The 115343-nt window shown below is 39.3% G+C and carries 94 protein-coding genes and 1 tRNA gene (2 of these 95 running past the window's edge); 51 read left to right on the top strand and 44 right to left on the bottom strand.

Annotated features, from left to right (window positions below; genetic code table 11):
- The 3 genes from C7972_RS12380 to C7972_RS12370 all read left to right on the top strand — a co-directional run.
- Positions 1–766, top strand: the 3' end of a protein-coding gene (locus C7972_RS12380; RefSeq protein ID WP_181422877.1) for a TonB-dependent receptor. Its footprint begins 2246 nt before the window's first position; 766 of the gene's 3012 nt are visible here — the last part of the coding sequence; its start codon lies off the left edge, out of view; its stop codon occupies positions 764–766.
- 9 nt (positions 767–775) lie between these two features.
- Positions 776–2287 (top strand): RagB/SusD family nutrient uptake outer membrane protein, encoded by a 1512-nt coding sequence (locus tag C7972_RS12375; protein WP_110356490.1) that lies wholly within the window; start codon positions 776–778, stop codon positions 2285–2287.
- Positions 2288–2403: 116 nt separating this feature from the next.
- A complete protein-coding gene (locus tag C7972_RS12370) occupies positions 2404–5709 on the top strand; it encodes a VCBS repeat-containing protein (protein ID WP_110356489.1) in 3306 nt (1101 codons plus the stop codon).
- A gap of 255 nt (positions 5710–5964) precedes the next feature.
- Here the strand turns inward: C7972_RS12370 and C7972_RS12365 are convergent, their stop codons facing one another.
- From C7972_RS12365 to C7972_RS12350, 4 genes are all read right to left on the bottom strand, one after another.
- Positions 5965–6993: a glycoside hydrolase family 43 protein gene (locus C7972_RS12365; RefSeq protein WP_110356488.1), complete on the bottom strand. Its 1029-nt coding sequence runs from the start codon at positions 6991–6993 to the stop codon at positions 5965–5967.
- A gap of 13 nt (positions 6994–7006) precedes the next feature.
- Positions 7007–8467, bottom strand: coding sequence for an MFS transporter (locus C7972_RS12360; RefSeq protein ID WP_110356487.1), 1461 nt, complete (start codon positions 8465–8467; stop codon positions 7007–7009).
- Between the two features lie 33 nt (positions 8468–8500).
- Entirely contained in the window at positions 8501–9559 is a 1059-nt protein-coding gene (locus C7972_RS12355) for an endo-1,4-beta-xylanase (RefSeq protein ID WP_110356486.1), read from the bottom strand.
- A 350-nt stretch (positions 9560–9909) separates the two neighbouring features.
- Positions 9910–14049: a two-component regulator propeller domain-containing protein gene (locus C7972_RS12350; RefSeq protein WP_110356485.1), complete on the bottom strand. Its 4140-nt coding sequence runs from the start codon at positions 14047–14049 to the stop codon at positions 9910–9912.
- Positions 14050–14549: 500 nt separating this feature from the next.
- Here C7972_RS12350 and C7972_RS12340 point away from each other — a divergent pair, with 500 nt between their 5' ends.
- The 3 genes from C7972_RS12340 to C7972_RS12330 all read left to right on the top strand — a co-directional run bounded on the left by C7972_RS12340 (position 14550) and on the right by C7972_RS12330 (position 20566).
- A complete protein-coding gene (locus C7972_RS12340; RefSeq protein WP_110356520.1) occupies positions 14550–16691 on the top strand; it encodes an alpha-glucuronidase family glycosyl hydrolase in 2142 nt (713 codons plus the stop codon).
- A 48-nt stretch (positions 16692–16739) separates the two neighbouring features.
- Positions 16740–18401 (top strand): DUF5597 domain-containing protein, encoded by a 1662-nt coding sequence (locus C7972_RS12335; protein ID WP_110356483.1) that lies wholly within the window; start codon positions 16740–16742, stop codon positions 18399–18401.
- 224 nt (positions 18402–18625) lie between these two features.
- On the top strand, positions 18626–20566 hold the full coding sequence (locus tag C7972_RS12330) for a sialate O-acetylesterase (RefSeq protein ID WP_110356482.1): 1941 nt from the start codon (positions 18626–18628) through the stop codon (positions 20564–20566).
- A gap of 94 nt (positions 20567–20660) precedes the next feature.
- Here C7972_RS12330 and C7972_RS12325 read toward each other — a convergent pair whose 3' ends face one another.
- The 3 genes from C7972_RS12325 to C7972_RS12315 are packed head-to-tail and all read right to left on the bottom strand — an operon-like array spanning position 20661 to position 24633.
- Complete coding sequence (locus C7972_RS12325; RefSeq protein ID WP_110356481.1) at positions 20661–21392, bottom strand: HAD family phosphatase; 732 nt, start codon at positions 21390–21392, stop codon at positions 20661–20663.
- A gap of 22 nt (positions 21393–21414) precedes the next feature.
- Positions 21415–22260 carry a DUF4249 domain-containing protein gene (locus C7972_RS12320; protein WP_110356480.1) on the bottom strand — a complete coding sequence of 282 codons (846 nt, stop codon included), beginning with the start codon at positions 22258–22260 and terminating at the stop codon, positions 21415–21417.
- 6 nt (positions 22261–22266) lie between these two features.
- Positions 22267–24633 (bottom strand): TonB-dependent receptor, encoded by a 2367-nt coding sequence (locus tag C7972_RS12315; protein ID WP_110356479.1) that lies wholly within the window; start codon positions 24631–24633, stop codon positions 22267–22269.
- An 866-nt stretch (positions 24634–25499) separates the two neighbouring features.
- Here C7972_RS12315 and C7972_RS12305 point away from each other — a divergent pair.
- The 5 genes from C7972_RS12305 to C7972_RS12285 all read left to right on the top strand — a co-directional run bounded on the left by C7972_RS12305 (position 25500) and on the right by C7972_RS12285 (position 28628).
- Entirely contained in the window at positions 25500–26039 is a 540-nt protein-coding gene (locus C7972_RS12305; RefSeq protein ID WP_110356477.1) for an RNA polymerase sigma factor, read from the top strand.
- Positions 26039–26584: a hypothetical protein gene (locus tag C7972_RS12300; RefSeq protein ID WP_110356476.1), complete on the top strand. Its 546-nt coding sequence runs from the start codon at positions 26039–26041 to the stop codon at positions 26582–26584. Before C7972_RS12305 ends, C7972_RS12300 begins: the two co-directional genes overlap by 1 nt.
- Complete coding sequence (locus tag C7972_RS12295) at positions 26559–27656, top strand: hypothetical protein (RefSeq protein WP_110356475.1); 1098 nt, start codon at positions 26559–26561, stop codon at positions 27654–27656. Before C7972_RS12300 ends, C7972_RS12295 begins: the two co-directional genes overlap by 26 nt.
- Positions 27657–27742: 86 nt before the next feature.
- Positions 27743–28411, top strand: a complete 669-nt coding sequence (locus C7972_RS12290; protein WP_146216315.1) for a hypothetical protein — start codon at positions 27743–27745, stop codon at positions 28409–28411.
- A gap of 1 nt (position 28412) precedes the next feature.
- Positions 28413–28628 (top strand): hypothetical protein, encoded by a 216-nt coding sequence (locus C7972_RS12285; RefSeq protein ID WP_110356473.1) that lies wholly within the window; start codon positions 28413–28415, stop codon positions 28626–28628.
- A 55-nt stretch (positions 28629–28683) separates the two neighbouring features.
- Here C7972_RS12285 and C7972_RS12280 read toward each other — a convergent pair whose 3' ends face one another.
- Positions 28684–29580, bottom strand: a complete 897-nt coding sequence (locus C7972_RS12280) for a DUF808 domain-containing protein (RefSeq protein WP_110356472.1) — start codon at positions 29578–29580, stop codon at positions 28684–28686.
- Between the two features lie 368 nt (positions 29581–29948).
- On the opposite strand from C7972_RS12280, the gene C7972_RS12275 reads away from it, so the two are divergent.
- From C7972_RS12275 to C7972_RS12265, 3 genes are all read left to right on the top strand, one after another.
- Entirely contained in the window at positions 29949–34937 is a 4989-nt protein-coding gene (locus C7972_RS12275; protein ID WP_181422876.1) for a translocation/assembly module TamB, read from the top strand.
- Between the two features lie 4 nt (positions 34938–34941).
- Positions 34942–37257: a BamA/TamA family outer membrane protein gene (locus tag C7972_RS12270; protein ID WP_258364836.1), complete on the top strand. Its 2316-nt coding sequence runs from the start codon at positions 34942–34944 to the stop codon at positions 37255–37257.
- A gap of 184 nt (positions 37258–37441) precedes the next feature.
- Positions 37442–37627: a CsbD family protein gene (locus tag C7972_RS12265; protein ID WP_110356519.1), complete on the top strand. Its 186-nt coding sequence runs from the start codon at positions 37442–37444 to the stop codon at positions 37625–37627.
- 220 nt (positions 37628–37847) lie between these two features.
- On the opposite strand, the gene C7972_RS12260 is transcribed toward C7972_RS12265, so the two are convergent.
- Complete coding sequence (locus C7972_RS12260) at positions 37848–38870, bottom strand: AI-2E family transporter (protein WP_110356469.1); 1023 nt, start codon at positions 38868–38870, stop codon at positions 37848–37850.
- 366 nt (positions 38871–39236) lie between these two features.
- Positions 39237–39404 carry a lmo0937 family membrane protein gene (locus tag C7972_RS12255; protein WP_110356468.1) on the bottom strand — a complete coding sequence of 56 codons (168 nt, stop codon included), beginning with the start codon at positions 39402–39404 and terminating at the stop codon, positions 39237–39239.
- Between the two features lie 649 nt (positions 39405–40053).
- Here C7972_RS12255 and C7972_RS12250 point away from each other — a divergent pair.
- Positions 40054–41481 (top strand): nucleoside hydrolase-like domain-containing protein, encoded by a 1428-nt coding sequence (locus tag C7972_RS12250; RefSeq protein WP_110356467.1) that lies wholly within the window; start codon positions 40054–40056, stop codon positions 41479–41481.
- A gap of 12 nt (positions 41482–41493) precedes the next feature.
- Here the strand turns inward: C7972_RS12250 and C7972_RS12245 are convergent, their stop codons facing one another.
- The 11 genes from C7972_RS12245 to C7972_RS12195 form a co-directional block, all read right to left on the bottom strand.
- The gene (locus C7972_RS12245; RefSeq protein ID WP_110356466.1) at positions 41494–43512 is read right to left on the bottom strand and encodes a glycoside hydrolase family 127 protein; all 2019 of its coding nucleotides are present in this window, start codon (positions 43510–43512) and stop codon (positions 41494–41496) included.
- A gap of 131 nt (positions 43513–43643) precedes the next feature.
- Positions 43644–45143, bottom strand: coding sequence for a glycerol kinase GlpK (locus C7972_RS12240; RefSeq protein ID WP_110356465.1), 1500 nt, complete (start codon positions 45141–45143; stop codon positions 43644–43646).
- 42 nt (positions 45144–45185) lie between these two features.
- On the bottom strand, positions 45186–46154 hold the full coding sequence (locus tag C7972_RS12235; protein ID WP_110356464.1) for an ABC transporter permease: 969 nt from the start codon (positions 46152–46154) through the stop codon (positions 45186–45188).
- Between the two features lie 6 nt (positions 46155–46160).
- Positions 46161–47678, bottom strand: a complete 1518-nt coding sequence (locus tag C7972_RS12230; RefSeq protein WP_220020899.1) for a sugar ABC transporter ATP-binding protein — start codon at positions 47676–47678, stop codon at positions 46161–46163.
- Between the two features lie 3 nt (positions 47679–47681).
- Positions 47682–48320, bottom strand: a complete 639-nt coding sequence (locus C7972_RS12225; protein WP_110356463.1) for a DUF2291 family protein — start codon at positions 48318–48320, stop codon at positions 47682–47684.
- Positions 48304–49263 (bottom strand): D-ribose ABC transporter substrate-binding protein, encoded by a 960-nt coding sequence (locus C7972_RS12220; RefSeq protein ID WP_110356462.1) that lies wholly within the window; start codon positions 49261–49263, stop codon positions 48304–48306. Before C7972_RS12220 ends, C7972_RS12225 begins: the two co-directional genes overlap by 17 nt.
- A 4-nt stretch (positions 49264–49267) precedes the next feature.
- A complete protein-coding gene (locus C7972_RS12215) occupies positions 49268–50245 on the bottom strand; it encodes a transketolase family protein (protein ID WP_110356461.1) in 978 nt (325 codons plus the stop codon).
- Positions 50246–50248: 3 nt separating this feature from the next.
- Entirely contained in the window at positions 50249–51076 is an 828-nt protein-coding gene (locus C7972_RS12210; RefSeq protein WP_110356460.1) for a transketolase, read from the bottom strand.
- 70 nt (positions 51077–51146) lie between these two features.
- Positions 51147–52568 carry an L-fucose/L-arabinose isomerase family protein gene (locus tag C7972_RS12205; protein ID WP_110356459.1) on the bottom strand — a complete coding sequence of 474 codons (1422 nt, stop codon included), beginning with the start codon at positions 52566–52568 and terminating at the stop codon, positions 51147–51149.
- A gap of 20 nt (positions 52569–52588) precedes the next feature.
- Positions 52589–53368 carry a DeoR/GlpR family DNA-binding transcription regulator gene (locus C7972_RS12200; protein WP_110356458.1) on the bottom strand — a complete coding sequence of 260 codons (780 nt, stop codon included), beginning with the start codon at positions 53366–53368 and terminating at the stop codon, positions 52589–52591.
- A gap of 198 nt (positions 53369–53566) precedes the next feature.
- Positions 53567–54958 carry a DUF1593 domain-containing protein gene (locus tag C7972_RS12195; RefSeq protein WP_220020898.1) on the bottom strand — a complete coding sequence of 464 codons (1392 nt, stop codon included), beginning with the start codon at positions 54956–54958 and terminating at the stop codon, positions 53567–53569.
- Between the two features lie 325 nt (positions 54959–55283).
- On the opposite strand from C7972_RS12195, the gene C7972_RS12190 reads away from it, so the two are divergent.
- From C7972_RS12190 to C7972_RS12115, 14 genes are all read left to right on the top strand, one after another.
- Positions 55284–56582 carry a nucleoside hydrolase-like domain-containing protein gene (locus tag C7972_RS12190; RefSeq protein ID WP_220020897.1) on the top strand — a complete coding sequence of 433 codons (1299 nt, stop codon included), beginning with the start codon at positions 55284–55286 and terminating at the stop codon, positions 56580–56582.
- A 5-nt stretch (positions 56583–56587) separates the two neighbouring features.
- Entirely contained in the window at positions 56588–58012 is a 1425-nt protein-coding gene (locus C7972_RS12185; protein WP_110356516.1) for a nucleoside hydrolase-like domain-containing protein, read from the top strand.
- 10 nt (positions 58013–58022) lie between these two features.
- Positions 58023–59477 carry a DUF1593 domain-containing protein gene (locus tag C7972_RS12180; RefSeq protein WP_181422875.1) on the top strand — a complete coding sequence of 485 codons (1455 nt, stop codon included), beginning with the start codon at positions 58023–58025 and terminating at the stop codon, positions 59475–59477.
- Between the two features lie 83 nt (positions 59478–59560).
- Positions 59561–60412 (top strand): alpha/beta hydrolase, encoded by an 852-nt coding sequence (locus C7972_RS12175; protein ID WP_220020896.1) that lies wholly within the window; start codon positions 59561–59563, stop codon positions 60410–60412.
- 11 nt (positions 60413–60423) lie between these two features.
- Positions 60424–61935, top strand: a complete 1512-nt coding sequence (locus C7972_RS12170; protein ID WP_110356454.1) for a DUF4038 domain-containing protein — start codon at positions 60424–60426, stop codon at positions 61933–61935.
- Between the two features lie 42 nt (positions 61936–61977).
- Positions 61978–63369, top strand: a complete 1392-nt coding sequence (locus C7972_RS12165) for a polysaccharide lyase family 1 protein (protein WP_110356453.1) — start codon at positions 61978–61980, stop codon at positions 63367–63369.
- Between the two features lie 843 nt (positions 63370–64212).
- Positions 64213–65940, top strand: a complete 1728-nt coding sequence (locus C7972_RS12150) for a hypothetical protein (protein WP_110356450.1) — start codon at positions 64213–64215, stop codon at positions 65938–65940.
- 23 nt (positions 65941–65963) lie between these two features.
- Positions 65964–66608: an SCO family protein gene (locus tag C7972_RS12145; RefSeq protein ID WP_110356449.1), complete on the top strand. Its 645-nt coding sequence runs from the start codon at positions 65964–65966 to the stop codon at positions 66606–66608.
- Positions 66609–66735: 127 nt separating this feature from the next.
- Positions 66736–67293 (top strand): hypothetical protein, encoded by a 558-nt coding sequence (locus C7972_RS12140; RefSeq protein ID WP_110356448.1) that lies wholly within the window; start codon positions 66736–66738, stop codon positions 67291–67293.
- A 397-nt stretch (positions 67294–67690) separates the two neighbouring features.
- The gene (locus C7972_RS12135) at positions 67691–68257 is read left to right on the top strand and encodes a class I SAM-dependent methyltransferase (RefSeq protein WP_110356447.1); all 567 of its coding nucleotides are present in this window, start codon (positions 67691–67693) and stop codon (positions 68255–68257) included.
- A gap of 191 nt (positions 68258–68448) precedes the next feature.
- Complete coding sequence (locus C7972_RS12130; protein WP_146216314.1) at positions 68449–69072, top strand: hypothetical protein; 624 nt, start codon at positions 68449–68451, stop codon at positions 69070–69072.
- Positions 69069–70256, top strand: a complete 1188-nt coding sequence (locus tag C7972_RS12125) for a serine hydrolase (RefSeq protein WP_110356445.1) — start codon at positions 69069–69071, stop codon at positions 70254–70256. The genes C7972_RS12130 and C7972_RS12125 overlap by 4 nt, the downstream gene beginning before the upstream one ends.
- A 118-nt stretch (positions 70257–70374) precedes the next feature.
- The gene (locus C7972_RS12120; RefSeq protein ID WP_110356444.1) at positions 70375–71148 is read left to right on the top strand and encodes a hypothetical protein; all 774 of its coding nucleotides are present in this window, start codon (positions 70375–70377) and stop codon (positions 71146–71148) included.
- Positions 71149–71602: 454 nt separating this feature from the next.
- Complete coding sequence (locus tag C7972_RS12115; RefSeq protein WP_110356443.1) at positions 71603–72166, top strand: Crp/Fnr family transcriptional regulator; 564 nt, start codon at positions 71603–71605, stop codon at positions 72164–72166.
- 256 nt (positions 72167–72422) lie between these two features.
- Here C7972_RS12115 and C7972_RS12110 read toward each other — a convergent pair whose 3' ends face one another.
- Both C7972_RS12110 and C7972_RS12105 read right to left on the bottom strand, forming a co-directional pair.
- Positions 72423–73148 (bottom strand): LytTR family DNA-binding domain-containing protein, encoded by a 726-nt coding sequence (locus C7972_RS12110; protein WP_110356442.1) that lies wholly within the window; start codon positions 73146–73148, stop codon positions 72423–72425.
- Entirely contained in the window at positions 73145–74251 is a 1107-nt protein-coding gene (locus tag C7972_RS12105) for a sensor histidine kinase (RefSeq protein ID WP_110356441.1), read from the bottom strand. The genes C7972_RS12110 and C7972_RS12105 overlap by 4 nt, the downstream gene beginning before the upstream one ends.
- A gap of 143 nt (positions 74252–74394) precedes the next feature.
- Between C7972_RS12105 and C7972_RS12100 the strand changes: the two genes are divergently transcribed.
- The 5 genes from C7972_RS12100 (at position 74395) to C7972_RS12085 (ending at position 77900) form a co-directional block, all read left to right on the top strand.
- Positions 74395–74766: a hypothetical protein gene (locus C7972_RS12100; RefSeq protein ID WP_110356440.1), complete on the top strand. Its 372-nt coding sequence runs from the start codon at positions 74395–74397 to the stop codon at positions 74764–74766.
- Between the two features lie 55 nt (positions 74767–74821).
- Positions 74822–75517, top strand: a complete 696-nt coding sequence (locus C7972_RS12095; RefSeq protein ID WP_110356439.1) for an outer membrane beta-barrel protein — start codon at positions 74822–74824, stop codon at positions 75515–75517.
- 21 nt (positions 75518–75538) lie between these two features.
- A complete protein-coding gene (locus C7972_RS12090; RefSeq protein WP_181422873.1) occupies positions 75539–76570 on the top strand; it encodes a S1C family serine protease in 1032 nt (343 codons plus the stop codon).
- A 91-nt stretch (positions 76571–76661) separates the two neighbouring features.
- Positions 76662–76820, top strand: coding sequence for a hypothetical protein (locus C7972_RS23810; protein ID WP_181422872.1), 159 nt, complete (start codon positions 76662–76664; stop codon positions 76818–76820).
- A 3-nt stretch (positions 76821–76823) separates the two neighbouring features.
- Positions 76824–77900, top strand: a complete 1077-nt coding sequence (locus C7972_RS12085; protein WP_110356437.1) for an adenylate/guanylate cyclase domain-containing protein — start codon at positions 76824–76826, stop codon at positions 77898–77900.
- A gap of 388 nt (positions 77901–78288) precedes the next feature.
- Here the strand turns inward: C7972_RS12085 and C7972_RS12080 are convergent, their stop codons facing one another.
- From C7972_RS12080 to C7972_RS12070, 3 genes are all read right to left on the bottom strand, one after another.
- Positions 78289–78654, bottom strand: a complete 366-nt coding sequence (locus C7972_RS12080) for a glyoxalase (protein ID WP_110356515.1) — start codon at positions 78652–78654, stop codon at positions 78289–78291.
- Positions 78655–78809: 155 nt separating this feature from the next.
- Positions 78810–79454 carry a DUF4377 domain-containing protein gene (locus tag C7972_RS12075; RefSeq protein ID WP_110356514.1) on the bottom strand — a complete coding sequence of 215 codons (645 nt, stop codon included), beginning with the start codon at positions 79452–79454 and terminating at the stop codon, positions 78810–78812.
- A 247-nt stretch (positions 79455–79701) separates the two neighbouring features.
- Positions 79702–79941 carry a phage integrase SAM-like domain-containing protein gene (locus C7972_RS12070; RefSeq protein ID WP_110356436.1) on the bottom strand — a complete coding sequence of 80 codons (240 nt, stop codon included), beginning with the start codon at positions 79939–79941 and terminating at the stop codon, positions 79702–79704.
- Positions 79942–81171: 1230 nt separating this feature from the next.
- On the opposite strand from C7972_RS12070, the gene C7972_RS24425 reads away from it, so the two are divergent.
- The gene (locus tag C7972_RS24425; protein ID WP_375334786.1) at positions 81172–81498 is read left to right on the top strand and encodes a DUF6660 family protein; all 327 of its coding nucleotides are present in this window, start codon (positions 81172–81174) and stop codon (positions 81496–81498) included.
- Positions 81499–81570: 72 nt separating this feature from the next.
- Positions 81571–83748: a TonB-dependent receptor domain-containing protein gene (locus tag C7972_RS12060; protein ID WP_181422871.1), complete on the top strand. Its 2178-nt coding sequence runs from the start codon at positions 81571–81573 to the stop codon at positions 83746–83748.
- A 492-nt stretch (positions 83749–84240) separates the two neighbouring features.
- Here C7972_RS12060 and C7972_RS12055 read toward each other — a convergent pair whose 3' ends face one another.
- Both C7972_RS12055 and C7972_RS12050 read right to left on the bottom strand, forming a co-directional pair.
- Entirely contained in the window at positions 84241–84618 is a 378-nt protein-coding gene (locus tag C7972_RS12055; RefSeq protein ID WP_110356434.1) for a hypothetical protein, read from the bottom strand.
- Between the two features lie 43 nt (positions 84619–84661).
- Positions 84662–84892 (bottom strand): hypothetical protein, encoded by a 231-nt coding sequence (locus tag C7972_RS12050; protein ID WP_110356433.1) that lies wholly within the window; start codon positions 84890–84892, stop codon positions 84662–84664.
- Between the two features lie 551 nt (positions 84893–85443).
- Between C7972_RS12050 and C7972_RS12045 the strand changes: the two genes are divergently transcribed.
- The 3 genes from C7972_RS12045 to C7972_RS12035 all read left to right on the top strand — a co-directional run bounded on the left by C7972_RS12045 (position 85444) and on the right by C7972_RS12035 (position 92009).
- Positions 85444–87870 (top strand): TonB-dependent receptor, encoded by a 2427-nt coding sequence (locus tag C7972_RS12045; protein WP_110356432.1) that lies wholly within the window; start codon positions 85444–85446, stop codon positions 87868–87870.
- 1 nt (position 87871) lies between these two features.
- Entirely contained in the window at positions 87872–89173 is a 1302-nt protein-coding gene (locus C7972_RS12040; protein WP_110356431.1) for a PepSY domain-containing protein, read from the top strand.
- 454 nt (positions 89174–89627) lie between these two features.
- Positions 89628–92009 carry an ABC transporter permease gene (locus tag C7972_RS12035; protein ID WP_110356430.1) on the top strand — a complete coding sequence of 794 codons (2382 nt, stop codon included), beginning with the start codon at positions 89628–89630 and terminating at the stop codon, positions 92007–92009.
- A 315-nt stretch (positions 92010–92324) separates the two neighbouring features.
- On the opposite strand, the gene C7972_RS12030 is transcribed toward C7972_RS12035, so the two are convergent.
- From C7972_RS12030 to C7972_RS12020, 3 genes are all read right to left on the bottom strand, one after another.
- Positions 92325–93578 carry a type II toxin-antitoxin system HipA family toxin gene (locus C7972_RS12030; protein ID WP_110356429.1) on the bottom strand — a complete coding sequence of 418 codons (1254 nt, stop codon included), beginning with the start codon at positions 93576–93578 and terminating at the stop codon, positions 92325–92327.
- Positions 93579–93587: 9 nt separating this feature from the next.
- Entirely contained in the window at positions 93588–93875 is a 288-nt protein-coding gene (locus C7972_RS12025; protein WP_110356428.1) for a helix-turn-helix domain-containing protein, read from the bottom strand.
- A 608-nt stretch (positions 93876–94483) separates the two neighbouring features.
- The gene (locus C7972_RS12020) at positions 94484–94702 is read right to left on the bottom strand and encodes a helix-turn-helix transcriptional regulator (protein ID WP_110356427.1); all 219 of its coding nucleotides are present in this window, start codon (positions 94700–94702) and stop codon (positions 94484–94486) included.
- A 147-nt stretch (positions 94703–94849) separates the two neighbouring features.
- On the opposite strand from C7972_RS12020, the gene C7972_RS12015 reads away from it, so the two are divergent.
- The 7 genes from C7972_RS12015 (at position 94850) to C7972_RS11985 (ending at position 99859) form a co-directional block, all read left to right on the top strand.
- A complete protein-coding gene (locus C7972_RS12015; protein ID WP_110356426.1) occupies positions 94850–95305 on the top strand; it encodes a hypothetical protein in 456 nt (151 codons plus the stop codon).
- Between the two features lie 20 nt (positions 95306–95325).
- Positions 95326–95685, top strand: coding sequence for a hypothetical protein (locus C7972_RS12010; protein ID WP_146216312.1), 360 nt, complete (start codon positions 95326–95328; stop codon positions 95683–95685).
- Positions 95686–95694: 9 nt separating this feature from the next.
- Positions 95695–96039 carry a hypothetical protein gene (locus tag C7972_RS12005; RefSeq protein WP_110356424.1) on the top strand — a complete coding sequence of 115 codons (345 nt, stop codon included), beginning with the start codon at positions 95695–95697 and terminating at the stop codon, positions 96037–96039.
- Between the two features lie 372 nt (positions 96040–96411).
- A complete protein-coding gene (locus C7972_RS12000) occupies positions 96412–96789 on the top strand; it encodes a hypothetical protein (RefSeq protein WP_110356423.1) in 378 nt (125 codons plus the stop codon).
- A 172-nt stretch (positions 96790–96961) separates the two neighbouring features.
- Entirely contained in the window at positions 96962–97762 is an 801-nt protein-coding gene (locus tag C7972_RS11995; RefSeq protein WP_110356422.1) for an MbnP family protein, read from the top strand.
- 71 nt (positions 97763–97833) lie between these two features.
- Entirely contained in the window at positions 97834–98880 is a 1047-nt protein-coding gene (locus C7972_RS11990) for a cytochrome-c peroxidase (RefSeq protein ID WP_110356421.1), read from the top strand.
- A gap of 76 nt (positions 98881–98956) precedes the next feature.
- Positions 98957–99859: a transporter gene (locus C7972_RS11985; RefSeq protein ID WP_220020895.1), complete on the top strand. Its 903-nt coding sequence runs from the start codon at positions 98957–98959 to the stop codon at positions 99857–99859.
- Positions 99860–100019: 160 nt separating this feature from the next.
- Here the strand turns inward: C7972_RS11985 and C7972_RS11980 are convergent, their stop codons facing one another.
- From C7972_RS11980 to C7972_RS11935, 9 genes are all read right to left on the bottom strand, one after another.
- On the bottom strand, positions 100020–100487 hold the full coding sequence (locus tag C7972_RS11980) for a DUF6730 family protein (RefSeq protein WP_110356420.1): 468 nt from the start codon (positions 100485–100487) through the stop codon (positions 100020–100022).
- Between the two features lie 4 nt (positions 100488–100491).
- Positions 100492–101352, bottom strand: coding sequence for a relaxase/mobilization nuclease domain-containing protein (locus C7972_RS11975; protein ID WP_309148925.1), 861 nt, complete (start codon positions 101350–101352; stop codon positions 100492–100494).
- A 5-nt stretch (positions 101353–101357) separates the two neighbouring features.
- Entirely contained in the window at positions 101358–101654 is a 297-nt protein-coding gene (mbpA, locus tag C7972_RS11970) for a mobilization protein MbpA (RefSeq protein ID WP_110356418.1), read from the bottom strand.
- A gap of 270 nt (positions 101655–101924) precedes the next feature.
- Positions 101925–102212, bottom strand: coding sequence for an AlpA family transcriptional regulator (locus C7972_RS11965; RefSeq protein ID WP_110356417.1), 288 nt, complete (start codon positions 102210–102212; stop codon positions 101925–101927).
- A gap of 118 nt (positions 102213–102330) precedes the next feature.
- Positions 102331–103002, bottom strand: coding sequence for a hypothetical protein (locus tag C7972_RS11960; protein ID WP_110356416.1), 672 nt, complete (start codon positions 103000–103002; stop codon positions 102331–102333).
- Between the two features lie 450 nt (positions 103003–103452).
- The gene (locus C7972_RS11950) at positions 103453–104385 is read right to left on the bottom strand and encodes a restriction endonuclease (RefSeq protein ID WP_110356414.1); all 933 of its coding nucleotides are present in this window, start codon (positions 104383–104385) and stop codon (positions 103453–103455) included.
- A 312-nt stretch (positions 104386–104697) separates the two neighbouring features.
- Positions 104698–105498 (bottom strand): ImmA/IrrE family metallo-endopeptidase, encoded by an 801-nt coding sequence (locus C7972_RS11945; protein ID WP_181422869.1) that lies wholly within the window; start codon positions 105496–105498, stop codon positions 104698–104700.
- Positions 105482–105880, bottom strand: coding sequence for a hypothetical protein (locus C7972_RS11940; RefSeq protein WP_110356412.1), 399 nt, complete (start codon positions 105878–105880; stop codon positions 105482–105484). Before C7972_RS11940 ends, C7972_RS11945 begins: the two co-directional genes overlap by 17 nt.
- Positions 105859–106473: a hypothetical protein gene (locus tag C7972_RS11935; protein ID WP_110356411.1), complete on the bottom strand. Its 615-nt coding sequence runs from the start codon at positions 106471–106473 to the stop codon at positions 105859–105861. Before C7972_RS11935 ends, C7972_RS11940 begins: the two co-directional genes overlap by 22 nt.
- A gap of 191 nt (positions 106474–106664) precedes the next feature.
- Between C7972_RS11935 and C7972_RS23805 the strand changes: the two genes are divergently transcribed.
- From C7972_RS23805 to C7972_RS11920, 4 genes are all read left to right on the top strand, one after another.
- Entirely contained in the window at positions 106665–106838 is a 174-nt protein-coding gene (locus C7972_RS23805) for a hypothetical protein (protein WP_181422868.1), read from the top strand.
- A gap of 258 nt (positions 106839–107096) precedes the next feature.
- Entirely contained in the window at positions 107097–108347 is a 1251-nt protein-coding gene (locus C7972_RS11930) for a hypothetical protein (RefSeq protein WP_110356410.1), read from the top strand.
- Between the two features lie 36 nt (positions 108348–108383).
- Positions 108384–109718, top strand: a complete 1335-nt coding sequence (locus C7972_RS11925) for a DUF4433 domain-containing protein (RefSeq protein ID WP_110356409.1) — start codon at positions 108384–108386, stop codon at positions 109716–109718.
- Positions 109715–110857, top strand: a complete 1143-nt coding sequence (locus tag C7972_RS11920) for a macro domain-containing protein (protein ID WP_110356408.1) — start codon at positions 109715–109717, stop codon at positions 110855–110857. The genes C7972_RS11925 and C7972_RS11920 overlap by 4 nt, the downstream gene beginning before the upstream one ends.
- Positions 110858–111229: 372 nt before the next feature.
- On the opposite strand, the gene C7972_RS11915 is transcribed toward C7972_RS11920, so the two are convergent.
- The 4 genes from C7972_RS11915 to C7972_RS11900 form a co-directional block, all read right to left on the bottom strand.
- A complete protein-coding gene (locus C7972_RS11915; protein WP_110356407.1) occupies positions 111230–112477 on the bottom strand; it encodes a site-specific integrase in 1248 nt (415 codons plus the stop codon).
- Between the two features lie 226 nt (positions 112478–112703).
- Positions 112704–112777: transfer RNA gene (locus tag C7972_RS11910), tRNA-Pro, on the bottom strand.
- A gap of 56 nt (positions 112778–112833) precedes the next feature.
- Positions 112834–113019 carry a GIY-YIG nuclease family protein gene (locus C7972_RS11905; RefSeq protein ID WP_110356406.1) on the bottom strand — a complete coding sequence of 62 codons (186 nt, stop codon included), beginning with the start codon at positions 113017–113019 and terminating at the stop codon, positions 112834–112836.
- Positions 113020–113156: 137 nt separating this feature from the next.
- A complete protein-coding gene (locus C7972_RS11900; protein WP_110356405.1) occupies positions 113157–113342 on the bottom strand; it encodes a GIY-YIG nuclease family protein in 186 nt (61 codons plus the stop codon).
- A gap of 455 nt (positions 113343–113797) precedes the next feature.
- Here C7972_RS11900 and C7972_RS11895 point away from each other — a divergent pair, with 455 nt between their 5' ends.
- Positions 113798–115343 carry the 5' portion of a VCBS repeat-containing protein gene (locus C7972_RS11895; RefSeq protein ID WP_110356404.1) on the top strand. The gene runs 377 nt beyond the window's last position, so 1546 of the gene's 1923 nt are visible here — the first part of the coding sequence; the start codon lies at positions 113798–113800; its stop codon lies beyond the right edge, outside the window.

The following is a 115343-nucleotide window of genomic DNA, read 5'->3' as shown; positions in this document are numbered from 1 at the left end:
AAATGAAGCTCTTTCCTTGGGTGGCCTTGATCAGCTAGTAGGGGGTGGATTTGAAAATGAGAACCTTACCAGGTTGGCCGTTGGCGAAACCTTGTTTCATTTTTATGGGAAAGTAACCGATGGTGTCTATCAGGACCAAAGTGAGGTAAATGCCGTTTTTACTGCCAACCCATCACAGACTGCCGTACAACCAGGGGACATTCGTTTCAAGGACTTGAACAACGATGGAAACATAAATGATCAGGACCGTACCATTTTGGGAAGCGCCTTCCCTGATCTAACCTATGGCCTTAACTTATCGGCAGGCTATAAGAGATGGGATTTTAATGCTTTTATTAGCGGAGTTTCCGGCAATAGTATTTACAACACCAATATATATGACCTAGAAGGAATGCCACGATTGTTCAATGCGGGCACCGCGGTCCTAAACCGTTGGACAGGACCAGGTACTTCCAACGAAGTGCCACGAGCCTTTGGTTCTACCCAGAACGTTTCGGCCTCTGACCGCTTTATAGAGGATGGGTCCTATACCCGCTTGAAGAATATTTCTTTGGGTTATAGTATTAAAGGTGATATGCTCAACAAACATATTAACAAATTAAGGATGTATATAAGTGGACAGAACCTTGTAACACTTACAGATTATTCCGGCTTAGATCCCGAGATAGGTAAACCCAATAATAACTCAAATTTTGAAGTTGGTATTGATAGAGGTAACTACCCTCAGCCCAAATCCTTACTTCTAGGCATACAAGTTTCATTTTAAAATATAGACATGAGAAAATATAAATATATTACCGCCACCGTAATCGGCCTATTGTTCACTCTTTCGTGTGACAATAGTGGCCTTGAACTTATCAATGAAAACAACATAGCCCCAGAAACTTTTTTCTCGGACGCAGGACAGGTAGAATCATCCGTTACGGCCGTGTACGCCAACCTACAAACACAAGGCCTCTATACCCGGCATATGTTTTTTATGATGGACAATATGTCCCATGAAAATGGCGGCAACTCCCAATTGGAAGCGGATAAAAGGGAATACCTACAATTTTCCTTCAATTCTGCCCACGGTGCCATTGGACTATACTGGAACAGCTGTTATAAAGGTATCAACAAGGCCAACTTCGTCATAGGCAACGAAGAAAAAATAAATGCGATACCCGAAAACAAATTGTCACAGGCCCATAAAAGCAAGTACATAGGGGAGGCCAAATTTTTAAGGGCCCTTTATTATTTCTTTTTGGTAACCCGATTTGGCGATGTGCCACTTATTACTACCATTCCGGACGATATTGTAGGATACCCCAGAAGCCCAAAAGAGCAGGTCTACGAACAAATTATCAATGACTTGACCGATGCATCCAACACCCTACTAGCCAAAGGAGAGGAGACAACCTTGGGAAGGGCTACCAAAGAGGCCGCTTTGGCTTTTTTAGGTAAAGTATATCTGTTTAGAGGGGAACACAGGCTTGCCCTTGACAATTTTGAAAAAGTCTATGGTAAATACCAATTGGAAGAAAACTATTTCGACAATTTTAAGGAACAAACAGAATACGGTCCTGAATCTATTTTTGAAGTAGCCTATGACACCTCCATTGGTGGTTCTGGATGGGGAGATGGTAGTTCTGGAGACCGATTGAACGAGATTACCTTTAGAGGCCAGGAATATGGCTTTAACGATTGGTTCAACGTTTATCCATCAGATGATCTTCTGGACGAATATGAGTTAGGGGACCCGCGCTTTAAAGACTGCTTCTATTCTGAAGGAGACACTTTTCCAGGAGGAACAGTGCGTACCGGAACACCTCCGGATCCCATCCCTGAAGGGGAAGTGTACATTGCGCAAAATAGACGTGCAGGTTGGAAAAAATATCAAAATTATTACCAACGGGCACATGAAGAGACCAATTCGGGAATTAATTTCAAAGTGATGAGATATGCCGATGTACTTCTCATGATGGCGGAATGTGAAAATGAGGTAGGGACCCAGGCAAATGCGGTAGGATACATTAACGAGGTTAGATCAAGACCAAGTGTCATGATGCCCGCATTACCCACCACCCTATCAAAATCAGAGGTTTTTGATGCCATTGTACATGAACGCAAGGTGGAGCTGGCCGGGGAACAGGTTAGGTTCAACGATTTGATCCGTTGGGGAATTGCCGCCGAATTTTTGGAAGGAACAGGCTTTCAAGCCGGCAAGAGCGAACTATTCCCAATACCGCTTTCCGAAATTACTTCAAATGAAAATATAAATTCAGAAGATCAAAATCCTGGCTATTAAAATTATAAATAATTTGGTTGGTTAATTAGTTAGTTTTAAAACAGCGTGCCCAGGTACGCTGTTTTTTATAAGGTATAATTGACGTAAATTATCACCACGAATTAAATATAAAAGCAATGAAAATTACAGAGATTGGGAAAATCGTTCTTGCTTCAATTGGTTTGATGCTATTGGTCAATTGTTCCAAAAACGAGGAATTGAACGGAGGCAAAATATTTAGATCCCTGGATCATCCTAAAACGGGAATCACCTTTAGTAACCTCCTTACAGAAAATGATTCCTTAAATTATTTTACCTATTCCTATCTATATATGGGAGGTGGTGTAGCAACCGGTGACATTAACAATGATGGCCTATTGGACATCTATTTCACGGGGAATCAAGTACCCAACAAACTATATTTGAACAAAGGGAACCTAGAATTTGAGGATATTACCGAAAATGCCGGCGTAAGCGGGGACGACCGTTGGTACACCGGGGTAACCATGGCCGATATAAATGGAGACGGATGGCTGGACATCTATTGCTCTGTGGGGGGCAAATTTGGCAAAAAAAACAATCAATTGTTTGTGAATAAAGGCGACGGTACTTTTGAGGAAATGGCCGAGAAATATGGAGTGGACAATTTGGGAAATAGTGTACAGGCCACTTTTTTCGATTATGACAAAGATGGGGATTTGGATCTATACGTTGCCAATTATCCTCCTACCAAATTTGATTCACCTTCATTTGTCTACCTATATAACATGAAAAACGTATCCGATACCAATATGGATTATCTGTACCGGAACGACGGGGATCAATTTACCAATGTCACCAACGAATCAGGACTTAGAAACTTTGGTCTAACGCTGAGTGCCACCGTGGGGGACCTAAATAATGATACCTGGCCAGACATCTATGTTTCCAACGACTTTAGATCTCCCGATTATATGTTTATCAACAACCAGGATGGCACTTTTAAGGAAGTGGTGAAGAAGGCCACCCAACATACATCCTTCTACGGTATGGGAGCTGACATTGCCGATTTCAACAATGACGGCAACTTGGATATCTTTCAGGTAGATATGGATGCCAAGGACAATAGGCGTAAAAAAACCAATATGGCCAGTATGAACATAGCACTGTTTTGGGACGTTGTCAATTCAGGATTTGGATACCAATATATGCATAACTGTATGCAGTTGAATTCTGGGGTATTTGAAGACGGGGTACCACACTTTTCCAATATTTCGAGGCTTACGGGAACCTCCTCCACCGATTGGAGCTGGGGGCCTTTATTCGCCGATTTTGATAACGATGGCCTAAAGGATCTCTTTGTATCCAACGGCACAAGAAGGGAAATCAACAACAATGACTATTTTAATAAGTTAAAGGGCATAAAATTAAGTTCAGACAGCCTTTTGCAATTGAGTCAGGCCATCCCTTCCGAAAAAATAGACAACTTTATATTTAGAAACAAAGGAAACTTGGAGTTCGAGAAAGCAAACAAAAGCTGGGGGATTGAATACAAAGGTTTTTCCAATGGGGTGGTATACGCCGATCTTGACAATGACGGGGATCTCGAAATTATCACCAATAACCTTGATGACTATGCCTCGGTTTTTGAGAATAAAAGTTCGGAATTAAATGGGCATCTAAAAATTAAATTTAACGGATTACCCGATAATAAATTTGGTCTTGGCAACAGGGTGTATCTAACAACCGCAGGACAAACACAGATGCAAGAGCTCACCTTAACAAGAGGGTTTCAATCCTCTGTGGCTCCTGAACTACATTTCGGGCTGGGCAAGTCCCCCAAAATTGACCATTTAAAAGTGGTTTGGGCAGATGGTAAAATTGAAGAGCTAAAGAACATAGACCCTAATCAGACCCTAATTTTTGATTATTCCAACGCCCGTATCCATGAAATTCCTGCCACAGACAATAAGTTCCTGTTTACAACGGATAGTAGCGAAGTCTTTCCCAAATACCTTCATCAGGAAAATGACTTTGACGATTTTGGCATACAAGTACTCCTGCCCCATAAGATGTCCGCCTTTGGGCCGGCCATAGCCGTTGGTGATATGAACAACGATGGGATGGATGATTATTTTGTAGGGGGATCAGCGGGATCTCCTGGAAGTGTTTTTATTCAAGAATCCAATACATTTAAAAAAGTGGCCTCCTATTTTTTAGAGGAAGACAAATTAAGCGAGGATTCAGGAGCTATACTTTTCGACGCCGACGGGGATGGGGACAATGATCTTTATGTAGTAAGCGGCGGGTATGAATTCTCCCCAAATTCAGAATCCTTACAAGACAGGTTATACCTAAATGACGGAGCAGGGAAATTCTCAAAAGCCCATAAAAACGCCTTGCCCCCAATAAAAAATAGTGGTTCAAAAGTGTACCATGCAGATTTTAACAATGATGGCAGGGAAGATTTATTGGTCTTGGGCAGACAAGTCCCAGGCAACTATCCGTCTCCTGCTACTAGTTATATCCTACAAAATGTAAGCACTGCCAATAATGTTAAATTTGACATTTCTTCAGAAATGCATGCGCCAGGGTTTGAAAACCTAGGAATGGCTACAAGCGCTGTAATCTCAGACATAGACAATGACAATCGGTTGGATATTATTGTAGTCGGTGAATGGATGCCCATAAGGGTTTTTAAAAATACTGTTACCGGATTCAAAGAGGTTTCTGAGGAAATGGGACTTACCAAAGATTCAACCGGATGGTGGTGGAGCATTGAACAAGGAGATTTTGATGGGGATGGCGACATGGATTACATAGTAGGAAACAATGGTTTAAACTACAAGTACAAAGCGACAAAGGAGGAGACATTCGATATTTATGCCAATGACTTTGACAAGGATAACGCCGCCGATATTGTGCTTAGTTATTATAATGATGGGAAGCAATACCCACTAAGGGGAAGGGAATGTTCCTCTCAACAGATACCAGGAATTAAACAAAAATTCCAGGACTATGAGAGTTTTGCCCAGGCTACCCTAGAAGATGTTTATAGTGAAAAGGCACTGGAATCTTCACTGCACTATCAGGTAAAATCGTTTGCCAGTATTTATTTGGAAAATAAAAATGGCAAATTGGTCCAACATCTGCTCCCAAGGGAAGCGCAGACTTCCAGCATCAATAAAATCCTAGTGAAAGACTATGATAAAGATGGTTATTTGGATTGTTTAATTGCAGGCAACCTACATGTCTCCGAAGTTGAAACACCCCGTAATGACGCCGGGCATGGGCTTTTCCTAAAAGGAAATGGAAAAGGCGGTTTTACATCGGTACCTCCCGACCAAAGTGGATTTTTTGTCCCTGGGGATGTTAAGGACATGCTCCCTATAAACACCAATAAAACATCCTATATTATAGCGGCCAAAAACAATGATTACCTTCAATTCATTCAACTTAATTAATGGCAAAACAGCTAACAATTCACGCCCGCCTAAACATTCAGACACCCCACTAAGGGAGGTGAAAACGGAAAATTTAAATTTGCAATAAAGGGTATTAAACCTCAGGGCAGGCCTGTCTGCCGACAAAGGCAGGACCTGAACCCAATAATAGGAATCGAACCTAGGGTCGAGGTATTGAACCTTGATCCCGCCAAAAAAGCGGGATTAGTTCAACTTGCAATTTTAAGTGCGTCTTACTGACTTCTCAAAATTGAGTTACACTAATAAATTATTGTAGGGGTCAATAGTTTCTATGCTCCCATCCTGCCTATGGACCAACTCCGTAACCTTAACGGATCTCAAGTGGGTGACTCCTTTGGACAGACTTGAATCGTGATAAAAAAGATACCATTTTCCGTCCACCTCGCAAATGGAATGATGTGATGTCCAACCTACAACGGGGTTTAAAATTCGTCCCGAATACGTAAAAGGGCCATAGGGACTCTCCCCTACCGCATAGCAAATAAAATGGGTATCCCCTGTAGAATATGAAAAATAGTATTTACCCCCATACCTATGAACCCATGAAGCTTCAAAAAAACGTCTCTGGGTATCTCCTGCCAATAGTAAGTCACCGTATTCGTCCAGTATTTCCACCTGCTTGGGGTCCTCTGCAAATTGCAAAAGGTCATCGGTCATTTTAGCTACCAAGGGCAAGAGGGCTGGTTCATGGGCCAGTGGCAATTCATGCGCATCGTTGTAGCTGTTCTTCCTATACTTCTGAAGCTGTCCTCCCCAAATACCTCCAAAATACATATAATAGCTTCCGTCTTCATCTTCATACACTGCCGGGTCTATGCTATAACTTTTTAAAATAGGTTGCTGTTGGGCTATAAATGGCCCCTCGGGACGGCCCGAAATAGCCACCCCTATTTGAAAAATACCGTCGGCTCTTTTAGCCGGAAAAAAGAGATAATATTTCCCATTTTTACGAGCGGCATCGGGAGCCCATAGCTGTCTTTTCGCCCAGGGAACATCCTTAACATGTAGGGCAACTCCGTGATCCACGGCCGGTCCGTGAATGGTATCCATAGATATTACATGGTAATCCTCCATGGCAAAATGATCCCCGTTATCGTTAAAGGGTACTCCAGCATCAATATCATGGGAGGGGTAAATATAAATCTTACCATCAAACACATGTGCAGAGGGATCTGCTGTATACAAATGGCTTACAATTGGCTGGGAAATGGCCTTTGAATTTAATTCATCAAAATCGATATGGGATATGGGTTCTTCTGGCATGGTCTATAATTTTTTATCCGTTATTTCTTCGTTCCTTTAAATCAAGTTCTATTTTAACCTCCATTTTTTTATCAATTTCATATAACAGTAGAAGTGCTATGGCAATCAAAAATGGAATGGCAGGAAAAATACTTACCAACAATTTAGTCCCTTGAACAGCAGTTTCCGGTTGCACTATGGCCTCCCCTGCTACAGCAGCCTCTTTGGTTATATAATTATACAGGCCTAAAATCCATGTCACCAGTGCACTACCAATACTCAGACCTCCCTTTAAGCCTACCATCATAGCGGAAAAAATGATGGCTGTGGCCCGGCGGTTGTTTTTCCACTCGGAATAATCCGCCACATCGGCTATCATTGCCCAAAGCAATGGAATTGTAAGACCATAGAAAAAGCCGTGAAGTATTTGCGAAAGAAAGATCAACACCACCGACTCTTCCGAAAAGAAATAAAAGATAAAGATAAAGAAGGTTGCCATAAACAAGGCCACGCTAAAAACATCCCTTTTACCATACTTATCCGCAAAACCCTTTGAAAGTGTAATGCCTAGGATCATAAATATAATACCCCCGGCATTGAATAGACCAAAACCGGCCGACACTGGATTTTCACCAAAAAAGTTAATACCTATCCCAGCCAAGGTATCCAACATAGGTTGTATAAACTGGGTTAGCTTTTCCTTACTTACATAATTTTCAAAATAATACACATAAGCACCTCCCTTCAGGGCAAGGGTAATAAAAACCAAGGTGGTTACGGACAGAATAATGACCCATGGCCTATTTTTAAACAAATCCTTAATGTCTTCTGCCAGGCTAGAGGATTGCTCTGGCTTAGGAATAATACGTTCTTTGGTGGTAAAGAAAGTGATCAGTAGCATTACGGTCCCAATAATTGCCAACCAAGTCATCACTTTTTCAATTCCGATCGCCTTATCACCACCGCCGGCAGTTTCTATGATGGGCAACATAAAGACCTGCACAAAAAACTGGGCAAACATTACAGCCACAAATCGATAGGCCGATAAACTATTCCTATCGGCCATATCCCCGGTTATTACACCGCTCAAGGCCGAATACGGCAAATTGTTGGCTGCATATAATAGGAGTAAAAGCGTATAGGTTACCACCGCGTAAATTACTTTACCCTTATACTCAAAATCCGGGGTACTAAAAGCCAATAACGCCACAACTCCCAAGGGAACGGCAGTCCAAAGAATCCAAGGTCTAAATTTCCCCCATTTGGATTTTGTCCTATCGGCCAATGCTCCTATGATTGGATTAAATCCAAAGGCCGCTACAAGCCCTACCGTTAAAATAATTGCGGAGGCATGGTTGGCCTCAAGACCATAAATATCCGTATAAAAATAGGCCAAATAGGTCATTAAGGTCTGAAAAACCAAGTTGGCGGCCAAGTCCCCCAGACTATATCCAATTTTTTCCCTTATGGATAATTTTTGTGAAATGTTAGTCATGTATACTTTAGTTTAATTTGAGATAAGGCATAATCATAATTTTAGGGCAACTATACTGTCATATGCCATTTTGGGATTAAATTCTCTATCGAAGAGCAAGGGATAGTTTACCCTACCTTTTATGGGCCAGTTATTGAGCCAAGATCCTTGATCGCTTATACCCCAGAAAGTGACCCTATCTATCTTTTCCCTATGCTTTAAAAAGAGCTTAAAAATATCTTGATAACGATTGGCCAATGCCATTTGAACCGAATCCGGTATACGCTCCGGATAAGGGTTCATATATGAGCTCTCGTCGAAATTCTGACTAATTTCTGCCCCTACGAGGTCCCAAGGATTGGGTAGTACACTAATATCCAATTCTGAAAAATGGACTTTTAGCCCTAGTTCATTAAATGTGATAATACTTTGTTCTATATCTACCAGTGAAGGTTCGGATAAATTCCAGTGTCCCTGTAGCCCTACGGCATCTATTTTTATTCCGCTATCCTGTAACCGCTTTACCAACCTAACAACCCCCTTCCTCTTTTCCGGTTTCCATAAATTATAATCGTTGTAGATCAATTGAGCTTCCGGATCGGCCTTTTCCGCCAATTCAAAAGCCCTTTTAATATAATCCTCTCCCAAGAACTTTAAAAAAACACTTTCTCTTAAGGAACCATCTTCGTTTAAAGCCTCATTTACCACATCCCAAGCGGCTATTTTTCCCTTGTATCTGGTTACCAGTGTTTTTACATGATTTTCAAGATACCGGACCAGGGTAGCACTATCGCTTACTTTATTTAAATAATCGGGAGCCTGGCTATGCCAAACAAGGGTGTGCCCTAGCGTATAAAGGTTGTTTGCCAAGCCTAAAGCTATATACCTATCGGCCTTTTCAAAATTGAACGTTTTAGGCTCGGGGTGTATATACATCCACTTCATTACATTTTCCGGGCTTATGGAGTTGTATTCACTGGTCACCAGTTTCAGGGCCAAGGAATCCTTTCCGTCTATCAACTGTTCATTAACTGCGGCCCCAATAAAGAAATCGTTTAAAAAGACATCTTTAAGGCTACATATTTGGGTTGTTTGCGATGTATCCTTTTCCATAACCTTATGCCCACATCCAAATATGCCAAACAACGTGACAAGGAATACGAACATTATTTTACAATTGGGGACCATAATTTAAAATTGAATTTATTTTGGGATCGGTATTGATATTGAGTAAAAATCCTGTGCAAACCTGATTAAAGTTCAAAAGGTAAAAATCGCCATATTCGCAGCCTTTGGATACTACATTTGATGCGGTTTTTAAAACATTTGGGGCATACAGGAAATATGCGATTAACTAAAATCCAATTTGAATATTTGCATATATCCTATCATAGAGCTGCTCAAGGATATCCCATGGATTCCCTAATCTATGTACATGGTACATTACCCTTGAAAAATTTCCTTTATTTTATTTCGGTGGGCAACACCCCAAAATGGGCTTTAAAACATTTGGTAAAGTAGGAAGGTGATGAAAATCCAACTTTGAAACATACTTCACTAATGGATTCATTACCGTTTACCAACATGTGCTTTGCCTTTTCCAATCTTATCTTACGCAAAAACTCATTTGCCGAATACCCGGTCAGCGCTTTTATCTTTCGGTACAATTGACTTCTGCTCAAGTTGAGTTCATCGGCCAAATGTTCTACATTGAGGTTTTCATCGGACATATTTTCAGCAATATGGGCCAAGACTTTGGTGATAAATTTTTTGTCCAGTTGGGTCGAATTACCAGGTATCTGTACGTTGTTGGAATCATTGGAATATTTATTGAAAAGCACTTGCCTACTATGTATTATTTGTTTGAGCTGCGCCTTTAAGACCTTCATATCAAAAGGCTTGCTCAAATATACATCGGCACCGGAATCTATACCCTTGACCCAATCATCGGTCATGGCTTTGGCAGTCAACATCAATAATGGGATATGACTGGTTTTAATATCTTCCCTTATATGTTTACAAAATTCAAATCCGTCCATCTCCGGCATTACTACATCGGTTAGTATCATATCCGGAATTCTTCTAGTAGCCAAATCCAAACCTTGTACACCGTTAACAGCTTCGATAATCATATAATCACCACACAATTCGTTTTTAAGGTAATCCCTTAATTCTGTATTATCCTCAACAATAAGTAAGGTCTTCTGCAAGTTGGTTCCCAATATTTGATGTGTTATTTCCTCCTCAAATTCCTGCCGACCAATGTGGTCAATATCATTCTTAGGAGGTAAAAACAATTCGTTGGGTTTAAAATGGGCATTCCCTAAGGGGAGGAAAACCCTGAATTTGGTCCCCTTGAATTCTTCACTTTCCACTTCTATCTTCCCTTTCAATAGGTCTACAAAATTCTTGACTACCTCTAGGCCGATGCCGGTTCCACCATAATATTGACTGTTCATATTCTCCACCTGATAGAAACGTTCAAAAACCTTGACGATTTCTTCCTTTTTTATACCGCTTCCTGTATCCTGTACATAAATTTCCAGGGCCTGAACAGTCTCTTCGCCATATATCAACGGAAAGCTTACCTTATGGTTGCACCTAAAAACCCCTACGGTAATCTCTCCATTGTCAGGAGTTATCTTGAAGGCATTGGAAAGTATATTGAAAATTATTTTTTCCAACATAGAGGGGTCGCTCCAAAGCGTTATGGGAAAATCATCTGATTCCACTTGAAAAACAATATTCTTAAGTACTGCCTCCTCTTCAAAATGTCCGGCAATTTCCTTGACAAAGGCAATCGCTTCCATTTCAGAAATTTTAATGGACAACTTATTGATTTCCAATTTTCTAAAATCCATCAATTCATCAATTAAACGCTTGAGTCTGGTGGTGTTTTTATGGATAATACGCAATTTTTCCTTCACCGTTCTACTTAACACAAGTCCAGGGTCATCCATGATATCCTCCAAAGGATTGAGTATCAATGTCAGGGGTGTTCTAAATTCATGGGAAATATTGGTAAAAAACTGTATTTTTCTGTCATTCAAGGTTTCCTCCTGTATTCTTCTGTCCCTTTCAAATTGCACAATTCGTTTTTCTCTTATTCTTTGTTTGGCCAAATGCGCCAAAAAATAAGTGATCAAACAAAAAAGAAGTATGTAGGATATCAAGGCATAGTTTGTAGCCCACCATGGAGGAAGAATGCTCAGTTTAAGCGTTTTTGGAGTTTCGTTCCAAATGCCATCATTGTTGGATGCCTTAACTTTAAAGATATAATCCCCTGGAGGCAGATTGGTATAAGTGGCACTTCTATTCTCTCCAACATAATTCCATTTATCCTCAAAGCCTTCCAAATAATAGGCATATTGGTTCTTTTTAGGCCTAGTAAGGTTGATGCCCGCGTATTCGATAGTAAAAACGGACTGGCGGTGGTTTAAACTTAGACTTTCGGTCTGTCCAATTATTTTTTTTAAGGGGGAGTCTTCCTGGTTTGGAACCACCGATTTATTAAAAAGCTTGAAATCAGTAAAATACACCAACGGTTTATTGTTATTGTACTTCATGTTTTTAGGATCTATATAATTGATACCGCCGTAATTACCAAAATACAAAATACCATTTTCGTCTTTATACGAAGAATTGAAATTAAAGTCGTTTGAAAGAAGACCGTCATTCATATCGAAATTCTTGAACGTACCATCAACTACATTCATATGGGACAAACCATTGTTTCCTCCCATCCATATATCCCCATTGTCATCTTCCAAAATAGAGGCTATTGTTTCTTGACCAAGGCCATCTTTATTCCCATACCAAGTATAAGCATCACCTACTGGATCATACCTACAAAGACCCGCACCATCGGTCCCTATCCATAAATGCCCCTTACTGTCTTCATACAAGGACACTATTACATCCACTACAAGTTTGTTTTCTACATCTTGATGCATGCTTTCCCGTAGGGAAATAACCTTTTGGGGCTTGCCAAAATCAGAAGAAATTTTGTACAGGCCACTGGTAGTTCCCATCCAAATAGTGTCATTTTTATCTACCAAAACTATGCGCATTGCTCCTTGTCCAGGACTTGGGTCATCAAAAATAGTATTGTTATGATGGCTAAAACTTTTGCTTCCTGGATCAAAGGAATGCAAACCTTCTACATAGGAACCTATCCAAATAACTCCTTTGGAGTCTTCTGAAAAGCTCATTATACGATTCGATTTTAACCCACCATTGGTATTGGATGTATTGTAATTTATAAAGGCCTTGGCATTATTGGGCAGGTAAAATATTCCCGAATTCCAGGTACCAACCCATAGATTATCATTGCTATCCATAAAAAGGACCACTATATCCCCCGCATTCAATTGGGAAACCAACTTATTGTTCGGGTCTTTCAGATGTACAATATTCTTTTTATTGGGGTCATAGATATCAATACCTCCTCCATCCATACCGATCCATATATTGCCCTTTTTATCATTTACAATACTGGTTACAGAGGGTAGCTGCAAGGAATTGTTTAAATTGGCCAGACTTTTTATATCCTTGAACTTGTCATAAAGCCTATCATAGACCCCTACCCCATTATTGTAATACCCTATCCAAATACGGTCTTGGGTATCTACATATAATGACCAAATGGAATTAGACTTTATACTATTGGAGTTAAATTTGTTATACCGGTAATTCTTTTGGACGACCCCATTTTTTTTCAACACGAAAAGACCGTCGTTTTCCGTTCCGCACAAAATATTACCGTCAGGTGCTTGGGTCAAAGACAGGATACGTTGATTACTAATTTTATAATTATGTACTTCATATGAATTGAATGGGCTTACTTCCACTTTTATAAGACCATTGGAAAAGGTACCTATCCAAATGGACCCTTCATCATCTTGAAGCATAGACTCTATGTTATACAAGAATTCCGTTTCATCCCCATGGGCCTCAAAGGTGGATAAAATAGGATTGGCAATAGTGCCATTGTATTCAAAAAGACCTTTATTGGATCCCATCAATATTTTTCCGGTACTACTTTGAATTAAACTATTTATTTGTAATTCTGGAATGGGAACGGTAGTTTGAATGGGAATACTATACCCCTTGAGTTGGTTTTGATCTACTTTGAAAAGACCATTAAAATGTGACCCTATAACCAGGGTCCCATCGGAACTTTCTTGAATGGCCCTAATAGGAACGTTCTCCAAGGCTATGGAATCTTTATATAGAACTACATTTTTAAATTCATCAAAATCGCGATCGTATAAATTTAATCCTGCCTCCGAGCCAATCCACAATCTATTGGATCTATCAACATAAGCTACATATATCAAGGAACTATTGAGGGTTCTTTCATGATTGGAATCCTGTTTATAGGAGCTGATTTCAATACCATTATATTTTTTTAGTCCAACGCCATTGGTACCCATCCAAATCAGTCCCAAACTATCCTGGACTATGCTTGAGACAGCACGTAGTGTATTGTTCTGCTCAATATTAACAAAAGTATAATCCTCCCCATAACTCTGGGCATTTATATTACCTAGGGTTAACATTATACTTACAATGCCGACTTTTAGAATTAGGGCAACTTTCATAATTTTCTAAAATAGTATCAATAGTATATCTACCAAACCAACAATGGTTCTTATAAAATATGGAAATATCCAAAATGGACATAAAAGTAGTCAGAAAACCAGAGGTACCCCTCTGGCTTTGCGACAACTATACCACTTAGGACGTATCAATATAATTAGAAAAAATTGCATCCTGATTCAAATGCGCCATAATTACTAGAATGGGCAACATACGTGCTATTCTATTCACTAGGAATCCAACACCTTTGACTGGAAGAAGCCGTTTTAAATGGCCGGATTTGGATAATTTATTATACGGTTTATAACCGGCTTGATTGAATAAAGTCCTGCAATATGCCCTATGCCTGTTTTTCAAAAATTGCCGGCGGATAACACAACACAATTTAATTGTTCCCACTATTAATGTGTCAATTAATTTGTTCATTAATTTTATAGAGTACCTAAAAGTAAAAATTAAAGATTTTATAATGTTCTGTATAAAACCAACAATAATAGTTTTTATGGCATTCATAGCCTGTGCCTTCCCACAATCGCCCGATGGATATCATCTTTGGTTGGGATATGATAAGGTTGGGAAACCATTGCTATTAAAGGAATATAAAGACCTGACCAATTCCATCTATTTCGAAGATGGGAGTGAGGTGCTTAAAGCTGCTAAAAAAGAAATGACCACGGGCCTGGAAAAAATGTTGGGAATCACACTCCATTTTACGGAGGCCCCACATACAAATAACACCTTTCTAATAGCCAAAACTGCTACGCTTGATACTACTCTCAAGAAAAAACTGTCCGATAATCTCGGTGAAGTAGGCAACGAGGGGTTTGTCTTAAAATCCGTTACCCATAAGGGAAAAAAACTTATTGTACTTGCTGCCAATGAAGATATTGGAATACTATATGGTGTATTTCGCCTACTAAATTTGATGCAACAACACAAAGAATTAAGCAATGTTTCCCTTTTAGAGTTTCCAAAGATAGACTTGCGAATGCTCAACCACTGGGACAATCTAGACCGCAGTGTGGAAAGGGGCTATGCCGGTTTTTCCTTATGGAATTGGCATAAATTACCAGAGTATCTGGACCCGCGCTATTTGGATTACGCCAGGGCAAATGCCTCCATTGGCATAAACGCCGTCTCCTTGACCAATGTCAATGCCAACTCCCTGATCATGACCCCTATGTATCTGGAAAAAGTTAGTGCCTTGGCCAATGTTTTTAGGCCTTACGGCATTAAAGTCTATCTCACGGCACGGTTTTCCGCCCCTATGGAAATTGGCGGCTTAAAAACTGCCGACCCTTTGGACGCAAAAGTCCAAGAATGGTGGAACGATAAAGTCAGCGAAATCTACTCCTTAATTCCTGATTTTGGCGGTTTTTTGGTGAAAGCCAATTCCGAAGGACAGCCAGGTCCACAAAATTATGGAAGAAACCACGTGGACGGGGCCAATATGATGGCCAGGGCCCTACAACCACACAATGGTCTTGTTATTTGGAGGGCATTTGTTTATTCCGAACACGATCCCGAAGATCGGGCCAAACAGGCTTTCTCGGAATTCGTTCCTTTAGATGGTCTGTTCAACGACAATGTTTTAATTCAAACAAAGAATGGGGCCATTGATTTTCAGCCACGGGAACCCTTTCACCCCATGTTTGGCGCCATGCCCAATACCCAATTGATGATGGAGTTTCAGATAACCCAAGAATATCTGGGTTTTAGTACCCATCTGGTCTTTTTGCCCAAATTGTACGAAGAAGTACTAGATTCCGACACCTATAGCAAAGGCAAGGGATCTACAGTGGCCAAGGTTGTGGATGGCTCCTTGGGTCACCATAAGATATCGGGGATGGCCGGTGTTTCCAATATTGGAAACGATCTTAACTGGACCGGCCATCCTTTTGCCCAAGCCAATTGGTATGGTTTTGGAAGGTTGGCTTGGGATCCCTATATCAGTGCAGGGACCATAGCGGACGAATGGCTTAGAGCTACCTATACCAATGACCCCGATTTTGTTGAACCGGTAAAAAAAATGATGCTCGACTCCAGGGAAGCGGTGGTGAATTACATGAATCCACTAGGGTTACACCATATTTTTGATACTGGCCACCATTACGGCCCAGGGCCTTGGGTGCACGAATTAAGCAGGCCCGAATGGAACCCTACCTACTATCATAAGGCAGATACAAAGGGGATCGGATTTAATCGTAGCCATAGTGGTAGCAATGCCACTGGGCAATATGCTCCAGAAGTGGCAAAAGCCTTTAACGACCCCAAAACATGTCCCGAAGAATATCTGTTGTGGTTTCACCACTTACCCTGGGATTATACCTTAAAAAATGGTCATAGTTTATGGGATGGCATGGCCCTAAAATATCAAGAAGGAGTTGATCAAGTAGAAGAAATGATCGAGACTTGGAACAATGCCCGGCCCTATATCACCAAAGAACAATTCCAAGAAGTACAAATGCTCCTGAAAATCCAGTTGCAAGAGGCCAAATGGTGGCGTAATGCCTGCTTGCTCTATTTTCAGACCTATTCGCAAAAAGCGCTCCCCGTGGGGGTTGAAAAATCACCAAAGAGCTTGGAATATTACCAGTCCTTGAAATTTCCATTTGCCCCCGGCATCCGACCTCAATGGGACTGAAAGACCAAGGAATGAATTATTTAGCCATGCCCCAAAAGAATATAAGGAATGAATATTTATAAAACACTTTTAACCAGCGCACTACTGTTATCCGTCAGTATTGTTTTATCCCAACAAAACCAATCCAATCAATTAGGGGGCACAGAAGGTTATTCCATCCCTCATTTAAAAAAACAAGGGAATGCAACCCAACTTATAGTAAAGAACAAACCATATTTAATTTTAGGTGGTGAATTGGGCAACTCTACCTTTACCAGTGTTGAGAACATGGCAACTGTTTGGCCAAAACTAAAGGCAATGAACCTTAATACTATACTAGCTCCTGTTTTTTGGGAACTTATAGAGCCCGAGGAGGGAAAGTTTGACTTTAAATTATTGGACGACCTGCTTCTTGAGGCCAGGAAAAACAATTTCAAAATAGTATTGTTATGGTTTGGTTCATGGAAAAACAGTATGTCCAGCCACGCGCCTGCCTGGGTGAAGACCAATCAAAAAAGATACCCCAGAGCAAAGGATCAAAATGGGATAAGCCAAGAAATATTATCACCGTTTGGCGAAAACAACCTACAGGCAGACCGCTTGGCATTCAAAACCTTAATGCAACACTTAAGAGATATTGACGGCAAAGAACAGACTGTTATAATGGTACAACCAGAAAATGAAATTGGTATGTTACCCTCGGCTCGAGACCATAGTCCACTGGCCAATAAAAAATATAACACTAAAGTTCCAGAGGAATTCATAAATTATTTATCCAAAAACAAAAAAGTCCTAGTCCCTGAATTTCATAAGGTTTGGAGTAAAAATGGTTTTAAAACCAATGGCACTTGGGAAGAAATTTTTGGTATAGGGGAGCATACCTCTGAAATCTTTATGGCTTGGTATTTTGCCAAATTCACCCAAGAGGTCATTTCCGCCGGAAAGGAAGTCTATCCGCTTCCCATGTTTGTAAATGCCGCCTTGAATGCAAAAGGGAAAAAACCAGGGGAATATCCAAGTGCAGGTCCGCTTCCCCATTTAATGGACGTATGGAAAGCGGCCGCACCTTCCATAGATTTTTTATCCCCGGATTTTTACAACCCGGATTTCAAGTATTGGAACGACCTTTATGTACGCCAAGGCAACCCCCTTTTTATTCCAGAACATAAATTTGACCATACTGTGGCGGGAAAGGCCGCCTACGCCATTGGTCATTACCAAGCTATGGGCTTCTCCCCTTTTTCCATTGAATCTTCCGTTGATCCACATAATGAACCCTTGGGCAGAATGTACGACCTTATAGGCCAACTTACCCCCCTCATTACAAAGAATCAAGGTTTGAACCGTATGGAAGGGGTATTATTGGACAAGGAAAATATAGGGAGCATTGTGAGGTTGGGCAATTATGAATTTACCTTTAATCACAGCTATAAATTAGGTTGGGAGGCCGAGGCCAAAAATGAAACATGGGATATGGCCGGGGCCATAATCATTCAAACGGGAAACAAGGAGTTTTATGTAGCTGGAAATGGTTTTTATGTGACCTTCAAAAATATTAAAGACCCAAATTTAAAAGTAGGTATCCTAAAGGTTGATGAAGGGGTATTTGAAAACATGAAATGGAAAATAATACGACACCTGAACGGAGACCAGACCCATCAAGGTAGGCATCTCCGTATTTTTAAGGAAAACTATAACATTCAACGCCTGGAACTATATGATTATGAATAAGCAACAATAAAAGCTATTAAACCTCAGGGCAGGCCTGTCTGCCGACATAGGCAGGCCTGTCTGCCGACAAAGGCAGGCCCTGACCCAATAATAGGAATCGACCCTAGGGTAGAGGTATTGAACCTAGATCCCGCCGAAAAAGGCGGGATTAGTTCAACTTGCAATTTTAAGTGCGTCTTACCGACTTCTCAAAATTGAGTTTCACTAATAAAGACCTAGACAAAATGAACATTAAAAAAACACTTTTACTACTGGTTTTAATTCTGCAATTCCCATTGCTCCAGTGCCAAATAAAACTGCCCAAGCTAATTAGTGATGGTGCTGTATTACAGCGGGGGACCGACATTAAAATTTGGGGCTGGGCCTCAGCTGAAGAAGAAATAATCGTAAAATTTAAAAACAAGGTATACCATACCAAAACGGATAACCAAGGGAAATGGCATGTAACCATTGCAGCTCAAAAGGCTGGCGGCCCCTTTAAAATGGAGTTCAAAGGTCACAGAAACACCATTACCCTTAACAATATTCTCATTGGGGAAGTTTGGCTCTGCTCTGGCCAATCCAATATGGAACTGACCATGAAACGGCTTCAAGACCACTATCCCGAAGCCATAAAAAATTCCAAGAATTCCAAAATTCGGCAATTTTTGGTGCCGGATACCTATAATTTTACCCAAGAACAGACAGATCTAAATAATGGAACTTGGATGGAGGCATCCCCAGAAAATTTAATGGAGTTTTCCGGAGTTGCTTACTTTTTTGCCAAGGAACTATATGAAAAATATCAGGTTCCCATAGGCCTGATCAATGCCGCTTTGGGCGGATCCCCTGTTGAGGCCTGGATGAGCGAGGACGCCTTAAAACCTTTTGATTCCGCTTATAACACACTGCAACGCTTTAAAGATCCAGACCTGATTTCCAATATAGAACAGCAAGACCAGAAGCGTCAACATGATTGGTTTGCCCTACTCAATGAAACGGATAAAGGTTTTGTAAAGGGGTCGGAATGGTTTCTACAGGCCTATAATGATGATACATGGAGCAGTATGCAGGTTCCCGGTTATTGGGAAGATCAAGGTCTCCCTAATGTTGACGGTGTAGTTTGGTTTAGAAGAACCTTTGAAATTCCCCAAAGTATGGTGGATAGGGAAGCAAAATTATGGCTGGGACGAAGCGTAGATCAGGACCATGTATATGTGAACGGTACTTTTATTGGCAGCACTGGATATCAATACCCCCCCAGAAAATATAAAATTCCCAGTAACGTATTGGTTCCTGGAAAAAATACCATCACCGTACGATTGATAAACCACCAGGGAAAGGGCGGTTTTATCATGGATAAACCCTATTTTCTTTCTGTTGGAAAGGACAGCATAGATTTAAAAGGCAGTTGGAAATACCAATTGGGAGCCACTATGGAACCTTTACCAGACCCAACATTTATTAGGTGGCAACCTGCCGGTCTCTTCAACAGCATGATAGCCCCACTATTAAATTACAAAATTAAGGGAACTATATGGTATCAGGGAGAATCCAATACCCAAAATCCAAAATTATATTATCACACTTTTCCTGCCTTGATAAACAACTGGAGAGCTAGATGGAATATGGGGGATTTCCCATTTATTTATGTGCAATTGGCCAATTATATGGAAGAGGCAAAGATGCCTTCGGAAAGCCAATGGGCAGAATTGAGGCAGGCGCAATTGAATACCCTTAAACTTGCCAATACCGGCATGGTGGTTGCTACCGACCTAGGAGAATGGAATGATATACACCCATTGAACAAAGAAAGTGTTGGGCAACGATTGGCTTTGAATGCCAAAAAGCTGGCCTACAACGAAAACGTTGTGAGTTCTGGGCCTATTTTTAAATCCTCAGAAATAAAGGATAGTCAAATTGTAATTTATTTCAAGCAGGTGGGAGGTGGGTTAATGTCCAATGATGGCCTGGCACTGCGACATTTTCAAATATCAGGGCCCGATGAAAACTTTGTCTGGGCAGATGCAAAAATAGTCGGTAATACGGTGGTTGTTAAAAATATTGAGGTTGCTAACCCAACATATGTCCGATACGCCTGGGCAGACAACCCTTTTGGCGCCAATTTATACAACAAGGAAGGCCTTCCGGCCGCTCCGTTTAGAAATTACAATCCCAAACCTTAATCCCAAACCCATGCATCCAGTTCTATAATACCCTAGGATATTCTTATATCCCATTTAGCTGCTTCAAGGATTTACAAATATCTTGCCCTTCATTCTACTTGTTCTTTTCAATAAAATGGTAAACCTTATTGATAAGTTCCTTGGGGTCGTCTATAATAAAAAGCGGGGCAAGTATATTTGCAGAATGCACTTGGCTTCTGGTAATGTGGTTGGTTACGGCAAAAACGTGCATCCCGGCAGCAAGACCTGCTTTTATTCCATTTAACGAATCTTCAATAACCAAACATTCATGGAATTCAATTTTGAGCAATTCTTTAACTTTGAGATAAATCTCTGGATGCGGCTTTCCGTGCACAATATCATCGCTCGTAAGGACAATGTCCAGTTTTCCATGGATTCCCATGGCCCCAATTACCTTTTCGGCCTCACGGAGATGGGACATGGTAGCAACGACCTTTCTAAAATTATCATTGTGAACCCTATGCAGCAACTCCAGGTTATATTTGCAAAAATGACTGGACAAGAGTTTTTTATCGTTTAACATTTCATGGTATATGGCAAGTCTGCCACTTATAATCCTCTCTTTTACAGTTTCATTATCAAGACCATTCAAATGTTCCAATAATGGGCTCTTGTACTCCTCAAAGAGCCCGTTCACAACTCCAGCCCTGGGAAGTCCCACATACTGCCCGAAACTGTCCACTACCATTTTGTGTGTTACCGAGCCATTGGTCAAAATCTGAATGGCCTGGGCATAAGATTCCGCTTTTAATAATTCGGTATGCACCAAGGTTCCATCCAGATCAAAAATTATTGCTTTTATCATCTTGTTGTAAAATTGGCCAAAGTTATTGAAAGGTATAACTTTTTTTCACCATCTCGGTAAGCCTAAAATATCCGTATGCAAAATTTTCCGGATTGTCAACATTGATACAATTTCCCTTTAGGGGAACGGGAGTGGAACTAAAAAGGCCAGTCCCCCCGGATTGTTCAATAAGTATCCTTATAAAATTGGAATATTGTTCCGAAATGCCATAAAACTCAATATCGATAATATCACCTGGAACAAATGCCTCTATTTTATCAGTGCTATCATCTTCCTCCTTTTCAAAATACCAACTAATTTCGTTTCCGTTGACAAATTCGTCATCAGCATCTTCCAAATAAGGCAAAAGATCTCCCCGTTCCTTAAACTTGAAAAGGTAATAATTTTCTTCCTCCTCGGGATCTGTAAAAATAACGTTCACTTCAAGATCTTCATCATTGAAACCTTTTTTTCGCGACTGGGTGAGGTCTGAAATATCTACTACCGAAGTTAATTTTTCCGTGGCCGTATAGGTTTCACTATTATAAATAACTTCCAAGGTATAAGTCCCGTTTAAAACCGGTACAAATGACGTAGTGGTATATTCCCCGTTGTTCTGGTCATCAAATACATATGTTGCCCCATTATCATTGTTGGTGACGATTACGGAGGCACCCGTTACACCAGAATTGCTATGGTCTCCAAAATAGGGGGTAGAAGTACTAAGCTTAATTGTTTGTTCGTTCCCCAAAGTTCCCTTTTCCCAATCCAGGGAAGCTTCGATCGTTAATCGAGACGGAGCCGTTTGCACCTCAACATCTATTACATCGGTACATGAGCTAAAGCTTATAAGAATGGAAATAATTGCAAGCGTTATATATGTCTTCATTTTCTATTAAAATTTAAAGTTATAGGTTACTGATGGCACAATGCCGAAAATGGCCGTTCTGGTGGCTTCGTTGGCTCCTGTATCCACATTCTGCCCAAAAGAGATGGAAGCTGCATTTTTGTGATTATATACATTGTACAATCCCAAGACCCACTCCCCTTTCCATCTATTATTGGGCTTTCTATTGGGTTTATAAGTAGCGGAAATATCCAATCTATGATAAGCTGGCAAGCGGTCGGAATTTCGGTCCGAGTAACTGGCAATGGAAAGGTCTTCGTAAGTATACTGACCATTTGGATAGGTAACCGGCCTACCTGTCTGAAAGACCAAATTGGTACCGAACGACCATTTCCCATTTAATTCATAGGCGCCGGTCAAAGAAAAATCATGGGTCCTGTCATAAGCGGTATTGTACCACTTCCCATCATTGATTCCCAAGCCTCCCGCATTGCCGCCAGGAGTTCGCTGTTCGGATTTGGCCAAGGTATAGGAAAACCATCCCGTAAATTTACCTTCATTTTTCCTAGCCAAAAATTCCAACCCATAAGCTCTGGATTCCCCGTTCAAAATTTCTGTTTCAATATTGTTGGTTCCTATGAGGTCCGATCCGTCTATATAATCTATCCTGTTATCCGTAGTCTTGTAGTAGGCTTCCACCTCCAAGGAATACATTTTATCGTAGAAATTTCTAAAATAGCCCAAGGCAAATTGATCGGAAAGTTGTGGTTTTACAAATTCCCCACTGGGTGTCCAAACATCCAGAGGTGTAACCGAAGTGGTATTGGACAATAAATGAATATATTGTGCTGCCCTGGAATAGCCTGCTTTTATGGAAGATAAATCGTTCAACTGATACGCCAGGGAAACCCTAGGTTCAAAATTTCCAAAAGTCTTAATAGTTTCACTTTTCCCATAGGGGGTCTCACCTACTGCAGTGCCTCTTTCGTAAATACCCAATAGCGGGTTATACACCACTGGTTTGTCATCTACATAATCGGTCATGGCCTGTCCTCCCATACGACTAAAAGTGCTATATCGAAGACCGTACTGTACCGTTAGCCTATCGGTCAGCTTCTGTTCCGCGTTAATGTACAATGCACTTTCAAAAGCCTTTTTCCGGTCTAGGGATAGAGGATTGATTTCGGAGGTTTCGGAAGTAGGTCTAATTTGCCCTGGATCAAAATCGTAATAAATACCACTTGCGCCAAAATCCAGTTTAAATTTTTCACTGGTATAATACTTTAAATCATATTTTATATTGTAGTTGTTTATGGAAGAAATCCAATCGAACTCTTCAATAACAATACCCAAGTCATAATCGTACTTGCTATAGATCAATGATAGGTTGGAGAACAATCTATCATTAAAAATATGGTTCCAGCGCAAATTCCCCGACAAGTTTCCATAGCTGCTGTTAAAGCTTTCCCCGAGTTCAAAGGCGTCCCTTCCAAAATATCCGGAAAGAAAGAGCTGGTTGCTCCCATTTAGGTTGTAATTGGTCTTAAGATTCAAATCATAAAAATTTGCGCTGTTATCCTCTCCTGCAGCCTTCAGTAGCAAATGGGCATATGATCCTCTTCCCGCAATCAAGAAAGATCCTTTTTCCTTGAACATAGGGCCCTCAAGTGCCAATCTGCTAGAGATTATTCCGAGTCCTCCGGTCATGGCGAAATTTTTGCTATTCCCATCCTTCTGGCGTACATCCAGAACTGAAGAGGTTCTTCCTCCAAATCGTGCCGGAATTCCACCCTTGTACAATTTAATATCCTTGATGGCATCTGCATTAAAGACCGAAAAGAAACCTAACAAATGGGAGGTATTGTAAATAATGGCCTCGTCCAGCAGTACCAAATTTTGGTCGGCCGCACCACCTCTAACATGAAACCCACTGGAACCCTCTCCATTATTGGTGACTCCTGGAAGCATTTGAAGAGATTTTATAATATCCAATTCCCCCAATACCACTGGCATCTGTTTCACTGTATTAATGTTTAGTTTGGAAACGCTCATCTCCGGTTTTCTAAGGATGGCACGTTCCGGTTCCTCGGCAGTCAACACAATTTCGTCCAATTGGGTGGAAAACTCCATGATTTCAAAATCAATTTTATGATCCCGATCTAAGGTTAACTCCTTTTTTAATTCAGTAAATCCGATATAGGAAATAATAATATTGTAATTCCCTTTTGGAGCGGTGATAGAGTAAAAACCGTATTCATTGGTAGTGACACCAATGGTGGTCCCTTCCAAAAAGACCGAGGCCCCAAAGAGGGTTTCCCCATTGCTACTATCCATAATGGTTCCGCTTACGGTATACTTTTCCTGAGCGGATATTATGGCCGTGAATAACATAAATGCTAAAAAAATATTTTTCATTCTTTGTTTGTTGAATATTTCATTATTGATTGTTCGTTTTTTTTATGTACCTAAGACAGCCTTTTGCCGTTACCTTTTAGTTTTGATTGATGAATAAACCTCCCAAGGTGTTTGGTACCTCTGCTGAATACTTGATAATTTTTGCTACATCTATTTTTCTTTATGATTAAAGGGATTACTAATTATGTTTATGTTTGTCATTATTCCAAAATACCAACAAGGCATATGCCCATGTGCTTGTGCCGGCAAGGCTACCTTTTTTAGCTAATGGTTCCAATGGGTACTGCCATAATTCATTGGTTATTTTCCTGGCAAAATTGCGCATTCATTTCCTTTCAAACGTTCTGGATTGAAAATCCGAACCTTATTCAGTATTTTCTTAGGGTTTGATATCATAACAGGCAACTATATTGAAAATTGACAATGTTGCACCCCGGCCGCCATACGTATTTCCTTTACCCGGATGTAGATGCCTTATTTCCTTCCTATGATTATTAATGGGTTTGGCAACACCACTATCCGATATTAACCAACCAACATCTAAGGTTCTGCCCTGCTCAATGGGGGATATCTCTTTTCTTCGGTAATTTTTTGATTTCAATTTTTGATATTCATGATTATTATATAGCCTATTGACATCCTAAAAAAGTAAAGGTTGCATATCTTCCCCAAAAAAATTAGGTCAATTTTCGACTGCTGTCTTTATTCTTTGGAAAAGGGCGCTATTTAGGGGCTTTTACAGTGTAGGATTATGAGTGGAATTAAATTCTACAAAAAAAAGTTTCCATTTGATGCAACTTTTTCAACCATTGCTTGTCTATTATTTTGAAATTTCCCCTGATTGGACCGTTAAAACCATTTTTTAGTTGAAAACCAATATCCGTTTTACACACCAGGAACTTGTTGAAAAAAGCAAGTTGGGCGACCGAAACTCACAGTTTCAATTGTATGAACAGTATGTAGATGCTATGTACAATGTTAGTATGAGGATGTTGTGCAGTAAGGAGGATGCTGAAGATACCGTACAGGACAGTTTTGTGGAAGCATTTAAAAATTTGGGGAATTTTAGGTATGAGAGCACTTTTGGATCTTGGCTAAAAAGAATTGTAATCAATAAAAGTATCAACCATCTAAAACTAAAGCGAATTTCTTTAGTGCCGATTATTGACCATGAATATCATCTCACTGAAGAACCTATTGAAAATATAGAGGACATTGATATAGAAAAGGTAAAAAGAGGGATAAAAAAGCTGCCGCCCGGTTACCAGCAGATTATACATCTATACTTGATAGAAGGGTACGACCACGAGGAGATAGGGGAAATTTTGGAAATATCAAAATCCACCTCCAAATCCCAGTACCACAGGGCAAAGAAAAAGTTACTTGAAATTATAAAAGAAATATAATGGATTATTTTGAAAAACATATAAGGGACAACAAGGCATTGTTCGATGAACACAAGGCGGATAGATCCAAAATGTGGGCCAATATAGAATCGGAACTGGACAATTCCAAGCCAAAGGTAGTTCCGTTATGGAAATCCCCTTTATTGCGTGTGGCGGCCAGTATTGTATTGGTCCTGCTTTTGACTTCCCTAATCGGGATTACCGTATATGGCGGATACCAGTCCAACAGGCAGAACGGGGTAGTCTCCCAAGAACTGCTGGACATTGACATGCATTATAGCAACTTGGTACAGCACCAGGTGCAATTGGTAAAGAATCATCCCGACTTATCACAGGAGGACAAAGATGAATTTCTATCGTTTATGGATGAATTGGATGAAGAATACGGAGTTTTAAAATTGGAAATGGAAAAAAATCTGGGCAATGAACGGGTCCTGGAAGCTATTATTGGCAATTATAAAAAAAGGATTGAACTCATAGAAAACCTATTGAAGCAAATAAATGATTCAAAAATGATAAATGACGATTATGGATACACCTTATAAAAATTCGCTATTGTGCCTAGCCATGGTCCTAATAACCAATTTGATGCTAGCTCAGGAACAAGTGTCTAAAACCATATCGGAGACTTTTGAAATGACCAATGCAGGAGAACTCCAAGTAGACAACAAATACGGCAACATAACCATCCATGGGTGGTCCAAGAACAATATTTCCATTACTGTAGATGTAATAACCAGCCACAAAAAAAAGGAGAACGCACAAAACCTATTGGATAGGATAGAACCTAGGATTAAATCCATGACCGATTTTGTGACTATAAGCTCGGAAATTGCAGAAAAAAACAAAGGCTTTTTAGCCGAGTATTTCAGCAAAGCAAATCCGTTCGACTTCGACCGAAGTAATATACAGATAAATTATTCCATTTATTTACCATCCAATGCCGTGGTGGATATCAATAATAAGTTCGGCGATGTAATTTTGGAGGATTGGACCGGTAAATTGAGAATAGACGTTCAACATGGTGATATATGGGTCAATAAGAATCTAAAAAACGCTGACATCACCTTAAAATTCGGTAAACTAAAGGCTAAGAATATAAACTATGGCAGTATAAATATAAAAAACGGGAATTTATCACTTGGTAAATCCAAAGACTTAAGATTGACCAGTAGTGGTTCGGTAATGGATTTGGATGAAATTTCCTCCTTGGAAATCTATTCCAGCAAAGATGAAATTACCATCAACGAAGTTGAATCCGTACATGGAGAACTCGAATTTACCAACTTGCAGTTGGCCAATGTTGATGATGAAATTGATTTGGTAATGAAAATTGCGGAATTTAAAGTATTGACCATTCACAGTGCCGATGCCAAAATCAACATTCAGCAACAGTCGTCGGAAATTGTTCTCAATGTTCAGGAATTCTCCTTTAGATTTAATGCAACCTTGGAAGAAGGGTTGTTGCGACTTCCAAAAACCTTCGAAAATGTGGAAACCCATATGATCGATAAGGGAAAAAGAATACGCGATATTAAGGCTACTTACGGCAAATCCAAACAGGGTTCCATTACCATTACTGGAGAAAAAGGGGTAATACTTTTAAAGGAGCTTTAATTTATTTAAAAAAAAATGTAAAAAAAATGCAACTTTTTAAAGAGTTTGTTGTCTACTATAACATCATCAATCAAAAATCAAAGAGCATGAAATTAAACACAGCCATTTTACTTCCCTTTTTATTGGGATTCATTCTTCCCACTTTTGCCCAGGATATTACTGGCGATTATGTAGAATTTAACGATCGAAACAATGTAGTACATGGGGTCTACCTAGGCTTAACTACCCACTATGGGGAGATTGAGGATAAGGACACCTTCTTTACCAGTTTAAAAGTGGCATACGTGGCCAACCAACAATTCGAAATAGGTTTTGTAGGTACTTTCTTCTATTCGGATCAAAACATTTACAGGGGCATATCCAGTTATGATGAAGATCTAATCGGGGCCTATGGAGGCCTACATTTAGAACCTATCTTTTTTAGCAAGTCTTTGGTAAACCTATCATTTCCAGTGCTAATAGGAGCTGGAGGCATGGGTTACATAGATGACAACTACAATGATCATGATTTTGACGAACAGGAATTTGAAGATAATGCACAGGCCTTATTTATAGTTGAACCTGGGATAAACGCCTTATTCAATATTTCCAGATATTTACAATTGGAGGCCGGAGTAAAGTACCGGTTTTCCAGTAGTGTAAACGACAAGAATAACTTTGACCCCATTAAGCGAATAAATGGCTTCTCAGCAGGGATAGGTGTTAAAGTAGGTATTTTCAACATGGGCAGGAACAGATATAAACAAAATCTTTAATATGAAAAATAGAACCAATACCCTTTGCAGCATTTGCCACGATGTTATTGAGACCCAACACGTATTCTCCGAGGACAATCAGGTTTTTATAAAAAGAAATAAGGTTGAATCATCAAATGGGTCCATCCTCAGAGACCAATGGTATCCAATTAATTTTCAATGGGTATCGGACATGGAGCTAAGAAAAAACTTAGCGTTGCAATCAAATATGGAGTAAATAAGAATCACCAAAATGGCCTTTTCCCAATTTTAAAAGGTATCCCTTCACCTGTTCATTTTTGGTCGGTATCCCGTTTGGGCCATATCTTGGCAAAGCCCTTTTTAAATACCATAACAATCAATAAACAAAGTAAACCTATAACCAGACCGGCTAAAAATTCCCCCAATATTGCCGGCAATGCCTCTAACCAATGATGAAGAAAATCCAGGTTATGTACAAAAATCCCCCCGGACACCAACACCAGGGCAATAGTCCCTATTACCGATAAACTTTTAATAACGACCGGCAAGGCTGCCACTAGAAACTGCCCTATGGCATCGGATATACTGCGCTTCCTGCCATTAAGGGCAATAAGTTTAAGGCCCAGATCGTCCATCCTTACAATCAACGCCACTATACCATAAACCCCGGCCGTTGCCACCAATGCAATTATAGAAACAACTATTACTTGTGTCCAAATAGACTGTTCAACTACTGTTCCAAGAGCAATGATTACTATTTCCACTGAGAGAATAAAATCGGTAATAATGGCCGATTTTATTTTTTCCTTCTCCAAGAGTAAAATCTCCGCTTTGGTCAAATGGGTTTGTACCTTCCTTGCTTTTGGCTTGTGGTGGGGTACTAGAAAATGGTAAATTTTCTCCGCCCCTTCATATGCCAGATAAAATCCACCTAACACCAAAATTACCGTGATTGCCAATGGAAAAAAGGCACTTAGCAGAAAGGCGAAGGGCAATATAATCAATTTGTTCAGCAATGATCCCTTTGTAATGGCCCACAACACAGGTATTTCCCGGGAAGAAATAAAACCGGAAGCCTTTTCGGCATTTACGGCCAAATCATCGCCCAAAATACCAGCTGTTTTCTTACCGGCTATTTTACTCATAGCCCCTACATCGTCCATTAAACTGGCGATATCATCCAATAAAGCAAAAAATCCTGATGCCATTTGATTACACTTCCTTATATAATTTATATTATTTTATCCTCCATTGTCATCAGCTCCCCAAGGCTACCGCTCCCTACCCGCAAATATATTTTATAATTCCTTTACATACATTTTATTTACAAGAATAGGTCCTTTTCCTAATAATCCTAGGCTCAAAAAAATTCAATCTTGCCCCAATAACCCATAACGCCCCTATCCAAACCGGGATCCCACCTCCCCAAAAGCCCAATCAGGTCCAAACTTGCCCAAAATGGTCCAATAAAATGGAGCAATTATCATTTGCCCGTATATTTTATTTAATAAGTTAGCATAAGATTCGTAAAAGCGCATTTTCTATTCCACTAATGATGATCTTTGGTCTACGAAATATGAAACTAACCAAGTCAAAATATCGATTTATAAAAAGGGGCGCCAAAGTTGTTTTGGTACTTGCCTTGCTTTTTATCGGTTTGGTACTTATCATTAGAAGCCCATGGGCCCAGAATTTAATTGTAAACAAAGCAACGGATTACATATCCAACAAGACCAATACCAAAGTTGAAATAGATCAACTTTTTATAACTTTTTCAGGGAAAGCCCTATTGGAAGGTTTGTATCTGGAAGATAAAAAAGGGGATACCTTGTTGTACTCCAAATCCATTGAGGCCAATGTGCCTCTTAGCGCTCTGCTATTCCGAAATGAGTTGAATTTAAAGTCCCTGAAATGGCAAGGTTTACGCGCTCAAATTAAACGCAATTCAGGTTCGGGGAAATTCAATTACCAATTTTTAATAGATGCCTTGGCACCTAAAGATACCGTTCCCCAACAGTCGGACACAGCAGCAATGAAGCTAAAAATTGGCACTCTCGATTTTTCCGACTTTCAAATATCCTATAACGATAAGGTATCGGGCTTGGAGGCCAAGCTTGCCTTGGGTACATTCTATTTGAAAGCCAACAAGGTCAATTTTGAATCTATGCATTACGAGCTGGACGAAGTGGCATTTTCGGATACCCATATCCAGTATATACAAAGCAAACCGTTGGTAACCAAGGACAACCCGGACAGCAAACTTCCTTTCTTGTTGATCAACGACCTTAATTTCAACAATATTCTGATAGATTACCAATCCATTCCTGATAATGTAGTGGCGGCAATAAAATTAGGGGAGTTTAAACTGGACCTCCCCAAAGCCCATCTGGCAAAAAATGAGATGGACATAAAATTCCTCTCCCTAAAAAACTCGGACATCTCCCTGCAACTCTTAAGAGATCATACGGGGGTGACACATGCTTCAACACCCACACCCCAAAAGCCAAACTTTCCGTGGCCCGATTTCTCATTGGTGGCAGATAAAATTGCCCTCGAAAATAATTCGATCCAATATCAACTTAATAACGGATCATCTGAGGCAGAACACTTCAACCCTAACAATCTAGGGTTATCCAAACTTACTTTGAACGCCTCGGACCTGTACTATCAACCCAAAAATGTCAACCTAAACCTAGTCCAGTTTTCATTCGTGGAAAAAAGTGGCTTTACATTAAACCACATGAGCATGGCCGCCCGTTTAAACGGAACCACGGCCTCCATTGCCGGGTTAAAAATGCAGACCGCTTCAAGTTCCATAAATGGAGACTTTGCATTGGGATATCCTTCCATACAGCAACTGATAGACTACCCTGGGGATACAAAGGTAGACCTGCAATTGAGGGAGATGAAACTGGCACTTAAAGACGCCCTATATTTTAAACCTACCCTAGCGGAAAATGAATATTTTACCATTGGCCAACAACATCCCGTTACAGGAGATTTAAATCTAAAGGGCACACTTAATGATTTGACACTGTCTACTTTAAATTTAAATTGGAACAACACTGCCGTGATAGGTAAAGGCCAACTATTATGGGCTACAGAGCCCGATTCACTTTCTTATGATTTTGCAACGGTAAGAGTTAGCTCCACAAAAGAAGATCTACAGTTGTTTATGCCCGCAAAAGACCTGGACATTTCCCTGCCGCTTACCATGGTGGTAGAGGCCAAAGTGCAGGGCAGTTTAAAAAACATCTCTGGGGAGCTATTCGCAAAAATTCCTGAAGGTACTGCCCACATCACGGGCAACTATACCAATTTGGAAGCAATAAATTTCAATGGCGACCTTCAGGTAAGCGAACTGGAGTTGGGCAAGTTGCTCAACAATGATCAACTGGGCACTATGACTTTTAGGATTAATGCAAGCGGAAGTGGAAGCAGTTTAAATACCATGAATGCCGAGGTTGGGTCCAAATTCGACCAACTTACCTACAAGAATTATGATTTTTCCGATCTGGAATTAAATGGAAAAATCCGTAACGGAAAAGGCAACATAAATCTCAATTTTAAAGATGACAATCTAAATTTCACTTCCCAAACAAGGGTAAGCCTGGATTCTTCCAATTCAAAATATGGCCTGCATCTAAATGTTATTGGTGCCGACCTTCAGGCCTTGGGCATTACTTCGGAGAATATTAAGGCTGGGCTGGATGTGGAAGCCCAGTATACAGGCAATCCAAAAAACTTTGTATTGAATGCATCCGTGAAAAATGGGTTGGCCGTATATGACGGCCAACAATACCAACTGGGTGAAGTGGAAATTAAATCCAAAATCGATACCCTTAATACGGAGGTTGCCATTATCAGTGATTTTCTGACAGGAAATTTATTTTCCAACGGTTCTCCCCAAATCATAAACTCTTCTTTACAACAATATTTTAAAAATTATTTTCGGGATTCGATAGTGCCTACCTCCCCTATCGACTCCCTAAAACTAAAAATGGATTTGAAATTAATTCCGAATTCCATTCTAACTAAAATATTTTTAAGGGATTTGGAACAATTGGACTCCGTAAGCGCACAGGCCAATTTTGATGCTGCCAATCGCAGCTTGGTGTCGGACATACAAATACCCTATGCCAGATATAAAGGTATTGCCCTGGACAGTTTAAGCTTTTCCATAAATGGCGATGCAACCAATCTGAGTTTTAAAACTGGTCTGGCCAAACTACTGGCCGATCCCGTAGACCTTGGAAGAACAACTTTGGAAGGAAGGTTGTACAATAGGCAATTATTACTAGATTTTAGTTCTTATGACGGAGCAGAAAAAATAACGCACTTGGCCTCGGAAATGTCCCATGCCAAGGACACCACCCTACTCCATATAAATCCCACCTCACTAATATTCAACAAATCGAAATGGAGTGTTCCAGAGGACAACAGTATATCATTTTCAGAAAACCATTTGGAATTCAACAATGTAATATTGAAAAGAAATTCACAAAAACTGAGTTTTGCAAGTGGACTTCCTGAAACGGAGGCACAGCCTATCACCCTAAGCTTCGAACAATTTAAGCTACAGACCTTTATAGCGATGCTAAACCCCGAAAGGCCCTTGGCATCAGGTATAGTAAATGGGGATTTTACCATTGAAAACCTATTTGGTGCCACTGGTATTGTGGCAGATTTCAATATAAACGATCTGGAAATTTTGGAACATACACTGGGCAATCTAAAATTAAATGCCAATTCCAAATTAAATGGAACCTACGATTTTAATCTCGCCTTAAAAGGTGGGGGCGCGGATATAGATCTTAACGGGGATTATGCTGCCTCCAAAACTGGCGCCCAATTAAATTTGGACCTGGATCTCAATAAGATAGACCTCCAATTTATAGAAAAATTCTCGCGAGGAGGGTTGAAAGACTCCCATGGAACACTTTCTGGTAATATTGATGTTTCAGGGACGACGACTTCCCCTATTTATTCAGGTTCCGTTACTTTTCAAAACACCGATTTTAATGTGTCGAGCTTAAATTCTGTTTTTAAGATTTCCGATGAAACCCTTACAATGGATAATGAAGGGGTTTATTTGGACAACTTTCAGATTACAGACGCCAATGGCAGTAACTTTACAATGAATGGTTCCATTGGCACCGAAGAACTAACTAACCCAAAATTTGATCTCACCCTGAATGCCGAACAATTTCAAGCCCTTAACTCCACAAAGGAAGACAACGAATTGTTTTATGGAAAGTCTAGCTTTGATTTGGACCTAAACGTTAAAGGCTATTTAAAACTCCCGGTAATAGAAGGGCGGATCCGTGTCCGAAAAATAACCGATATTACCTATGTAGTTCCTAAAACCCAGTTGGATGTGCAGGAACGCGAAGGGGTGGTACTTTTTGTAAACCGTGAAAATCCCAATGCCATCCTTACCAGAAATGAGCAAGAAGAAACTCCAGCCTTTTTTTCGGGAATGGATGTCAATGTTATATTGGAAATCGCGGACGATTCAGATTTTAACATTATAATTGATGAACGTACCGGAGATAACCTAAGGGTTTCTGGAAATGCTACCTTAAACCTAAATATGGAACCCAACGGATTAACGAACCTTACGGGCAGGTACGAACTAAATTCCGGGCATTACGAAACTTCTTTGTACAATCTGGTAAAGCGAAGATTTGAAATCAACCCCGGTAGTACCATTACATGGCAGGGCGACCCCACCGATGCCAAACTGAACGTGACCGCAGTGTATCAGGTGGAAACTTCCGCAACACCACTCATGTCGTCCATTACCTCTGGCGAAGATATAAGCGTAACCAATAAATACAGACAAGTACTGCCCTTTTTGGTTTACCTTAATGTTGATGGTGAACTATTGAAACCAAAGTTATCCTTTAGATTGGATATGCCAGAAGATGAACAAGGGTCGCTTGGAGGAGCTGTTTACGGTAGGGTGCAACAATTAAATCAACAAGAAGCCGAGTTGAACAAACAAGTGTTCTCCTTATTGGCCCTTAATAGATTTTATCCAGATTCAGGAAGTGATGGAAGTACGGGAGGTACGGCAGCCATTGCCAGGGACAATGTAAACAAAGTGCTATCCGGAGAGATCAATGCCTTTTCCGATAAGGTATTTGGCAAATCGGGATTTGAAGTGGATTTTGACCTGGACAGTTTTACGGATTACCAAGGCGAAAGTCCACAGGAGCGCACCCAATTGAACATCAATGCCAAGAAAAAATTGTTCGATGACAGATTGGTGGTAACAGCAGGCAGTGCTGTGGATGTGGAAGGAAGTGCGCAATCCGGCCAAGATGAAACTCCAATTATCGGCAACGTAAGTCTAGAGTATTTACTTACCAAAGATGGCCGCTATAGACTAAGGGGTTTCAGAAAGAACGAGTATGAAAATATCATAGACGGCCAATTGATCGTCACAGGAATAGCCCTGATTTTCAACAGGGAATTCAATAAGTTTAGTCAATTATTCAACCCCCTGAAAGAAACGGATACAATAAATGGAACGGAGAAGGGGGATCAAAAAAAAGAATAGAATTTTGAAAGCATCCAACACATATCGCTATGCGCTGATTTTGCTAATTATAGGAAATTTATTTTCCTGTGGTGTAAGTAAATTTATCCCCTATGGGGAAACCTTATATACCGGTTCCGAGATCAACATTGAATCCGATAGAGAAATAGGAAATACCAAAAAAGTTTCCCAGGAACTGCATACGCTTCTGGAACCCGAACCAAATTCCAAAATTCTGGGGATAAGACCAGGCTTGTACTTCCATTACAAAGCCCAGCAGAAGAACCCTGGTTTTTTAAACAGATGGCTCAATAAAAAACTGGGGGAAGAACCGGTATATTTATCGGATGTAAATCCACAACGTATAGAGCAACTCATGCTGAACCGCTTGGACAATCGTGGATTTTTTTACAGCAAAGTATCGTCCAAAATAGACAGTACCCAAAAACATGCGGCACTAAGGTTCCATGCAGAAATAAAACAGCCATATACCCTTGAACAATTTAAGTTGGATAAAGATTCATTGCCAATTTACAAGGATATATCCAAGGCTCTATCCCAAACAGAAATAAGGCTAGGACAAAGATTCGATCTGGAACTGATGAAATACGAGCGGGAACGCATAGACCAGGAACTAAAACAAAAGGGATATTACAATTTTAATCCTGATTTTTTAATTTTTGAAGTCGATACCAATCGCTATGACAACAAGAAATTTGATCTTTTTTTGAGACTTAAAAAAAATGTTCCCAAAAAGTCCCTTATCCCCTATACCATCGATTCCATTTCTGTATTCCCCAACTTTTCCATAGAAACAGACACCTTAACACCCTCAAGGGCCACATTGATCAACGGTATAAGTTTTTTTCAGAAAGAAGAATTTTTTAAACCAAAAAAACTCGAGCCTTACATCCTGTTCGGACTTGGTCAAAAATATAATTCAAGAATGGCCCGCCGGACCAGCAATCGCCTATCATCCTTAGGCACCTATAAATACGTTAACATTAGATTCAATGAAAATGATAGTTCCGCCACGGATAGTGTAGGATCATTGTCCGCAGACATATACCTTTCGCCCCTGACCAAGAGGTCGGTGCGTGCAGAATTGCAGGCCGTAACCAAATCCAATGGCTTTGCCGGTCCGGGCGTAGCCATCACCTACAATAACCGAAATTTGTTTAAGGGGGGCGAGACCTTTAGCTTAACCGGAAACTTCGCCTATGAGACACAGCTTTCAGGAGGAAAGAACACAGGCCTTAGTAGTATAGCAGGAGGCCTTAAAACAGATCTGATCATTCCTAGACTCCTTCCCTTTTCTCCCAAGAAATTTAAATATGCCGTACCCAAGACCAAAATTAGCCTGGGAACCGATTTCTTAAAGCGCTCCAAACTTTATACCCTAAGTTCGTTCAACACTGCCTTTGGGTATACCTGGAATGCCAATAGGTTTGCATACCATGAGCTTAATCCCATTAGCATCAATTACGTAAAACTGTCCAATACCACTGAAGAATTTACGGCAATTTTGGAAAAAAATCCATTTTTGAAACAAAGTTTCGACCAGCAGTTCATAGCTGGACTCAACTATACTTTTACTTATAACGAACTGGTAGATGTAAATAAAAAACACCCAATATTCATTTCAACAAGTTTAGATATTGCTGGTAATACCTTACATCTTATAGGTGGGTCCGACAACACAGTTTTTGGATTGGAATATGCCCAATATGCCAAGGCCGATGTAGATTTTCGATATTATATAAAATGGGGAAAGGAACAGACCCTAGTGAGCAGACTTTACGCAGGATGGGGCATACCCTATGGCAACTCCACTACCCTACCCTTTGTGAAACAATTTTTTTCCGGAGGTCCCTATAGTGTTAGGGCCTTTAAAACTAGATCGTTGGGACCAGGAACATTCAGTTCTACGGAAAATGGCACATCTTCATTTTTTGACCAATCCGGAAATCTGAGATTGGAAGGTAATTTGGAATATAGATTCCCCATATGGTCTTACCTAAAGGGCGCCGTTTTCGCCGATGCCGGGAACGTATGGTTGACCAATGATATAGAGGTTTCCGATGATGAACCGGTAGCCAGTCGAGAATTTAATGAAGAATTGCTCAACAAGGGAAAATTTGGTTCCAATTGGGCCGAAGAATTGGGCATTGGCTTAGGATTGGGCCTTAGGATAGATATTCAGAGTTTTGTAATACGATTTGATCTTGCTTCACCCCTGCAAGTCCCTTACTTACCGGAGGGGGATCGTATCAGGACCCCATTCTTTGATGGTGGCAGCAATAATCTCATCTTCAATTTTGCTATCGGATACCCTTTTTAACAGGACTTAAAACGTAAAAGCCCTATCGTTTTATTAAAAAAATCATAAACTTTTCCTTTCCCATTAAATGGATCAAAAATGGAATCTTTTGAATTATCGCCTTTTGGTATTTAGGTCTAATTTTAAACAAGATAAATTATTAACCTGTCTGCCCATAAGTGCAGACCTTAAAATAAATAAGACTATGAACAGTGATCAATTGGAAGGAAAATGGAAACAAGTCAAAGGTAAATTCAAACAAAAGTACGGTGATCTTACCGATAATGACCTAACTTATTCAGAAGGTAAGTTTGACGAATTCTTAGGCCGTTTACAAGAAAAAACCGGAAAGGCAAAAGAGCAATTAAAAGAAGAGATCGACAATATGTAATGTCGCGACCACGGTTTAATTTTTATTACAACAACCCCTACCATTGGTAGGGGTTGCTTTTTTTAGGGAAGATCTATATCCAATAAAACGTAAAAAATAGTACTTATTGGGAATTTTGCAATATTATTTGGGCGGGCACGGTTTAACGGCTAACACCATACAAAGAACTGAAAAGAGAAAACGTGCTACTGTTCCAAAGTATCGGGGATTACAACGGGAATTAAAGTCTATCCTTATTGTCTTTGGTGTATTCCTTTTTATACATTCTTACGACTATTAGAAAAAGGCTTATTAGTAAAGGGCCAAATATGAGGCCGATAAATCCAAAAATAGGTACCCCAACAATTACCCCAATCAACGTAATCAAAGGATGTACGTTATCCAACTTTTTAAGTACATAGAGTCGGAATAGATTATCAGTAGACCCAACTACGATTAAACCATATAACAGTATGCCCCAGGCATCAAAACTATTGCCAGATGACAATGAAAGAATAAATACCGGAATTATCCCTAACATTGCCCCAATAAAGGGTACCATAGAACCAATGGTAACTATAACCGCCCAAAAAAAAGGCGAATTAATGCCGAACAATAAAAAACCAATAAGGGCAATTATACCCTGTGCCAAAGCAACAAGTGGGATACCCAAGGCATTGGAACGTACCATAGCCCTAATTTCCTGACCAATTATTTTAAGGTTATCCTTATTTATGGGAATATATTCAAACAATGACTCCCTTAACTCACGGCGATTGGTCAACATATAGAAAAGTATAAAATACATAATACCTACAGCGATAAACATATTAAAGGTTCCTCCTGCAAGCCCGGAAAGGTTTTGTGAAAACCATTTGGATACTTCGTTAAAATCGATTTGGGAAGTAAAATCATATCCGAATTTATTTTCCAGCGTTGCCAGCTGCGATTCCACAGCTGCAATTACTTTTTCGGAATTTTCAATGGCACTCTCCACTTTATTTCCCAGCATAAGAACAATTCCTGAAACAGGTAATAAAATACAGACAAACGATCCTATGAGTAAAAAAATGGCAGCTAGGTTAGGAGGCCACCCCTTTTTAACGAGTTTGGACATAGGTCTACGTAAAAGCACATAAATGGTTATAGCTCCCAAAACACCGGAAAAGTAAGGAAGTATTGCATGAAAAATTAGCCCTCCCAACATAATTATGAGGAGTAAACTAAATATTTGCCGAACTATTTTAGGGTTAATGTACGTCATAGGAATCACTCAAAATGAATTTAAAATGGTCAAAATAGATAGGTTTATACTATTGTATATATTTGTTATTGATCTACTTTAGGCCAAGCCTGTCTATCGCTACAAAGGCAGATAGGCCGGTGTATGCGTACTCGACTTAGAAAGTGAAGACCCCATAAACCTTGGAATTCATATCGTCTTATGGGCTAGTTGATCTATACCCAAGTGCATGAATTCCACTTTTCCGAGTAGGGAGGAAATCCAATATAGGATAGATCCGACTGCTCACCGGGCCTACAATTTTCATTAGTGATATCCATCCTAATGAAATGACCGCTCGGACCAGTTGTGGCCATTGGTTCCCAAACCTTGTTGCCCGAAAAAATATTAAAGGGGCTTACGTCCCGATATAATATTGTATAGAACGGCAATAATGGCGATTACCAAGAGTATATGGATCAGGCTACTGGTGCCCATTCCGGCAACAATGCCAAAAAAGCCCAAGGCCCAAATAATGATACAAATTACAGCGATTAACCAAAGTATACTTCTCATAATTTCAAGTTTTAGTGATTGGAATTTTATAGTTACAATTGCCTTGTTGTAAAACCGAGTCCGTTACCTTTCAATAATCAAGCAACTCGATTCTAGACGATGATAAATTTAGAGACTTGTTTTGATGGAATGTAATTCATTAGGTAAATTTATTGATGCAATCAACTCGTTTTAGGAATGCGATCGGGTCCAGTTTTTACAAAAATTTAAACGATAGCAAAATAAATCCAGGTTATTCTGGTTGGCTTTATATTTTGGTCCAGGTCATTTTCAAAAATCGCATCTAAATTGTAAGTAAACTACTTAAAACACATTCATGCCTGCGCCCCTATAATCAAATAAATACCCATCAATGATTACAGCTTATTATAATTGGTGTTATCATTAAATTGAAATAAAACTTAATGAATTAAAGCCCAGGCAAATTAAAGATTTTGGATTAAGTTGCTTTAACGGATAAAGTAAATTAAAAGTGTTTGTTAAGGGACAAAACTCAACCCTCAAAGACATTTTTGTTGAAGGGAATATTGTTAAATTAGCGAAGGGTGTAATAAATATCCAGAAATTATTATAAATACCTAATTTGCAGTATCATACCCTCTAGGGCTAGCCATTTTTCAAAGTTTAAAAAACCATTAACACCATTGATATGAAAACATTTTATTTATTTATTTCCTTTTGTTTAGCCTGCTCTATCACCACTTTTGCCCAAATAAATCAAAAAAATAGGGTAATTGTTTTAACCGACATTGAAGCCGACCCGGATGACACCCAATCCTTGGTACGTTTGCTTTTGTATTCGAACCAAATTGACATTAAGGGAATTGTTGCAACAACCTCTTGCTGGTTGCAGAATAGAATAGCCCCTGAATCTATAGAAAGGGTCATTAGGGCCTACGGTAAAGTACAGCCCAACCTTTTAAAGCATGAAGCTGGTTTTCCCAAACCAGAAACATTGACAGCACTAATTAAAAAAGGTCTTCCTGAATATGGTATGAAGGGCGTTGGTGATGGAAAAAACTCGGAGGGTTCCGACTGGATAATCAAAGTTTTGGAAGAAAAAGATGATCGACCTTTGTGGATTTCAGTGTGGGGCGGGGTTAATACTTTAGCACAATCCCTTGAGCAAATTCGTAAAACAAAAAGTAAAAAAGAGGCACAACGATTAATTTCTAAACTCCGGGTCTATACCATCTCGGACCAAGATGATAGTGGCATTTGGATACGGAACAATTTTCCAGACCTGTTTTATATTGTTAGTCCTGGAGATTTTTACGCCTCTGCTACATGGACAGGCATCAATAGTTATATAAACGGAATAGACAATAGTGTAATCAGTAATAATTGGATAGCCCAGAACATACAACAAGACCATGGGCCTCTTGGAAGTGAATATCCCGATGTGGCTTGGGGCGTAGAAGGGGATACACCAGCATTTTTATCGTTAATACCCAACGGACTTAACGAACCTGAACATCCGGAATGGGGTGCGTGGGGAGGACGGTATGAATTATACAAACCAGATTTCTCAAAAACAAAAAAAGGAGGCTCCATAGTTACCATTGCCCCCGAGACCAGGCCAATTTGGACCAATGCAGTCGATAATTACACCCCTTACATTCCTAAGGAATACGGACGTTCGGTTAAAAGGGATACCATTACATTCAAGGATAATAAAGTAACGTTATGGCGCTGGAGGGACGATTTTCAAAATGATTTTGCCGCCCGTATGGATTGGTGCACCCAGACCTATGAAGAAGCAAACCACCCTCCCATACCTGAGCTCACCCATTCTGATCTACTAACGGTAAGCTCCGGTGAAGCCTTTAGCCTGGATGCTTTTAAATCTACCGATCCTGATGGTGACAATCTTAGTTATTTGTGGTTCCATTATCCAGAAGAAAGCTCGTATAAAGAAAAAATAGATTTGGGTGCCGAGAATGTTCATATTGTAAACCTAAGAGCTCCGGAAGTAGAAAAAAAGGAAACCGTTCATTTCATTTTGAAGCTATCGGACAAGGGATCACCAGCATTGTCCAGGTACAAACGCGTTATTGTGACAGTTCTTCCAAATTAGTCCTCCGGAATACTAATAAGCCAACCATACGGTCATTTCTCCTTTGCCCCTGTTGCCCCAGGCATAATAAGGAATCAACCTCAAGGGAAAGCTATTATTTGACGGACCAATGGGACGGTATAGTTTTTTATCCCAGTTATTATCCTTTCCAAAGGCATTGGTCTTTAATGATAGTATTTCCCTATTCTGGATCTGAATCATTTCAGGCTGAAAAATTGCATTCCTATCAAAAATTAATTCATTGATATCCATATCTTGGGGAAGATCCTTGGACTCCACACAATACACCAAGGGGCCCCTTTTTACCGCAATTTGATTTTTTACCTCCTCAACCAAGGGGTTGGCCTCCATTAATTGAACTGGCATGGATAAATTAAGTAATACCTCATCCCCTGATCTCCATATCCTTTTAATTTCAAAATAGGATCCGGGGTCGGGCTTACCCAGCCATTGTTTTCCATTGACCGAGATATCAACTTCGGAAGCCCAGCCAGGGATTCGTAAATAAATGGAATACTCTTTTTTCTGTATTTCCTTTAGCGTAATGTGAACCGTTCCATCCCATGGATAATTCGTCCTTTGTTCAATCTCCAAAAGTGACCCGTTTTCAAGGGTTGTTTTTAAATGATTGCTTCCATATAGATTGAAATACAAACTTTGTGCCCCAAGGCTATAAGCAAAGTTGCCCACTTCTGCCAAAATACGGGTAACGTTTGGGGGGCAACAGTTCGACTTGGAAATATACCCTTCCCTTTCATTGCCCCATCGTTGTTGAAAGGGCAGGTTTTTGCTAACCGCAAGTGGGTTGGTGTAAAGAAATTCCTTACCATTTAGACCTATTCCGGAAAGCACACTATTGTACAAGGCCAGCTCTACAACATCTGCATATTTGGATTCTGCAGTTAATTGCAACATTCTCCAATTCCACAAAACATTGCCTATGTTGGCGCATGTTTCGTTATGGGCCGTAGCATTGGGCAATTGATAAGGCCTACCATAGGCCTGATGTATTTTTTGTACTTCGGAGGGTCTATAGGAGGTACCGTCAGGGGAAACCCCATCATATAAAGCACCGCAAGCACCGGTAATATACATTTTGCTATACACCACATCCTCCCAAATGACATTGAGATTTTTCAAAAGTTGTTCTTCCCCTGTTTCGGCATAGAGGTCTGCGACCCCGGCATACAGATAATTGGCCCTCACGGCATGCCCCATGGCATTCATTTGCTCTCTAAAAGGTATTCTATCCTGGTTATCATCTGTACCGTCCTCGGTAGTCCCGCGAATATTGATCAGGTTATTGGCCAGTTCCAAATATCTGGGGTCCTTTGTAGTGCGGTACATTTCAACCACTCCCATATAGTGCGACGGACATATGGCATTCCGTGCCAACTCGGGAGATGCTTGTTTATAGAAGTCGTACAAGAAGTTGGCAACACCCTCGGCCACTTTTAGAAAATTATCTTTACCTGTGGCCCTATAATGTACACAGGCGGCCGTCATCAAATGGCCCATATTATACTTTTCAAAACCCAATTGCTTTTGCAATTTTTCTGGTCCCAAGGTGCCCCAACGCTCCTCTATCAAAACTGGGGTATGCAAGTAGCCATCCTTTCTTTGGGCTTTGGATATCAGGGCTATTGCCTCATCCATTTGGGTGTCTAGCTCGGGGGCTTTGGTAACTGCATAGACAGCGGCCATACCTTCAAAAAGTTTATAAAAATCCCCATCATGGAACGAAGGGCCTTTGTGTTTGCCCTTCATCAACCCAGCGGCAATCTCAAAGTTCTTGTATGCATGCGTGGTATCGCTATGGTAAAGCTGCCACATGTAGGTCAAGGTATGATTCCTTTCCACATCAAACTGTTCTTTCCAAAAACCATGGGTCCACTGTACAGCATCAAGATCTACACTCTGCAATTTGGCATATGGACTATTTACATTATTAACTAAACCTTTACTTTGGGAATATGTCCCAATGGTCAGTAAAACCATCAGGTTGGTCAAAATATATTTTTTTAGTGTCATACCAGTTCGTTTATAATAATTCACATTGGCCCCAAGATGTTTTAAAGGTATTGACTAGCTTCAAAATCCATGGACCCGGTGTCTCAATTACCGTATTTCCTGGATATATCTTTTAGCGCAAAATTATGATATCACCTTTTTTTTTCTTCTATCAATTCTTGCCAAGTAGTGTATGAGTCGCGTAAATCCTTGGACATATTCCGGGGTTGATAGGTCATTAAACCCTTATATCCCGGTTTTGGCAAATCGTCAATACTTTGCCAAAATCCCAAGCCTAAGCCTGAAATAAGGGCCGCTCCTCTAGCAGAAACATCGGAAATTCCAATATTGGTGACCGGTGTTTGCAAAATATCGGCCAAGAACTGCATTAAAAAGTGATTGGACGTGATCCCCCCGTCTACCTTCAACTCCTTTAGCTGCTTTTGGGTCTCATTTTCTATGGCAGCTACCACATCCTTTATTTGAAACGCTATGGATTCCAGTGCTGCACGAACTATATGGGCCTTTGTAGTCCCAAAACCTATACCGTGGATCGAGGCTTTCCATTCCTTCTGCCAATGCGGAGCACCCATACCGCTAAATGCAGGAATAAGGTAGACTCCTTCATTCCCACTAACAGAGGTGGCCATTGGTTCTATCTCTTTATTGTCCACAAATAATCCAAGCTGATTTTTTAACCACTCCAAGGTTGCGCCACAACTAACGATAACACCCTCCAGTGCATAATTTACATTACCCTGGGCACTCCAACCAATGGTGGTTAGTATACCATTTTTATTATGCTGGGCAACTTTACCCGTATTCCATAATATGGAAGACCCGGTACCTAAGGTGGCTTTGGCCATCCCAGTAGTAAAACACTCCTCCCCAAAGAAAGCGGCATGGGAGTCACCTATCATTCCCGTTATGGGTATTTTGGCCGGTAAAATTCCTCCAAAATCAGATTCACCATAGAATGCTGAGGAGTGCAAAACTTCAGGAAGTTTGAGTCCAGTCAATCCAAATTTATCCAGTAGCCCTTCATCCCATTTCAATTCATAACTATTAAAAAATAAGGTCCTTGTGGCATTTGTATGATCCGTATAGTATTTTTCTTTGTTGGTAAGCATATACAGCAACCAAGTATCAATGGTTCCAAAGTTGGCATTTCCCTGTTTTATGGCCTCATCTATGGCCGTATTGTTCTGCCTGAGCCACATCATTTTGGTTGCCGAAAAATAGGGGTCTATGGTAAGTCCTGTTTTGGCGTTGACCATTTGTTCCAGATCATGTTGCTTTAATTCTTCACAGATGGCCACTGAACGTTTACATTGCCACACCACGGCATTGTGTAAAGGTGTGCCAAAGTTGTCCCAAACAACGAAGGTCTCCCTTTGATTGGAAATTCCACAGGAAATAATGTTCTTTTCTTCAGCAGGAAAACTTTGAACAAATTCGTTATAACATTTCCCAACGGCTGTAAGAACATTCTGGTATAGTTCATTGGGGTCTTGTTCCACATAACCTAGAAAGGGATAATAGGATTTGAGCGGCTCCGATGCTTTGGAAACCAAATTCCCCAAGCCATCAAAAATTAATGCTTTTGTACCGCTCGTACCTTGGTCTATGGATAAAATATAGGATTTGGCCATTCTTTATATAGTGGATTAGTGCCTTATTTATTTTAGCATGCGTTAGTCTTCATTGGGGTGGTTTACCCTATCCATTATTACGGCTATTAAAATAACAAAGCCCTTAATAATCTGTTGCCAGAAAGGGGAGACGTTCAGCAAAACCAAACCGCTATTGAGCACCCCAATGATGAGTGCGCCTTGTACCGTTCCCATGATGGACCCCCTACCTCCGGACAGGGATGTTCCCCCTATAACTACTGCGGCAATGGAATCCAACTCATAACTAAATCCCGCATTGGGCTGTGCGGAATCCAATCGGGAGGTAAGTATAATTCCTCCCACAGCTGCTAAAATACCGGCAATGGCATACACCCAAATTTTTATTTTATTGATATTTAACCCTGAAAGACGTGCAGCACTCTCATTGCCCCCAATGGCATAAATATACCTCCCGAATTTGGTTTTTTTGGTTATGACAACCGCAATAGCAACCACAATAACAGTTATCCAGACCGGCATAGGAATCCCCAAAAACCAACCTGTACCGATAAATGCAAAATTGGGTCCCAATCCAGTTATAGGAAAACCCCCTGTCCAAAGCATTGTTGCTCCTCTGGCAATGGTCAACATGGCCAAGGTTGCCACAAATGGAGGAACCTTAAATTGAGTAATCATCCATCCATTAAAAAGTCCCAGTCCCCCACCTACAACGAAACCTCCCAAAATTGCGCCAAATACCGTAAAGCCAATATAGAGATTCAAGGAAGGCATATCAATACCAAATTTTAACAGCCCCGCAGCCACTGCACCACTAAAAGCTAATATGGAACCCACTGATAGATCTATACCCCTGGTCAATATTACCAAGGTCATCCCTACGGATATGCATACATTTACCGAGATTTGCCGCATAATATTCCACCCGTTTTCCATGGTCAGAAACTTATCGGACATTAAGGCCAATACCACGCACAGTACAAAAAGGGCAATGATGGATTGGAATTTAATGATAGTCGTTTTTATATCCATTTTTAATTATAAAATTGCAGCGTTCATTATTTTATCTTCGGTGGCCTCCTTTTGGCTAAATTCTCCAGTAATACGCGATGTTCCCATCACTAAAATCCTATCGCAAATGGCCATAATTTCAGGAAGTTCCGAAGAGACCACCAGGACCCCAAGTCCCTCCTTGGCAAGGTTATTTATCAAATGATATATTTCGTTTTTGGCATTAACATCAATGCCTCGGGTTGGTTCATCCAGAAAAAGTATTTTAGGGGTTGTTGCCAACCATTTTGCCAACACTACTTTTTGTTGGTTGCCCCCACTTAAATTTTCTGATTTTTGGCCGGGGGAAGACGTTTTTACGTTGAGGTTGCCTATATATTTATGAGCCAAATCCATTTCCAAACCCGAATTCAATAATCCATTTTTCACTATCTGGTCTATACTGGCCATACTGATGTTCTTAAAAATGGGCATCTGTAATACCAAACCATCCGCCTTGCGATCTTCCGGTACCAATCCCATTCCATTGGCAACGGCGTCCATGGCCGAGGTAATCCTTATCTCTTGTCCGTCTATATAGATATCTCCGACCATGGTTTTGGAATGTAGTCCAAAAATGGTCTCCAGTAATTCGGTTCTGCCCGCTCCCATCAGACCAAAAATGCCCAGCACTTCTCCCCTTCGCAGGTTAAAACTCACATCCTTTACCAGGTATTCAGATTTTATGGTATGCTTAGGCAGGGAAATACCTTCTACCCTTAACACCTCCTTACCCAGAGGCAAGTCTTCCTTAACATAAAGATTTTTGATATCGCGCCCGACCATCAAACGAATAAGGTCCTCTTTTTTTGCTTGTGAAACATTTTCAATGGTACCAACCATTTTCCCATCCCGCAATCCAATAAAGCGGTCCGCTATCTTAAACAGCTCCTCCAATTTATGGGATATATACAGAATGGACACCTCTTGTTTTTTTAATGTAGCGATAATCCTAAAAAGCACTTCCACCTCGGCATCGGTAATTGCAGAGGTGGGCTCGTCCATTATCACTACTTTGGCATCTTCCAAAAGTGCCTTGGCAATTTCCACTTGCTGCTGTTGGCCTACCCTTAACTTGGCCACCAACGTTGTTGGCGGCACATCGCATTCCAACCGCGTTAAAAGGGCCTTGGCCATTTGGTTCATTTTCTTGAAATCCAGCATACCAAAGGAGTCCACGATTTCGCGCCCTAGAAAGATATTGGCTGTGATACTTAAATAAGGGATAAGATTAAGTTCCTGATGTATGATCGCTATACCACTTTTCATGGCCTCTTTTGGGCTCGAGAAATTTACTTTCTCCCCGTTCAGTAGCAGTGTGCCCTCATATTCGGGGTATACTCCGGACAGTATTTTCATCAATGTAGATTTCCCTGCCCCGTTCTCGCCTACAATAACATTGACCTTAGCTCGATGAACATTGAGCGAAACCCCATTAAGCGCGGTAACACCTGCAAATTTTTTGGTGATATTATCTGCCCTTAGTATGATGTTTTCCTCCCCCACAGTCTATTCTATTTCTAAAATTAAAGGAATGATTCTTAAATTCGGAAGATCTGGATGTTTCGTATTTACCTCTACTGCACCCTTAAAATAAACGTGATCGCCTTCTTCCACTTCATTTAAAAAAGGAGGAACTACATCTGTTCTCACCCTATTGTTAACGGCTACCGAGATGCTGTTAAAATCCATAGTGTTTTGAAAATCGCCAATACTGGCCATTCCAGAGCCTTCACGTATGGCATTCCCAAATATAAAGTCCGTAGCTATAAGTAATTCAGAATCAGCGACTCCTTCAAGCTTGATACGAACATTTTCATTTCCTATATCCAACACTATCCCATTGCCTTCCACTATGAAATAGTAATCATTGCTTATTCCCATTTTGCGCCCCTTTTCAGCAGTAAATTGCTCAAGGTCCTGTTCCAATGCTTCCATAAATTGCCCTGCCTCCATTGCCGGGAGTCCAGTTAATTTTGTTTCCATAAACTTTTGTGCAAAGGCATCGGGATCAAAAACACCTTTTTTTTGGGCGATATGCCTCTCATCCAACGGTTCAAAATAAACCGAGTTGTACAAAGCCACTCCGACCAGTAGTGCAATCAAGAGGTATTTGATTGGTTTTTTTATACTATTCTTCACTGCCATAGGCCTCAAATTCACTTATATTATCCTGAGTTACAATTTCAACGGCGATAGGCATTTTTCTCTGCATATCGCGTTCTCCCTGCAAATATTTATCGGCCAATTCTGCCGCTGTCTGGGCCATAAATTTTGGGGATTGCATGGCTGTGGCCATAATCTTTTTATCCTTAATGGCATCCATAACATCCTGTGAGCCATCGAATCCGAATACCATTACACTATCGGCCTTCCCTACCGAGACCAAGGCCTGATAGGCTCCCATGGCCATGGCATCGTTACCACAAAAAACGGCATCTATATCAGGGTTGGACTGTAGTACCGATTCCAGCACTTCCATGGCCTTACTACGGTCAAAATCGGCACTTTGTTGCGCTACCATTTTTAAATCCGGGAAATAATCCACCACACTATGAAAGCCTTTGGAACGGTTCCATGTGTTATTATCTCCAACAAGGCCCAACAGCTCTACATATTTACCACTTTTGTTCATTTGCCTGACAAAATATTGCCCTAAATCCACACAGCCCGAAAAACTATCGGAAATTATCTGGGTAACCGGACCTTCCAAGGAGTTTACTTCCCTATCCATACAAAAAGTTGGAATACCCGCTTGTTTGGCCCTATTTACATTGCTGACCGACCCCTCGGCATCGGTAGGATTGAACAATATTGCACTGTATCCCGCGGCGATTAAATTTTCAAAATGTTCTGCCTCCTTGGCCGTATTATTTTGCGAATCGAAGATGGTGGTCTCATAGCCCAGTTCCCTTGCCCGGGTGGCAGCCGATTCGCCCAATACCACAAACCATGGGTTGTTCAGAGTGGAAATAACCACCGCTATTTTCTTGGGCCCCTTATCATCCCTTTGGGCACAGCCCAATAGCAGGAACCCAATAATGATCGGGACTATGGCTTTTACTATACCTGAAAAAAATTGTTTGCCCATGTATTTAGGAGTTTTTAGTAAGCATTTCCAAACCTAGATTATATAAACCTTCTTCGGAAATCCCGTAATGCTGAAATATTTCCATCTGTGAGCCGGTAACGGTATATTCATCGGGAATTCCAACTATACGAAATGGATTTTTGTACCCTTTTTGAAAAAGATGTGCCGCACAGGCCTCCCCCAAACCGCCATTCACCATATGCTCCTCTACCGTAATAATGGGTTGCCCACCTGCTGCGATGCTTTCCAACAATTGGGTATCCAAAGGTTTAATGGTATGCATACTAATTACCGTGGAGCGTATCCCCTTATCCTCTTCAAGTTTCTTCGCTGCCAGCCAAGCCGGATAAACGGTTTCCCCAGAGGCAATAAAAGTAAGGACCCTACCCTTCCGAACAACACGACCTTTTCCAAATTCAAAAGACGTATCGGCTACATTTAAAAATGGCATCGCCTTTTTTCCCAGCCTCATATAAATGGGCTTGTTCGATTGGGCGGCTAGGCGAACTGCCTGTTCGGTCTCAAAGTTGTCCGCCGGAGCTACGATGATAATATTGTTGATGGCCCTGAGGGCCGCATAATCGTGCAAACTATGATGGGTAGTTCCCAACGCACCATAACTTACACCGGCACTAATACCTACCAAGGTTACCGGGTTATCGGAATAGGCTACATCGTTCTTGATCTGTTCCAGGGCACGGGCACTAAGAAAACATGCAGGGGAAACTGCAAATGCCTTTTTGCCAGCAGAGGCCAAGCCGGCCGCAACTCCCACTAAATTTTGTTCGGCTATTCCCACTTCAACTATTTGTTTGGGATATTTGTCACCAAAAGGAACTAGCTTACCCGAGCCCCGTGAATCACTTGTTACGGCAATTATTGAGCTATCGGCAGCCGCCAACTCCTGTAAGATTTCGGAAAAAACCACTTGGTTAGGTTCCCCCATTAATAAGTTTTTATCTTGTATTTTATCCAATTCCATATACTAGTGAATTAGTGCTTCCGCCTCATTTAATTCTGATTGGGCCAATATATACTGCTCCTCCGATGGTACTCCGTGGTGCCATTTCAATACTCCTTCCATATAGCTAATGCCTTTGCCCTTGGTGGTATGTGCTATGATAAAATTTGGTTTTCCCTTTTCGAGGGGACCATTGTTCAATGCCTCTTCCAATTGCTCCAGATTATGTCCGTCCACCTCCTTTACCGCCCAACCAAAAGCCTCCAGTTTATCACGGATGGAATCGGTATTCATAACCTCCTTGTTGTTTCCTGTAATCTGCTGCTTATTATTGTCCAAAATGGCATACAAGTTGTCCAATTTATAATGTGAAGCCGATAAAAATGCTTCCCAATTAGAGCCTTCGGGCAATTCCCCATCCCCTAGCAGTGTAAACACACGATGCTTTTTATTATCCAGTTTTGCTGCAACGGCCTCCCCTACACAAATGGATAGCCCATGCCCCAATGCTCCGGTGTTCTGTTCAACCCCATGAACCTTTTTTGTTGGATGTCCTATATAATGCGATTGATAATTACAAAGGGTTTCCAAGTCAGATTCCGGGAAAAAACCACGGTCTGCCAAGGTTACAAAAAGAGCCTCTACACAATGTCCTTTACTTTGGATATATCTATCACGATCTGGATTCCTAAAATCCTTTGGATCCACATTTAATACCTTGTTGTAAAGTACGTTCAAAATATCAATACAGGATAGACTTCCACCCGTATGCCCGGCCTTTGCCTTATAGATGTATTTTAGAATATTTCTTCTAAGTACTACCGATTTTAATTTTATTTCCTTATTTGTCATGTTGTGAACTCTCTCAAATTACTGCTCCTTAAATTATACATCCAAAGACCCCATTCCAGTTATTCCGCATTTAAACTTTGTGGTTGTATATTTCCCAACCCATATAATTGCCCAAAGCTTCCTGCAATATGGTCCCCGTCCTGGATGCATTCATTACCACATGATGTTCAAATCCATTCCTACACACATACTGCATTAATCCCTGTAAATCCGGAATTTGGGCCACTGCTCGGTTTCCAAAGGTCTTTAAAGGGTCATCGGTCAACTCACCCTCCCCAAAATAGGCCTTGATAATACCTTTGGGGTCATCGGTGCTGATTCTCCCATAAGTAAGTGGATTTGCCGGTGTTCTCCCATCAAGGGCGCCATAGGTATTTTCAACTCCCACGGTAGTACCAAGAATTGGAGCGGTATCCATCTTAATATCGGGCAAAAAGGATTTCGCCCAGTTGCCGCAATGAAAAAGCACACATTTGTTGGGATCGTCAGCATAGTTATTGTTCCAATCCACCAAGGCACTGGGAGACCCCGAGGCCAATTGCATAGCATACATGCTGAGGGTTCCGGTAACATCGACCTCACAAGCAGATGGCAACATATTTTCGGACATTATACTCATGCTGGTACACACGTTACATCCATAATTCTGTTGTAGGGAAGTCCAACATTGAATAGCCGTGGCATCAAGTGCATATTCCTCCATAAACTCCTTTAAGACTACATCCAATTTTGCAATCTGCAACATAGCCTCATTCGGAGTCTTTCCCTGTGGCACATAGGCATTGATGGCTTCCAAATGTTGCTTGACCGAAGCGTCATCCTTGGTCAGTTTATTGGCCTTACCCAAGATTTCGGACAAATCGACCGTAGTTACGGTAATGCCATTGCGCTGTAATATCTTTTCGGAATAACGTACCGTGTTGAATGCACCGGGCCTAGCCCCTACAGCCCCGATCCTAACGTTTCGCACCCCCCTCACTACCCTGCAAACCGCAACAAAATCCTTAAGATCCTGTTGAAAAGGAATATCTGAAGGAAAGGAAACGTGCTGACTCGTCAAGGAATACTTTATACCGTACTGATAGAGGTTATTACAGACCGAAATTTTACCACACCAGGAATCCCTGCGATTCACGACATTCATCTTAGTCAATTCGTCCGGATAGGCCTGCACCAATACAGGAACGTTCAAATTGGCCATTTTTAAGGTATCGGCTACCCCCTTCTCATCCCCAAAATTGGGCAAAAGCACCAATACACCTGCAATCTCCCCACTGTGTTTCTTAAAAAGCTCGGCACATTTTTGTGCTTCCCTAAAGGTTTCCACACCACCAAGCTTTGTATCGGTACTTTCCAATAAAACCGGTGTCAATTTTAATTTGGCAAAGACATCGATAATTTCGGTCCTGGCCTTTTCCACTAAACTATCCGGAAAGAAATCACGATTTCCTATTATAATTCCAATGCTTAATGGTGATTTTGTGGTACTCATATTCTTATTTTTTTTATTTCTTACTTATCTGCCTTGGCCAATATCACTTCTATTTCGTTGTCCTTAAAAACCTTTAGATCCTTTTCTTCCATTCCTGAATCCGTTATGATATAATCTATCAATGAAAGGGCTCCCAGACTCGCCAGGGCACTTTTACCTATTTTGGAGCTATCGGCCACCAAATACGTGATATCCGCAGCATCTATCATTGCTTTCTTTACTACAAGATCGCTAATACTGGGATAGGTAAGTCCCGATTTTAAAGAGATGCCGGCCGTAGCCAAAAACAACTTTTGCACATTGAGCCCTTTAAAAAAGTCGGCCGCCTTTTGCCCTGTCAACGATAGTGTAGGAGGCTTAAATTCACCTCCGGTCATAATTACTTCAATACCCGGTTCCGTACCTAGCAATAGCGCTATATTAAGGGCATTTGTAATAACCGTTAAGTTTTTATACCCGATCAGTTTTTTGGCAATTTCGGTAGTTGTACTACCGGAATCCAGAATAATAGTATCCCCGCTCTCAATAAATTCGAGACATTTTTGCCCAATAGCTTCCTTCAATTCCAAATTATCCTGTTGAACCAAGGAAAAATTGCGGACTTGGTCCCCCATATTTTTGAGATAGGCACCACCGTGCTCCCTCATTATCAATCCCTGATTTTCCAACTTTTCCAAATCTTGGCGAACAGTCACCTCGGTGACTTTAAAAAGTTTGGCCAAGTCCGCCACCTTAGCAGATCCGTCCTCTTTTAAAAATTCAACAATTTTTTCACGCCTCTTATTCGGTAAATATGCCATAGTTCATAAATAAAAGTAAATATTCGTAAACAAATAAAAACTCTTTTATTTTAAATTCAAAATATATTGTTTCACTTATTACTGTTCCTGCCAATTCGATCAACTACACCATAGCCTCAAAACAGGCCCGTGCCCAAAGCATTCCCATATGCACCATTCGGTTTAAAATTACCCCTTATAAAAAAAATAACGCATCTATTATTCCGGCTCACATATTATCCGGCGATAGCTGGTCAGATTGTGCACACCCTTATCCGTCACCTCGCAAATTACATGAAAGCTTTTGTCAACGGCATTTGGGGGTACCTGCAAGGTGACAGTGGCAGAGGTACTGTTCAAAAGGATCACTTCCCCAGTAAATGTTCCAGCTTCAGGCTGGACCCACCATTTATAGCTTAATAAATCCCCGTCCGGATCATAGGAAGCCGATGCATCCAATTCAACACTAGCCCCCACTTGAGGCTTTATGCTTATGCTGCCCAAACTACTATCACCATCAATTACAACAACAGGATTGCGATTGCCAGTACCATTTTGGGCCCAGTCCATTCTAGCTGCAAAATTGTTAAATGTAGCGGCATAAAAATAGTCTCCATATCCCCTACAAATTTTACTTTCATTTCCCGCATAGTTTACGTACGAGTACCCATTATTGTCCTCTCCCTTTCCCCATTGTGAATACCCTCCCCAACTAACTTGGGTGGGCTGATCAGGATTATTGAGACCGTTTGGCATGATATGTAAAAAAGAAGGGGTATCCCCCTCTACCCCCCATTTATATTTTGGATATTGACTCCCAAGATGGCCATGATTCTGGATATGCTCCCCATACTCCGACCACTTACTTTTCCCCGTTCCATTCTGGTACCTCCAAGCGCAATCATCCCAAATAAAAAGTAAATCATCTGAAAACTCCCGGCGCATCCACGCATGGGAGCTTGTTTCGAAACTAGATTTTTGCGGCCTATCCTGGTCCGTAATGGCATATGCCCGAATTTTGTTCAAAAACTTTTTTAATTCCAGTTCGTTTCGTTGCTGCCCTACCTGCCATATAGCTTGCGCCAGCGTATTGCCACCTCCCCAGAAACACACCCAAATTGGACGATCATCATCTTCGTCAGCCAACTGTACAATAAGGTTGCTTCCGTCCGAAATATTATCACCTCCAAGCTTGTCCACCCCCATTTTCATACTACCGAACACTGTGCGTTTCTTTAAATATTCCGCACTTGGCCAATAGCCTATTTGCTGCCTTTCCCCATCATAGGCAAAACCATTTTGCTTTGAGCGTTTAACTAGATTGGGCAAGTCCTTGTCATAAGCCTCTATGACGCCTAAAGCTATCTCCTTAAAATGTTTCACCTTATCAACATCTTCCATACTCCACCCTGTAGTGATTACAATTCCCTCAATTTCAAACATATCGGCATGGACCAAAAGCCGAATCAGAGATTCATGGTCATCCGGTTCCCAGGTGGATATATCGGTGAGCACCACCAAACGTGGTTTCAGCTGCACTACCCCTGTAGATACCCCTGTGGTCTTTGTCCGCAATGGGGAACAAGACGCAAGAACGAAAGAAATCAACATTAAGAAAAAGTAAGACCTCATAATTTAATTTAACACATTAATGGAATTGACAATGGACATCTCCGTTACACTTCCTTATTTTAAAACCGAACCCCACCTTCCCTCCTTAGGGTCCATCTCATTTTTATAGGGCTCATAAGGTTTCTTGTGGTCGTGATGAGGAAACAATCCATTCCAAAAAACCACAACAGCACAAAGATAAAATATTTCGATTATTTATTTTTATTTTCTTTTATTTTCTTTTATATATATTTGTGGTTAATTGAACAAATCACAATCATATGGTTTCTAGTAGCTTGACAATTTTTATCAAAAAACTATTTGCATGACCTCTCTAAAGATTTTATCCCTTATAGGCATAGTAGGATCACTAGCAATAGGTATGCTGATGCAATGTGATAGCCCGGATGGGGACAAAACCAAACCTCGGATATTGATCAGTTCGGATATTGGAGGAACCGATCCCGATGATTTTCAATCCATGATACATTTACTAATGTATTCCGACCTTTTCCAAATAGAGGGCCTGGTTTCTTCCCCCTTTGGCAATGGTCGCAAAAAGAATTTTCTGGATATGATAGATCTTTATGAAAAGGATTTACCCGAATTAAAGCAACAGTTCCCCAACCTGTCCCATCCGGACTCCCTAAGAGCAGTATGTAAACAAGGTTCAAAACTAGAGGCACCTTACAAAGGATACGATAAGGCCACCGAAGGTTCGGAATGGATCATTAAATGCGCCAAAAAAACAACGGACCAACCTCTATGGATTTTGGTCTGGGGTGGTTTGGAAGATTTGGCACAGGCACTACATGATGCACCTGAAATTGAAAAAGACATTAGAGTATATTGGATAGGTGGTCCAAATAAAAAATGGAGCATCAATGCCTATTCCTACATCGTGAAAAATCACCCTAACCTATGGATCATAGAGGCGAATGCTACCTACAGAGGTTGGTTCATGGATTCCGAATCGCCCAATGAACTCAAGGGTAAATCCTATTACGACAACTTTATACAGGGAAGAGGTGCCTTAGGAAAGAATTTTAAAAATCATTATAATGGCGACATTAAAATGGGCGACACACCTTCCCTGGTCTATTTGATGAATGGTGACCCAGATAATCCAATGGGCGAAAGTTGGGGTGGAAGTTTTACCCCAATCACCCACAGTTCAAGAACTATTTTTGAAGGCAACAGTAGTAAGAACGATACAGTAACCGCCTACGCCGAACTGGAATGGAGGTTTAAAGGACCGGACTTGCCCATACCGCAAGATTCCATTTGTTTTACCTTGGAGATTTCCAATCAAACATGGCCAGGATATTACCTTGGCAACGGAACCTATGGAGTACGCTACTCCTCCAAAAAACCGGAAACCGGCAGCTATGTTACCAAAAGCACCATCCCCCAATTGGATGCCCAAAGTGGTCAGTTTGTTAGTACAACCCCATGGCCAGGCAAAACAACCCCCACTGATTACCCCCTTGGTTCCAATTGGTATAGCGACAAGACATCCCCTGACCTTTTTATTGGGGATCAACAGGGGGCAAAAACAATTTCAAAACATCGGGAAGCCTATTTAATGGATTGGGCCAAAAGGTGGCAATCAATAAACAAATAAAAAAGATGAAAATCAACAACCTCATTGCAATCGTTGGCATAGCCTTATTTACAACTATCGCCATTGCACAAGAAAAACCTAGAGTATTTGTTCTTACCGACATAGAAAACGAACCGGATGACGCCATGTCCATGGTCCGTTTTTTGGTATATGCCAATCACTATGATATTGAAGGATTGGCCGCTACCACATCTGTACACCAACAAAACAAGGTGGCGACCTATCGTATCCAAGAAATTGTAAAAGCCTATGGTAAAGTAAGGGACAACCTTGAAAAACACGAATCGGGCTTTCCTTCGGGAGACGATTTGTATTCCAAGATTACAGAAGGACTGCCAGAGTACGGGGTACAGGCCATTGGGGCCGGAAAAGATTCCCCGGCCTCCGAATTATTAATCAAAGCCGTGGATAAAAATGACACAAGGCCGTTATGGGTAACGGTATGGGGCGGGCCAAATGTATTGGCTCAGGCCCTCTGGAAAGTCAGGGAAACGCGTTCAAAAAAGGCATTGGAACAATTTGTCAAGAAATTACGGGTATACACTATTTCCGATCAGGACGATAGCGGTCCCTGGATCCGTAAAGAATTTCCGGATTTATTCTACATTGTGAGTCCTGGCTTTAACGCAGGAGGCGGCTATCATCATGCCACCTGGAGCGGTATTAGCGGCGACTTTTTTCACGCTCGTTGCGATGGAGCCGATTTTAGTATTGTTACAAACGAATGGTTGGATCGGAATATACGGAAAAAAGGGCCTTTAGGGGCCGAGTACCCCAGATGGGATTATCTAATGGAAGGAGACACACCCTCTTTCCTTGGCTTGATCAATAACGGCCTAAGCTATCCGGAACACCCGGAATGGGGCGGCTGGGGAGGCAGATACGAACTCTACACCCCAAGGATGCAAAAGTGGTTTTTATATCCAGAGACCAGACCTATCTTTTCCGATGCTGTAGACGAAGTCCTTGGTACTGATGGCCGATGGCACTCGGGCAACCACGAAACCATATGGCGTTGGAGGGAAGATTTTCAAAACGATTTTGCCGCCAGAATGGATTGGACTATCCTACCATATGACCAGGCGAACCACCCTCCCATAGCCAAACTTGCACATGCCAAAAATCTTGTGGCGAAAAAAGGCGATAAAATACTTTTAAGTGCAAAAGGATCCAGTGACCCTGATAACGATGCCCTATCATACCATTGGTCCATTTACGAGGAAGCCGGAACATTTTCTGTTTCCAGTGCCCGTAGTGGACAACCTGTGGACATTGAAAACTTTGATCAGCCCGAAGCATGGTTTACCGTTCCTACCAAACGGGTTGGGGGTTCCGGCACAGGAACCATGCACGTTATCCTCAAGGTCACCGATCATGGAACACCTCGATTAACACGATATCAACGTGTGATAGTCAATGTTGAAGAGTAACAACTACAAAATGAAAAAAATTCTTTATTCAGGTTTTATAATTCTGCTATTAGCCTGCCACATCCCTGTAAAAGGCCAAAGCCAAAAACAACGCGTAATTATAACCTCGGATGGTGAAATAGACGATGAGTGTTCCATGGTAAGGTTTTTGCTTTACGCCAACGAATGGGATGTTGAGGGTATTGTAACCACAAGTTCCCAATACCATTGGCACGGCCACAAATGGGCGGGAGATGACTGGATAGACCCCTATCTTGAAGCCTATGCGGATGTCTACCCAAACCTTATCAAGCACAGTAAGGATTACCCCACACCCAATTATTTAAAATCGATTAATTTCCTAGGAAATGTTGAAAGCGAAGGAGAAATGGATTCCATTACCCCTGGATCTACACATATAGCCAATGTGCTATTGGATGAATCCGATGACAGACCCATTTGGATTCAGGCTTGGGGTGGCACAAATACCATTGCCAGGGCCTTAAAAACCATAGAGGAAGAACATTATGATAAGATGGCATATGTCGCCAATAAATTACGCTTTTTCTTTATCTGGGAACAAGATGGCACCTATCAATCCTACATTCATCCACATTGGGGAAAGTATAATATCCCTACCATTATAAGTGATCAGTTTTGGGCCGTCGCCTATCAATGGGACAAAATAATGCCCCAGGACAAACAGAAATTTTTTAAAAGCGATTGGATGAAATCGAATATTTTGGAAGATCACGGCCCTCTGTGTTCCCTATACGAGGCGTATAAGGGTGGTAATGATAAGGAAGGGTTTATTGCAGGGGATGCCAAATCTAAAGGGGATTTTAGATCTGAAGGGGATTCGCCGGCGTTTATCCACACTATTCCAACAGGTCTCCGTTCTTTGGAATCGCCAGACTTTGGAGGCTGGGGCGGTCGCTATATCAATGTTCGGGAAAATACTTGGCTGGATCCTGTTCCGCAAGCAGGTTACCATTACCCAGAAGGACGATGGTACACAAAAACAGCATGGGGCAGAAACTATATGCGCGAGGATTATCCTAAAAATATGGATTTAATGAAGGCTTATTTTAAACCTATAACCCGATGGGTCGATGCGTTGCAGAACGACTTTGCCGCTAGGGCCGATTGGTGCATAAAACCATATGACGAAGCTAACCACCCTCCCATTGTAAAACTAACTAGCCCCTTGGATATTACGGCAAAACCTGGGAGTAAGATTAATTTAAGTGCTAAAGGAACAATGGACCCAGACGGTGATCAACTAAACTATTCCTGGTGGCAATATCAAGAGGCCGATACCTTTGAGGGGAACATTGTAATACCAAATGCCCATAAACAGAATATTTCCTTTACAGTACCCCCTATTGCAATGAAGGGTAAAAACATACATATTATATGTGAAGTTACGGACAATGGCACCCCTAAGCTAACCAGGTATCAACGCGTAATTATTACAATTAATTAGTTTTTCAAATGATAGTCCAGGGAGCTTATATAGGACAATTTAAAAATTATATGCCATATAATTCACGAATAAAATCCCTGAATTTGCACTTGTTATTTTTCTCATACTTCCTATTGACAGTATTAAAAGTAGGCGCACAAACTCATTCGCCCAGTATATATGCCAATATTGAATACGGAGAAGTTTCCGGACATAAATTACTCATGGATATTTATGAACCCAACGGACCTGGACCATTTCCGGTTGCCATTTACGTACATGGAGGTGGTTGGACTGGAGGTGATAAGGCCCATACAGCAGATTTACCAGCCTTGGAAATGCTTTCCGAGGCTGGATTTGCGTGGTTTTCCATCAATTATCGTTTAGCTCCAGAGCATCGGTGGCCATCATGTCTAAACGATATACAGACCGCAATTCGATGGGTAAAGGCCAATGCTGAAAATTACAAGGGCGATCCTTCCAAAATTGTCCTTATCGGTTATTCTGCAGGAGGACACTTGGCTAGCTATGCGGCTACCGTTCTTGATGAATCCACCACTGTACAGGCAGTGGTTGCCCTTGCTCCCCTTACGGATTTTGTACAGGAACTACCCAAAAGGGGAAATATACTCGGAAAAGCACAACGAGGCCTCTTAAATCGTCCTCAGGAATTGACCGCTGAATCCCTTGGCATGCTTAAAGCACTATCCCCTATCAATTACATCCGACCCGGACTTCCCCCCTTTCTATTGGTACATGGCAATGCAGATCAATCCGTGCCCTATGAGCAGTCTCTTTTATTCCAAACACAGCTAAAAAACAACGACGTACATTGCGATTTGATTACAATTCCAGGGGCACCACATCGGTTGACCGAATGGAACAAACACCTGCCCAACTACAACAGCCAGGTCATAGCCTGGATCAAAGCAACTCTTGCAACACCACCTAACTAAAACAAAAGAAAATGAGCATTAAAAAAACCATGACTAAAGAAAACAGTTCCTTAAAAAAAAGGATATTGTTAGTTGCACTGACTAGTCTGACCCTTTTTGTAACCGCCCAAACACCATGGCAAAAGGGTGCGTTGGAAGTTTCTTCAAACGGACATTATATTCAACATACCAATGGCAGCCCATTTCTTTGGATAGCCGATACTGGCTGGGGTATGGTCCAGCAATTGACCCGGGAAGAAATTGACCTGTACCTAGATAATAGACAAAAACTTGGTTTTACCGTCATACAGACCGTAGCATTCTGGTATCCACATGGAGGAGGAATGCCAATGGGACCCCATAATGCTGCCAACACCTATGGCTTTCGTCCTTTTAGCGGTAGCGAGGTTATGCCAAATACCTCGGAACCTCTCGTGGTTTCAGGTGGAGGCCCCTCCGCTCCCAATGATTATTGGGACCATATGGACTACGTGGTCCAGGCAGTTAAAAAAAGAGGCCTTTACCTGGCCTTACTGCCCTGCTGGGGCCGTGCCTATATAACGCCACAGATGGGAGGGGCCCAACAGGAATTTACAGAGGAGGAAGCCCGTACCTATGGTGAATTTTTAGGTAAACGGTACCAGGGTGAACCTAATATTATCTGGGTTCTGGGAGGCGATGCAAAAGCCCAAATTGATGGGTATGACAAAAACGCCAACCAACAACAATGGGACAGACGTAATGTGTTTCGCGCCATGGCGGAAGGCATAGCACAGGGCGTCACCGGCCAGCGTCCAAAATGGAACCAAAAACACCCGGCATGGGACAAGGTCTTTATCACTTTTCATCCTGATGGCGACGCACCGGATAATTCTTCAAAATGGTTTCACTCAGATGCATGGCTTACAGCAAATGGGGTTGAAGTGTGGCGCGAACTTGACCAGGTCTACCCAACAATGTTGGGAGATTACCAATTGAACAAACCCGTTAAACCAAGTCTGTTTTTAGAAGGATCCTACGAATATGGTTCCTATCGCCATGTTTGTGGTTGGGTTACACCGGTAAGAGTTCGACGGCAATTTTATCACACCTTCTTTGCCGGGGGTGCAGGTCATACCTACGGGGCAGGCCCCATTTGGTCCATGCGGGGGAATGAGGGGGACTACAATTGTGGCTATACCTGGGAGCAAGCATTGGATTTTCCCGGTGCAGTACAAATTACCAATGTGGCCAAAAAATTTCTAATGGACCACAGCTGGCACCAATGGATACCAAATGGGAATAGTATTTCTGTAATTGGCGAAGGGGAAAACTTAAAAACTGCAGTGACCACAGAGTCGAACGATATGGTAATCGTCTATTTTTCGGACAACTCAACCTGTAAGGTTACAAATATCCTAAATACAGATGCCGAAGCCTATTGGTTCTATCCTAGGGACGGACAAAAAGAAAACATAGCCGCCTTTAAAGAAAATGAATCCCGTGATATGGTACCGCCCACCGGCTGGGAAGATGCCATATTGGTACTTCGGATCGCCGAGTAAAGTATAAAAAGGGAGAATTGCAAATAATCAAAGTAGTGAATTATGAAACACACAATTTTATCGGTGGCAATGGCGCTAATTGGACTTAGTATATACGCTCAACAATTAGCCTTCCCTACTGCCGAAGGGTATGGCAAGTACACCCTTGGTGGTCGCGGTGGCGACGTATATGAAGTCACGAATATCAATGATAATGGTGAGGGCAGCCTGCGTTCCGCGATTGAGGCCAAAGGCCCAAGAACGGTAGTATTCAGAGTTTCGGGGACCATACAACTGAAAAGTGATCTACGCATTAAAAATCCCAATATTACCGTAGCGGGCCAAACCGCACCGGGAGATGGAATTACCTTAAGGGGACGCCCACTATTGATCGACGCCGACGAGGTAATTATTCGCTATATAAGAGTTCGACTTGGGGATGAATCGGGAGAAGAAACAGATGCCATTACTAGCAGATATACCAATAACCTCATTTTAGATCATGTCTCTGCAAGTTGGAGTATCGATGAAACCATGTCTATCTACCACGGGAAGAACATTACCGTACAGTGGTGCATTATTGCCGAAAGTCTTTATAAATCCAACCACCACAAAGGCAACCATGGCTTTGGAGGTATTTGGGGGTCCAATTATAGCACTTACCACCACAATTTATTTGCCAATCATTCCAATCGTAATCCTCGCTTTGCATCAGGATGCGGAAATGTTGACTACCGAAACAATGTGGTCTATAACTGGGGTTACGAATCGGCCTACGGTGCAGAGGTTGCTCAGGTGGGCAATACTAAGTTCAATTTTTCCAATATTAACATGGTGGCCAATTACTATAAGGCCGGGCCGGCCACGGAACCAGGTGAAGTTACACATCGTATAGTAGCCCCATGGTCTCGCAACAAGGAGGACGATTACGGAAAATGGTATGTTTCGGGCAATGTGGTTGAAGGCAACCAGTGGGTATCGGAGAACAATTGGCTGGGAGGGGTACAGCCTCAAGACGGTAGTGAATATCTTAATGGTCTAAAATTGGAACAACCATGGCCGTCATTGGCGATTCACCAACAGCTTCCTGAAGAAGCTTATGCTCTGGTACTCCAAAATGCAGGAACAACCCTGCCAAAACGGGATGCTGTGGATCTTCGAATTATTGGGGAGGTAAAGAACGGAGCTGCCAATTTTGAAGGACCAACCTACAAAAAAGATCATAAAGTTGCCGATCCATCAAAAAAAAGTGGCATCATTGATTCCCAAAATGATGTAGGCGGTTGGCCAGCATTAAAAAGTTTATCTGCCCCAACAGATACTGATCACGATGGCATGCCAGATGTTTGGGAAGAGGCAAACAACCTAGATCCCAAGAATGCAGCTGATAGAAACACCGTAGCCAATGATGGTTATACCATGTTGGAAAAATATTTGAATTCAATTGATAGGTAACCTCATTGGTTCCCTATTATAAATATTATTATTGACCCTTAATCCTATAATTTGAAGTCCAGTTGTTCCCACAGGAGTTTTCTTTTTATAACATATGTGGCATATTGTTTCATCCTGAATTGAACACTGATTTATATGCAATGATATGGCTTCATTGTATATCAAAGAAATGCATAAAAACAAAACTTGAAATGAATGGATTAAAAAAATTATGATACTCCCTATTTCTAGGTTCGTATGGATGACAAACCTTGGGATTGCATCACTACAGGCTAATTCCCAATCCATTCTCTTTTATTAGGACAGTACTTTGATTTATAAATTACTCGGAATAGCGCCAAAAATACAAACTTCTATATTCTTATTTCCACTTTTATCAGGGCCATTGAACGCCTGAATTCTTCAAAACCAGCCCCGATCAACACCTGGAATTGACCTGATTTCAATGGCCTGTTCATGTCCCTGTCCAAAAAAGCCAATGTAATGGTGGTTATGGGATTATTCTAGAATGGGGGTAACATAAAAAATAGCCTCACATCAGTATTGTAGTTGACATCTTTCTGGAATTTCTTAAAAATATCGTTTGTGAGTTGCCAATATTTCTCGCCATACAATTATAAATATCCAGGTAATTTGGCCAAAAGTACCAAGTAAATAGGAACCCATAGCAATTCCTAACATAGGTCAAGTCCGTTTTTTTGTTTAGGCTTTCATCCGCATATATTTTTGCGGTCTCAAGTTCAAATCTATAGATCATGGAAAGTTTTACTTCACGAACATACCCTTCAAAAGGAATCAGATTAAATCCGATAATATCAATTCATAAATCAAAAAACTAAAATAATGAAAAAAATAAGTCTTATACTTTTTAGCATAGCAATTGTGCCCGTACTGTATTTTTCGATGATCAGAACAGCCAAGACCAGGCCGGACACTACTTCAAAATTGGCTTATAATTTTATCAAGTGTACCCCTGCCAAATTTTTATTGACAGCGGTAGATACAACAAAGCAAATTTCCCCTTTATTTGAGAATTTAGGGAATCTGCATTTTTCAATAACCACAGAAAAGCCAAGGGCCCAGGCATTTTTTGACCAAGGACTTAAACTTTCTTATGCCTTTAACCATGCAGAGGGACACCGTTCATTTATGGAAGCGTCACGTTTAGACCCTAATTCTGCAATGACTTACTGGGGACAGGCATTTGCCTTAGGCCCTAACATTAATGATCCATTACCTGATGATGACCGCAAGAAAAAGATAAATGAAGCCATGTCCAAGGCCAAGCGGTTGGCCTCAAAAGCAAGTCCAAAGGAAAAAGCATTAATAGAAGCATTGGCAGCAAGATATAGTGAGGACCTAACAAAAGATGTTTCCGAACTAAATATGGCTTATATGGAGGCAATGGCCAAAGTGGTTAAAAAATTTCCCGAAGACGCCAACATCCTAATATTATATGCGGCATCGGTAATGAATACTGTACCCTGGAATTACTGGGACAAAGACGGAAACGCATCCCCTAATATTGCAGAAGCCAAAGCCGCTCTTGAAAAGGCAATAAAACTTAAACCTGAAAACCCTGGGGGACATCATTATTATATCCATATGGTTGAATTGCCTTATCCGGATCTAGGGGTTCCCAGTGCAGATAAATTGGCCTCTTTAATGCCTGGAGCCGGGCATATAGTGCATATGCCCTCACATATTTACATACGGGTGGGTCGCTATTTGGATGCAGTAAAGGTGAACCAAGCTGCAATAATGGCAGATGAGGATTATATCTCCCAATGTTTTTCCCAAGGGTTGTACCCTCTAGCTTATTACCCCCATAACATACATTTTTTATGGTCTTCTGCCAGTTTATTGGGTGCCAGTGAAATAGCCATAGATGCCGCAAGAAAAACAGCTGAAAAGGTACCTGTTGGAGAATTTGTGGAAATGCCCTTTCTACAAGATTTTGCCGCCACCCCTTTATTGGCCTATACAAGGTTTGGCAAATGGAACGAGATCTTGTCCATACCCGCTCCAAGTCCCAATATAAAACACCTTAACCTCATTAGGCATTATGCACGGGGGTTGGCCTTTATCAGAAAAGGGAATTCGAAGGAAGCTCTAGAAGAATTGAAGGCCATTGACAAACTTAGAAACGACCCAGAACTTGAAACTTTAGTAGCCACTCCAAATAATGCTTCCATACATTCAGCCAATATAGCCTATGAAGTGGTTGCCGGTGAATTGGCAGCGATGAAAGGCCATATGACAAAAGCTATTGAACACCTTCGCCAGGCCGTAGTTATTGAAGATGGTCTAACCTATACAGAACCGTCGGCTTGGCATATTCCAACAAGACAAAATTTAGGGGCAGTCCTAATGCAAGCTGGGCAATATAGCGAAGCTGAAAAAACTTATAAGGAGGATTTGAAAGTTTTAAGACAAAACGGGTGGTCTTTGATAGGGTTATACAATGCCTTAACTGCACAGGGTAAAATTATTGAAGCCAAGAAAATAAAAAAAGAGTTTGATAAAGCATGGCAATATGCAGACATCAAAATAACCAGTTCCATATTATAGTAATAATCAAAACAACCTACGTGATGATAAAACGATTCATATTACCTCTATTGTTTTTCGGAATATCCTTGGCAATACTATTGGTAGCTTTTCCGCCCATGAAGGATCAACTAGCGGTATACAACCCTATAGATTTCAATCCAGAACTTGTGGATAAAGACCTGCACAATTGGAAAAAAAACCACACTATTGGAGATTTTAAATTAATAAATCAAAACGGGAAAACTATCACCCAGCAGGCGTACAGGGACAAAATTTATGTAGCGGATTTCTTTTTCACAAGCTGCCCGAGTATCTGCCCCATAATGACCGATAACATGGTCAAAATTCAAAATGAATTTTTAAACAATGACAAGATGATGCTACTTTCCCTATCCGTTACACCTAACAGAGACAGTATTCCCATATTACGTGAATATGCGGATAAGAAAGGGGTATTGGACACCAAATGGAACATTACCACAGGGGATAAGAAACATATTTATGAACTAGCCCGTAAAAGTTTCTTTGCCGTTACGGATATAGGTGATGGAGGGCTACAGGATTTTATCCATACCACAAATTTTATCCTCGTGGATACTAAAAAACAGATTAGGGGTATTTATAATGGCATCGATGAAAAAGAAGTTTTGCGCCTAATCAAAGACATCAAAAGTTTGCTTAACTAATTTAAAAACACCCTTTTAAATTGAACCCAAATCATTGCCAACCCATAAAGGTATTTAGCCATATTTCCAAAAATTAAACCGGATACGAATAATCACAACAAATTCATCAATCATTAAATTTAATAACATGAAAATTATCAAGGTCATTTTTTTATTTAGCATTGCCCTTTTCAACTTTGCATGCAGTAGCGATGACAAGACGTGCGAAGCTCCCGATCCTAAGTCCATACAACTAAAAGTAACCGCTCGGGGTACTGTATTGGGACAACCAAAAACAATAGTGCATCCAAAAACCAATGAAACTTTGGAACCCACCTGTTATTTAATGGAACTTGTAGACACTTCAACAGGCAAGGTCATTGGGACATTGGAGGATTGTGTTGTAAGCAGTGAAACTCCTAGTGATGGAACATTAACATCTAGGGTAATTACTTTTATAAATATTGAAGGTCGTGGTACCATACAAGCTGAAAATATGGTTTTCCAAGAATTAATACCTCCATATCAGGATCTTAATTTTGACACTTCATTTACCCCCACGGAAAACAATGTTATAAACACAACTTTTGAATTTGAAGGAATGGAAGGCACTGTTTCTTTGGAAGGTAAAGTAAGCTTTATCAACTTGGGGGAAGGTATAGTAACCTTCAATTGTAATTTTAACATCAATCTAGAGTCCTACTAAGCAAAAAAACATACAATATCATTGTGGTTTAAGGTTAACACCTATTACTTCTGCTAGTGTAAACAAGCTTATGGCGGGCCTGTCTATAGACAGCTAGGCAAGCTATGGAGCATTTAATTCCCACTTGGTAAGTAAAGGGAAGCATTCCCTAGCTAAGATAATAACCGGAAACAGTTTATGATGCTATAAAAAGGCAGCACCTATAATGTGTATGCCCGGCTATGCCTATTTAAAATGGAACAATCGGAGGCCATATTTGTGAATATATCAAAGCCTTAAAAGGAGTTGTAGGGATACAATTTAATAGTTAAAACAAAAAGACGTGGACAAACCATTTAAAAACAACCGTATACTAGGACCTATTAACGCATGGTTCTTTTACACAATCTCCGGGTACATGAATATGTTATGGGGAAAATCCAAAAAAAGATTATTCCAGGATCATCCCGAGACCGTGGTTGAAATTGGTCCAGGTGCCGGTGCCAACATGCGCTACCTACAAAAAGGCACCAGGTTGATTGCTATTGAACCCAATATTCATATGCACGCCAATCTCAGAAAAAGCGCTTGTAAATATGGTATCCAACTCGACATAAAAACAATAGTTGGTGAATCTATAGATTTGGCCGATAACTCCTGCGACTTTGTTGTTTGCACCCTGGTACTTTGCACTGTAGCCGACCCACTTCTATGTATCGAACAAATAAAGAGAATCTTGAAGCCTTCCGGGGTATTCGTGTTTATAGAACATGTAAGGGCCAAGGAAAATTCAATTCTCGGCTTCATTCAAAACTTGATCCATAAACCTTGGCATTGGTTTTTCGAAGGTTGCCACACCAATCGCGATACCCGATCCGTCTTGGAAGCAAGTGGATTCACCACTTTGGAAATCGAATCCTATAATTCATACTCCCCATTTGTTCCTATAATCCCACAGATTCGAGGAAGGGCAATAAAAGGTTAAACCTCAGGGCAAGCCTGCCGACAAAGGCTGGCCCTGAACGCATTAATAGGAATCGACCCTAGGGTCGAGGTTGAACCTAGATCCCGCCGAAAAAGGCGGGATTAGTTCAACTTGCAATTTTAAGTGCGTCTTACCGACTTCTTAAAATTGAGTTTCACTAATAAAATAATCGAACCAAAAAGAAAACACAAGTGAACAATCCCATTAAGAAAATATTAAAACATTGGATTTTAATACTATTATTTGGCGCCATTACCATGAACCATCTCTGGGCGCAGCAACCTTTGACTATTTCGTTCCTTAATGAATCGACCACAATACCCTATACAACTTTTTTGAATGCCCCGGTCCACCCTGGGCTACAAATTGGAACGGAATTCAACTGGAAGGAAAGCAGACATTTGCATTTATATCCCTCTATTTCCATTGGATATCTGTACCACAAAAAACTTTTTCACGGTCTATTTACCAATCTGGAACTGGGTTTTGATTATAAAACCTCTTTTGGCCTCAACTTAAAAACAAAAATCGGCTTGGGATATTTGCATACGTTTAGCACCCAACAGGAATTTCAGTTCAATGAAGGCGCCTATAAAAGTAAAAGGGATTTAGGGAATTCAAGAGTGATGCCGTCGGTTACAACAGGAATCGGGTTTCGCTTACAACCAAAAAAAGCAAATTCCCCTGAAATTTTTGTGTTATATCAATCTTGGGTGGAATATCCGTATTCCCCTGGCTTCATTCCCTTAATGTCTCACACCAATGTACATTTAGGTGTAAAATTATTCCCATTTAACAGAAAAGCAAAAAAATGAAAAAGGCAATACTAGTTTTGGCGTTCCTCCATTTGGCATGTACGGAGCACGATGAAGTTTTTCAACAAGAATATTACCATTGTAAAAATACATTATCAACAAATAACCCCAATCATCAGAAAGCGCTACCAATTAAAAGAATCACAGAAGAAATGGTATCCAAAGGTGTCCCAGGAGTCATGATGAGTGTCCACACCGAGATAGATGGTTATTATTCCACTGCCTACGGAAAAAACGACTTGTCCAATCAAATCGATATACAGGCCTGCAACCTGACCCGTGTGGGCAGTACAGTCAAAACCTTTACGGCAGTTACGCTATTAAAATTACAGGAAGAAGGCAAATTGGATTTAGATGATTTACTAAGTAAATATCTCCCACAAAGTATTTGGGAAAATATTGAAAACGCTAAAGAGGTCTCCTTACGACAATTATTGAACCATTCAAGTGGAATCTACAACTACATTCAGGACGTAAGATTCCAAACAGCCTCCTTGAACGATTTAATAAAAGTATGGACGCCTGAAGAACTCTTGGACTATGCTAGAAATAATAACGCCAACTTTGAGACAGGAACAGATGTTGCCTATTCCAATACGAATTATATTCTTTTGGGAATGGTTATAGAAAGTCTTGAAGGCAAACCTTTTTATAAAGTTTTTGAGGATAAAATCTTTAAGCCCCTAGAGTTGGAAATGACACAGTTTGCGGCGTCGGATCCAGTGCCTGTAGGAATCGTAAGGGGCTATATTGATCTATACGGTAAACTAGAACTCACCAATGCCACCTATTACAGCGGGTGGGATTATTTTTCGGCCGATGGCGGATTGATTTCCAACGCCCATGACCTGAATATTTTTTTAACGAATCTTTTTCATGGCAACATCCTTTCCAATGCATCGCTGCAGGAAATGATGGACTGGCAATCGCCAAAGGAGCAGAACAATGAAGATTTTGTAACACAGTACGGGTTGGGAATCTTTCTAATAGAAACAGATTATGGGCCTGCCTATTTACATAGCGGGGATGCCATCGGTTATTTCGCAAGCATGGTATATTTTCCCAATCAAAAAACAACAATTTCATGGGCGGTAAACGCCAATTATGGTAAAATTGACGATATCACCCAATCCAGAAATGCCATGAATAAAATTTTCAAAGCTGTTTTGGAAGAACCCCAATAAACTAAATACTGTTTCCCATTTTTCCTAGGGAATACTATTTTATTCCTTACAACAAAGACCAGTAACAGGACACTAGAATACAATAAATATCGTTAAATAGTAAATCTAAACCTGAGGTATGAAAAAGTATATAATTATATCCATCATCTTCTGTATTCAAATTTCCTGTTCAAAGAATTCAGTTGACCAGGAGAATGGGGAAGAAAATAAAAACGGGTATTTCGTAGACAGTTTTGACACAAATGGTACGTTGATAAATTTCGTTACCAACAACCCCTCTGCCCTTCCCAATGTAAGCAGTGAATCAGGAAGGTACAAAGCTATCCTAACCGACAACACCGATGATGTTACACTTCATTTCAATAATAGTCAAGGCAGAATTGACGCAAAATTAGTTAAATTCCCATTCGAGTTTATCGCCAGGAATATTGGAATTGGAACATTGAACGATTCCCAAATATCGCCGACCCCTAACAATGGCCCATATGTGTTTTGTGGTGTACAGGTTCATCACAAGGATTTTAATTCCATAAATTCATCGCACGTCGTAGTAGGACATAGGGGAAGCACAGGATACACCATTGAAGGTAAGAACACAGTAGAAGGCGTATCCAACGTAAACGATATTGGATCAAATACGGTTCCCCAAGGACGAGGGGATATAAGAATTGTTGGGAACAAGGACAAAACACTCACGGTTTACTGGCAAACTCCCAACCTAGCATATACGGATACAGATGACAATTGGAAACTCTATAAAGATACCGGAGATTTGCCGGGAATATCCCCCAATTTCGGGAGTGAAGTTTATATAGGTTTGATTACCTACGCATTTGGACAGAACGGAGTTCCGTTTGTTGGAACCTGTGATGCCATACAAATAATGGATTGATTTTATAGTACCTATTAGCCAGGTTCAATTAACAAAAACCCAAGCAATTTTCATTAAATAGCTACCGGTAGGATATAGAAGCGAATGGAACCCACATTCCTGAATTTCTATACAACCATTAATGATGATAATGACCTCGTAAGGGTATAATGGCTTCCAAAAAACTGACAAGGTTCCAATCAGAGATAGTTAATGCACTGAGCAAGCAAACTGCAGTTTGGTTTTGAATCCCAATTTCAAAAAAAATTGGCCACCGCATTATTTTCCAATTTAGGTATATTAAAAAACTTCCTTTCCAAAAGGTCGGGTATTGCCATTTTACCTTCAGGAGCAAACAAAAATTGCCTAATTTACATTTTCATAAAACCAAAGATTCCAAAAAGCTTCCATCCTTAGGGCTACTTTAAACAAAAATATTGTAATTTCTAGTCGTTTTTCATAACAAACGACCAATATGTTATTTATAGACTTCTACAACACTGTTTTAAATACATCGTTTACCTATGATGAATTACCCTTTCCCATTACGACCATACAGGTACCCAAAGGAAGATGTTTAACAGACTATGGACAGGTTGAAGATTCACTATACTTTATGAACAAGGGCATTGTGGAGATGAAGATTAAAAGTTATATGACCGAGAAGATAGTCGACTTTTTTTTTGAATCCGAATTATTCTGTGGTTATACTTCCTTTTTGGACCAACTTCCAACAGACGTTCAAATAACGACCTTAGTGGATTCCGAAATTGAGGTGATTAAGCGAAAGGATTTAATACCTGCCTATGAACATTCCTTTGAAGCCAATAAATTTGGAAGGATTTGTACGGAACAAGGTTATATAAGAAAATCAAATAGGGAAAAAGAACTTTTGACCAAAACGGCAGAAGAAAGGTATAATGAATTGTTCCGATCACGGGCGCAATACATTGCTCATATACCTGTAAATAAAATAGCAAAATACTTGGGGATCCATCCTGAAAGCCTAAGTAGAATTAGGAATAAAATAAATTCCTAATAAAGGCCATGTCCTTTTTTTAATCAATTTTTATGATGGCATAAACTTCCAATATAGAACATTTTGCACCAAGATTTGAAACGTTCCAATAACAACTTCCCTTACCTTGAACTATAACCAGACCATATCCAAATTAGGTTCCATGGGAAACAAAAAAGTGATTTGTATTTGCATACCACTTTTTTGTTTGGTCGGGATGACCAGTGCCCTAAAACGTTTATTAATGGTACACTTATCTACTTGAACAATCCCAAAATCAGTCCCCCAATAAATTGTTCCGATCAATCAGTTTAAGGAATTCGTCCCGTTTATTTTTGCTCACTACGGCAATTTGATCTTTTAACCTTACCATATTACCATCAATACTGTCTATATGATTTATATTGACAATGTGCGAACGATGTATCCTGTGAAAATTTGCAGGAAGGAGTTCTTCTAATTTACTCATTGACTGCAACGTCATAATTTTACGATTTTGAACGGTAATTAGCTGTACATAGGGACCCTGTCCATTAATGACGATTATGTCCTTAAATGCAACGCTGATGATTTTACTGTCAGCTTTAATAAAAAGTTTGTCCGTAGGCTGGGCTGGTGATGAAGTTAAGGGATAATCGACTTTTGAATCTTTTAAGGAAATAACTTTGGTGACCGCCTTATAAAACCGATCAAAATCTATTGGTTTTAATAAATAGTCCACAACATCGAGTTCATAACTCTGAACTGCATACTCGGAATAAGCAGTAGTAAGTATGGCAGCTGGTCTGTTCGGTAAGATTTTTAGAAAGTCAAGACCTGTAAGATCGGGCATTTGGATATCGAGAAACAAAACATCTATACGATCATTTTTAATATGATTGAGCGCTTGCAGTGCAGAACTACAGGAAGCCACCAGCTCCAACTCAGGGACTTTACCAACATAATCCGAAAGGATCTTTCGGGCAATATTTTCATCATCGACAATTAGACATTTCATTTTCATAAAGCAATCTTTAGGTCTAGTTGATACACATTATTTTCCTTGGTGATATCAACTTGGTGTTTCCCTGGGTAATTGGCCTCTAAAAGTTTTAATGAGTTTCTAAGCCCTATTCCCATATGCTCTCTTGCAACTTCCTTGACTTCCTCTTTAAAGGTATTTTCTGTTCTAAAACTAAGTTCGTTTTTTTCCACTTCCAATCCAATCTTGATCCAACCTCTGGGATTGGTTTCCAAATCGGAGTGTTTAAAACAGTTTTCGATAAAATTGATTAGGATCATAGGCGCAATTTTATTGTTATCCCTAATTCCTGCATGATAGAAATCGACATTACGGGAATCTTCATGCTTAAGTAATTGTATGCTCAAATAGTGCTCTATAAGTTCCTTTTCCTTATTCAAAAGTACTTTGGGCCGATCACAGTCATACAGTAAATAACGCAACAGCTTGGATAGTTTTGAAATCATTTCAGCAGCTCTTTCATCTCCCAGATATGCAAGCCCATAGATATTATTCAATGTATTGAACAGAAAATGAGGGCTTATTTGACTTTTTAACAATCTCAGTTCGGCCTCGGCTCTTTCCGCTTTATGTTCAACTTCTTGAACTGCATTAAGATAATAAACATGTGCTACTCGAATACTGGCCACGAAAATTATTCCTAATAACACCATTAAAAGCCACAAGGATATTCGAACCGATTTAGGGGCATATTGGTCACTGATCTGGTTTAACCCCAATATTTCCGCCATGATGGTATGCGCATAGATCCCGATGCCAAAAAGAATGATATTGGTAGTAATCAACCATCCCAATCTTCGATTGATGTTCCCTTCCCTTGCCAGGTATTCGGGAAAGAGTTTATATCCAAAAAGCCAAATTATCAAGGAGCCAAAAAATACATAGGTAACCAAATAGTATATAGTATCTGCAAGACTTCTTTGATACGCAAGTACCAAACTGATGGCTATATGTATCCCAAACCATAGGATGTAGGGGCCTACTTTAAAAAATCGCTCTGTTTTAGACAATGCACTGCTCATAGTGACAATATTAGTGTCATCTTCTAATTTTTCATAATCAAATGAATGAAATGATGATTTCATGGCACGAATTGTTCGTTTTTATAATTAAAAGGCCTTGTTGTCCTCAACAACCATTTGGTTCATTAATACAGGCGTTTGGTAAATTTTTTTTGCTACTGCTGCGCGGTCAAAATAGTTTCGCCCCGTAATCAAAATATATAATCATGAAAAATATGAATCAATTAATCACAATTGCCTTTTTTGTCCTATCCACCAACTTCTTTGCACAAGATAAGCAAGATCAACAAAATGAAATAGTTGCTGTTTGGATTACAGCAGATGAAACAAAAATAGAAATTTATAAAGAAGGTAATGTATACCTAGGCAACCCAATAAATTCGAAGGGAGAGCGAAACACGAAAATAGAAGTACTCAACCTGGAGTATACAAATGGTAAATGGGTGGGCAAGATATATTCCAAAAAAAGAGGAAAGCTGTTGGATGTAGAATGTCTGGTGGAAGGTGACAACCTTCTTCTTGAGGTAACTACAAGATTCATATCCACAGAGCTGGAATGGAACAGAGCTAAATCTTAAAACCCCGTTCCAGTTTTCAGTTTCAATTTATCAAGTATTCAAAACTAATCTTAACATGAAAAAATATATTTTTATAATCGCTTTTTCCATAGCCACAACCATTGTCGCCCAAGAAAGCAACTATTATTTTGGTGTTTCTTATGGAAAAAGTTTTCCATTGGGAGATTTTGCGGCCGATGATATTGCCAATTCCAATTCGGGTTTCGCAGAAAGCGGAAACAAGTTGGATGTTTATGGGGGAGCTGCCTTAAGCGAAAAGCTGAATTTTACATTAACCTTTCGTTATCAGAATTTTGACACCGATATCTATGCATTGGTAGAAGAATCGAAAACAACAAAGGTAGAAGCAAATATTGTAGGTAGTTCCGATGATTGGAAAACCTATTCCCTTCTTGCCGGGATTGAATACAAAATAAATATTGGAAGAAAATTCAGTATCTATCCCCGAATCGGATTAGGACCTATACTGGTTTCCAATCCACCGTTTACAATAGCGGTTACGAATGAAAATGCCAATACTGAAGTAATTCGCTCTAGTGAGACCGGTTTCGGTTTAGGCTACGAATTGGGTATTGGACTTAAACGTGACATAGGAAACTACTTTTGTCTAATGCCCACTTTTACTTTCAGTGGTGGTTTTGTTACAATCCCCGATGTTGACACCACAATTGACAATCTGCGCACCACTTTAGATTACATGCCCAAAATCATCACATTCAATTTAGGACTGTCACTAGCCTATAAATTTTAAACTAACAATAAAATGAAGTTAATGAATACTTTAAAAATGCCCATCTTTCTTGCGGTATTCTCCTTTACAGTAGGTATCGCCAATGCCCAGGACATAGCATCCCTTTACAAACAAGTAAATACATCTGTTGTTACCATTCTTACCGAATCCAGATTATTTGAAGAAAGCCATCAAATGATTGTTGATGAAGGTATCGGTTCAGGGGTTCTTATTTCCGAGGATGGAGAAGTATTAACGGCCGCCCACGTCGTCAATGATGCTGAAAAAGTCACCGTTAAGTTTAGAAATGGGGAAGAAATCCCTGCTAAGGTTATTAGATCGGCACCCGTAGCGGACATTGCATTGTTGAAATTATCGTGGATGCCCAAAGACTATAAAGTGGCAGAGATAGGTGACTCGGACAGGGTCTCGGTTGGAGAACAGATTATTATCTTAGGCGCCCCATATGGTTTGGAGCAGTCCCTTTCCTCAGGCTATATTAGTGGCAGACAAAAGCAAAAAACGAGGACCTCTGGGTTTGTAATCAATGAATACTTTCAAACAGATGCATCGATAAATCAGGGTAATTCGGGTGGTCCGATGTTTAACTTGCAAGGAGAGGTCATCGGAATTTCAAGCTACATCATTTCCGAATCTGGAGGTTTTCAAGGCTTGGGTTTTGCGGCTACTTCAAACTTAGCCAAAAAATTGGTTGTTGACGGCAATAGAAGATGGAACGGTATTAATGGTTTTATTCTGGATAAAGAATTGGCATGGATGTTAAATGTTCCTATTAATGGCGGCTTGCTGGTTGAATCTGTAGTTCGCTTTTCACCTGCTTATTTTGCCGGAATCAAAGGTGGATTTGAAACTATTACCATAGAAGATGAGCATTTAATTTTAGGAGGGGATATTATACTATCGGTAAATGGATTTCCATTGACCAAAGAGGCTTTTGAAAATGTTGATAATGCAATGGTCAATAAATCGGATTTCTACAAAAAGAAAGAATTCGTGCTAAAAGTACTGAGAGGTGGTAAGGTAGAAGATCTCACAATCAACTTTAAAAGCTAGGAGCTTTGATTTAGAACCTTGAATCACCTATTGGACTATTACTATATATATTCTGAAACTAAAACATTCAATAACTTAAATCATACAAATCATGGAATTAAATACAAACCAATTAAAATTTTTAAAAATCTACCGATCAAGCGAATCATACAGTGTTTCTTTAGTGGACAATGATGAATTTGAAATAACAAAAGGGTATGGTAATACCGTAATTGAAGCTTTGAATGATATGCATGAAAATTTAATCTAGCTGATGTCTCGAATGAAATACCTTTCCTATATATTTGAATCCCTACTATTTTGGACATTGGCTTTTGTGTTTTATATATTCATTAAATTCTATGGCATCGACAACCTTGAGTTAGAAGTAAACAATCACATCACCTTTAAAAATCTTCTATTACACGCTATATATATAGGTGTTTTTTTAGGCATATTTTTTGCATTAATTGAAATTTCTTTTCAAAAAACAGTCCTTAATAGGTTGGTACTTTGGTTACAGCTCCTCATCAAGTCCTCGTCCTATTTTGTTATCCTTGTTGCGCTACTCACCGTAGCTAGAATACTTATTTTAAATGATGGCAATGAGCCTTTTTCCAGTGAACGATGGTGGTGGTTCCAAAATAAATTTTTCAGAACTTTCATTGTTTACTTTTTGTTTGCGCTCATTGTATTTTTAATGATACAAATGGCCAACGAAAAGTTTGGGAAAGGAATTTTTATGAAGATGCTTTTGGGTATCTATAAAAAACCTCTACAAGTAGAACGTATATTTATGTTTTTGGACTTAAAATCATCGACAACCATTGCCGAAAACTTAGGCAATTACAAATACAGTCAGTTTATTCAAGATGCCTTTATTGAACTTAACGAGGTTGTATCTAAACACAGCGCTACCATTTATCAATATGTAGGCGACGAAGCAGTACTTGTATGGACCTTCAAAAGTGGATTGCTGTACGATAATTGTATAAAAGTCTTTTTCAAGTTCATAGAACAATTATCTGGCAAAAAAGACTATTTCCAAGAAAAGTATGGGTTTCATCCTGAATTTAAGGCTAGCGTCCATGGCGGAAAAGTCATATTTGCAGAAATAGGAACAATAAAAAAAGAACTGGCATATCATGGCGATGTGATTAATACAACAGCAAGAATACAATCACTTTGTAATCAATATCAACAACAATTGCTGGTTTCTGAAACTATATGGAATGTAATCAACAGTAAAAAACAATATGATAGTCAGGTATACCTGGATGCTTACTTAAAAGGTAAAAACGAGACACTTACGCTATTTGGGGTTCAAAAAATAGGCGATTTGGTTTCGTAATCTGCTTTTTTTAATCAAATGAATTGCCAAAGATCAGACTAAAACAATATGATGTAGTTATCACTAATGGTTTCATATAGCAACCAGAGTTTATATTCCCCATTTAGTCCTAATTTAATAAATCTTTTTATTCAAATACACGGCTATATGTGCTTAGCGCTCCAATCCTATTTTGCAGGGTATTGGTATCTCTATGAAGTATAGTCACACCAAGGCAAGGACAGATCACTACCCAAGGTTTATGCTTCTTTCTTGGCATTATATAATGGGAGGCACCACGTTCGCTTAAAACACAAAACGGTCTTAAAAGGCCGTTTATGATATTAATATTTTGGGGAATTAAAGGTTGTGCTAAGGTTACTCTGATTGTAAGCAGTTATTAATTCTGTTATTTTTTAAATTTTCCAAAATGCCATAATATTCCACAAGGATCGTGAAGGAAAAACTCGTTTCCCCATTCGTTATATACTATTTCAGATAAGCGCACATCCTTATATTTTTCAGTCAACTTTAAACTCCGTATGTATTTCAAAGTACTTTCTAAATTTTCAACTTCAAAGAAAATCATTGAGTTATCAATCCAATCCTTCACATAAGCATCTTGTAAATAAAATCCGAATTCTCCAATATGGAAATAAGACATTTTTTCCGATGTAACTATTTCTTTAAAACCTAGATCGGAATAAAAATTTCTAGAAACATTATAGTTTTTGGAACCAATAAAAGTCCTGATAGATTTCCCTGATATTTTCATTATTTTTTTTTTTAGGTTTACAACGGTGGCAATATTACCCGAAAAGTATTGCGGAGAACGTTGTTTACAAGGTACACTAAAATTGAAGTGGGGAAGACCTTGGCATTCCACTAAAACCCTTTTCGGTTCTATAAAATGTTATGCATTGGTTTTCCTTAGTTCCTAAGTGTTTTCGATTTTATTTCCAACAATACAAACCTAATTAAGTATGGGTCAACTTGTGTAATTTTTTTAACATTTAACACATACTCATAACCTTCTTCAAAGTTGAACCCTTCAATGGCGGGGAGAGTCATCCAATTATCTGACCCAGTCTTCTTTGTATGTAAAGCATTATAAATCTTTGGAGATTGATCATCTTCAAATTCGGAAGGATATTTAGGTGTAAATTTGACAGTTTCAGGGGATACAAAAAGTTCAATGTTCTCTTCACTATTTTCAGTAATAACTTTCTCTTTGGAGAGAAGTTCAATATAAACATACTTAATCGAAGAGACGTCTTGTAGCGGCTCATGCATCCACACTTTTTCAGCACTTAAGGTGTATTTATATCCCCTTTCATAGTCAATATCGAGACCTTCAAAAATTATATCAACCAGCATTTGTTTTTGATTGTCATCATTGTCAGAAAAAATTAAAGGTTGAGTCCAAATATCACTCATAATACTTGCCCCATATCCAGTCTCAGGGTAGATGGTTATTTCCACAATTTTTTCTTTATCATTCTCTTGGTCTTTGAGACAACTGGTAAAAAATAAGCAAAAAACAATAAAGGCGATAAATAAATGTAGTCTACTCATTTCTTTTAAAATTAATGTTATCAATAAACCATAGATGTATAAACTTCGAATTAGTTGCGTTGTAGTATAATGTTCGTTAAAGCACATAGTCTACCCAAGTTTATGCTTGGCCTTTACATTAAATTAGTCTCTAAGCCTGTTCTTTATTTCTTAAGTACTTTTATCTAAGAAACCGTATCAGTAAAATACCCTCCAAATTGCGTTACCCATTTCCGGGATCCCCACATATTTCCCATTAATGTCCGGGTCACGTATACCCCATAATAGGATTTCCACCGTACAGATTCAATATAAAACAATAGTTGAGCTTCTTAAGTTGGATATCCTCTTGTTTGAACTTATTCTTTAAAAATCGCTTTGAATATCTTTCAGTGGTATCATAGTTTTTCATGGTGCCGAACTTGAGGGTATGGACCATGTTCCCGTTGTAGTATTCGATTTGGTCCATCAAGGTCCTGCTAACCTTGTCTTCCCCAAGGAAACGCATTTTTATGGCATTGGAGGAATTATCTTATCTTCTTGGATAAGTAGTCTGACTTGTTCTCATTTGTAAAAACTTTGGTTAAACAATAATTTGTAAAGACGAAAGTCAAATCTTACTCTAAAGTTCTTTCAATTTACTACAATTCCAGTGAACCGTTGCACACCGAATTTGGTGTGCACATTTGATATCAAATAAAATTGACAAAAGCAAAAAAAAAGACTAAAAATCAAGTGATTAACAGTGTTTTTGATACCACCTATTTCTAGGTTCGTCGGGATGACAGGGTTTAGATAATCCTAATGAACCCTCACTGAAAATAGAAAAGCGAAGTCTAGCGCCTTCAGACTTTTTTTGTTTCCATGATCGCCCAAACTGCGTTTGGCTCCATGGGAAACAAAAAAAGTGATTTGCATATGCAAATCACTTTTCTGCTTGGTCGGGATGACAGAATACAACTACTTGTTACAAATAATTGATTATCAGTATTTTGCATGTACTTATCAAAATCAAATCCCTATATGGACACTCGATTTATAAATAGCTCCAGAACGTATTGATTATGTGTTATTTACGAGTTAAAATTACAAAGAAAATCAGATATCATCAAATATAAAAAACTCCAAGATTAGCTAGGTGTCTTCATTTTTAGCAAAGATACCTGCCAAGAGTTAAGTTCAAATTAAAAAATGATCCTAAATAAAGTTCTTTTTACAGAACTAGGAAAAGGAATTAAGAACTACCCTTACTATTAAGCTATTGAAAATCATGACACTAGTATCTTAACTTTAACCAAGGTTATCTATCGGCCTTCTCTTTCCTATTATCCTTCATAGCCACAACCGTCACTTTGTCTTTGTTGAAAATGTAATACAAAGTTGTGTTTTTGTGAATGACCGCTCGCCTTAAAAATTTTTGTGCTATAAATCGTTGATTTTACGTAACTAAAGCATATGCTGTGTTTTTGGTATCAATTATTACTTATTCTCCTAACTTATAAGTGGTCGATTTCACAGGAAAAAATCCGATTCTCCTTTTCATTAACCAGGGAACCCGATATCGGGATGACATGCGGTTCGAATCCTAAAATCCCATTTGAAATTGTTTTATTTACCACAAGGGCATGGAGTGCAATGGTTCGTCGTTTCGGGCTATATTGAAATATTTTGCCTTGTCATATGTTCCCGGTTTTCCAAAATTAATTTTATACATTTAGAAATTCTTTATATTTGTCTCATGAAGGTCATTACAGTAATCCTTTCCTTGTACACAATTCTCCTGTCATCATACCCATGTTGTGAGGATAAAGGTTCATGTTCGGACGTTTCAACTATAGACTATTGTGGAAGTGAAAGTTCTCAAGAGGTTCCCCATGGGAAGGATGGGCCATGCTCCCCTTTTTACAATTGTGGCAGATGCCTTGGGTTCACGATAACTTATAAGACCTTGGCTTTCGTTTCTCTTGAAATTGAGCATGAAACTCTCCCTATACCTTATATTGATATTCTTCCCAAGGAAGTGTATTTCTATTCGCTGAAGCCCCCACGCACCATTGAAGTATAGCTTGTCGTGAATTAATATGATTTTGGTCGAAAACTTTTGGCCATAGTCCAACATACTTCAAAACCCAAATAAATGAAATTAAGACTTTTTGTGGTACTGTCCCTATTCGGGATGGTAACCGTACTTGCACAGAATACCCTTGACATCATCGTCAAGGATTCCCTGAGCGATGAACCCTTGATGGGGGTCACCGCAGTTTTGCCATCCCTTGAAAAAGGGGCAATATCAGATCAAGAGGGAAAGATACATATGGAGAACATCCCTGACGGTAGGTTTCAACTGCGGTTAAGCTATATCGGATATGCCACCGTGGAATATAGCCTTTCCTTTCCCTTGGATGAAACGGCTCAGGGACAGACCTTTTTTCTTGCCCCCCAAACCGAGGAAATGGAAGAAATCATCTTAGTCTCCACAAGGAGTTCCCGGACCATCGATGATATCCCAACACGGGTCGAGGTCATCGTGGGGGAGGAGCTCTCCGAAAAAGGGAATATGAAACCCGGGGACATCCGTATGCTCCTCAACGAGAGTACAGGTATCAGGACCCAGCAAACGTCTGCCACCAGTTACAATTCCAGCATCCGTATCCAAGGTCTGGACGGTAAGTACACGCAGCTCCTTCGGGACGGCTTTCCTCTGTATTCAGGGTTTGCCAGTGGACTAAGTTTGATGCAGATCGCACCCTTGGACCTGAAACAGGTCGAGGTGATCAAAGGATCTAGTTCCACCCTATTTGGGGGCGGAGCCATTGCCGGTCTGGTCAACCTGATTTCAAAAACCCCGGAAGATACGCCCGAGCTCAGTTTTATGGCCAACGGAACCTCCGCTCTTGGCCTCGACCTGAGCGGGTTCTATTCCCAAAAGTTCGACAAGGTTGGAACGACCGTATTCGCTTCCTATAACCTAGGTACTCCCTATGATCCTTCCGACGTGGGGTTGACTGCTATTCCTGAGTTCGACCGCTTTACCCTGAATCCAAAAATATACTGGTTCCTTGATGAAAGTACGGAATTATTGATAGGTATCAATACCATTTTGGAAGACCGGCTTGGGGGTAATTTGGACTTTGTTAAGGGAGAGTCTGTGGACAATCCCTATTTTGAGTCCAATGAAACGGAGCGAGTCTCTACCCAATTAGGGTTTAAGCATGCCTTTAACGACCAAAATCGTTTGGAGGTCAAAAACAGTTTCAGTTTTTACGATCGGAGCATCCAGATTCCAGATTTTACCTTTTCGGGGTACCAACGCTCCTCGTTCAGTGAAGTGAACTTTTCAAATAAGTCAGAAGATGGGTTGGAATGGGTTCTTGGAGCCAATCTATGGACGGAATATTTTAACGATAGGACGGAAAATCAGACTGAGGCATTGGACCAGTCCTACCAGATCTTTGGACTGTTTGCCCAAAACGTATGGCCCATCAACCAAATATTATCTCTTGAAACCGGTTTCCGGGCAGATTTCCATTCTGATTATGGATCAATGGCACTGCCTCGACTGTCCGTGCTCTATGAACCAAGCCAAAAACTAACTTTTCGATTAGGTGGGGGTATGGGATACAAGACTCCTACTGTCTTTACAGAAGATGCGGAACGGTTGCAATTTAGGAACGTATTACCTATTGACACAGGCGAGGTCGACCTTGAACGCTCTATAGGAGGTAATTTTGACATAAACTATAAATGGGTACCCATGCCCGGGATGACAATGTCCATCAATACACTCCTTTTTTACACCAAAATCAATGACCCTATGATGTTAGTACCAGGGGATAACGGATTCTATAGCTTCCAACAACCTGGTGGATATGTGGATACCCGTGGTGCCGAAGTCAACCTAAAAATCAAATACGGAGACTTCAAACTGTTCACTGGTTATACCCATGCAAACGTTAAACAACATGAAAACGGAACGGTAGCGGATTTCCCATTGGTGGCCAAACACCGTTTGAACAATGTATTAATGTATGAAAAGGAAGAAAACCTATGGGTGGGTCTTGAAGCTTACTCTTACAGCCCACAAAAATTGGGTAACGGTGAAACAGGACAATCCTATTGGATTGTTGGGCTCATGAGCGAAAAGAAGTTAGGGGATAAGTTTTCGGTCTTTCTGAACTTTGAAAACTTTTTGGATACCCGACAGACCCGCTTCGGCAATATTTTTACAGGAAACATCACTGACCCTCAGTTTTTGGATATCTATGCACCTGTAGACGGTTTTGTGGTCAACGGCGGGTTTAAGATTAGCTTATAACCTAAGACTCGGGGTCCGACTCCCGCGGTTACAATTTTATCTACTATTTTTTTTGCCAGGGACATTTGTTCCTGGCAATTAATTGTTTTCGGCTCTTATTGTTTCGTTTTGGTCAAAAAAAGGATAAACTTGATATCCGACAAGGTTCCACCTGTGCGCATCGTTCGCTACCATACCAATTTTGTGGTGTTGCTACTTGAAATTAAAACTATGGGCTTCCTCATTCCAAAAGTGGTCCGTAACAATGAAAAAGAATCTTATCATATCCGATTTATATTTATCAATTATGTAACATTATGAGTGATTATGGCTATTCATATATCTGAATTATGAAAAGCAGAAACAATTGTGATTATATTACTGAAATAATATTTTTATTTAGTTAACGCCATAAAACGGCCAATAAAAAGAGCGAATGGATAAAGTTGGTGTAGAACCAAAAATGGTTGATTTTATGGGACTGCTAGTGCAGTAGATATTTAAAGTGCCTTATTATTTTTTATAATTCAAAAAGATGTCACCATGACCAATCTTGTCTACCAGTATCTGGCTTCCTTTTTCAAGAAATCCCCTTACTTGGTTCGTGAGGAGTTGGCTGGAATCACTAGGTTCAAGAAACAAAAAAGTGGCTCTGCCACCACCATCATAGAGGACCGTCATGGAATGGAAATTGTCCGATATTGTCCGGACATGAAATTTGTTGACTGAACCAAAATTCTCTATCCATTCAATTTTGCGGATAAAATGTAGATGATCTTCCACTACCACCAAAAACCGTAGTATGTTGGAACGCGCCACCCCGATCCTAACCAGGGCCAGAATTTTCGGGGACATTTCCCCCCATTTTTTAATTTTCTCTAAATGTTCCATTCGCTCATAATTATTGTTAGCTCTCAATGATTAAACAACAGTCCTATTTTTTTTTAGAGTGGCCGTTCAGTTCAGGGTAATCGTCCGGATCAAGGCCAAGGAATTCACATAATTTTACTCGAGAAGATACGGATAGTGAATCATTGAACCCTTTCACATAGAGTGCAACGTCTTCTTGCTGGGCACTGGACACTTGGGCCAATAGATCCAGTTCATTGGCTAACGATTGCCAGTCCCCCCCATATCTTTTAAAGATTGCTGCTTTGAGCTCCATGTACGGGTCGTTAGGGTATAATCTAAGTAAATATATCGAGGAAAACTAGCAATATGGATGATTCTTGCCATTTTTTAATACTTGCTCATCCAAAAAGAAGGTCCTGTCCCTTTTATGGAATATTGCCATTACATTTTATACGACTACAACCCAAAGAAAGGAATTCTAAAAAAAGTTCTTTTTACAGAACTGTCCAAAAACTAGAATTATTCTAAATCTCATCAACTCCTTGTTGAAATGGTTCGGAGGGGTAGTTTAATTAGAATTGGCCTTGCGAGAAATCGTGAACCCTTTTTCTTTTCATAGTTTCAACATAGGTATAAAATTTATTTTCTACTCTATTCCTTAATTTTTACTTGATGTTATAAACAGGAGTCAAGGGTATCAATTCTATATTTTTTAATTGCAATTATTTTTTTCTTGTTTCCCATAACTTTTTGAAGCCCATTTCCTGCAGGGGATTCATGATTAAATTTTCTGTACTTAAATTTTATTTATATTTGGTCTAAATAAGAATAATTATGTATTATTGCACTCTAAAAAATTAATCAATGAAAAATTTCTATTGCTTTTTAAGTGCATTCTTACTACTTCAGAACATATTAATCGCACAGACTTATATAAAAGGAAAGGTAGTTGACCAGGACGGCGAACCGCTTATGGGGGCCAACGTCATCCTTTCCAATGACCACGGTACAATAGCGGACTATAATGGAAACTATATGATTCCTGACCTAATATCAGGAACCTACACAATTACAGCTACATTTATAGGTTTTATGCCCCAGAGTCAATCCATAACTGTTAAGGAACAGGAGAACTCGACTTTGGACTTTATGCTGATTGCTTCAAGCGAACAATTACAAGAAGTGGAAATAACAGGACGAAGGGAGAAGTCATACAAAAACAACCTGACGTTTGCGGCAACAAAAACCGCCACCGCCATTAAAGATGTTCCTCAAGCCGTAAGTTATGTGACCAAGGAAGTCTTTGCTGACCAGCAAGCATATCGTGTTAACGATGTTATTAAAAATATAAGCGGTGTCAATATGTATTCCTATTACGATGATTTTACCTTTCGCGGTTTCCGTTCTGGAGATACGTATATCAATGGCCTTCGGGTTGTTGGACTATTTGGACCTGAGCCATTATTGGCCAATATTGAACGTGTAGAGGTAATAAAAGGACCTGCTTCGGCTATGTTCGGAAATTCTATTCCCGGTGGAATTATGAATAGGGTCACCAAAAAACCACTGGCACAAGATCGAAAGTCCATTAATTTCACTTTGGGAAGTTATAATACATTGCGCACTACTGCAGATTTTACTGGTCCGATCAATGAAAAGGAAACCTTACTATACCGTCTTAATTTAGCTTATGAAAATTCTGATTCCTTTAGGAACCTACAAGAATTTAAGTCGTATGTTATAGCTCCTTCCATTTCCTTCCTGCCAACGGACAGGACACGGATCAATTTTGACCTGGTCGTTACCAATTTTGATGGAAAATTGGATCGTGGACAACCCATATTTGGTGCCACCGCCGGTACGGATATATATGCAACCCCAGTATCTTTTGCCATAGGTCAGACCAGTGATTTTCATAAAAGCGATGTAGTTTATTCCACGCTTTCGTTAAACCATCAATTCACCGATAATCTTTCTTTTAATGCCTCTTACATAAAGTATCTTTTTGACGAGGATCTGGAAGAACACCGTACCTCCAATCAATTTGCAGTGGATTCCAATGGTAGCCCCATCCCAACACTTATGGGAATGCAAGTAATTACACGCCAGGGACAGACTATCGCGGACAACCTATCTACCTATTTTGTCTATAAGACCAATACTGGCGCTATTGAACATAAAATAGTGGCAGGTTTTGATTATAACGAACAAAAGCAGCCAGTGGGCAATGCTCAATCTTTCGCTCGTGGATATCTTCTAGAGGGAGGAGGTTCCTCAAATAGTGCCGCTGATTTTGCAAATTTTTTAAGGGATGAAAGCGGTAATCCTATTCCCAATGTGCCCCATTTTGATTTACAAAATCCTACATATAACGTTGCGAGACTTAGCGATTATATATTTGAAAATTCACCGGCCGACCCTACAAAATATTACTCCTACGGTTTTTATATTCAAGATCAGATTAAATGGAACAGATTTCAACTGTTGATTGGAGGTAGACAGGAATATTACAACGACTTGGCCAATTTTGATCAACCCGATGAAGAAATCACGACGCAAAATAAATTTCTTCCGCGCATTGGATTGGTTTATTCTGCGACTCCCAATATCAACCTATATGGCACATATACTGAAAGTTTCCAGCCCCAAGGAGTTGCATCATTGAACAACCCACAAGCTGGCGGACCTTTTGATCCTATAAATGCCTATATGCTTGAAACGGGAGCCAAAGGTGAATTTTTTAATAACAGACTGGCGGCCAACCTTGCGGTCTATTACATAGAAAACAATAATATTCTGGTCAATGCCAATGATACCAATAATCCCGAATTGCTACGTCAACGGGGACAAGAGGAATCCAAAGGAATTGAATTGGATATAAATGGACGGATTCTTCCCAACTTTAGCCTAACCGCTAATTATGCTTATAACGAAGCAACTATAACTGAAAGTGATAATTTGGAGGAAATTGGAACCAGTAAGGAGAATGCTCCGTTGCATCAGGGAGGTATATTTGGGAAATATAGTTTTCTCCATGGAAAATTGAAAGGAATAGGTTTTACATTGGGGAGCAATTTTGTTGGCGAGCGCAATACATTGGAGCCAACCCTTCAACTTCCTTCCTATGTAGTTATGGATGCCGGAGTTTCCTATGAAGTAGATAAATTTAGCATTCGCTTTTTGATCAATAACCTCGGGGATAAAACCCATTGGGTAGGAGGTTATAGTTATACCCGATTATATCCCGGTACACCAAGAAATTATCTCTTAAGTGTTGGTTACACCTTCTAAAATGAAATTGGATAAAAAAATATTTTTTAAAATCCATAGTTGGATAGGGGTAAAGCTTAGTATCCTATTTTTTATTGTCTGTTTTTCAGGGACTCTGGCCACCCTTAGCCATGAGATGGATTGGCTTTTTAATCCAGCCATGCGGGCAAGCCCTCAAAAGGAATATGCCTCCAGAAACTTGATGGTGGCCAATTTTAGGGAGGCATACCCTGATGCCCGAATCCAGTATTGGATGCGTTCCGAAGAACATTACCTTTGTGATATTATTTATAAAGTAGAGGATGGTCAGCAAAGTTACGTATTCGCCAATCCCTATACCGGGAAAATACAAGGGGAATCGGCCATAACCATACAACGATATTTCAGGGACCTGCATTACTTTTTGTTCATCCCGTTTCAAGTTGGTAATTTTTTGGTGTTGATCTTTGGATTTCTACTATTCATTTCACTAGTGACCGCATTACTGTTTTATAAGAAGTGGTGGCGTAAACTATTTGAATTAAAAACAGGGAAAGGTCCACTAGTTTTTTTTAGAAGCCTCCACAGATTGGTGGGGCTTTGGTCCGTTCCCTTTACCCTGTTGTTTTCCATTACTGGAATCTGGTACTTTATAGAGCGAGCCAATGTAGGGGGAATTGGCTCCGAAATTAACCCAAAGTCGCCCCAATTGGAAATAACCAGGTCAAACCAAATTATAGTATCCGATCAAGATTTAAGTTATAGTATCGATTATGATAAGGCAATATCCTTGGCCAAAAAAGAAATTCCCGGACTTGATGTGGGCAACATTTATATCCCCCAGAAGCAAACCGATATCCTCGGCCTAGTAGGAAAAAGTGATGTACCACTTGTCCGGCAAAGGGCCAATAGGGTTTATATTGACCTCCGATCCTATGAGGTTGTTTCTTCCCAAAAGGCCAATGAAATTGGCACTGCAATGTGGATAAATGACATTGCCGATCCACTGCATTTTGGGTATTGGGGAGGATTGACCACTAAAATAATTTGGTTTATTTTAGGGTTGGGCATTTCCTCGTTGGTACTCTCCGGAATCTGGATTACTATGAAGCGCATGGCAATAAAGCGCAAACATAATAAGCCACCAATACGTGCATGGCAATATATAAACTGGGTCGTTTATGGTATCATGTTATTGTTTATGTATATAAACCTAATTGATCGCTATAGGGCATCCATAGAGGCTTTGTGCATTATCAGTTTTGGATGGGTTATTTTCATGGCCTTGACTTATTATATTTTTGTTATTCGGCTAAAAGGAGCCGTGAACAAAGCGCAAGCATAATTCAGATTAAAAGTTCAGTTATAGGTATAATTCCAATAAATTCTAAGAACCGATTTCTTGTATTCTACTTGAATTAATTTGTGGGTAGACGGTATCTTTATGAAAGAACTTTTAATTTATTAATATCTGCACGTTTATAAAAGCGAAAATTAATATTCATTAGAGTTCGGCAACAGCCACGTTCGTTTAATAGAACTTTTCATTTTTTGAATTTTATCTTATGAAGAGGATTGCCCAACTCCTTGGCGATTGTATAATTAGTGGACATTTGATGTAAACATTTTTAACAGTAAAATAGAAATAGCTTTACACTCTTTGTTATAACTATCTGATGTTAAGACACTTGACAGCTTGGCATAATTTTAGGTTGGAAGATAACGTCTTATGGATGATTGTTTTCAACCAATCATGTTGACCAAAGACACCTTTTGTTTGGTACACAACCACTAAAATCATGATTAAAAACTATTTCAAAATAGCTTTCAGGGTATTCAAAAAAGAAAAATCCTACAGCCTTATTAATATTTCGGGTCTGGCGTTAGGTTTTCTATGCTGTCTTATGATTTTCCTTTTCATCAAAGACGAACTGAGTTACGATAATTTTCATCGAGATGGGGATAGAATTTACCGCGTAGCCTCTGCCTATATGCGGCAGAGTGTTTGGGAGCCGTATTCTACAAATTCATGGCCGACCGCCGAGAGGTTAAAGGCCAATTTTGGGGAAATTGAACAAATGGTTCGAATTTCGAGCATGTCTGGTATCGTCACTTTTGAGGATAAAAAATTTGACAAGGAGAGGGTTGCAATCGCCGATGAAAATTTTTTCAAGGTCTTTTCTTTTCCATTGATTTCTGGCAATCCCAACGAGGTTTTAAAAGGATCGAACAAAGTAGTCATTTCGGAATCGACCGTTAAGAAGTATTTTGGTCCTATAAATGCCATGGGCAAAGTTCTAAATATAGGTGATGGGACATTCCCCTTGCAGGTAAGTGGTATTATGAAAGACATGCCGTCAAATTCCCATTTTCATAGTGATTTTCTCGTATCAGGTCAAACGGCAAGGCAATTTCAGCCTGAAGAAATGTTTACCAATGTTCAATGGGACTCTCAATATATATACATTAAAATGACAGAAGGTTCTAAACCCTCAAGCATGGAATCAATGTTTCCAAATTTTATTGACGACCATTTATCCCCACTTACTTCGGAAAATTTCAAATTATTTCTACAGCCGTTATTGGATATTCATCTCAGATCGAATAATGGAACTGAAATTGAGGTCAATGGAGATATTAACCACATCTACATTTTTTCCATCGTGGCCATTTTCATTCTAGTCATTGCAAGTGTAAACTACATGAATTTGGCCATAACCCGATCTTTGAGGCGCGCCAAGGAAGTTGGCATGCGAAAAGTCTTTGGTGCCAATAGAATGAACCTAATCGGTCAGTTTTTGAGCGAATCGTTGGTCATAACCCTTATGGCTGTTTTAATCGCTTTCTTCTTGACCCTTTTGTTACTACCTATGTTTAACCAATTTGCCGGAAAAGAAATAGCCTCAAGTACCTTGTTCGATCCTGCAATGTTGATGGCCATAGTCCTTTCAACAGTAATAATTGCCACAATATCCGGGGCTTACCCTTCTTTTGTTCTTTCGGCCTTCAAACCTTTAAACGCACTGAAGGGCAGTAAGACAAAGGAAAGATTTGGCCCAACACTTAGAAAGGGGCTTGTGGTTCTACAATTTGTGATTTCTATTGGCTTAATAGCATCCACATCCATCGTTTTTAATCAGCTCGACTTCCTCCAAAACAAAGAATTGGGTATTAATAAAGAACTATTGGTGGCTGTACCACTCAAGACAATGGATCGCTCCCAGTTAGACGCTTTCAGCAATGAACTGTTAACCAGCTCTTCCATTATCAGGACTGGTGTTTCTAACATGAAAATGCCAGGCTGGATAAGTAATAGCACGCCATATATTGCACAGGATGTGCCTATTGATGAAGAGGCAAGGAAATCAATGAAGATTATTAGAATTGATGATAACTTTTTTAGAACTGTTGAAGCTGAAATTGTAAAAGGGCGAGATTTCTCAGAAGAATTTCCATCGGACGGTAATTCTTCTATTGTTCTCAATGAGGCTGCCGTGGCTCAATTGGGGTGGAAAGATCCTATCGGTAAATGGGTCGAACTTGACCATCAAAGATATGCGGTGGTAGGAATTGTGAAAGACTTCCATTTTGAGTCACTTCACAGAAAAATTGCTCCTACGATTTTCATTCCATCTTCAACTTGGTTGAATTGGGCATATGTGAAAGTCGAAGCCCAGAACCTACCCTTGACCCTCAAGCACATCAAATCTGTCTATTCAAAGTTTGTGACAAATAGGGAGTTTTCGTACTCTTTTGTAAATGAAGATATAGCGAGGCAATACCAAACTGAAGAAAGGTTTACCGAAGTCCTTACTATTTTTACCATTCTAGCTATAATTCTTGCCTGTCTTGGAACTTTGGGTCTGGTATCTTTCTCAGCAGAGCGAAAATCAAAAGAAATTGGAATTAGAAAAGTACTGGGTGCCTCCATTGGGAATGTTACTTTTCAACTAACAAAGGAGTTTGTCATTTTACTATTGGTTGCCAGTATTATAGCCTGGCCTTTAACTTATTATTTTATGAACAACTGGATAAAAGATTTTACGTATAGAACGAATATTAAGTTTGAAGTGTTTGCAATGGCCACAATTTTGGCCTTGCTAACTACAATGGGTACTACAGGTTTCAGGGCGTTAAAGGCAGCCTTGGCCAATCCTGTAGATTCATTAAGAGAAGAATAATTAAAAGCACTTTGTTATTGATCGGCCCTCGTCATTATCGGTATTCGGATCCTCACAGCGGCGAATGCCGACCCAGAATAAGTTTGTAGACCGATTGGTTATATAAAACGACCTATTTACGAGACAGTTTTGAGACTACTAATATTATTTTATCTCGGTGTCCCATTCCTGGTCGTTTTTAATAGTTTCATTAATTGAGCTTTTATGGGACACTTGGCCACGTATGTAATATGGCGAGATGTCCATACCAACGACAGATATGCTGAATATGTCTAAATTTTCGAATTTTATCGACAGACTTAACATGAACAACAACTAGCCATCCATAAATGCCGCTGCCATTAATTCTTGCTCCGCCCTTGGAATTCCGATTTCATTGGCAATCTTTTTCCATTGACTAACCGAGGCCATCACTTCTTCAATAATAGCATCCATTTGTTTATCATCCAAACGAAAGTACTCCCCTACCCTTTTTGCCAATTCCAAATCCAAAGCATTGTTATCCATATCAATATTAAGTGCCAATCCATCTTTATCTATGGAAGGATTAATGTCATAAGCAGGGGAAAGTATCCAACCCTTGGGGCCTAGGATAAAACCGTGATTACGCAAATGGTCATCGGTATTCGAAACCGCGATATTAAAAACAATCCTACGCCATAGTTGATGTAGGTTTTTATCAATGTTTACCCCATTTTTTTGGATGAATTCGGCAATGTCCAAATAGCTTGCCGGATTATCTCGTATAGTGTCCTCATTATTACCGGTCATGGTCATGGCTGATGAAAAATGGATACGTTCTTTCCTTATCCTATCAAAACGTTGTGTAAAAAAGGTATGATAGTTACCAGTAATTTTTTCAATTCTGGAGGGTGCCATTTCAATTCCACAATTTATTGCCAAGCGATATGCCAAAAATTCCCATGCTCCTTTATCAATGGTATCATTCTTTGATGGAAATTTAGCTATCCAAAGATTCCCATATTCATCCAAAATATTGGCCTTGGGCCTTGCTCCACCCAAAGAAGATCCTGGAGCCATAAGGACGGCCAACCATCTTTTTACTTCTTCATTATCAGTGTCATTTTCAAAGTGCTTGGCAGCTTCTTGTAGTTCCCTCACTGACGACCAAGGGGGCGTAGGATTCTCTTCATTGTTATCCAAGAATGGTCCGTTGCGATCTGTTTTAAAACGTAAAGCTCCCATTCTACATTCGTCATAAACTCCAAGCAGATAATCGATTTCATACAAAGTAGTAGCTTTTAAATCTTTCTCATTAGCTAGTTGAGCTACACGTCTTTTCATCAAGGTTCTTCCCCAGGTATCTGGCATGCTATCTAAAAAGACACCAAAGTTTTCCTTCTTATATGGGTATTGTGGACCTGAATAAAATTGGATATCAGGGTCCAACAATAGTTGTTGTTCTGATTTTATCCAACCCTTATCGTATTCGAAGCTAAAGGCTTTTTTTCCCTTAGCATTATGGGCTGTTAGAACGCCTATTATCTTAGCTTCTGGCATTCCTTGCCAATGTGCATAAACGTATATTTCAAATTTACCTTGTGCCATTCTTCCCTGTTATAATAAATCCAAGTCCTGAAGTTTTCTTCCGAATTCGTCATCTGTTGCCAACTTCAAGAAATCATCTTGCAAACCAAGTGCAATCAGAACATTAAGATATGAACCAATCGCTACCTTTGAATTCCCCTTTTCTATCTGATACAAAGTCTTTCTATCTATACCTGCCCGTTCGGATACCTGAATTGTTGTAAGCTTTCTTCGTTTACGGGCAAGCTTTATATTCTCTCCTAATTGCCCCATTATCCTCTGATATTTTGGAAAAAGGACCGCTTTCTTATTCTTCATAATGGGTAATATTTTCCCCAAATATAGCAATTATGGGGATATTAATACTCATTTTAATCAAAAATTATCTTAAAAATCAATGAGTAATCATCTTTTAAAGTGAGCTTATAGGAAAATTTACGTGATTATTTCTAACAGTGAAGAAGTAAGTTTTTAATTTTTTGTAACAAAGTCAGGGTAAATTTCAAGATTATTTGTAACAAAGTCAGGGTAAATATTGCATTAAAATTAGCCTAGCGAGCTGTACCAAAATTAGCCTAGAATGTAATTTTTTTTAAACTAGTTTGAATATCAATGTTTTATACTTACAAAAATTATATAAATTGAAGCAACCCACCTGAAATAAAACGCTATAATCCAAAGCTCTTGCATGTAAATTATTTTCACCTAGATAACTTTTAGAAACAATGATTGCCAGCAAGAGAAAACAGTTTAAATCCCTTTGAATTTCAGTACCAAAAGTACCGAAGATCAATTATTTTTAAACTACCATTTATACGCCTACATATGTTGTATGTTGAATATATAAAGTATCTAGTAGATCTCTAAAACTCGGATTCCACATACTTCTATTGGTTTAAAACAATAAAAATCTATGCCAACAGTCTTTACTCTTTAGGTAATTTAAGTCCTTTAAATACTTCCATCAATAATTCACAAGGATCAATGTCTATTGCCAAGGCAATCAAATAGAGCTCATCTGCCCGAAGTTTAGTAGATTCATTAGAACTTAATTGGGAAAGTCTAGCCTGACTAATACCTGTTCGTCTTGAGACCATGGCGCGATTTACCGATTTTTTGGTTAAAAATAATCCTAACGGAGTCATAAATCTATTGAATTTGATTACATAAATATACTTTTCTTAATGAAAAATATAGAATATCTAAAGTTTTGTTTGGAATTTCAATAGATTATCTATAGATTTGATTAGATAATCTAAAGATATATTAATGATTCTAACACAGTATGTATTATGGGCCACGAAATCAGTAAATCAGAACAAAACATAATTAATACAGAATGCCGAAAGTATTTGGAAAATCGAGAACCAACCAAAGAAAACACGATTGTCAATGAGAGTACATCTCAAGTAGAATGTCAGGAATCGGAGGAAAAAAGCATTTTGGATAAAATAAGCGAATTGGCCCTAGAGCATTTCCATACCTTAAAGCGCTACCCCTCCAAAAAGGAACTCTACACCGTAAACCTAATTACCGAAGGCTATTTGGAAACCTCCTTTATGATTTCCAGTTTATTAAAGGTATGCATCACGGCATTGGATGCGGAACGCACCCCAAATATTGTTGTTCCAGAACCCGTCCAGAACATTAAGGAAGTACTCGGTTATGTACTCAATATGATACCCTATGAGGAAATGGAATTCCTTGATAAGATCCGGCATATTTTACCGGATATGGCAACTAAATGACAACCCTAAAAAAACAGGCTATGAAAAAGAAAAAATTGAAGACCTTGAACGAAATTCATAAACTGCATCAAAACCTCGTTGGCTTATTAAAACAGGATTCTGGTTATTCATATGGAAATTATAAGGTATTCTTGGAGGTAAGGGACAATAATGATCTACTGTTGAACATAGCGAGCCTTCTGGAAGTATGTGTATTTGCATTGGACGGGAACGGAATGCTATTGTCTCCAAACAATCAAAACGTAACCAAACATGACAGCGTTGGCAGGGTGCTGGAATTGGTCCTAAATATGCTGCCACACAGTCAAATGGATTTTATGGACTACGTAACCGAAAAGCTGAACGGTTTGGACAATGCCAAGACAAAATCAACTGAATAAATATGAACTATGAACACGAACGAAGAAAAACTGATCAATAGCTTAAAACATCAGGCACTGGACCACCACCCTACCTTAAAGCCCCACCCCTTCTTTAAAAACAAGTTTGAGGTAAGTCTCTTTTATGTGGACAACCATGTAGATCTTGTGTTAACGGTCCGTGCTATGCTGTACTTGGCCATGAAGGCAATCGATCCGGAACTAATTGATGATATCAATGACAGATATGAAAAGGAATACATCCGTCAAATACTAACAATTGCCAATAGGTTATTACCGCAAGGGGAAGAGGCGCTTTTGGACGACCTTAACCTTTACTATAGGGAAGAGAAATTAAGAGAGGGTTTAACATAATCGTAAAATACAGCCATGGAAAAAAAAAGAAACAATTAAAAATGTTGAAGGAATCAACAAAGTACAAATTGACCACCTTGAACAATTCTGATATAATAAAGATAAATTTAAATCTTCGTTCCTCCAGTTTGATGGTTATACAGATCTGTTCAGCACAATAGAGTCCTTGATAAACGTTTGCATTTTGGCTAGCCGTGTAGAAGGGGATTTCAACGATCCGGGACTGGATATTCAAAAATACCGGAATTGGCAAATTAACTCCTTTTTTATTAATCTTCATTGTTATAGCTATTTATACCCATAGTTCTATATGCCCCAAAATTTTATTTCAAACTGATTTTTTATTCTAATTTTTAGGCCTACTTTTGATGCATGAAACAGTATGTTGTTTTATTTGTTGGGTTTATAATGCTGGTAAAGCCACTTTGGCCGGTAGCCGAGTATATTATTAACTACAACTATATTAAGAACGTACTATGTGAAAATTTGGACAAGCCTATGTTGAATTGTGACGGTAAGTGTTACCTAGCAAAGCAATTGGCCAAGGAATCACAACAAGATCAGGAAAATCCGTTCGGAGAAAAAAAAACCAAGACTGAAACTTTAACAAGTCTGTTCTTGGAAACTTTGCCTCAAATTGATTTCGGAATAAATATCCATCTATTACAATCTAAAAATTTTGGAATAGTCCAAGTTTTTATCCCTACTCTTCTAACTTTCGATATTTCCCAACCGCCAGAACTGGCCTAGTTCCATTTGGTGCTTTTCTTATAATGGGTGACCTATGGTCTTCCCATATAACGCACCGATATATCTACACATTTAAGAAATTTCACAAATAAGATTTGGGCAGTTACCCTTATTCCTATTATTGGAGCAAGGTTGCCGGTCCATCTATATACAACCTTTAAAAAACATTAAAATGAAAACATTTATATATTCCTTATTGGCCCTATCCACTTTTCTAATTTTCTCCTGTTCCAGTGATGATACGGATAATTCGGAAGAACTGACCGGATCAGGAGAGGTATCCCTGACCTTTGATAACGGCTTTAACGGTAACGATCTTGTTCTAGGAACTGCCAATGGCGCAAATACTAATGGAGAAAGTATTACTGTTACCCGTTTCAATTACATTGTGAGCAATTTCAGATTGGTCAATAAAGATGGGGTGGAATACACTTTTCCAAAAGACCAGGGATATTTCATTATCAACCAAGAAGAAGAGTCTGATGAGGTGGCCCTACCCGAAATACCTGCCGGGGAATACACCACTCTTAAATTTGGTGTTGGGGTTGATCAGGAAAAATACCTACAAGGAGCGGAAGGCCAAGGCGATTTTTTAACATTGGCAGAAGAAAATAACATGATGTGGTCTTGGCAGGCCGGCTATAAATTCTTGAATTTTGAGGGCACGTTTACCTCAGAAACGGTTACCGAGTCCACTGATTTTAAGGTTCATATGGGAAGCCATGGCTCTAGCCTGGACAACTATAAAGAAGTTAGTTTATCCTTACCAATGAACGTAAGGGTAGGGGACGGTGTAGATTCCAACATCCATCTAAAAATAGATGCCAGCAAAATACTGGTTGGTGCTACCACCAGCATTAAACTAACAGAAAAATCCGTAATTATGGTAGATGAAGTAAAATCTCCCCAAATAGCGGTAAACACTTCCCAAATGTTTGCGGTAGACCACATACATAACGGAGGCGGACACTAAGAGTTTCTAACCATTATCTATAAATTGGCGATCGGTACTTACAAGGTGCCGGTTGCCATAATTTTAAAAAAATGAAACGAATCGGCCTATTATATGGTGTCGTTGTATTTGTTTTTTCCTCTTGTTCCAAAAATTCTGAAGAATACCAAACAATAAACGAACCCTTGGAATTTGTGGTGCCCGCCAATTTTCCGGCACCCATTTACGATATGGAAAGCAACCCACCAACCAAATTGGGATTTGAGCTTGGCAAAAAACTGTTTTATGATGGACGCCTTTCCGCTAACGGATTTATCTCCTGCGGCTTTTGTCATGAACAGAGAACCGCCTTTACCCATCATGGCCATCAATTTAGTCATGGAATAGATGATCTTGAGGGTTCGCGAAATACTCCGGCGATACAAAATGTTGCCTTCATGAACGAATTTACCTGGGACGGTGCTACTTCCCATTTGGATTTATTTCCTATTATACCTATTACCAATGAAGTGGAAATGGGAGAGACATTAAGCAATGTACTAACAAAATTAAAATCGGACACAGAATACCAAAATCTTTTCAAAAATGCCTTTGATGAAGGGGAAGTGAACAATGAAAATTTTCTAAAGGCCCTTTCACAGTTTATGCTTATGATGGTTTCCTCCAATTCCAAATACGACAAATATGTACGCCAGGAATCGGGTAGCCAATTGACCTCTAACGAACAGGAAGGTTTGGCCATCTTCCAGGCAAAATGTGCCACTTGCCACAGTTCCGATCTTTTTACCGACGGGCAATTTAGAAACAACGGATTACCGCCCAATCCCAATCTTATGGATATAGGCAGGGAGGAAGTTAGCGGTGCCGAGTCCGATCGCTACAAATTTAAAGTGCCAAGCCTACGTAATGTTGAACTTACGGCACCTTATATGCACGATGGAAGGTTTGGAAGCCTAACGGCCGTACTTGATTTCTATACGGATGGCATTACGGATTCAGCCACCCTGGATCCCCTTTTGAAAATTGGAGACAACTTGGGAATACCCCTATCCCCTTCAGAAAAAACCTCGTTAATTTCTTTTTTAATCACTTTGACAGATGAAACTTATATCAACGATAAACGCTTTGCAGAATACTAAACACCTTATATTATTTTTGGCTGTCCTATTTTCAACGATAGTGCACGGCAACGGGATCCCAAAAAATAATTGGCCCGTGAAATGTCCAGATCATACCCATTATGAGGATCTATTTTATGATTTCTGTGACACCTGTGGCTGTGGAAGCAGTGGCGGAAGTATGGGATACGGCACCGGGCTGAACAACAATTTTTTTGGCCTTAGGTATATAGGCCAAGAGTACAGGTCCCGGGACGGAATTTTTGCCGATTCCCCTTGGATCCAAGAGAATTTTAACACCCTACAGGCCTGGGGCAATTTTGCGTTGACTAAAAAAACATTATTAAATATTATAGTGCCCTATCAATTTCACAATAGGAGCTTCCCGGATAACACCTCTCAAGAAATCAACGGATTGGGCGATATCAGCATTCTTGGGTTCTACAATGTACTTCCCGTTACGCCCGATAGTATTATATCTATTACACCCGAACACTATATACAAATAGGTGGCGGAATAAAAATGCCCACTGGAAAATATGATAAGGCAAACAATACTGGAAGTGTTAATCCAAGCTTTCAAGTAGGTAATGGCAGCTGGGATTACATTTTTGCAATGAATTACGGGTTTACCTATAGGAACTGGGGAATTAGCACCCTGCTCAATTACAACCTTAAGACCAAAAACCCAAAGGGCTACCAATTTGGAAACCAATTGAACTATGGTGTAAACGCCTTTAAAACCTACTATGTTTCCAATTCCTTGGCCCTAACCCCGCAACTGGGCCTAGCTGGAGAAAGTTATGGTACCAACAAAGAGTTTGATATGAAGGTCGCCAATTCCAAGGGTAGTGTATTTTTAGGTAAAATTAGTTTAGAGGCAACCTATAACCAATATTCTCTAGGTTTGATCGGAATGTTGCCCATGGATCAAAATTTAAATAACAACAAAGTTGAGTTAAAAAATAGGGTATCAGTTTATTTGAACATGAATTTGTAGTTTAATTAATCCCAATAAGAGCTTGACCCACTACTTATGGACTTAGATGTTGTCCCCATTAAACCAAATCTTACCATAACTTAACTGCGCGGGGATCCTAATTCGATTTTATAGCGTTCGGGATGATAAGCGTAAAGTAAAATCGAATTAGGGCGCAACCCTACTCCCGATTTGGAATACTATCCTGCTTTTGGATCCACTTTTCAAAATCCTTATATATAATCGGATGGTCTTCAAAATAGCCTCTTGCCCTACCCAAGCTTTCCTTTTTTACTTTTAAAACCTCAGCCTTTTTTTTCTGTTCATAAGTGATAAAATAATAGCCCAAATAGCCAAATGCCATAGTGTTCATTAATATGAAGAGGTATAGCATTAACATCTCCCATTTTGGGGTCCATCTAGATTTTTCTATATTTTTCAAGACTTCATCCATCCGCTTATTATAAAATTCCAGGTTGATCTTTTGCAGCCTTAAAAAATCCTTTAGCTGAAACTCCAAATGAGAGGTGTCCGCTGTTATTTTTAGGTTGTCAAATTTTGTGGAAAGTTCTTCCAGTTTACCAATGGAGTTGTTGAACCCGGATATTTCTTGGGTAAGCACTTCCATAATTTCGTCCAGTTTTGCCATGATATTATATTTCCATTCCCAGTCCAATTGATTTCTTTATAGCAATAGTGACCACCTTTCTTGCAATAGTTGCCGCCAGGTTGGGCGATAGCCCAACTGACTTGCCCAGTAGTTTTACCCTATTTTCTCTAGCCATCTTTTGGGCTACATTTTTATCCCATCCCATATTTCCCGCTATGTTTCCAATCGACATGGACCGATGTACTTCGCTCCCCTTTAAATTATGCCCCTTATATTCAAATCGGAAACCTTGGAGTTGGTTTTGCTTATTGATACTGGGAATCACCTCAACACCGTTCTTGGCCATATCGTTGATGTACTTGTCAAAGTTGTTTGGCTTGTCCTTTTCCATGACCTTATCATGTATCCGTTTTATTTCCCCTCTTACATGTTGAATCTGGTTCAGTTTTTCCTGCTGCACTTCTTTTACCGTGGTCAGGCCCATTTGTTTTGCCACATTTTCCGCCGCCTGCTGACTCCGTTTTCCTATAAAACTATCCTTGTAGGCTTTCCCATTGAAATCGATGCGGTTTACATATACATGGACATGGGTATGGTCCTTATCCCTATGCACAAAACCGATGGCCTGGCGTTCCAGTAGTTTCATTTCCTTAAGGAACCTTTCAACAATTTCATTGAGACTTTCGTTAGTCATTCCCTTCCCATCTTCAATGGTTGGGCTGAGTACAAAACTCAAGGTATTCTTTTGGCAAAGATGGTTCTGCTGCTGGATGACCTTGAACTCCTGAGTGATTTCCTTGGGATTGTCTCCCGATAAATGTTCGCGGCAGACAACTTCTGCCTCCTTCTCCCCGTTCCACCCATAACCCATGGATGCTCCGGTATGCGATATGGATTTTCCCATGCCTATCATTTCCTAAAGGATAAAAGATGTCCACGTATCTCATTGGCCAATTGCACCACTTCATTCGCTAATTTCGGATTGCGTTTTCGAAACATATTCCCGATAAGCTTAAAATTTGTTTCATACCTTGACAGCATCTTGTACATCTCTATTTGTTCTTGGGTCAAACGTTCTATTATCCGATCATCAAAAGCCGCACGGCGACAATATTCACTTATGGAAAGTCCACTCCTATCAGCCTTGACCCTTAGCAGTTTCTTCTCATAAATAGAACATCTAAACTGTACAAACTCCTTTTTCATTTTGGCATTTCTGAACCTTTACCCTGTAACCCTTTAAAAAATATCCATTAAAACTCTATCTATAATACTATATCGAAAATCAAGATATTGGTTCCTATTCTTTTGCGACCCATCGGGAGCAAAAGCAAGATTTGTCATGACAATGACACATCTTGAATTCTCACTCAATCGGATATTTTACGTATAAATTCCGTTACATCTTTTTCTCTCTATCACATACTTCTTATTATTAGTATTAATACTAATTAGAATGTAATTATAGAAATACTACTACTTTTTTCGTGGTAATTGTTTATTGAATTCCCGATCCAAAAAGTCATCTGATAAATTAGGTTCGCCCATTAACCAAGCATCTATAATATCCTTGTCAAAGAATTTCTGGCGGATGTGTTTGTTACCTCCCATGGGGATTAATCGTAACTGGGTCAGTTTGTAAATCTTGCTTTTGGAGAGTCCCGTATAGGCCACAAGATCCTCAACGTTCATCACTTTTTTTTGATGGGAAAGAAGTCCCTTGATATCCCTTAAGAGATCTACCATGTCATTTTCCAATTCCATAATTCTCGCCTTAAAATAGCCGCAGAGCGGTCTACCTGTGTTACAAATGTTCGAAGCAAAGAAAGGAGATGCAAGCGGGTGAAAAGAAGAAAAAGGGGAAATCTACCCCATAAAAGATTTAAATATCCCCCAAGAAATCGAAGAAGGAATCTATCTGTTGTTCAAATTCATGATTGGGAGGAAACTCATTGTACTTTTTTGAAAGTATCTCTGCCGATATCAAGTTTCCCTTGTGGTAAATTTTTTGGGATCTCTCAAAAGATTTTAAGCTAATCCCCTTTTTAAGTTGTTTGAACTTATCCAGAATATATTTTAATTGCGGTTGGGTACAGTTAAAATGCAACACCGAATCGTGGTCATCAAAATCCAGAACCATAACCTCATAAAAATTGGAGAAGCTTGTCAAGTTCTCGTCCAGATATTCATATTGGGTCAAGGAACCATAGATTCTTCTAAGGACACGCTCATTGAAATCCATATTGAAACCGACCAGTTTCATTCGTGAACTTCTGTTTTGATACTTCACTTTCTTTTTATAAGCATCAGATACCAAAATAATAAAGATCAAAATAACGGAAAACCATATCGGAAGCAATGCCAACCAAAAGATTTCGTAGGTTTCATAAAGATCGAACGAAAAGTAGACCGCAAATATTCCAAAAAGAATAAACCCGATAATCAGTCCATTATTACCTCTTCTCATAAAGGCATTAATGTTCTGGTGGATTTTGTCTTTTCTCCCCTTTACGGCGACCAACCAATTGGCGATATTTTCGATTATCTTTTTCATTTTACAAAAAGCTGATTTCAAGATAATTAAAAGAATTTAGACCTTTTTACATTTTCGATGTTATGGGTCAAAAAATGGACAGGGATTTACCAGATTTTATGGGTTGGGAGAAGAAAGGTCAAGCGGCCCTTCGCCGTTTGTGCTTTCGTGCGGCCGAGGAGGTCGGAAAAACCTGCCTATGGCGGCAGACAGGCCAGAACGGAGGGACTTCCCAAGTGGACCGGCGAAGTGCGTCTACTTGGGAAGCACTGGAGTGGAAAGGTTTTTCGACTTCCGCAGGGGCTTGGGAGGTAACAATATAATCTGGTTCGAAATAGGGAAAATTATGTCAAATAGGCCGTAGTTTGCCGAAACCGTTCAATTGCGAAGATAAAATTCATGTGCGTTTGCTACCTCTTTCAATTGTTTGAGATTCCTCTTTAAGTGCTTCCAATATTAGATAAAACTGAATTAGCGCTTAGGTCCTAAATGGTATTCTGCAATCCAATCAATTATCCCATCTTTATTGACTAAATCCAAAAGCTCTCCTTTTTTACTTTGCCTTTCTATCGCTGGTTTTGAAAAATATGATGTAGTTACTAAAATACCTTTATTAGCCTTTTCCGTTTCTATAACATCACAAAAACTTCTCACTATACCAACACCAACTGTATTCTTATACCTTTTACATTCAACGAGCATTTTGAATGGAATTCCACCTTGTTTAGTTATGGCTAAAATGTCGTAGCCACCATCTCTTGTTTTTTGTGATATATTAACTTCGAATCCTTTTGAATAAAGTAATTCCCCAATTACTTCCTCAAATTTATATGGGTCAATGGTGTAAAGAATTTCATTATCTTTATATATATTGGTAATAATTTCTTTGGTATTATTATAAATTATTATAGTATCCTTTTCCTGATTTTCATTAACCTCAGGGGAACTCATATGGTATTCCAATAGTGACAATTCCCTAGTTGATACATTTAATGATTTACCAATATTTTCGATAATTTCTGTAGACAAAGGTACTCTAGCGAAATCCACGAAATCAGAAATACCAAGATTAGAGCTAAGTAGGTTTAAAGAATCGAAATTAGGTTTAATGTAGTCCCAAGGCTCATAAAACCCCTTCAATTGATTAGCAACTTGAGTTATTGGAGCTGTTGCCCTTAGCATATCTTCCTGAACTCTTAAAAGCTCCTGAGTAATTGTCGGTTGTATGGTAGTTATTTTGGACCATCTTTCTTGGTCTTTCTCTATTTTCTTGAGTATTTCAGCTATGGATGGTTGTATTACTTGTCCAAGTTTTTGTAGCCTTTCGACGTCCTCAGCCAATTTTTTTTGTAACAAAGAAAAGGATGATTGGTAATCTGAAATTTGCGAATAGAATTTTTCCATGTAATTACTTTAATTAAATAATATCTTTTCTTTTCCTTGATAAAAAAAGAAACAAAAAATCACGGCTTACAAATAATTTTGGAACAGGGCCGAGCGTAAAGAAAATGTACCTGAAGTACATTTTAGCAAGGAGCCAGCTTGCGCGGTGGCATCGGTCTGTAAAAAACTTGATTGCTAACGAGGCAGCCGCATCATTTCGCCGAAAAAAGTAATCACCCACTGGGTAATCCCTTTTTCTAGCACCTAAAATTCTTAACGCTTCCCTCTCCTATTGTTTTGCCAAAATTCTCTTAGGCCCATTTAAAACAACACTTATGCCTCCCATACTATACTGATAATAGTTTTATATTGTTTAGTTGGAATGCAATATTCCATAAAATCTGAATCTTCTTGATTTTCATATAATTTAAACCAAGTTGAACGGTCTATTTCCTGAGCTTTATCGTCTCCTTTATATATAAATTCATAATCCGCGTCAATATATTCTTTAGCAACAGAGTCGTCTGGTGGTGAAAGTTTGGTCACATCTTTTAGCCAACCTTTTAAGTCTGGGGATTTTCGCCAATACCTAACTATTCCATCGGAAATGAAAACAACTAATAATGGAAAAACATCTAAAGTTATTAATCTATAAACTACAGAAGTTAAGCTAGTTTGAAATCTATTTGAAATTTCCTTTATTAAAGACGGACTAAAAGGCTTGTACTCAATAAACTTTCGAAAAACAGTTTCTGGCATTAATAATTCTGATGCAAAATCGTTTGCTTCAAATTCCTGTAACCCTCTTTTAGCTTGGTCTTCTACCATAAACCAATTTAGTGTTTTAGAATTATCGGTGTGAATTTCCAATTTATCATGTAAAAAATAATGTCCTAATTCGTGAGCCACTACGTAACGAATTCTTTGTGGATATGGTATTGAGGAGTTTACTTTAATTATGGTTTTTGTTTTTCCTCTGATAATTTTTCCATCTGCATTTTTTAATGGTTCACAAATAAAAAGTATACCAAAACCACTAACTAAATCTGAATTTGTAATTTCTGTTACTTCATCAAAACCAATTTCATTTAAGACTTCTTTAGCCTTATTCTTCCCTTTATTGTTCGTTTTCAAGTAACTCAATTATTTCAATTAAATTTTGGTCTTTAATAATCTCTTTTATCTCATCAGGACTTAGCTTATCAAGTTTATTATACTGCACTACCAATTGATTTTCTTTAATCAGATTATTCAAATAAGCAATTGGTTTTTCTAGCCCCTTATTTATTGCTTCCTGAAACGATTCTGTTGCCTTAAGTAAAAGGTTTTCATTTTTTTCTTTGTTTATGGAAGAACGAAGTTTAAATTTTAATTGTTTAATCAATTTATTCTGACGCTCACTATTATCATCTATATTGACTCCGTAATCAGATAAACTTTTGCGAATATCATTTATATCCCCCAAAAGATAATTTTCGGTAAAACCTTTATCTATTATTTTTTTAAGCTTATCCATTTTTCTTTTAACTTGATAGTTTTTCTAGAAAGTTTTTTAACAGTATTATTAACTTCTGTAGTATTTCTTCCGCATAATTCAGCTATTTCTTTTGGCTTGTAATAGCCAGCTATCCAACATTCAAACACTTCTATTTCAAATTTATCTGCTCCTTGCTCCCTCAAAGACTTGAGTGCGCCTTGTGATATATCTTTAAAATCTATATCTGGAGGTTCATCTTCCGTTTCAACTTCATCTAATTCAATAAATTCATTTACTTCAACTAGGTATATTTCTTGTTCTGTAGATTGCAAATCTCCATCTTCCTCATTCTTTTTATTTTTTTGTTTTCTAAAGAAGTTATACAAATCACTTTTTAAAGACCCAAAAATAAACTTTTCAAAAGAAGTTTTTTCATTGTCCCAATTTCTCACTCCTGTAGTAGCTTTAACCAGAACATTATAACAGAAATCAAGATAATCAAACCCTTCTCTTTCTTTCTCTGATTTATTGTAAAAACGAGTTCGGACGTAGTCCTCCATCCTATCTAAAAGCTCATTTAAATCGATAGATTCAAGGTGTTCAAGAATTTCTTTTTTACTCGCTATAGCCATATTTCAATAGAGTATGCTCATTATTATTAAAAATTATCCACGTGAATGGCAAAAAATCTAAACCTATGAGCATATACAATTGTAGGACAGTATCATAGGGTTGTTCATTTTTTTAATTGGTAATGGAAAAATATGAAAAATTGTGAGCATTTACTTATGAAACATAAATATTAATCTTATTAAATATAAAAATGGCTAAAAATCCACCAACAGGAGACAACGCAAGAAAAGGAGCTGTAAAAGGTCGTACCCAAGTTTTAAACCCAAAAACAAACCTCTTTGTAAAGAGAGATGCTGAAACCGGAAGATTCATGGATGTAAAAACTACTGGCGGCAAGTTTAAAGGCGTTAGAAAAGAAAAGTAAGCCCAGAATCTCTCGGGCTTTATGTGAGAGAATTTTTCAACTATTAAAATTTGGAATTATGCATATAAGCAAATTTTCAAAAGATGAAATTAGTATTTGAGAGCAAGATTTATGTTTCACGGCTAAAGGCGAACAAGCAAAAACAATGTTTACAATAGTAACTGTTGCTTTTGCCATATTTGCTTTTTCAGCATTACTAAAATCATAATTAGTAAATGTCCTTAGCAAGACTTTAAACTGCTTTTTTAGAATAAAATTATGGAAGAAAAGTTTAAACAAAAACAAGTACACCTTGATGCTGATAATAGCTCTGGTAAAATTAAAATTGAGAAGCTGTGCTCTCTAATTGAGAATCACCCCTACAAGGATGATATTTATAAAACGTTTGATATAGCAAGTATTGAAAATGAATATATTTCTATTGAATTTATAGATTTAATTTATGAGAGAGTTAAGCACCTTGTAACAAATTATAATCGATATAAAATTATAGCGGAAACTAAAGATATTAATGTCTATGAAGAATCAATTTCTGGAAGTAGTGACACCAACATTATTTTCAATTTTGAAGAGTATGTAGATATTGATGAAGTTAAAGAGGGCTTAAAAACTATAGCTATATATGATTCTAAAAATACATTTTTAGACGAGTATGCTATGACCAAATATGCGAACAATTTATTTAAAATAGGACAAGCTTCACTTGCTAACTACAATGTTCAGTATTTTAAAGAAATGGCCAAAAATAGTGATAGATACAATAAGGAGAAGAGTTATCGATTAGTTGACCATAAAGATATTACTTACCTACGTGGTATTACATCTACTCGCTATTACGAATATGGAATTGATTTCACTTTCGTTGTTGGAATGTTAATTCTACATAAAAATAAGAAGACAAATCCAGGCACTGAATACATAATAACAAGTGCAGCCATTAGCGAGTCAAAATTAGAAATCATTACCACTGAAAAGCATCCTAAAGAAGCTGATAAGTTTGGGCAAGTTTCAACTGCTCTTAGAATTTCTACAAATGACTTAGGGACTGGTTCTTTAAATTTTGTAAATGTGATTAATGTTATGCAAAAAGATTCTACAGGATTCTATTTAATACCAAAGAAAGATTCAATGGTAGAAAATAGTTCGATAGTCATAAATCACAACACAAAACCAGAGAATGTTTTTACATCTTTGAATGAAGTGGAAGGTATTCTTAACACAACTGATAGTTTTATAGAAGAACTGAATAGTGTAAAGACTATTAAATATCCAGACGAACTACGATTAAAGATTCTTGCTAAAATACAATCACCTAGAAGTAGTTTTAGTACTATTACTAAGCTTTCCGATATTTTTAAACGAAAAATTGATAATGAAGTTAGTAATTTTAAAAAGCTCTTAGAAATGTGCAATAAGGCTGAGGAGCTGGAAATAGATTTCGACTTAAAAAATAAGTTACGATATATTATTTCTGATATAATTCTATATGGTAAGCATAGAGATTCTTAGAAGAGAATAAACTTAAAATATTAAATTAGTACTCTTATGGCAATACCGGAAGATTATAAAGGGAAGTATTTTTATCATTTTACACATATCGAAAACTTAGATTCTATTTTAAAACATGGTTTTCTTTGTACTAATTTAAAAGATAAATTGAAATTACTACATACAAACGTGGCTTCAGAGAACATTCAGAATCGAAGGAGCGAAATGAAGGTTACTTGTGGACCGCAAGGTGTAGTACATGATTATGTACCTTTCTATCTTGCAACGACAAATCCAATGGCATTAGCGGTGGTTAATGGAAAAAATGTTGACCAAATAGACCTTGTATTTGTTGCTATATCTATTGAAAAAGTTCTAGAGGATAACGTCATTTTTACTGATGCTTCAGCAAATACTATTGTATCACCAAATTTTTTCACTAAACCTGAGGATTTAAAAAAATTAAATTGGGAGGCTATAGATTCTAGGAAATGGGGAAATATAAACGATAATTGGAAACATGAACGAATGGCTGAAGTTTTAATTAGTGACAGGGTGCCAATAGAATGGATTGATTACATTATAGTCTGGAATAAGCATAGAAAAAAAATAGTTCTTGATACTTTTAATGATAATGGTATTGCTGCTCCTAGAGTGGAATACTCCCTTAATGGAAGACATTTTTATTTTACAAAGTTTGCCCTAGGAAGACCAGGCGAAACTCTTGTAACTGGGCCAAACCATATGCAAAATCTTTTTCTTGGTATTAGCGAAAAAATAATCGAAAGTCGTAAACAAGTTGAAAAATTTACTTTCGATAATATTAAAGATGCCTTATCAGAAATAAGTAAAAATTTTTGCGCTATTGAAGAACTTGAAGGCATTTTTGAACTTGAGACTATTAATGATGTACATAAAGAAAATGTTAGTGACCACACTTTAAATGTAGTGAGCAATTTAGAGAAAATTAAACATTATAAACGTTTGGACGCAAATGAGAAAGAGCTGGTCAAGCTAAGTGCCTACCTTCATGATATTGGTAAAGGTCCATCAAGAAAATGGAAAAATGGAAAACAGCCTGCATATGCTGACCATCCTGCCGATTCTTTGAAAATGTTGGTACGCTTTTTATCAGAAGATATTAAGAATTTATCAGATAAAAATATCAAGTTAATCTGCCTATTAGTTGCATATCATGATTTATTGGGAGATATTGTAGGTAAAGGGCGGAGTATAAAAGAGTTGTTAAACATTATTGAAAGTAAAAAAGAATTAAAAATGCTAATTGCATTGTCCCTAGCAGATATTGGTGCAATTAATTCTGATTGGCTTGAAAGTTTACAACTTGAATTACCAGCTATTGTAAAAAAGGTAAAAGCTAATTTGAAGTGATAAAGTTTGTAAAAGGAAATTTTTTTGATTTTGAGGCTGACATAATGGTTAATACTGTCAATTGTGTTGGTGTTATGGGTGCTGGTGCGGCCCTGCAATTCAAAAATAAATTTCCCAGTATGTTCAAAGACTATTCATTGGCGTGTGCAAGAAATGATGTTAAAATTGGTAAACCTCATGTTTGGAATGGAGACTATATGTTCAAGCCATTAACTATAATTAACTTTCCGACAAAGAACCATTGGAAAAAGCCTTCCAAATATGAATATATAGAAGAAGGTTTAGAATGGCTCGAAAATTATCTTCATAATCGAGATAACTTAACCATAACATTACCTGCTTTGGGATGTGGTCATGGAGGATTAGATTGGAATATTGTAAAAGGCTTAATAACAAAATATTTAAAAGATATAAAATCTACTATTCTAGTCTTTGAACCTAGTAGTTCTATGAAAACCCATATTTCGGAAGAAATAAACGAATTGCTAGTTCGAAATGAAATAAGTAAAATTCAGCCTAATGAAAAATTATATCCATTCAGCATAAAAGGGCAGTCCTCGAAGGAAATTTATTATAAAGGAAATATTGATTTATTATCAAAAAAAAACATTTCTTTAGTTGTAACCTCCAAGCCAGAAGAAAGAGAGAAACTTGCTTTAAAATTATTCATAAATGAGTTGCCAAATAATGATTTTGTATTTCTTCTTGGTTTTGGCAGTAGTTATGAAATTGATATTGCTAAATATGTCTTAGAGAAGGGATTCAAAACTATATTGACAATACCTTATGGCCTCTTGAAATTAAAAGTTAGAAATGATTTAAATGATCTTTGGAACCTGAATAATATTCTAGTTACATCCATATCGAAACCGAACGAAAGTTGGAAATCGTATGAAAGTATCAATGCTTTGAAATTCCGAGTGAAAATATCGAATCTTCTTCTTATAAATAGTATCAGTTACAATAGATTAGAAAAGTTTGAAAATGAATTTAAATCAAACAATAATGATAAATACTATTTGAACTATTGGAATAGTTATATTGATTTTTTCACAAGAATAAATGCAAACAAAATTGGTTTAAATTATAAAACAAAAAAGCCTAATACTGAAAAATTATTAGAGTCATTAAGGAGTTAGTTAGCCCATTCCACACACATTACACTCCCTTTTTATTGTCGGCTCACATCATAAGTGTTCCATGGGCAAGGCTACAAACTGATGATTTTTTTGATTTTTAATAAAATCACTGACAGAAATTTAAATTATGTAATAAAAAGGTGTCGATATATCATTAAAGCATCTATTTCTTAATCATTCCACACACATTCCACTACTCTTACCTATTGTTATTTCGAGTAAAGAGTGTTCCAGTAATATTGCAGAAGAAACTTTTGAGAATAAATTTTTTCAAGAAACTGTAGTAATAACTTTCGCTTTTAATGAAAGCTTAAGTTATATAACCTGCCCGAATGAATTCGTTCAGGCGGGCGCAAAACATTATAGAACAACCTAAGAAACTTCCCCAGCCCTAACTTTCTTTAGCTTCATCGTAGCCATCAAATTCTGCATATCCTCTCCCACCTTTTTTTCAACCACTCTAGCATAGATTTGGGTTGTAGACAATTTGGTATGCCCCAAAAGTTTTGAAACCGTTTCAATTGGCACCCCATTGGATAGGGTAATCGCGGTGGCAAAGGTATGCCTGGCCACATGAAAAGTTATCTTTTTACGAATACCGCAGGCGGTTGCGATATCCCGTAGGGTGCGGTTAATCATTTGGTTGCTATAAATGGGTAGTAATCTTCCACTTTTCAGTAAACTATCATTATCTCTATATTTATCAATAATTTCCATAGCCTTCGGTAGCAAAGGAATCTTCAAGGGTTCATCCGTCTTTGTTCTTTTGGTATATAACCAATCGTTACCATCCATGCCTTTTACCAAATGGTCAATTTTTAGCTCACTAACATCAATAAAAGATAAACCTGTATAACAGGCAAAAATGAACAGGTCCTTAACATGTTGGGTACTTGGTACATTAAACGTGGTTTCTTCAATGAGCTGTAACTCCCGTTCGGTCAGAAATTGACGTTCTGTTTTTTCAAAACGTAATTTATAATTGATAAAGGGGTCTTTTTCCAACCATTCCAATTTTACAGCTAACCTTGACATTTTTTTTAGCCGTTCCATATGTTTCATGGCACCGTTATTGGTACAACCCATTCGCGTTGCCGGTTTATACTTACGTATATATTGTTCAAAATCTACAATAAAACCGTAGTTCAGTTTTTTTAGAGGTATGTCCTCAACGCCCATTTTCTCATTTAAAAATTCTTTGATACAACGTTCCGTACTGTAATAGTTCTTCATAGTTCCTTTTCTAAGGACGCTGATCATGGAAGTATTGTGATAGCTTATCAAGTCGAGCAGGGACTTGCCCCTATCATCCTCTCCTAAAAATCTGGCTTTTATTCTCGCAGAGGTGATTTCAACTTCCTCCTGCAAAAGTTGCCGATGTGCCTCGTGCAATCCGGTAAAAACCTGATCCATATACTTGTTTAGCGAGATAACGTACTTGGAAAATCCTTTCCCTCTTTTCCGTTTTTCGTCCCAAAGGGACACTGGCAATTCCCGATTTAGATTGAATTCCGCTCTTTTTCCATCTACTGTCACGCGGGCGTAAATCTTAATGGTGTCAATTTTAGAAGTGAGTTTCCTAACGACAAAAACGACTGATAATCTACTGTTTTCTAACATGTTACATAGCTTTAAATTAGTAAATAAAATGGTAAAAACACAAGGTTAAATACCTACAAAAGCTACTTCAATGTACAAAAAATACTGTGGTTTCAAAATCCCTTTATGGACACCAGAGAGGTGTTTTTAGGTAGTTTCAAGAGGTTTCATCTGATACCCCTAAAAACATAAAACGTTGCAAATCAGGTGATTTGCAACGTCATGCCACTAGATGAAACTAGTTGAGTCGGGATGACAGGATTTGAACCTGCGACCACACGGCCCCCAGCCGTGTACGCTACCGGACTGCGCCACATCCCGAAAAATTACTTTTCGTCCAGATATCGTTTGATACCTCTATTCTTTATCTTTCTTTCTCATTGCACCGCCTCAATTCGATCGGTACATGAATAAGTTTTTATAAAATTCCAAGGCCTGCCCTTGGATGTATACTTTTTACCACCACTATTGTGGGTAGCAAATCGCTTTTCAATATTGTTGGTCTGGCCCACATTATACCTGTCGGCAGTTTCACTTAACAATATGTAAACTATATTTTCCATAATGTCATGCGACCATCACGCCAAGGGCGTGATACGCTACCGGTCTGTCCCGCTCCTTCGCGGGAACTGCGCCACATCCCGAAAAATTACTTTTCGTCCAGATATCGTTTGATACCTCTATTCTTTATCTTTCTTTCTCATTGCACCGCCTCAATTCGATCGGTACATGAATAAGTTTTTATAAAATTCCAAGGTCTGCCCTTGGATGTATACTTTTTACCACCACTATTGTGGGTAGCAATTCGCTTTTCAATATTGTTGGTCTCGCCCACATTATACCTGTCGGCAGTTTCACTGAACAATATGTAAACTATATATTCCATAATGTCAAGCGACCATCACGCCAAGGGCGTGATACGCTACCGGTCTGTCCCGCTCCTTCGCGGGAACTGCGCCACATCCCGATTCTACAATTTGCTCAATACTCAATATTCTTTTTCAGAACCTTCATTAAAAATGAATCCTCTGTGGGGCAGCCTGTCCTGAGCTTAGACTAAGGGCCACATCCCTAAAATGAGATTGCAAAAATAGGAAAGATCAAACAATTAAACCCTAAACTTTTGGCAAAAAAAATGATTTTTTTTGCTCACTACACTGATCGGGGTATATCAAAAGCATATCTCCCAAATTAGACCTGAATTAACTTGGCGATTAACGCATTGGACCTGCATTTGTTACCTGGCATTTGAAAGATGTTGGACAATTAAAAAATAAACACTAATTTGAAATTTTTATTCATCAAACAATCAATCTGTAATAATCTTAGTAAAATCCACTTATGATGCTTAAACGATTAATCCTTTACTTGTTCCTAACGGGTTCCTTTGTTTCAATTGGACAATCCACCAATGAAAAATTAATACGACTACAGTACAAGGATACCACCAGCACAAAAGATCTGGCAGTTGGACTTTGGGCCAATCCCTTACCCATGGATTACGATCAGGACGGAGACATTGACCTCGTAATTTCCTGTACAGATGTTCCCTTTAACGGTACCTTTTTATTTAAAAATAGCACTAGCGACCAAAACGGAAATCCCATATTTGATACCCCCGTTAAAATTGGTGCCGGTATGCGCAATGTATCCATTTCATATGTGGAAGGAGAACCACGTGTGCTTGGGTCCGGGTTGGAATATGACAATTTCAGAAGATATGGATATACAAGACCCGAAGGCCTTTACCAGGCGGCCGAGATTCTTGACCTTCACAAAGAGAGATTTAACGATTGGAAATATGTTGATTATGACAATGACGGAGATATGGATCTCATTGTAGGTATAGATGATTGGAGCGAATATGGTTGGGACAATGCTTTTAACGAAAAAGGCGAATGGACCAATGGAGACCTACGCGGCTACTTGTATTTATTAACCAATGACCAAGGAAAATATAGAAATGATGGTAAAATATTGGCCGGAAACCAGCCTATTGATGTATATGGCAACACCACACCCAATATTGCAGATTTTGATGGGGATGGGGACTTGGATATTATTTGTGGAGAGTTCGTAGATAGATTTACCTATTTTGAAAATACAGGAAACCGTAAAAATCCTACCTACGCCAAAGGAAGATTTTTGGAGAATACCTCTGGCATCCTCAAAATGGACTTGGAAATGATGAGGCCTGTAGCCTTGGATTGGAACAATGATAACAAAATCGACCTTGTGGTTGGTGACGAAGATGGCAGAGTGGTGTTTATTGAAAACACAGGATCGGTAAAGGACAATATGCCTATTTTTATGTCGCCGGTATATATTCAGCAAAAAAGTCAAAATCTAAAATTTGGGGCCTTGGTAACTCCTTTCAGTGTGGATTGGGATAATGACGGGGATGAAGACCTGATCTGTGGAAATTCGGCAGGTTATATTGGCTTTATAGAGAATTTGGACGGGAGTGAAAACCCGCATTTTAAAGAGCCTGTTTATCTGGAGGCCGATGGAGCAGTAATACGAATAATGGCCGGGGAAAGTGGTTCCATTCAAGGTCCGGCCGAACGCAAGTGGGGTTATACCACCCTAACGGTAGCCGATTGGGACGGGGATGGTCTAATGGATATTGTACTAAATTCCATTTTTGGTAGAGTTGAATGGTATAAAAATATAGGCTCAAAAGGTGCTCCCAAACTAACCAAAATGGGAGGTGTTAAGGTAGCTTGGGCCAAAAAGGCAGTTCCTAAACCTAAATGGAACTGGTGGAATCCAGAAAAAGACGAATTGGCTACACAATGGAGGACCACTCCCTACGCAATAGACTGGAACAAGGACGGACTAATGGACTTGGTAATGTTGGATCACGAAGGTTATTTGGCGTTTTATG

It is taken from the genome of Arenibacter sp. ARW7G5Y1, assembly GCF_003201775.1.
Lineage (GTDB): Bacteria > Bacteroidota > Bacteroidia > Flavobacteriales > Flavobacteriaceae > Arenibacter.
The sequence above is the reverse complement of the archived record's forward strand: the minus strand, read 5'-3'. Positions and strand labels throughout refer to the sequence as shown.

Bases quoted from the DNA above. Each gene is read 5' to 3' on its own strand.
- C7972_RS11930 (WP_110356410.1), top strand. From the start codon at position 107,097: ATGGAAGAAAAGTTTAAACAAAAACAAGTACACCTTGATGCTGATAAT.
- C7972_RS12250 (WP_110356467.1), top strand. From the start codon at position 40,054: ATGAAAACATTTTATTTATTTATTTCCTTTTGTTTAGCCTGCTCTATC.
- C7972_RS12000 (WP_110356423.1), top strand. From the start codon at position 96,412: ATGAAACAGTATGTTGTTTTATTTGTTGGGTTTATAATGCTGGTAAAG.
- C7972_RS12335 (WP_110356483.1), top strand. From the start codon at position 16,740: ATGAATATTTATAAAACACTTTTAACCAGCGCACTACTGTTATCCGTC.
- C7972_RS12110 (WP_110356442.1), bottom strand. From the start codon at position 73,148: ATGAAAATGAAATGTCTAATTGTCGATGATGAAAATATTGCCCGAAAG.
- C7972_RS12020 (WP_110356427.1), bottom strand. From the start codon at position 94,702: ATGACTCCGTTAGGATTATTTTTAACCAAAAAATCGGTAAATCGCGCC.
- C7972_RS12300 (WP_110356476.1), top strand. From the start codon at position 26,039: ATGGATTATTTTGAAAAACATATAAGGGACAACAAGGCATTGTTCGAT.
- C7972_RS12375 (WP_110356490.1), top strand. From the start codon at position 776: ATGAGAAAATATAAATATATTACCGCCACCGTAATCGGCCTATTGTTC.
- C7972_RS12210 (WP_110356460.1), bottom strand. From the start codon at position 51,076: ATGACAAATAAGGAAATAAAATTAAAATCGGTAGTACTTAGAAGAAAT.
- C7972_RS12280 (WP_110356472.1), bottom strand. From the start codon at position 29,580: ATGGCATCAGGATTTTTTGCTTTATTGGATGATATCGCCAGTTTAATG.
- C7972_RS12265 (WP_110356519.1), top strand. From the start codon at position 37,442: ATGAACAGTGATCAATTGGAAGGAAAATGGAAACAAGTCAAAGGTAAA.
- C7972_RS12060 (WP_181422871.1), top strand. From the start codon at position 81,571: ATGAAATTAAGACTTTTTGTGGTACTGTCCCTATTCGGGATGGTAACC.
- C7972_RS12355 (WP_110356486.1), bottom strand. From the start codon at position 9,559: ATGGAAAAGGATACATCGCAAACAACCCAAATATGTAGCCTTAAAGAT.
- C7972_RS11905 (WP_110356406.1), bottom strand. From the start codon at position 113,019: ATGGAAAATATAGTTTACATATTGTTAAGTGAAACTGCCGACAGGTAT.
- C7972_RS12290 (WP_146216315.1), top strand. From the start codon at position 27,743: ATGAAATTAAACACAGCCATTTTACTTCCCTTTTTATTGGGATTCATT.
- C7972_RS12140 (WP_110356448.1), top strand. From the start codon at position 66,736: ATGAAAATTATCAAGGTCATTTTTTTATTTAGCATTGCCCTTTTCAAC.
- C7972_RS24425 (WP_375334786.1), top strand. From the start codon at position 81,172: ATGAAGGTCATTACAGTAATCCTTTCCTTGTACACAATTCTCCTGTCA.
- C7972_RS11950 (WP_110356414.1), bottom strand. From the start codon at position 104,385: ATGGAAAAATTCTATTCGCAAATTTCAGATTACCAATCATCCTTTTCT.
- C7972_RS12275 (WP_181422876.1), top strand. From the start codon at position 29,949: ATGAAACTAACCAAGTCAAAATATCGATTTATAAAAAGGGGCGCCAAA.
- C7972_RS12150 (WP_110356450.1), top strand. From the start codon at position 64,213: ATGAAAAAAATAAGTCTTATACTTTTTAGCATAGCAATTGTGCCCGTA.
- C7972_RS11925 (WP_110356409.1), top strand. From the start codon at position 108,384: ATGGCAATACCGGAAGATTATAAAGGGAAGTATTTTTATCATTTTACA.
- C7972_RS11975 (WP_309148925.1), bottom strand. From the start codon at position 101,352: ATGGGAAAATCCATATCGCATACCGGAGCATCCATGGGTTATGGGTGG.
- C7972_RS12075 (WP_110356514.1), bottom strand. From the start codon at position 79,454: ATGAGTAGACTACATTTATTTATCGCCTTTATTGTTTTTTGCTTATTT.
- C7972_RS11990 (WP_110356421.1), top strand. From the start codon at position 97,834: ATGAAACGAATCGGCCTATTATATGGTGTCGTTGTATTTGTTTTTTCC.
- C7972_RS23810 (WP_181422872.1), top strand. From the start codon at position 76,662: ATGGAATTAAATACAAACCAATTAAAATTTTTAAAAATCTACCGATCA.
- C7972_RS12340 (WP_110356520.1), top strand. From the start codon at position 14,550: ATGGCATTCATAGCCTGTGCCTTCCCACAATCGCCCGATGGATATCAT.
- C7972_RS12040 (WP_110356431.1), top strand. From the start codon at position 87,872: ATGAAATTGGATAAAAAAATATTTTTTAAAATCCATAGTTGGATAGGG.
- C7972_RS11980 (WP_110356420.1), bottom strand. From the start codon at position 100,487: ATGGCAAAACTGGACGAAATTATGGAAGTGCTTACCCAAGAAATATCC.
- C7972_RS11900 (WP_110356405.1), bottom strand. From the start codon at position 113,342: ATGGAATATATAGTTTACATATTGTTCAGTGAAACTGCCGACAGGTAT.
- C7972_RS12255 (WP_110356468.1), bottom strand. From the start codon at position 39,404: ATGAGAAGTATACTTTGGTTAATCGCTGTAATTTGTATCATTATTTGG.
- C7972_RS12315 (WP_110356479.1), bottom strand. From the start codon at position 24,633: ATGAAAAATATTTTTTTAGCATTTATGTTATTCACGGCCATAATATCC.
- C7972_RS12145 (WP_110356449.1), top strand. From the start codon at position 65,964: ATGATAAAACGATTCATATTACCTCTATTGTTTTTCGGAATATCCTTG.
- C7972_RS12325 (WP_110356481.1), bottom strand. From the start codon at position 21,392: ATGATAAAAGCAATAATTTTTGATCTGGATGGAACCTTGGTGCATACC.
- C7972_RS12370 (WP_110356489.1), top strand. From the start codon at position 2,404: ATGAAAATTACAGAGATTGGGAAAATCGTTCTTGCTTCAATTGGTTTG.
- C7972_RS11965 (WP_110356417.1), bottom strand. From the start codon at position 102,212: ATGGAATTGGAAAATGACATGGTAGATCTCTTAAGGGATATCAAGGGA.
- C7972_RS12170 (WP_110356454.1), top strand. From the start codon at position 60,424: ATGAGCATTAAAAAAACCATGACTAAAGAAAACAGTTCCTTAAAAAAA.
- C7972_RS12245 (WP_110356466.1), bottom strand. From the start codon at position 43,512: ATGACACTAAAAAAATATATTTTGACCAACCTGATGGTTTTACTGACC.
- C7972_RS12215 (WP_110356461.1), bottom strand. From the start codon at position 50,245: ATGGAATTGGATAAAATACAAGATAAAAACTTATTAATGGGGGAACCT.
- C7972_RS12055 (WP_110356434.1), bottom strand. From the start codon at position 84,618: ATGGAACATTTAGAGAAAATTAAAAAATGGGGGGAAATGTCCCCGAAA.
- mbpA (WP_110356418.1), bottom strand. From the start codon at position 101,654: ATGAAAAAGGAGTTTGTACAGTTTAGATGTTCTATTTATGAGAAGAAA.
- C7972_RS11915 (WP_110356407.1), bottom strand. From the start codon at position 112,477: ATGTTAGAAAACAGTAGATTATCAGTCGTTTTTGTCGTTAGGAAACTC.
- C7972_RS12320 (WP_110356480.1), bottom strand. From the start codon at position 22,260: ATGAAGACATATATAACGCTTGCAATTATTTCCATTCTTATAAGCTTT.
- C7972_RS12330 (WP_110356482.1), top strand. From the start codon at position 18,626: ATGAACATTAAAAAAACACTTTTACTACTGGTTTTAATTCTGCAATTC.
- C7972_RS12135 (WP_110356447.1), top strand. From the start codon at position 67,691: ATGAATATGTTATGGGGAAAATCCAAAAAAAGATTATTCCAGGATCAT.
- C7972_RS12235 (WP_110356464.1), bottom strand. From the start codon at position 46,154: ATGGATATAAAAACGACTATCATTAAATTCCAATCCATCATTGCCCTT.
- C7972_RS12045 (WP_110356432.1), top strand. From the start codon at position 85,444: ATGAAAAATTTCTATTGCTTTTTAAGTGCATTCTTACTACTTCAGAAC.
- C7972_RS11940 (WP_110356412.1), bottom strand. From the start codon at position 105,880: ATGGATAAGCTTAAAAAAATAATAGATAAAGGTTTTACCGAAAATTAT.
- C7972_RS12120 (WP_110356444.1), top strand. From the start codon at position 70,375: ATGAAAAAGTATATAATTATATCCATCATCTTCTGTATTCAAATTTCC.
- C7972_RS12070 (WP_110356436.1), bottom strand. From the start codon at position 79,941: ATGCGTTTCCTTGGGGAAGACAAGGTTAGCAGGACCTTGATGGACCAA.
- C7972_RS12105 (WP_110356441.1), bottom strand. From the start codon at position 74,251: ATGAAATCATCATTTCATTCATTTGATTATGAAAAATTAGAAGATGAC.
- C7972_RS11935 (WP_110356411.1), bottom strand. From the start codon at position 106,473: ATGGCTATAGCGAGTAAAAAAGAAATTCTTGAACACCTTGAATCTATC.
- C7972_RS12205 (WP_110356459.1), bottom strand. From the start codon at position 52,568: ATGAGTACCACAAAATCACCATTAAGCATTGGAATTATAATAGGAAAT.
- C7972_RS12220 (WP_110356462.1), bottom strand. From the start codon at position 49,263: ATGGGCAAACAATTTTTTTCAGGTATAGTAAAAGCCATAGTCCCGATC.
- C7972_RS12260 (WP_110356469.1), bottom strand. From the start codon at position 38,870: ATGACGTACATTAACCCTAAAATAGTTCGGCAAATATTTAGTTTACTC.
- C7972_RS12180 (WP_181422875.1), top strand. From the start codon at position 58,023: ATGAAAAAAATTCTTTATTCAGGTTTTATAATTCTGCTATTAGCCTGC.
- C7972_RS12100 (WP_110356440.1), top strand. From the start codon at position 74,395: ATGAAAAATATGAATCAATTAATCACAATTGCCTTTTTTGTCCTATCC.
- C7972_RS12365 (WP_110356488.1), bottom strand. From the start codon at position 6,993: ATGCCAGAAGAACCCATATCCCATATCGATTTTGATGAATTAAATTCA.
- C7972_RS12225 (WP_110356463.1), bottom strand. From the start codon at position 48,320: ATGGCAGTGAAGAATAGTATAAAAAAACCAATCAAATACCTCTTGATT.
- C7972_RS11995 (WP_110356422.1), top strand. From the start codon at position 96,962: ATGAAAACATTTATATATTCCTTATTGGCCCTATCCACTTTTCTAATT.
- C7972_RS12095 (WP_110356439.1), top strand. From the start codon at position 74,822: ATGAAAAAATATATTTTTATAATCGCTTTTTCCATAGCCACAACCATT.
- C7972_RS12050 (WP_110356433.1), bottom strand. From the start codon at position 84,892: ATGGAGCTCAAAGCAGCAATCTTTAAAAGATATGGGGGGGACTGGCAA.
- C7972_RS12240 (WP_110356465.1), bottom strand. From the start codon at position 45,143: ATGGCCAAATCCTATATTTTATCCATAGACCAAGGTACGAGCGGTACA.
- C7972_RS12005 (WP_110356424.1), top strand. From the start codon at position 95,695: ATGAACACGAACGAAGAAAAACTGATCAATAGCTTAAAACATCAGGCA.
- C7972_RS12195 (WP_220020898.1), bottom strand. From the start codon at position 54,958: ATGTTGATTTCTTTCGTTCTTGCGTCTTGTTCCCCATTGCGGACAAAG.
- C7972_RS12200 (WP_110356458.1), bottom strand. From the start codon at position 53,368: ATGGCATATTTACCGAATAAGAGGCGTGAAAAAATTGTTGAATTTTTA.
- C7972_RS12285 (WP_110356473.1), top strand. From the start codon at position 28,413: ATGAAAAATAGAACCAATACCCTTTGCAGCATTTGCCACGATGTTATT.
- C7972_RS12185 (WP_110356516.1), top strand. From the start codon at position 56,588: ATGAAAATCAACAACCTCATTGCAATCGTTGGCATAGCCTTATTTACA.
- C7972_RS12115 (WP_110356443.1), top strand. From the start codon at position 71,603: ATGTTATTTATAGACTTCTACAACACTGTTTTAAATACATCGTTTACC.
- C7972_RS11960 (WP_110356416.1), bottom strand. From the start codon at position 103,002: ATGAAAAAGATAATCGAAAATATCGCCAATTGGTTGGTCGCCGTAAAG.
- C7972_RS12295 (WP_110356475.1), top strand. From the start codon at position 26,559: ATGACGATTATGGATACACCTTATAAAAATTCGCTATTGTGCCTAGCC.
- C7972_RS12010 (WP_146216312.1), top strand. From the start codon at position 95,326: ATGAAAAAGAAAAAATTGAAGACCTTGAACGAAATTCATAAACTGCAT.
- C7972_RS12030 (WP_110356429.1), bottom strand. From the start codon at position 93,578: ATGGCACAAGGTAAATTTGAAATATACGTTTATGCACATTGGCAAGGA.
- C7972_RS12125 (WP_110356445.1), top strand. From the start codon at position 69,069: ATGAAAAAGGCAATACTAGTTTTGGCGTTCCTCCATTTGGCATGTACG.
- C7972_RS12165 (WP_110356453.1), top strand. From the start codon at position 61,978: ATGAAACACACAATTTTATCGGTGGCAATGGCGCTAATTGGACTTAGT.
- C7972_RS12090 (WP_181422873.1), top strand. From the start codon at position 75,539: ATGAATACTTTAAAAATGCCCATCTTTCTTGCGGTATTCTCCTTTACA.
- C7972_RS12360 (WP_110356487.1), bottom strand. From the start codon at position 8,467: ATGACTAACATTTCACAAAAATTATCCATAAGGGAAAAAATTGGATAT.
- C7972_RS23805 (WP_181422868.1), top strand. From the start codon at position 106,665: ATGGCTAAAAATCCACCAACAGGAGACAACGCAAGAAAAGGAGCTGTA.
- C7972_RS12035 (WP_110356430.1), top strand. From the start codon at position 89,628: ATGATTAAAAACTATTTCAAAATAGCTTTCAGGGTATTCAAAAAAGAA.
- C7972_RS12190 (WP_220020897.1), top strand. From the start codon at position 55,284: ATGACCTCTCTAAAGATTTTATCCCTTATAGGCATAGTAGGATCACTA.
- C7972_RS12015 (WP_110356426.1), top strand. From the start codon at position 94,850: ATGGGCCACGAAATCAGTAAATCAGAACAAAACATAATTAATACAGAA.
- C7972_RS12085 (WP_110356437.1), top strand. From the start codon at position 76,824: ATGTCTCGAATGAAATACCTTTCCTATATATTTGAATCCCTACTATTT.
- C7972_RS12350 (WP_110356485.1), bottom strand. From the start codon at position 14,049: ATGAAAGTTGCCCTAATTCTAAAAGTCGGCATTGTAAGTATAATGTTA.
- C7972_RS12025 (WP_110356428.1), bottom strand. From the start codon at position 93,875: ATGAAGAATAAGAAAGCGGTCCTTTTTCCAAAATATCAGAGGATAATG.
- C7972_RS12080 (WP_110356515.1), bottom strand. From the start codon at position 78,654: ATGAAAATATCAGGGAAATCTATCAGGACTTTTATTGGTTCCAAAAAC.